This is a genomic window from Leptospira sp. B5-022, from assembly GCF_000347035.1.
In the GTDB taxonomy this organism is placed as follows: Bacteria; Spirochaetota; Leptospiria; order Leptospirales; family Leptospiraceae; genus Leptospira_B; species Leptospira_B cinconiae.
In genome coordinates, this window is sequence record NZ_ANIJ01000005.1 from 1 (window position 1) to 115,343 (window position 115,343).

A 115,343-nucleotide genomic window follows, 5' to 3' on the forward strand; every position below is an offset into this window, starting at 1 on the left:
GATGGTGATGATGCCAACGAAGGAATGAGGTGTAGAGATAGGGATGCTTTTGCTGTCAATCCGAGAGCCGGGATGAAGGAGGCGGTTCGGATTGAGAGGAAGGGATTACTACCTCAGCACATCGTTCAGAAGTTTCCCTAACATCTGATCCTGAGTCTGAACGGTCTTCTGATTCGCTTCGTAAGAACGGTTCACTTCGATCATCTCCACCATTTCAGTTACGACACTCACATTAGAAGCTTCTAAATAACCTTGTAGAAGATTCGGTTCTTCTTCCAAAAGAAAAGGTCTTGGCTCGCCCGACTCGGGGGTATCGTTATAAAAAGAGTCGCCTTCTTTATCTAAGTGACGAGGATTTTCCACAGTGCGGATCTTGATACGATCCAAAAGAACAGGAGTTTCGAATCTATTCTTATCGGCTCCAACGGAATTACGAGGATCGTTACCGATTTCTCCGTTGATCCAAACTTCTCCATTTTCTTTGATTAAAAAATTTCCGCGAGCGACTTTGATCGGCCCGTTCTCACCCATCAGAGGAAAACCCTGAGGAGTCACCAAATAGCCGTTCGTATCCAAAACGAAAGCCCCGGAGCGAGAAAGTCTTTCACCTCTATTGGTCAATACGCTAAAAAATGCGGGATGTTCCGTGCCAGGCCTATCTTGCAGCATCATGTCGAAAGGATTGTCCGTCTTCTTCACAGCCCCTTGTTCGAATCTTGTATAAATTTCATTCACTTCGGCGCCTAACCCGAGTTTGCCGACCACGGGAGCCGTATCGAAGGAACCCATAGGCACCTTACCTACTCCGTCCTCATTGAATCGATGGATCAGAAGTTCCGGAAAAGTTTTGAACAACGTTGTGTCCCTTTTGAATGCAGTCTTGTCCACGTTTGCAAGATTGTTGGAGATAACGTCCATGCGCGTCTGCTGCACGATCATCCCGTTGGATCCGGTGTACATTCCTCTTAACATTCTACTTTCTCCTGCTCTATTTAAGGATCGGAGTTTTGCAAAAATCCCATTACGCTTTTGAAGACATAAAAAGAAAAAATAAGAAGGAGTTCCTACCATTCCTAAGATTTAAGGTTTGGCGCCTCCCGCCTTTCGGCGGGACCGGGCTGCTACGGGTTCGGCGAGCCCGCCTCATCCCACCTTCGGTGGGACAAGCCCTTCGCATCCCTGGCGCAGCGACCCGTAGGGAGAGGCAACGATCGTGAAGCGAGTCGGTGGCCGAAGGCCAAACGAGAGGAAAGCTGTAATTCAAGCCATTCGTATGAATCGAAAGCTTAACTAAAATCATCGCGTTGCATTTAAGCGCAGTAACCCGAAGGAAAATTTCAATCAAAACCCGGTCAGGCCGGAATTCAGAATCTACATTCCATCCCAGAGGACTGCAAACTGAACTTGAAAGATTGAAAATTATCTGATATAGAGCCAAGAAGGAACCTCCCACGGGCCCTCCTCCTCCACCCAAAACTCGGGCGGGGGCCTTCTTCCCAAACTCTGTAGGAGGTCCTACAAGAGGCTGTATTTTGTCTCATTCCTAAAAAACCTTTGACATCTACTGTTCTGAGGACTATTTATCCATGGGATGAAGAAAAAAGGGTATTTTCTCTCCTTAGGAGCCGGTAAAAACCAGTTACCCTTGATCTCTGCTGCAAAAGCCCTGGGCTTGGAAGTAGCCGCAGTGGATAAAAACGATAAGGCCCCCGGGTTTGCGATGGCAAGCTTGCGGATCATCGAGTCCACTTTCGAATACAGAAGGATCTTAAGAGCAGTCGCGGAAAATCCTTTACCTACTCCGATCGTCGGTATCGGCACAAGGTCCTTCGGAAAGGCGACGTATAGCACCGCCTATCTTGCGGAAAAACTCAAACTGAGATACGCAAGTACGGAATCCGTATTAAAATTTTCTGATAAACAAATCTTAAAGGAAACTCTAGCCCCAAAAGGGATTAGAGTCCCAAGAGAGATACCGGCATCGGAGATCAAGGCTAAATCCAAATCTTTTCCGTATCCCTGGATCTTAAAACCCAGCCAAGGAAGCGGTAAATCCGGGATCCAACTCGTGGAATCCGATTCCGATCTGAAATCCATTTCTAATCTAATATCTCCCAAAAAACAACCCAAGTCAAAAACTTCTGCGAATTCTCCTCATCCGGAAACCTGGCTTTTGGAAGAATATATTCCAGGTCCTGAATATACCGTTTTAGGATTGGTGGATGAATCCGATTTTCATCTGGTAAATATTTCCTTAAAGGAAACTTCTTCTTTTCCCCCTTTTTTGGAAGCCGCTCATAGACTCCCCTTTCCTAAATCCGAATTGGAAGGCGAGATCAAGATGTTATGTAGGGCGATCGTAAAGGCCACAGGTTTGAAAAATTGTCCATTTGTGGCCGAATTCAGATCGGATGAGAATGGAGATCTCGTTCTGATCGAAGCCGCTCCCGAAGTGGGCGGTGAATATCTGGCGGATGTTCTTGTGCCAGGTTATTCCGGTTACGATTATTTTACCAACCTGGTCAAACTTTTGGTGGGAGAGCCGATTACTCCTCCGCCTTCTAGTTTAGAAATTCCTAAAAAACTAAAATCTCAAGTCCGTTTTGATATTCCACCCAGAGGTATTTCCGTCCTAAAATCCTGGGAAAACTTTCCAACAAATTACGGTGAAACAATTCTTTTGAACCAAAATCTGAAAGAACTTGGTTCTAAACTGGACACCTCTTTAGGAAATGAAACAAGGACCAGAGTCCTTTGTTTAAAGTCGAAGGTGTCTTCTTCGGAAGAGGAATGGAATGGTAGTGTGAAAAACCGTTTGAAGGCGGAATATGAAGCCCGCTGATCATCCTTCTAAAGAAGTTTGGGAAACTCATTATACTAGGCCCAAGGCAAAACTTTCGTATCCGGATGAAAACTTAGTTCGGATGATCTCTAAATTCCCTGCTTCTTCCCCTTCTCCTAAGGCTTTGGATTTCGGAACCGGTTCCGGCAGGCATTGTGTTCTTTTAAAAGATTTCGGATATGAAGTGTATGCTGCGGATTATAGCGAAAATTCCATCCAATCCGTGAAGGAATCTTATCCATGGGCCAAAACGTTTCTTTTAAATTCCCCTCCTTATCCTTTTGAAGAGGAGAACTTCGATCTTATCGTCAGCTGGGGAGTTTTACATTATAATTCTCCGGATCTCGCCAAATCTATGTTAGATGATACCTTCCGTATTCTAAAAAAAGGAGGTTATCTCGCAGCCTCCGTAAGAGCGGAAGGAGACACACATCTTAAAGCGGATAAAGGAAAAATCGGAACAACGGATCTTGCGGGTGGCGCCACTTGGTTCTATTCCAAAGAAGATGTGCAGGCTCTTCTGAAAAATTTTTCTTCCTTTGAGATCGGTTATACGGAAAGAACTCCATTAGGAAAATTGGATGAGAGGATTTGTCATTGGATCTTTCTCGCCCAAAAATAATCCAAGAAGAATGTCCTCTCGCCGGGGACTGCGACTGGGAACCTTTATACAGATCGGAATTTAATAAGTTCGATCTCCCGATACAAATTTGTAAAACCTGCGGCTTCCAAGCCCAATTTCCAAGACCGGAACCCGAGTCGTTATATACGGAAGAATATTATACGGGTAACCAGGAATTCACGTATAGGGACGAAAGACAGACCGAAAAATTCGATCGATATGTTTGGTTTGCCCGCTTAAAAAATATTTCCAAGTTCAAATCTTCCGGGAATTTTTTGGATATCGGTTGTTCTTTCGGAGGTTTTTTAGAATGCGCTAAAGAAAAAGGATTCATACCTTACGGTGTGGAAATTTCTCCTTTTTCCGCCAAACAAGCGGAAGCGAGAGGTTTCAAGATTTGGCAGGGTCAATTCTTAGATGCGGACATTCCGGAAAATTTTTTCGATGTGATCACCTTGATCGAAGTGATCGAACATTTAGAAAACCCAAAGGAAGTTTTTAATAAACTTTCCAAGATCCTAAAACCCGGCGGTTTACTTCTCATCCAAACCGCGAATTTTGACGCCTGGCAGGCCATAGAAGCCGGTAAAAATTATCACTATTATTTGCCGGGTCATGTGTATTATTATTCTGCAAAAATCCTTCGGAAAATTCTTGCCGTACGAGGATTCGAAAGACAGATTACCTACCTCGGAGTGGACTTCCCTCTTTCCGCCAAACTTTTAAAATCCAGGGGAAGTTTTTCCAGATGGACGGATTATTTGAAATGGTTCCGGATCTCTTTTTACCATTTCAAAAGTAAACTTTCCAAAAAAGGAATACCGCTCACTTCGTCTATGGTGCATTACGCGATTAAGAAATGAATTCCCATCCGAATACAAAGTACAGTAGATTTTTCGATTATATTCCGGACGCAGGTTTAGGAAGGAAACTGAACTTTACGGTTCGTGTTCTGGCTGCTTCCGCCTATCGTTTTGCCAAAGACGAATGTCTCATAAAGGCTTCCGGTATTTCTTATACTACGATCGTATCCTTAATCCCGATGCTTGTAGTGGCCCTTTCCCTACTGACGATCACTTCCGGATTGGACAATCGTAAGGAAGAAATATTCGATAAAATTAATGCGTTTTTTCTGGTTAGTAATATCAATTTAGATATAAATCCGTATTTGGACACTCTGGGAGAATTGATCGATGCAGCCAGACAAATAGGCGCCATCGGCTTCATCCTTTTGGTATTTTCCGCAACCACCGTCTTAAGGTCCTTGGAGAATTCGTTTAACTCCATCTGGAGGATAGAAGAAAAAAGATCCGTTCTACAAGAATTCGTATTTTACTTTTTTGTTCTTTCTATCGGTCCTCTTCTATTGGTGATCGGGGATAATCTTGCTAAAAAGGTAACCGATGTATTCCGCCCTCCCCATTATCTGAGCATGGATAAGGATGCGGAAAATCATATCTGGATCTCTGGCGAGAACGGCACACTCTTTCGAATGGATTCCGGCCTCAAACGGGACTATTATTTGGATGAGAAGGATATAGATCTAAAAAATATCCGCTGCGTAGATTCTTTCGGGGTTCGTGTGGATTTTTGCGAAAAACCGGACATCTCTAAGGAAAACTTCGTCCGAGTTTCCGTTAAAGACGGAAAAGTGTATGCTCTTTCCGAAAAAGGATTATTTCTCTCCAAACCCGTAGACGGTTCCGTCTGGAATGCGATCTATTTCGACAATTGCAATTTTAAAGATTTTGAATATATCAACGAAGGGAATTTTTATTTGATCTTCTCCAATGGGGAAGTCCTACATTTTTTCACCCAAGGAAGAAGTTATAAGCCGGTATTCACGAATGTTCTAAAAATCCGAGCAAATCGTGTATATTTTCCCGAACCGTATTTAGGATACATTGTTGATGAAGACGGGAATGTTTGGAAGAGTGAAGACAGCGGTTATACTTGGAATGCCACTAAGATCACAGGTCACGGATTAAAGGATATCCATAGGATCAGGCCGGGAGAACTTTTTGTCACTGGAGAAAGAGGTTCCGTTTTTAAAACGGAAGATGGTGGATACTCTTGGAAAAATCTCAGCCATAAAAGATACACATTTAGCAAAGTTTGGTCCATAGAAAATGAAGAATCAGCGGATATTTTTCTTCTGGACGCTCTTGGAAATATTCTGGTCTCCATAGACGGTGGAGAGCATTGGAATACTTTTTATATTCCCGTAAAAGGTAAGGTATTCGCTTCCGGATTATTGGATAGAAGTGCGAACGGAAGATTCAGATTATTGAATATCGGAGAATATAGAAAAATCAGTCTTTCCGAATACAAGGATGTGAAATACGAGACAGTCATCCTGCAAGGAGGAGAGTCGGTATTCTCACCTTATAATATTCTAAAATTCTTCTTCCCTTTGATCGGGATCTGGCTTTTCTTCTTGGCGTTATTCACGTTGATCCCGAACACAAAAGTCCCGATCCGAGCTTCGTCTTGGGGAGCTGGTTTCACTAGCGTGATCTTTTTGATTTTTCTTTATGGATTCCAAGTATACATCACCTCCTTCTCCGAAACCACGATGATTGTTTATAAGGCCCTCGCCTCGATCCCTATCTTCTTGATCGGCGTGTATTCCTTATCTCTCATTGTTCTATTCGGAGCGGAAGTGACCGCTTGCGTACAATATCCGGAAAGATATTACGCCCCCTTCCAATTGATAGAAGAACATCATACTGCCTTTAGTTACGAATTCAGAAAGTTGATCGGAGTTTTAAAAGCGGTCTACTCGGTCCAAAAAGAAAGTAAGATCGCTCCTCGAAACGGTGACCTTGCCGTCAAATCTGGACTTCATGCGGAAGAAATTCCTAGGCTCACTAAAACATTATCAGAAGTTGGACTTCTGGTTGAAACGAATGAAGGAGGAGCCTGGTTGCCTGTTGTATCGGGTGAAGATCTGACTCTCGGAGATTTTTATCGCAGGATACCGGAACCACTTTTAAAAGAAGATCCGTCTTTCCATATCTATCCTGATAAGGTTCGGGAAAAAATGGATAAAGCGGAATCTTCCCTACAAAAAGACTTAGACTCCGTCTGCTTTAGGGATCTAATCGAATAGTAAAATTAGAGGTTATTATGATATTGGGTCTTTTCTTGGGTAATTTAGGCATCATTGAAATTGTGTTCCTTCTTCCTTTGATCGGGCTTTATTTTGTTCCGACTATCGTAGCAATAATCAAAAAGAAGAACCTAATATTGATCCCGATCCTTAATCTGTTTTTAGGATGGACTATTATCGGTTGGATAGTCGCTTTGATCCTCTGTGTCTTAAAATCCGAAAAAGACCCTATGAAAGAATAAACTTTTTAATCTAGTTTAGAGATCGGCGGGTCCAAAGGAGACCGGGGCCAGGCAACATTCTAGCATCGTCTTCTCCTACTTCCTTTTTAAATAAGGCATTTAACTTTTGGGCCATTTCCCATACCAAAGCCCTGTTTTTCGGCAAATTTGCGATATTCATTCTTTCCAAAGGATCGTTCTTCGTATCATATAATTCTAAATCATGATTTTCTAATAGATCCTTCTCCGTTTTCGGGAGGGAATGGTCCAATGGGCGGAAGTATCTGGCGAATTTATATCTCCCGTCGAATATCCCTCTCATCGAATGCCTCTCCTTCATTCCTTTGATGATAGGAAGATTGAGAAGTTTCCAAACCCGACGATAACCATTCTCCTGAAAAGCTTTCGCAATCTGTTCTGCTGTTTCTACGGAACCGTACACCCTGCTGTCCCATTGATATAACGCCGAATCTCTTCCTGCTGCATTTATATCTTTACGATTTCCTGGAGACATAGCCGGACTCAGGTCCACACCTTTCAGATCTGGGAACTGTTCTTGCCTTTCTTCCAACGAGAGACCGGCAAAACCGAGTAAGGTCGGAACAATGTCTATCTGGCTGGCAAGTGCTTTCGTATCGTTTCCATTTTTGATATCCGGATGATAAATCGCAAAAGGAACGGATGCACTTTCTCTATAAATAGTATTTCCTTTTCCTCTTAATCCGTGTGAGCCTGATAGTTCCCCATGATCCGAACTGAAGACCACTACCGTATTGTCCCAAAAACCGATATCATCTAATACGTCTAAGACGGTCCCGATATGAGAATCTACATCCCTTAAACAATTCAAATAGTAATTTTCGTGATTCCTCCACCCTTCTATATCATCTAACGGTATCCGACCTAAAGTAACGTCCATAACATCCTTAAAGATCTGATGAGCCTTCGGTTTGTCAAAATCCCCTTTCGCTCCGAAATTTAGAGGTAAAGGAAATCCTAAATTTTCGGAATATAAGGAATGGACCGGAGCTTTAGATATACTTTCTCCGATCATAGGATTAAAAACGTACGTTTCCAACTGTAGTTTACTCGCTAGAAAGAACATGATATCGTGAGGATTTAAAAAATTTACTGCGGCAAACCAAGGTTTGTCGGCATTCTTTCTTTTTGAAAGGAATTCGACTGCGGCAAGAGCGGTTTTACGATCCTTCTTATAACCTCCCTGGACCCCTTCTATTTCGGAGTCTTGATCGGTTATTTCAAAACCGTAATCACGGAACAAAGAACTCATCTTTTCTTTTCCCATCGGCCTGTCCCAAGGAAGATGTGTTAGATGCCATTTTCCGAAATATGCGGTCTCATATCCAAGATCCTGGAACATAGTTCCGATAGTAGGAACATGAGAATATAAGCCGTGAGCAAAAGGGATCGGAACGTTTTCGTAAACCCCGTTATACTGATAATGGAGTCCCGTATAAATATTTCCTCTCGCCATCGAACACAAACCGGAAACGTTTTGCATGCCGGAGAAGCGGGTGGCTTTTTCGTACAATCTTTCTCGATGAGTAAGTTTTAAGCCGGAAGGAAGTAACGAAGGATGTCTCTCTTGGTCCGTCAATATGAAGAGTATATTGGGCTGCCTCGATTTTCTTTTCTTAAATCTTCCACGGGTCCTTTTAGCTAGGTAATCGTTTTTCCAACCGTATGTTAAACCGATCCCAGAAAGACCGACTAACCCAGCCGAGATCAAAAAAGTTTTCCGATCAATTCTCTTCATATCAGAAATCCCTCAAACCACTCTTGCTTTTGAGAGTCGATAAGCAAAAATTTTCGGAAAATATTTATGCAGAAAGATCCCGAATTTTTCCTTTAGGCCTGCAATCACTATCTCGTTTTTTTCCAAGGCGATCGCACTCAGGATCTCTTTCGCGCATTCATCCGCTCCGATCCCAGTCCGGATTCCTGGATCTAATTTTCCATGTTTGGTTCCGTTTCCGGAAAAGGCATTTTCCGAAATTTTAGTCCGTACGAATCCGGGATAGACCAGCAGCACTTTCAGATTTTCTTTAGAATTCTCCGCCCTAAGCGCCTCATAAAATCCCGATAAAGCGAATTTTGCCGCTGAGTATCCGGTCCGAAGAGGGACTCCAAACTTTCCAGCAACACTGGAGACGGATACGATCCAACCTTGTTTTCTCTTACGAAAATGAGGAAGTATGGCCAAAGAAAGAGCTATATTTCCGAAAAAGTCGATATTTATAATGGACTTGTAGGTGGACATAGAGGTCTCGTGGGCCAAAGATCGTTGGCTAATCCCTCCGTTATTGATCAGAACGTCTACTTTACCGAATTTGCGGATCGCTCGATCGGGCAAACTTTCGATAGAAGAATACTTTTCCAAATCGAAAGGAAGAACCAAACAGTTTTCATCAGTTTTTCCTAATGCTTCTTTTACTCGTATTAATTCTTCTTTTCTTCTTGCAGAAAGAATTAATTTAGCACCGGTATCTTTCAACTCGGCTGCCAATGCCTCCCCTATTCCGGAAGATGCTCCGGTAATCCAAACCACCTTATCTTTAAAAAAAGAATGGATCCTGCTCACGATTCTTGGACCACCTTTAAGAATTGGTCTCCCAGATCGATCCTACGATCAGCAGTCCGTATGAAAGAACGAATCATATCCCCAGGCTGTAAATACTGGGACCTTTTACTTTGCCCTTTGACGAAAAGTTCCCATTTCTTTCTTTCGGAAAGAAGACCGGCGATCTTTTGCACCATTTTGCCCGGAGCTCTAAGTGCGCATCCGGAAGGAGTGCCGGTCAACAAAACGTCGCCGGGGGATACATTACAAAAACTAGATAGTTCAGTGATAGTTTCCTCCGGTTTGAATACCAAATTGGAAATCGTATCATGTTGCCTGACTCGATCGTTCACAAGCAAGGTCAATTCCAGACTATTCAGTAACTCAAAGTCTCCCGGCTCCAAAACAGCCAACACCGGCCCCGCCGGCAGAAAAGTTCGGTAAGATTTTCCCTTATACCACTGCAATTGGGGAAGTTGTATATCTCTTGCTGATACATCGTTCGCCATAAAGATAGCGGCCACATATTCCGATATATTCCCGGAATTCACTTCCGTATAAGAATTTATGGATTTCCCGAAAACAAGACCGAGTTCAATCTCATAATCCAGAAGTTTGACATGTTTAGGTCGGATCACTTCTCCCATCGGAGAAGTCAAGGATGCGTCCGATTTGGTAAAAAAAAGATTATAACTCTTATCGTCCGGATCAAGTCCGGATTCTATCAGATGTTGTCTATAATTCGCACCTTGGCAGACGATTTGACAAGGTGAAGAAATCGGAGAAAGTAATGTTACTTCCGAAAGTTTATAACTCTTGGATCCCGGATTAGAACTATCCTTCTTGGAGAATTCCAAAAATTTGCGCGTATCCAAGTCCCCTATTTCGAGAGGATACACCTTACCTTCAGTGAATTTTGCCCAATCTATCCGTTCATCTTTTCGGAAACGTACGTAATTCCTAGCCATAGTTCATTCCTTATTCTTAATATTTAATCCAACTTCTCGGAGATAGTTCGGCGACCTTTTTCAATTCCATCAGTCTCTTCAACTCGATCTTTCTCCCCGAGAATATACCTTTTACAAGCTGAATTAACTTATCTACAGAAAGTTCCGTATCCAAAAAGTCCTCGGGCATATCCTGTCCCCATTGGTACAGACTCTCCCTGCTGATAGGATGAAAGCCTACCGGAACCGTATCGTCGAATTTATCTCCGTCCGTATAATGTTCCACGAGCATTCCGCTTGGATCTCTCTGATAATCGAATATCTGGCTTCCCAAAATATGCCTTCCGATTCCCCAAGCAGGCTTCCAACCTCTTCTCAAAAGCCATTCCCGGCCCTTAGCGACTTCATCCAAATCTTCCAACTCGAAAGCACAATGTTCCAATCTATCGTCTATTCCGGAGGCGATCACAATAGTATGATGATCGGTGAGTTTTTCTCCCAAATCGCATCGCAAAAAGGCGATCACCGGTTCCTTGGATTCCGGAAGTATTTGTATATCGGATGGGATCATACCGAATACGTCGCAATACCATTGCGCATTCTTTAAAAATTCCTGTTTTAAAAAAACTGCATGTCCCAAACGATTCACTTTAGCGGGTCCCACGTCATACGGCTGGGGCTGATTTTTACGTGTGACCTTTCCGTCACTATTCCAATTTCTAGATCTTCTATTCCTTTCCATTTCTTCCAAAGAAGAAGGAAGTAATACCGCATCCACTGGAAGGCCGGATGGATCCTGAATCGTCACCGTCGGAAAATGACCGCTGCCGAATCTTCCCAAAGGCCGGACCTCGGCTCCGTCCATTCTTCTTAACCTTTCGAATTCTTCCGCAGAAGATATATATAATCCGAGTCCTAGCAAAAAGTCCCTGTCGGCCTTTTCCAAAGACCAACAGGGCAGATTGGAGCTAAAGCCACGAAACAAAATTCTTTCCTTTGATACTTCAAAGGTAGAAAGCCCAAAATCCTGATAGTATTCGGCGGCCAATTCTAGATTTTTCCTTCCTAGCCTAACGTATGCAATATCTCTCGCCTTACTTACGGGATCCTTCGATCTTACAGGGCATTCGGACGGTAATTGTTTCATGGCGTTTTCCCTTGGTAGATTTCTGCAAATCTCAAAATAGTATCGTCCGCATCCTTTCCATAAAAAACTGCTGCGACAATCTTATCCGGACGAACGATCGCAAATCGATCCGCGCCGCCGAAATATTTCAAAAAAGAAGAAGTAACGTCTTCAACCGAATTAGAGACAATCTCTGAAGCCTGTTGTTGATTCGAAATATATAATATTCTTCCTCCCATTTTTTTCCAAATCTCAACGCAAGATTGGCTTAATATACGGGAAGAATGAACTCCGTAACCGACAAGACAGAGATTTGGGCCTAATATAGAATCCGACAATTCCCAATTCCCTTCTCTTGATCTGAGAGGCGCTTGCGGGAAAATGGATCCTGGAGAAATAGAAGAATTTCTTAATGTATTCTTCTTTAAAAATAGACCTTTGCTGAAAGAATTATCCGGTTTTAATCTCAGATCCGATAAATAGGGACGAGCAGGAGTAAAAGATAGGAACTTCATCAAAAAATCCCTGAAAAAGGCTGCGATCCTACTTCTAGTCATGATAATCGAACCCAAAAACACGGCCAAACGTATCATTTTTTTTGCATGTGGTTTTCTCTCGACATTGTAACTGGAAAGTATATCTTTCGAGGCTTGTTTACGTAAAACGGATGCAATTTTCCAGGAAAGATTGAAGGAGTCCCTCATACCGCTCACCAAACCTTGTCCGGCGAATGGAGGAGTTAAATGAGCGGCATCTCCAAGCAAGAATACCCTTCCCTTCCCCATACATTCCGCAGTCTTTGCTTGGAATCGATAAACTGCTTTTCTCTGAACCTTCATGGAAGAGAGTTCTCCCCAAGGACGAATGAGTTCCGCGACCTTTTCCGGCTTCTCCATCTCTTCTCTGCTTTCCCCGTTCCTAAGGAGAAACTCCCAGCGTTGGGATTTTCCAGGACCAGGCACATGGGCGATAGGTCTTTTAGGATCGCAGATAAATTCGACCTTTTCTAGAGCGTTAGGCAGATCATCTACATCTAAGATCAGCCAATCTTCCTTGTAAGCTGAACCTTTCAGTTTCCATCCTTGTTTTTCACGGACCTGACTATGAGCACCGTCACATCCTAAAAGAAAACCCGTCGAAATTCTATACGTAGTTCCGTTACATTTTACTTTTACGATAACTTCCGAGTCCGATTCTATATGGGTTAAATAAGTACAGTCCGACCAAAGTTTTACGTGATCGAATCTTTCGAGGCCCTTTCTAAGAAGTCTCTCCAAGTCCGGCTGATAAATGGAAACCAAACGCGGATGTCCGTCCATAGATCCCATAGAATTGATTTTAGCTAACGTTCCCACGTACGGAGAGATCATTTCGACCCAGGAAATGGAAGGCATAATTTTAGAAGCTTCTTCTCCCAGCCCGGAAGCCTGGAGAATTCTCAAAGCGTCTTGGTCCAGGGAAATGGCTCGGGGAATTTCCAAAATACCTGGATTCTGATCTATTAGAAGGACTGGAATTCCTTCACTTCCTAACAAGTTCGCAGTAAGAACTCCTACCGGACCCGCACCTACGATCAAAACGTTGGGCTTCTCCAGTTCCTCGATCTCTTTCATAAAATGAAACACTAATCAAAATTGATAAAATCGTCAATTATTTTAAATAAGAAAAAGAAGGAAATGACCATTTTTGATAAATTTATCAAAAATGGTTGTGTCAAATTATAGATCCGCAAGTGATATCTTATGACCTCGCCGCACAAAAAACTACTGCCGAAAAGAGAGCGAACTCGGCTTCAAATCCTGAAAGCCGCTCTCAAACTTTTTGCAAGAAAAGATGCAGGAGAAGCTTCTATCTCGGATGTGATTGCGGAAGCTGAAATTGCAAATGGAACCTTTTATAATCATTTCAAAACCAAAGAAGAACTTTTAGAAGCTTCCTCGTTAACTTTGATAGAATCTCTTGCTTCCGAAGTGGAGACGATCATGGGAGATATGGATGATCCCGCAGAACGAATGGCGCTAGCGGGAATATACTTTTTCAAAAAAGCAAGAATGGATTCGAATTGGGCTTGGGCCCTTATCCGCGTCGCAGCAGTCACACCTAGAATGAGCGATATACTTTTAAGTTATCCGTTGAGGGATCTACAGAGAGGAATAACGTCCGGAAAATTCTCCATTGAATCTACGGAAACCGCACTCGGACTTTTTGTGGGATCCTTACATTACGGGATCAGGAACATATTAGAAGGGAGAGCGAAAAATAAATTACACGATAGAGAAATGATGACCCTGGTACTCAGAGGTTATGGAGTGAAGATCGAGATCGCGAAAAAACTTGCTTCCAAAGGGTTCGAAAGAGCCTGGAAAGAAGAATGATCGATTATACTTTCGAATCCAGTTTAGAGATCGGCGGAAGATTAGAAGATAAAGACTGATAGATCTGCTCCGCAAGTCCCAAAGAAGAATTCGCAGATAGATTCTTGGAATACTCGTCATAGAGCATATCTTCGAAAATTTCTTCCGCATATCCTCCGTCAATGAGTCCGGACTTGTGGACTGTGGATTTCATTTCTTTCAACATCATCTTCACGAAAATGGATTCGAATTCCACGGAAGCATCGAATAATTTTTTACGGTACGGATCTGCGGAAATCTCTTCCTTGATATTATGAGGCATTTTCACCTCGGAAGAAGAAACCTTTCCGGAGAGAATACTATTAAATTCTTCTCTCAATTGGTCCGGAAAACTTTGGCCCGGCTTTATATTCTTCTCTTCACGTAAAAGCCTTTGTACTTCCGGTTTTTCGGTAAGATCCAATTTAGATCGATAGTCTTGGATTTTATCTATCATTATTGTATCTCCAATTCCGCATGAAGTGCACCGGCCGCCTTCAATGCTTCTAAAATTGCGATAATGTCTCTTGTCGAGGCCCCAACCTTGTTCAATGCTTCCACCACATCGGAGACCTGAGTAGCCTCCTCTATCACGAAAGATTCTTTTGTAGGGGGTTTTTCTCCGCTTAGCCTGGTCGGTCTTCTGTTCTTATCCGCAACGGAAAGACTTAGGCCAGATCTGGCAACTGCCACCTCATCTATACTGATATTTCCCCCCATCACAATAACACCGGATCTTTCGTTGATGACTACTTTTGCTTTTGGACTAGATTCCACAGTGATGTTTTCCAGATCGGATAGAAGGTTTAGAAGTCCCGGGGATTTTGCAGAGAAGCCCGCGCCGACTTCGATCACGATCTCGGAAGGTGTCAATGCTTGGATGGACTCCGCTTTTAGTCCGAATTTTTCCGGAACGGTTTCTTTGATTCGATTGACTACATTATTCATCAAGGAGAAGTCTTGGCTATTCAATCGAATGACCACTCTTTGGTTCGAAAAAAAATCTTCTTTGAGTTCCGTTTCTACGATTGCACCCGCGTGGACAATTCCGACGGTTTTTTTAGAAGCTCTTCCTAAACCTCCGGCGTTATTCTCCTTTCCGCCGAAAGAGATCACACCGCTTGCAACCGCATAAATTTTGTCGTTCGCTGTTTTTAAAGGAGACTGGAGAAGAACTCCTCCTTCCAACGATTTTGCATCTCCGATAGAAGAAACAGTCACATCCAACCTGTCTCCTTTGCGGGCATAAGAAGGAATATTAGCGGTGATTAATACGGATGCGATGTTTTTAGTCTGTTCCGGCTTTAGATTCGCATCCACTCCCAGGTTCTTGAGGTAATTTTTCATACTCTCGCTGGTCATCGGAGTTTTAGAATCCCCGGTTCCCGGAAGTCCGACTACGATCCCGTATCCTGTTATCTGATTATCTCTGATCCCTTCTATCTTAGCCAAATCTTTCAAACGGACTTCGGCCGCGGAAAGAGATACCGAGAATATTATAAAAAGTAAAACTACTTTTTTCATCTGGACTCTCCCAATAAACGGTTCAATTGTTCCAGAATATATCTTTGTTTTTCTTCTTCCGAAAGTTCGGCTTTGACAGTCACCGTTCCATCAGGATTATTGATCGTCTTTAAAGTAATAGGAGGCTGTAGATTTTTCGGTTCGATCCTACCGGTAAATTGGATCTGCAAATCCGCAATACGGTCCGCATCCACGGAATTATCTCTCGCAATAAATTCCGGAGACAGTCTTCCGGTCAAAATTACTTGGGAAGGTTCCCCATTGTACGTAGAGGAACGTTGTCCTTGCAAGGTCAAAAGTCCTGTATTCGCATCCACTGCAGTCACAACAGCGGTTAGATTTCCTTTCAATTTTCCGAGTGACTTGATCTTACCTTTATTCTTACGAACGATCGTGCGGTCCGTATTATACGCAGGATTATCAGGGATCACTTTTTTATCGGGAACTGCCTTGATCGTGATATTCTCATCCGCAGTGGATTCGATCTCGAACTCGGCGGTAAAACCTTCTTTCAATTTTACGAATATAGCGGATCCCACTCTCAAATTCTGGCTTCTGGAGTAAGGATTCTTATCCTGCCATTGAGAAAGATCCTGAGCAAAGAGCGCGATCATTCCGGATAAAAATAAAGCGGGAAGTAAAAATTTTAGGCTTCGGATCATATCAATTTTCTAAAAGGACTATGCCCTTCTCCACTACTCTTGCGGAAATTTTCCCTTCTTTGGAATGAGAAAATACGTCCACAATCTCCCCTATATTACCGGAACTTAATGCTTTTGTCTTCGATTTTACGACCAGATTTCCCTTGGTATAAACAAGATTCACATCTCCGCCTCTTTGCACATCGAATAAGAACCTGAATTGTTTTTTGCGGAGAAGTTCCCCTATTTGCAGATCTTTAAGCGCGGTGGAACCTATATCTTTGGAGGAAATCCCATCGGTAAAAGTTTCTTCCATATAGACGGTTCTTTCTTCCAGATCTTCTGCCTGGAGTTTTTGTCCCTTGCGGATCTCTTGTTTAGCGAAGAGTGCGTTTGTTCTTCTCTCCAATTTAAATTTGATCCTTTGGGCATGCACTTTTCTATTTTCGAAATAAAAATCCAAAGAAGCGACTATCTGTCCGGGGTGGATCACTTGTGGAAGTCCCGCCCATTTCAATTCCACACCTTGGCTCGGAACAGTTCTTTCTCCGCTCAAATAGGAGATCTTAAAATCCCCCTCTTTGTCTTGAGGAAGTTTAGATACTTCCTTTTTGAGACTTTCTTCCAGATCCTCCGGATCCAATTCCGAATCCAAAGGTAAAATAAGAGTTTCTTTTCCGGAAACAGGTATGCCTGCCAAAACATCCTTCAAATTTTCAGGACGGATGACCGTCGGTGCATTCAGATTTTTTAATACAACCCGATCTTTCATCCCGTCAGGAAGTTTAGCGATTTCGGAAAGTAGGACTTCTTTTTTTGAGGTAAGAAGTTTCCCCCGAAGATAAACCGCTTCCATACCTTCTACCTTCCCTAAACCGGAGGCAAAAAGTCCGGTTAAGACACAGAATAAGATAAAGAAGCGTAAGCTCATATAAATTAACGTTTCAACCCGATCGCGGTAGATAACATATTGTCCGAAGTTTGGATCGCTTTGGAGTTGGACTCGTAAGCTCTTTGAGCAACGATCATATTCACCATCTCTTCCACGATTTTCACGTTAGACATTTCCAAAAATCCCTGTAGAACATTTCCGAAACCTTCCATACCTGGAGTCCCAGGAATTTCCGGGCCGGAAGCGACAGTCTCTTGGAATAAATTTTTACCGATCGCCTGTAGACCGGCAGGGTTCACAAAACGATACAATTCCACTTGACCGATCACAGTAGGACGGATATCCGCACCGATCTTTACGGTCACTTCTCCCTGCTCGGAGATCATCAAAGTATTTAAGATTGCTCCCTCAGGAAGGATAAGAGGAGGCTCCAACAAATAACCGTTGGATGTAACTACTTGTTGGTTGGAATCTATCTTATAAGAACCGTCACGAGTGAATGCAAAACTACCGTCAGGCATTTGGATCTTAAAAAATCCCATCTCGCTTGTGATCGCAAGATCCAGCTTATTCCCGGTCGCCTGGAACGAACCGATCTCGAATAATTTCTGAGAAGCGGCGGCTCTCACCCCATGACCTACATTCACACCTGTGGGAATTTCACTCACGGAAGTGGCGGGAGTTCCTGCCAGAACCATATGCTGGTAAACGAGGTCCTCAAAATCCGCGCGGTTCTTTTTAAAACCGGTGGTATTCACGTTTGCCAAGTTATTTGAAATAGTATCGATATGAAATTGCTGGGCGGTCATTCCAGTCGCGGCTGTCCAAAGGGAACGCATCATTTGAGTTTATACCTCGATCCCTTTATCTATCGGCCAATCCCAAAAAATCCTCAGGGGGGAATTCGGTATTTTTGAGACAAAATACCGGTTTTTCGGAAGTAGAGACACAGGGGTTTCGCACAGAGGCCACAAAGAACACTGAGGATCTGCTAGCGTAGGAACTCCAACATGCCAACTCTGTGCTCTCAGTGAGCTCCGTGCGAAATAAATTCTTACTTCAGATTACGGAAAACAACACAACGATTGGAATTCGTGCCCTTTTCGTTATTGGAAACATTCCAACAATTGGCGAGTTTCGTGAATTTCTGGTCGTTGATGTAGGTATTTTCCCAAACGAGTCCTGTGGATTCCGCACATTTGATGACGTATTCGTCTAAGTTGAAAACGGTCTTTCCTTTTCTGATTTCCCCCACTTCCATGACCACTGTTCCGCCAGGTTTAACAACTCTGGATAATTCTGCCAAGGTTCCTTGGATAAATTCACACCAACCTGCAAGAGTTGCGAATATACTCGGCTTCTGGTCCTTCTCCAGTTCTATATTTAGGAACCAATAACGAAGCCAATTGTCCTCTTCATAGTTCACCTTGTCTAAAAATGGAGGACTAGTTACAACAAGATCCACAGAATTCTCCTCCAGACCGAAAAGATCCAAGGAAGAATGATTGGTGTATCTGTTGCGGAAAGAAAACTCATGATAAAAAGGTGTAAGAGACTCTTTCAAATCCCTTCTCATCTTTTGCAGGATCCTAGGTTTGATCTCCCTATAATCAGGGACAACACCCCTTTTCTCGTTATTTCTTTTTTGAGCCAAAGGAGGAATAGAGATCTGAGGAAAACTATACACTGAAAAAAATCCGTTACTATGCCCATGAAGCCTGGACAATGCGGTTAGACCCAAATATTGAAACTCCGGAGAATCCGAATCGGAAAGGATCTTTTTTAAGTTCTTGATCTCTTTTAAAGTATCTTTATGATAAAAATGTAAAAGACCCTCGTCTTCCTTTTCTTCTCTAACTTTTGCGCTTAGGTCCAAAGCATGAAGTGCTTTTTCGAGTTTTTCTAGAGAAGGAACAGTTTGTCTGGACTTCGCCAAGAACAAGGACATAGGACTGATATCGTTATGAATGGCAGCATAACCTTCTAAATTGGCTTGGACCGCGGTGGTCCCCCTTCCACCAAAAGGATCGAAGACGATCCCTTTTCGATTCGCCAAATATTTTCCTATGAAGAAGGCGGGTAATTCCGGTTTGAACGAGGCTCTGTAACTGACCACGTAATGGATGGGATGAGATTGCCTTTGTTTGGAGGTCCAAAATTCCCCGGTGAGTATCTTTCTTTCTTTTTTTCGAACGGTACCGTTCATCCGCTCCGCCTTTTCTTTTTTCTTATTTTCGGAAGAAGACGCGATTTTCAGTTTTGCTTTTTAAAATCTGTCGGGACATAAACAAGGAATAGCGGAAGTGAGATCAGAAATACTTGTCTCCCTTGCGAATCCAAAAATCGTAGCATTCAGATCCGGATTTTTCGGGAAGTCCAAGCTCGGATCGATAAGAGAATGAAAACCGTATCCTCTCAACTGTACGAAGAATTTTTAAAAGAGAAAAAAACGAATCGAAGATTCGAACTCGCCGGAATATATATAGGATACGGAGCTTATGTAGTAAGTTTAGGGATCGTTTTCGGGCTCAAGAGAGAAAATCCGCTCTTCTCAGCAATGTTCTTCTTGGGATTATTTACAAGAGTCTCAAGCCTAATGATCGGAAGAGTATTCCTAGTGCCTAAAATTTTTCTGCAACTTCTCTCCCCTAACCTTACAGAAAAGGAAGAAGCCTGGGAAACCATCCAAGCTCATAAAGAAGAGATGATAGGAAGGCTTGCAGGGAACATCTTCGGTTGGAATGATTCAAGCGAACTATACGCTATGGACCGGGGAGAAATGACCGAATTTGTACGTAAATACACTTTGACCGATTGGAGAAAGATCGGAAAAATTTTCCTGATGTTTTATATTCCGCTTTTTATATTCGTTACTTATCTTACGATTTACGCCTGGTTTTTATGAGGCGAATATTACGTTTTTCTTTTGCGGTCCTTCTTCTTTCATGTTCCGTAAAAACGGGAACCGACTCGCCCACACTCCAAAAAGAAGAACTGAATCTTTCCGATAGAAAAGTCTGCCTATTCCTTGCTGAAATGGAAGAAGGTACAGTTTTGAAAGTGGGAGAAGAGAACTGCAAAAAAAGTTCTCCTTCGATGTATGTCTTCCAACCCGTACTCGCATTGGCGGCGCTGGAGCTTGGAACATTAAAAGATCCTCATGGATACTTCCCTTGGGACAAGACCAAATTTCCTTACATCAGATGGCAGAAGGAACAAAATCTCCGGACTTCTCTGGAAAATTCCACAGTCTGGTATTTTCAAAAGATATGGATGGATACGGGAACTTCCAAACTTAGAACCTGGTTGAATTCTGTCGGACTTCCCACATCGGTCCCATTCGATCCCGCTAGAAACTTTTGGATGGATGGAGGATACTCTTGGACTGCCGAAGAATTCTACTTATTCTTATGGAAATTATTTAACGGCGAACTAGGGGTAAGAAAGAAAAACCTTCACTCAATATTAGAAGGTTTGGAAAGAAATCCAGGAGAGATCAAAAATCCGACAGGCACCCATAAATTAGATGGCAACTTCGGGAACTATTCAGGTTTTTATTCTGATTCCGCGACCGGATACGCTCAAGGAAGATCCGTCTCTTGGTATTGGTTCTTTTGGAAGGGACCGAAAAAATCCTATCTATTCTTATCCAGAATTGAAAGTGAATCGGAAACTTTATCTCCTTTAGAAGCTGCAAAGTTCGGCATGGAATATCTAAAGGAAAAAGGGATTTGGGAAAAATATTTCTCCTCTTCCAACTAAGTATTATTCTTTTCTCATTCTTTCCATTTTAATAGTATGGAGGAACTCCAACATTCCGAGGGCTTCCGATTCTAAGGATGAAACGAAACGCGATTTTCTATATCACCCTGTTAATATTTTCTTGCGGGGCCTTTGTCTTCGTAACGAAACAAGGCAAGTCATTAGAAATTGGAAAAGTCACAAATATCCAAACGGATACTTCCACCTCGGTCGAGTCCTCGGAAGATCCGATCCAAACCTGGAAAAATGCAGGAGCAAAACTTTGGAAAGGTTTTCATGAACCTCTTCCCCTTTTATTATTACAAATCGGAGTCGTAATTGCAGCCACTCGAGTGATGGGTAAACTTGCAGTCATCGTAAGACAACCATTCGTAGTGGGTGAGATACTTGCGGGAATACTATTAGGCCCTTCCTTGTTCGGATTATTATTCCCCGAACAGTATCAGTTTTTATTTCCCAAAGTTTCCTTAAGTTCCCTCCAACTTCTAAGCCAGATCGGTCTGGTATTCTTTATGTTCGTAGTAGGAATGGAATTGGATCTTAAGATACTTAGAAACCAAGCCGACTCTGCCATTCTGATCTCTCATGCAAGTATTCTTCTTCCATTCTTAATGGGAGCGATCTTAGCACTTTCCATTTACAAAACAATGGCACCACCGGAGGTCACGTTCCTTTCCTTTTCCTTATTTATGGGGATCGGAATGAGTATCACTGCATTTCCCGTACTTGCAAGGATCGTTCAGGAGAGAGGACTCACCAAAACTAGGCTTGGAGGACTCGCGCTCACTTGCGCCGCTTCGGACGATTTGACTGCCTGGTGTTTACTCGCCGTAGTGATCGCACTTGTGCAAGCGGGCGGATTATTGGCCGCGTTATTCACCATTGTTCTTGCGATCATTTACGTTATTATAATGTGGAAAATTGTTCAACCGGCCATGCATAGAGCGGGAGGCATCTTCACAAACAGAGAAGCGTTCACCAAAATGGCTGTGGCGCTCTTTCTTCTTTTCCCGATCGCATCCGCCTGGATCACGGAATCCATCGGCATACACGCATTATTCGGAGCGTTCTTGGCCGGGGTTGTTATGCCGGACAAACCCAAACTTAGGACACTTTTAGCGGAAAAGGTAGAAGATCTAAGTACTGCGATCTTTCTTCCGTTATTCTTCGCATTAACCGGGATCAGAACGCAGATCGGTCTCTTGAATCAAGGAAACCTTTGGTGGGATTTTACAATGGTTCTTGCAGTCGCGATAATAGGGAAATTTGCCGGAAGTGCGATCGCGGCAAAAGCCTCCGGAAATAATTGGAAGGATTCTTTGTCCTTGGGTGCACTCATGAATACCAGAGGGCTCATGGAGTTGATCGTTCTTAATATAGGTTACGATATCGGGATATTGTCCTCTCAGATCTTCTCCATGATGGTGCTTATGGCGCTGGTTACGACATATATGACCGGGCCAAGCTTGAATTTAATAGAGAGAATTTTCTCCGTTGTCAAAGATAAAAGAGAAGAAGGAATACTACTTGCGTTCGCATTACATTCCAGAGGCGTGGATCTGCTTAGACTCGCTTCCGGCCTTTTCCAAAACGGGAACAAGACTAAAGAAGTAACCGCATTACATCTTACTCCCGACTCCTGGATTTCCGGAAAAACGGCTCAGAAATACGAAAAAAAGAGTTTTGAACCTCTATTCAAAATTTCTAAAGAATTGGGGATCAAATTAAAAACATTATATAAACCTTCTGATAATGTCACAAGAGATATCCTAAAAACGATCCAATCAGGAAATTATAATATATTCCTGACAGGAGGTGCAAAATCCTTATTCAGCGACGATGTATTGGGAGGGAAGATCAGGACTCTCCTTTCCGAATCCGAAACGAATGCAGGGATATTGGTAGCGGAAAAATTAAAGGAATTAAATCGTTTCATCTTAGCGATTTACTCCGATAAAGACGTAAAACTATTAGGTTTTTCTCTTTCAATGGCTAAAAAAATCGGCGCCAAACTTTCCATCTGGGATCCAAGAGGTAGAGTTCCTCAATTCTCTCAAAAGGAAAGAAACCTTCTTAAAAAGGAAAAGATCATCATCTTAAAGGGAGAAAATCCTCAGATTCTCTCGGAAGCGGACCTTGTGATCTGCGATCTGGAGACCTGGGAAGAAGAGACCGAATTTAGGAATTGGGAACTTTCGGACGGTTCCGGACTTTTCCTGGTCCGCTATAAGGATTAGGGAAATGAGCCTAAGGCAAATGCGCTAAGATACGAAGTACTTTAGGAATTTCTAATACAAATCCCCTTTCCTAGTATTCCTCACGTGATCATCCGTCCGTTTTTAAAAAGTAGCCCACACCTGGTTCGGTGATCAAGATCTCAGGATTACTCGGATCTCTTTCTATCTTCTTGCGGATCTGGTTTACATACACTCGCAAGTAACCGGATTCCGCCATTTGGTTCGGACCCCATAATTCTTTTAAGATCTGAGTTTGGGTCACTATCTTTCCGGGATAAGTGGCTAGTAACTTTAGAAAAGAATACTCGGTCGGCGTAAGTCGGACTTCTTTTCCTTCTTTCGAAACTTTTCTAGTTCCGAAATCCAGTTCTAAAGGTCCGATCCTTACCTTCACGTCCGTTTTTTCAGGAGAAGAATGTCTCAATAATACTCTGATCCTTGCAAGTAATTCTCCAATCCCGAAAGGTTTGGTGAGATAATCGTCCGCTCCGCTATCCAATAGCAAGATCTTATCTTTTTCCGAATCTCTCACACTTAAGACCAATACCGGGATCTTAGAGCCGGACTCTCTGATCTTTTTTAGGAATTCTTCTCCTCCTTTTTCTGGCAGACCTAGATCCAAGATGATGGAATCGGGACGAACCATATAAACTTTTGATAATGCATCTTCTACAGAGATCGCTTCTTCCACCTTGTAGCCTTCTTTTTCGAGAGCGACTCGGACCAACCGGCGGATCTGGATCTCATCGTCTATGATCATGATGACTGGACTAGACAATTGCATCCTCCAAAGGTGGGAAAGTCAGCACAGGGATGCGGATGAGAAACCTGGCTCCTCCCTCTTGCCGATTCTCCGCCCAAATCTTTCCACCTTGAGCTTCCACAAGTCCCTTACAGATAGAAAGTCCTAAACCCGTTCCTTGCATGGAACCGGAAACCTTGGTGAATTTTTCAAAAATTTTTTCTTCCTGTCCCGGAGGAATTCCAGGTCCATTATCCTCCACCGTTAATAGAAGATGATCCTTGGGCACGCTTGCTCTTACTATAACTGTACTATTTTTTTCCGTATGTAAAAATGCATTTTGTAATAGATGGATCAATACCTGGATCATCAATCTTCTGTCCATTCTGACTAGGGGCATACTTTCATCCGATTGGACCGACAATATATGTTCGCCTTTTTCGTATTCCGCGATCCGTACGGTTTCATTTACCAAATCCACAGGATCTTCCCATTGGAGGTCCAACATCAATCTTCCGGACTCCAACCTGGACATATCCAATAAGTCCCCGACCAACCTATCCAATTTTTTATAAGCGATCCGGATCTCGGAGAATAAGTCGGACTTCTCCTTTTCATTCTTTCCATCCCCGGACTCCAATAGATCCAAGGAAGCACGGATTACAGTCAAAGGTGTCCTAAAATCATGACTGACCGAATTGAATAATGCCGAATAGAACTTTTCGGACTCTTCTACCATCTTAGCGTTTGCACGAATTCCAAGTAGAAGGATCCGCTCCAATGCCAAAGCAATTTGATTCAGCATAGAAAATAAAAGAGTCTCTTCCTCTAATTCCAAACTGTCCTTAGCTTCCCTATCCAATCCGATAACTCCGAAACAACCGCCAGGAGTAAGTAACGGAAGATACAAACCCTTAGACATCGGAACGGTATCCGTATCTTTTCCAGAAGGCTTTCGATTCTGGAAGGTCCAGGCAGCCAAAGCTGACTCCTTCATATCCGGTTTAAAACCGCTCTTAGGATGAGGCGCGCGAGAAAGAAGAGAATCCTGATCGGCAAGTAAGATCAAAACGGAAGATTGGAACGTATCGCCAATTGTTTCCACTGCCACGGATGCAATCTCATCCAAACTATGAGTTTTCGACAATGCAACCGAAAGTCTGTAAAGGCCGGAAAGAGCTTCTTCTCCCGTTTGTAACGCTTCTTCCCTGTCTCTTAATCTTGTAGTGAGAGCACCTAAAACTAAGGCCAATACGAAATACGTCCCGAACATCATCCAATCTTCCACTTTTTCGATATAGAAAGTGAATTTTGGAGGAATGAATAGAAAGTTCCAAAAGAGAGCGCTCAAAGAAGCAGTGATCAGAACAGGTCCCCTACCTACAAATAGGGAAACAAACATTATAAAAAATAAATACACTAGTCCGATAGACCAATAGCCAGCGAAAATATTCAATAACAGATTAAAGGATGTGACCCCAAGTAATGCTAAAAAAGAAAGAAAATATTGGATGGGCTTGGATCTAGCTCCCTTAGTAAAAAATCCGAATCGTACCTTAAAACTTTCTTTCGTAGCTTCAGTCGGAGCGAGAAGGATCTGAAAATCTCCCGGTTGTTCGCTTAGTCTGTCTACAAAAGAACCTCCTCTTAGTATTCTTGAGAGTTTACTCTTGCCACTTCTTCCTATAACGATGTGTGTCGCTTTGGTGCGATTGATTGCTCTTGTAATACCAAGAACGGAATCTCGATCCGAAAAGTTCAGGATCTCGGCCCCCAACTCTCTGGCGAGGCCCAAGTTCTGTCTTAGCCGTTCTTTCTGATCGAATGATAAAATATTTCCATCGTCCACATGCACGGCTACCCAAGGACATTTTAATCCGAACGCAATCCTCTTCGCATAACGTATCAAATTGGCGGCCTGGGAAGAAGAAGATACCGCAACTAAAATTTTATCGGAAAGTTTGGAATCCTTAGTCGGTTCCAGACGGGAAAGTTCTCGATCTACCAGTTTGGATGTAAAATTTAAAGAAAGCTCCCTAAGAGCAGTCAAATTTGGGACCTTAAAAAAGGAATGTAAGGCCTGAGGGACCTTGTCCGAAGGATATACTTTTCCTTCTTTCAAGCGTTTGATCAGATCGTCCGGGACAAGATCGATCAATTCCACTTCATCAGCAATTTCTAAAATAGAATCCGGAACTCTTTCGGAAACGGGGGCTCCCGAAATTTCTTCCACAATCCCTGCTCTACTTTCCAGATGTTGCACATTCAAAGTCGAATAAACGTTTATCCCTTGGTCCAAAATTTCAATAACGTCTTGGTATCTTTTCGGATGCCTGGAACCTGGAACATTCGTATGAGCGAGCTCATCGATCAAGACCAGATCAGGCTTTTTCTCCAAGATTGCATCGATATCCATTTCCTCCAGATCTACGGATTTATATTTGGATCTTTTCCTAGGAATGATAGGAAGTCCTTCTGCCTGTGCTTCGGTTTCCTTTCTATTATGAGTCTCTAAATAACCGATCCATACATCTAGTCCTTCGGACTTTGCTTTTTGAGCGTCTCGCAACATCTCGAAAGTTTTACCTACGCCTGCGGCCATTCCGAAGAAAATTTTCAACTTTCCTCTAGTCTTAGTCTCTTTTCCTCCGATCCGAGAGAGTAATTCGTCCGGATCCGGTCTGTTTTCTTCCGATGGTCTCACTCTATAATAACTTTATTTTTTTAGAATATTCTATTTTATGTAAATAGATCTCAATTTCAGATTCAATTTCAATATATTCACCTTAGTATGGCCAAATAACCCCCACTCAGGAGATTCCGTAGAACCTTCCATCAATCTAGCTAATTTTTCCTCCGAAATTCCTTTTACTTTTGCTACCAAGGGAATCTGATATTTCACAGCTTCCGGACTCAAGTGAGGATCCAGTCCGCTTCCGGAAGAATACAAAAGTTCTGAAGGCACAGGCTCAGCTCCTCCTCTTGTCACCCAGTATATTTTTCTTTCTTCCACCTTTTTGGAAAGTTGAGCGTTACTCGGCCCAAGATTGGAAGCTCCCGAAGAAGAAGGATCAAAACCGATCGCGGAAGGTCTTGAATGAAAATATTCAGGCGAATCAAAAGTTTGCGCAATCAACTCGGAACCGACTATTTTTCCGTCTATCTCGATCAAGGAACCAGAACTTACTTTCGAAAAAGTGAATTTAGCGAATCCATAAACTATAGCGGGATAAAATATCCCGCAAATAAAAGTCCAAAGTCCGAGTTGTAAAATCGCTCGAATCATCCGAATACTCCCTTAGTAAAACTTAAAACCAGATCGATTCCCTTGATCCCGAAAAAAGGAAGGATAAGTCCGCCAAATCCATAAATAAACACGTTCCGGGCCAGAACGGAATCAGCACCGACAGGCCTATAGCTTACCCCTTTTAATGCAAGAGGTACCAAAAAAACTAAGATCAAGGCGTTAAAGATCACGGCACTCAAAACCGCGGATTCTGGACTTGAAAAACCTAGAATATTCAAAATCGATAAAGCCCCTATTCCAGCTACGGGAAATAGCCCGGCAAACATCGCAGGCAAGATCACAAAATATTTAGATACATCGTTTGCGATACTGAAAGTGGTCAAAGAACCCCTTGTCATCAGAAGTTGTTTTCCAATCTCCACGATCTCGATTAGTTTGGTAGGGTTGCTGTCCAGATCGATCATATTCCCGGCTTCCCTCGCAGTTTGGGTCCCTGTGTTCATCGCAACTCCCACATCCGCTTGTGCCAAGGCGGGAGCATCGTTCGTCCCGTCACCGATCATAGCCACTAGTTTCCCGCCCGCCTGTTCTTCTCGGATACGCTTTAGTTTTGTTTCAGGAGTTGCCTCAGCTATAAAATCATCCACTCCTGCTTCTGCGGCGATTGCTGCAGCAGTCAAAGGATTATCTCCCGTGATCATCACGGTTCGGATCCCCATTTGTCTTAACCTTGCAAATCTTTCCTTGATCCCACCTTTTACTATATCCTTAAGATGGATGACTCCTAAAATTTCTCTTCCTTCTGAGACTACTAAGGGAGTTCCTCCTTCTCTCGCGATCTCATCCACTATATTCGAAATTTCCTGAGGATATTCTCCGCCTAGTCCCGTAATATGATTTCGAATGGATTCGGAGGATCCTTTTCTGATCACGCGTTTTGCTTTTCCGTCTGGATCGGGATCAAAGTCCACACCGCTCATTTTACTTTTAGCAGTGAACGGAACAAATTTACCGCCTAACTCCGATAAGTTCCTTCCTCTTAGATCGAATTTTTCCTTCGCTAAGACTACGATGGATCTTCCTTCAGGTGTTTCGTCGGAAAGAGATGCAAGTTGCGCCGCATCGGCTAGATCCTTTTCCGAAATTCCAGGGGCGGGAACAAACCTGGTAGCCATTCTGTTTCCCAAAGTGATTGTCCCTGTTTTGTCCAATAATAGAACGTCTATATCTCCCGCTGCTTCGATTGCTCTTCCGGACTTTGCAATTACGTTCCTTCTCATAAGTCTATCCATACCGCTGATACCGATCGCTGACAATAATCCTCCGATGGTAGTAGGGATCAAACATACTAAAAGACCAACTAACGCAGGAAAAGAGCCCGCGAGCCCCAAATCTCCACCGCCTTCCTTTTGGCTATAGAATACTGCAGGCACAAGCGATGTAATCGCGACTAAAAACACCAAAGACAATGCTGAAAGAAGAATGGAGAGCGCGATCTCATTCGGTGTCTTCTGCCTGGAAGCTCCTTCTACAAGCGAGATCATTTTATCTATAAAAGTTTTTCCCGGGTCTGTTGTGATCTGCACTACGATCTTATCGCTCAAAACTTTCGTGCCCCCGGTGACTGCGGATCTATCTCCTCCCGATTCTCGGATCACCGGAGCGGATTCTCCCGTAATCGCAGATTCATCCACAGAAGCGATACCTTCCACAACCTCACCGTCTCCCGGGATCAAGTCTCCGGCTTGGCAAACCACCTTGTCACCGGTCCTTAACTCGGAAGAAGGTATTACAACGACCGAACTTCCGTTTAATCTATTTGCTTTGGATTCCTTTCTCGTCTTCTTTAATGATTCCGCTTTCGCTTTCCCTCTACCCTCGGCTAATGCTTCCGCAAAATTCGCAAATAAAACGGTGGCCCATAACCAAATAGAGATCTGCAAACCGAAGCTTAGATTTACGGGATGAAAAATTATATCATAAGAACTTAATATTGCTCCTATATATACGATGAACATTACTGGGTTCTTCCATTGAACTCTCGGATCCAATTTTACGAAAGAATCCAAAATTGCTTTCAACAGAGATTTCGGATCCTGGAAGAAAGAGGAATTTTTGTTTTTCATAATTATAACCTTAAAATTTCGAACCGGAATGCAGAAGAATATGTTCGCTTCCGGGTCCTAAGACCAAAACAGGCAGGAATGTTAGAGCTCCTACCAAGAAGATCACGGAAAGTAGAAGTAACACAAACAAAGGACTCTCCGTGGAGAAAGTACCTTCTCCCTTTGGAGCGATCTTTTTGCCGAATAAGGTTCCTCCCAGCCCCAAAGCCGGAATGATCACCGCAAATCTTCCTACCAACATACAGAAAGAAAGAGACAAATTGTAGAATGGAGTATTCGCATTCAAACCTGCAAATGCAGATCCGTTGTTTCCCGAAGCGGATGCAAATGCGTATAAAATTTCAGTCAAACCGTGAGGGCCCAAATTCGTTCGAGAGGATAGAGCGGATCCGTGAAGAAGGGAAAATGCAGTGAAGAGAAGAATACAAAGTCCAGGAAGCAAAACACCGACGAGAGCGAGTTTTACTTCTTTTGCTTCTATTTTTTTTCCTAAATATTCCGGAGTGCGTCCCACCATAAGTCCTGCAATAAATACAGTCAGAATAACGTAGAATAACATTCCCACAAGTCCGACACCTACTCCTCCGAATACGACCTCTCCCAGAAGAATGTTCCAGACTGCAACCCCTCCTGCAAGAGGAGAAAAACTATCGTGCATCGCATTTACGGAACCGTTAGACGCCGCTGTGGTCGCCATTCCCCAAAGAACGCTCTGGGCCACTCCGAATCTGGTCTCCTTCCCTTCCCAATTTCCTGCAAAATTACTTTCCGACCAAAGGGATACGGAAAGGCTCAAACAGAAGAGCAAAGTCATTCCTAAAAATATAGAAAGACCTGCCTTCCAAGAACCTACCCATCTTCCATAAGCAAAAGGTAATGCTCCAGGAAGAAGTAAGATCAAAATACATTGGATCCAACTAGAAAAGACCGTAGGATTTTCGAAAGGATGAGCGGAGTTTACACCGAAAAAACCTCCTCCATTCGTTCCCAATTGTTTGATCGCAATCTGAGAAGCGGCAGGTCCAAGAGGGATCTTTACGGAACGACCTTCTATCCCGATGGAATCAGCATACTTGGAAAAATCCATAACCACACCTTGGGAAACCAAAACGAAAGCGACTAAGATAGAGATCGGTAAAAGAATATATAATATACTTCTTGTAAGATCCATATAAAAATTTCCGATCCCCGAAGACTCACCTGGTTTGGAGATCATCCCTCTTGCCATAGCCGCAAGAACGGCGATCCCTACCCCTGCGCTTATAAAATTCTGCACTCCTAAAAGTAACATTTGGCTTAAGTAAGAGAGGGACACTTCTCCGGAATAGGCCTGCCAGTTCGTATTCGTTACAAAACTAACGGAAGTATTCCAAGCCAGATCCCAAGCGACTCCGGATTTACCTTCCGGATTTCCGGGAAGAAGTCCTTGAAAATGGAGCCCGAGAGCGACCAAGGCTAAACTCAAAACCGTAAAAATACCGATATCGAATAGATAGCCTTTCCAATCCGAATTCTGGTCCTCCTTTATTCCGGAAATCTTATATAGAAAAGATTCGAATTTAGAAAGAAAGGTAAATCGTTTAGAAACTTCGCCCTTAAGAACGTCCGCTATGTAAATTCCTAAAAAGGGAGAAAGAAGAAATAAAACCGCAAAATATAAAAAAAAGAAGATCGAGTCGTTTCCGTTCATTTCGATCCCCTAAAATTTTTCCGGTTTTAAAATAGAGAAGAATAAATAACCGCATAATGCGATCACTAAAGTAATTAGGAATGTATAGGACAAGAATCCCTCCCATGCGGAAATTTTCCGACTGTTCCAAAAACCTAACCGTTTTTTCGGAATTCGTCAATGCGAACCCGTATGAGGAGGAGGGGTAAACGCGTTAATTTTGCGTTAAGATATCGAGGGATTCCCAGAAAGAATACGGAGTTCACGAAGGATCTATCGCTCTTTGTGAACTCTATGTGCTCCTGTGAAATATTCTATTTATAAAATTTCACTAGATCCGAAACTTCTTCCCTTGGTGTATGAAATTTATTTAATACGGAATCCGGTTTAGGATATCCTAAGCTCAATCCGCAGACCACTTTTTCCGATTCCGCTAAGCCCAATTCTTTTCTGACTACTTCCGGAAAGGCGGATAGCGCTGCTTGAGGAACCGTCCCCAGTCCGTAACTCCGAGCAAGAAGCATAACTGTATTCAAAAAACAGCCGATGTCCAAAGCGATATAAAAATTGAGTTCGAATTCCGTTGTGATAAATACGGCTGTAGGAGCTCCAAAAAACTCGAAATTGCGGAGCATGAATTTATCTCTGGCTTCCTTATCCTTTCTTTCAATTCCGGCAGCTCCGTAGATCTTCATTCCAAGATCGAACATCCTTCGTTTAGCATCCGCCGGAAAACCGGTAGGCCATATCGTATCCGGCACAGGAGTTTCGGACTGTTTTGCCCTCTCTTGTAATAGTTCCGCCATTCTTTCCCGTTTCGCACCGCTTACCACATGTACCTTCCAGGGTTGGCTGTTTTTCCAACTGGGAGCACGCAAGGACTTGGAGAATAATTCCTGTAATACGGAATCCTCCACAGGCTTGGAAAGATAATCCCGGATACTATGACGGGTGAAAACCGCCTCTTCTACACTGGAAGCAATACCCGAAATATCGATGGATTCGGTTTCTGAGGATAAAGAAGACATATAGACCTCCGATTTAGACTTGCATTTTAATAAATTCGGGCCTTTCTGGAAGAAGAAGGACTCGGACAGACAAGTCTGTCTGTTATTTCACCCTCGGAAGAAAAAAATGTCAACCAAAGAAAAAGGGGTAAAAGACAGGATTTTGGAAACCGCAGTCAGACTTTTCCAAACACAAGGGTACGGAAATACCGGGATCAACCAGATTATCCAAGAATCCCAGACTGCAAAGGCCAGCTTTTACGATTATTACCCCTCTAAGGATCTATTAGGAAAGGCATATATAGAATTTTACGGAAAAGAACAAATTATCCTGTTGGAAAAATTACGTTCCAGATCGCAGAATGCTCGGGACTTCATACAAGCCTGGACCCATATACTAAAGAGGCAGACCAGAAATAGCGAATTCGCAGGCTGCCCTATGGCAAACACAGCGGCTCAAATCGCGTCTTCTTCTCCTTCTATCTCCGAAGAAGTCAAAAAATTAGTCCTAAGAACCGTGGAATTTCTATCCATCTATCTAAAAGAAATGCAGAAAAAAGGACAGATCCCTAAGAATGCGGATACCCAATCCTTGGCACGTAAGATTTTTGCTTGTTATGAAGGCGTATTGCAGATCTGGAAACTGACCGGAAAAATTTCCGCGTTAGACGATTTACCGGAGATGGTGGATGCGATCATTAAAAGTTCAGGGAAGAAGTAAATAGACCCGGCGGAAATCCCGCCAGGTTCTGAAAGAATTTATGGGCTTGAAAAGTTAACTGTAGTTGAGATCTCAGTGGTTCCCACGATATATAATAGGAAATAATAAGATCCTGCAACAGTATTGGTCCAAGTAAATGTATCCGGTGCGGGATCATTAAAGTTCGGATTGTTAAACTTAGTAAGTCCATCAACAATCGCGCTTTCTGCGAGAGGACAATCAGCCGCCTCGTATACTGTTGCCTCTCCAGCCGCTTGTGGGTTTTCTACGACGTTTGCACCGGTCAGAACAACTGTATCGTTTACTTGAGCTCCCAAAATTTCTACGATCGCGATTGGGTGATTTACAAATGGAATTCTTCCCCAAGTAACGTTGACGGTTCCGCCGTCTCTGGCAGCGCGAGTACGATTAACTGCGATGGCCGCTTTACCGGGAAAATCCACTAAACAGTCTCCCCCACCGTTAAGAGCGCTTAATATTGCTAAATTATTCAGGTCGTCACCATCGTCCTTTTTACAATCAACGAAAGAAGCCGAAAGTAAAAGCACCAATAATAACCAAATCGCTTTTTGTTTCATTTGATTCTTGTCTCCACAGAACAGTCGTTCCTTATACTCGTTTCCCAAGATCGGGTCTGAGTTTCAATCTCAATATTTTGAGAAAATCAAGAAATTGACATAAATCTCTGTCATTCTGGCTTGATATTTAGAAAAAAGGGAAATTTATCTCCTTTTTTCTTAGGCAATAGATCCTCCACAAGACGAACCCGATCCCGCAGTACATCCGTAACAATGTTGGTGCAATAAGATCTCTCTAGAATCCAATACGGATTTATTGAATTCGGATATTTTACCCGCCTTACCTTCTATCCTCATGTCCAACATTTGGTTAAAATCGCAATCGAACAGGCTTCCATCCCAACCTACACTTAACGTATTGCGGCACATAACGGAGGTTACGGCGACAGGATTAAAGGAAGTTACTAACTTTTCCAAGTATGCGTCTATGTTTCCGCTTTCTAGTAAGGATTCCAAAAAGCGGCTGATAGGCATATTAGTAATTGCGAATAAGGAATTGAATTGTACGCCATGGGCTTGCTTTAATTCCTTTTTAAAATCGTTCTCTAAGGTGGATTGTCCGCCTGTCAGAAAGGCCCCGACTGGATTATAAACTAAATTTAATACAAGTCCCGAACCGGGAACTCCATATCCAATAGAATTCAATTTCCTTAATGCTTCAATCGAACGATCAAATACCCCTTCTCCTCTTTGTGAATCCGTTCTTCTTTTTTGGAAATAAGGAAGGCTAGAAACCACTTCTAACCTGTGTTTTGCAAAAAATTCGGGAAGATCCTTATATTTTTCTCCGGCAAGAAGAATAGTAAGATTGCAACGGATCATGATCTTCTTCCCTAACTTCGAAGCCTCTTCCACGAACCATCTGAAATTGGGATTCATCTCCGGAGCCCCACCTGTGATATCCAAAGTATTCACACCGGGAGTCGCCAAGGCAACCAAACACTCCTGCATGGTCTCTTTGTTCATAATTTCTTTTCGATCCGGACCTGCATCCACATGACAATGTCTACAAGTCTGATTGCAAAGCTTTCCCAGGTTTACTTGTAGTATGTTCACCCCGGTCGGGAGCATAGGATAGAGTCCCACTTCTTTTAACTTGTCCGAAAAACTAGGCAACGCGAGTTTTTCGGAAACTTCCGTAAGAATTTTCAATTGTTCTTTGGAAGAAGCAAGTTCGCTCCCTCTGGCTAATAGGGACTTCATACTTTATAAACTCCTTATACTCCGAGTTCCTTTACTTTATTAAGGGCTTGCACGCTATGAACGAGACTTGCTCCACCTCGGATAGCGGCACCTACATGAATGGCTTCCCACATTTGTTCTTCCGTAGCTCCTTTTTCCAAAGTATCGGTGGTATAGGCATCTATACAGTAAGGACATTGTACTACATGAGAAACAGCAAGGGCAATCAGTGATTTTTCTTTGGCGGATAAAGCCCCATCAGCAAAGACAGCACCGTAATAATCGAAAAATTTTTTTGCGAGATCGGGTCCGAATTCCCCTATATTCCCGAATTTTTTAAGATCTTCCGGTTTGTAGTATGTTGTTTCTTGAGCCACGAAAGGCCTCCGTCGTTTTTATTTATTTTCGCATTCAAAAAGAAGAATATAATATTACTTTAAAAAACAAAAACGCTTTTGCTGATTGTCGGAGGTATTGGATCTATTTTTTATCGGCGAATTGTAGGTTATTACATTTTTCGCAGACTTCCTGCGGGATCCATCCCCATTTTATCAGAAATCCGAAAACAAAACAACCCGCACAAAATCCCAATACGGATTCCAAACTTGCAAAAATGACAAGAACACCGAGTACAGCTTGGAATGCGTATACTTGTCCTAAAAATAATAGAACAAATGCCGTCCCGCTGAAAAGAACTCCTACAAACTGAGCGAATCTTTTAGGGGGACCTGCCACTGTTTTAGAACCAAGACCGAGTAACGGTACGATCCAATGGATGGCAAGTTTCGCAAAGGGGGAAAACTTGGGACCATACAATACTCTAGCGGAAAATCCATAGAATAGCGCTCCCGCTAACCAAAGCGATTGCGTTATTATTGTGGCCAAACCTAAGATGACAACTAGACCCGCAACGGTCCTTGCCGCGTATTCATTGACAGTGTCTGGAAAATTACCGATTCGAATCATTCTTTCTTGCCCAATGCCTTTTCGTCTAGTTAGACCTAATGCCTGGAAAATTCAATAAAAATTTCGCTATATTGAACAGAATGATTAATATACTAAAGGAATATGGAAATAATTGCCGTGGTTTTGTAGGCACTTCGACAATTTTACTCCTTTGGGCAGTTCCAATCGCGCTATTTCCTATATTTTTTGGGAGAGCTGATATCCGGCAACTTTCCCTAACCTTCTTCTTTAGCCTAAGTCTCTATATTGTATTTCTAAAATTCTTTTCAAAAGGAAATGAAAAGCTGGGAATCTGGGCCGGGCTCTTACTCAGGATCTGGTTCTTATTCACCCCGGTATTTTTGTCGGAAGATACGTTTCGGTTTTTGTGGGATGGGCTTTTGGTCTCGGAAGGCCGGTCCCCCTATTCGGAACTCCCCATCGATGTAAACTTCGAATTAGACCAAGGTTTGGAGAAGGAACTTCTCTCTAAAATGAATTCTCCCCGGTATTATTCCGTCTATCCTCCCGTTCTACAAGTCCTGTTTTTGGTTCCTGTATTTTTCTTAAAAAGAGGACTTTCCGTTTTCTGGACGATCTCCGTCTGGAAAACAATTTTAATTTTCTTTGAATTAGGAATTCTTTATATATTTCGCAAATCGAAAAAAGAAGAAGGTTCCGGAAATTTTTTAAAGTACTGGCTCCATCCGCTCGTAATTTGGGAAGGGATCGGAAACGGTCACCCGGAACCGATCTTATTTTTCTTTTTATTTTTAGGAATATTCTTTTGGGAAAAAGGGAAAACTTTCAGTGCGTTCATATTCTATCTTACCTCCATTTTTACCAAAATCCTCCCCTTATTAGCGCTCCCCTTCTTGTTCTTTTATTGGGGTAGAAGGTCCACTATTCGTAATATTCTGCTCTTTTTTGGTATGTGTTTTCTATTATTCGTATCTCTCCTTGTTTGGTTGTTACTCTCAGAAACGGGAGGAACCCTTTTAGAAGAACATTGGAGAAAAGGGATCGGAGTTTATTTTACATTATTCGAATTTCATGGAGGGATCTATTATCTTCTGAAAAATCTGATCCGGCATACATGGTATCCATATTCTAGCGGGATCATACTCGGGATCTTAAACATTTTCGCGATCTGCTTTTATTCTTTTCGAGTTTCTAAGATCCAACCGGACAATAAAACGGTTTTTCTTATGACCGTATGGATCCATTTATGCGGAATTTATTATTTGTTTTCCAGCACCGTACATCCTTGGTATTTTCTTCCCATCTTAGCGGCTTCCATGTTTACAAAAACGATCTGGCCTTTGGTCGCTTCCGGTATCTGGATCTTATCCTATTCCACGTATTCTTCTTCTCCATTTTATGATAGGAACTGGGTCTTAGTTTTAGAACATTCTCTCGTATTAGGAACGTTCCTCTTAGAAACTTTTTATCCGAAAACACACAAGAGAAAAGACTCTCTAAAAGTATTTACAGAATGATCTAAGAATATAATTTTCTCTTGCTTAAACTTGGAAGAAGGCAAATATACTTCGAAACTTCTCACATATATCTTAGGAATCATACATGCTGCCCAAACATTTCGAAACCCTATCCAATACCTTAGAAAAAGAGATCCTGGCCAGCGAACAGATCCGAAGTAAGATACTTCTTGCGGTCTTTGCATTCGCGGGAATTTCTTGGACTATCCTTTTCTTATTTTTAGAAAAAGAATTTAATGCAAGCACAGGGATCGCATTCCCTTTCGAGGTGCTGATCGGCACACTCACTTTCGGTACGATTTACGAATTCGTATTTTTAAAATTACTGAATTATCTCAAGAAAAAAGGATTTAAACTCCCGCTTCTACCCAGATTCGGGAACGCCTTAATCGAAACTTCCCTCCCAGGTGTCATACTATTCATTTTGATACAAAAACATTCTCATCCGGTCGTACCTTTAAATTCCCCTATTTCCAATTTATATTTGATTTTTATAATATTATCCGTCCTCAGAATGGAGTTTGGACTTTCTTTTTTTACAGGAGCTATTGCAGCGTTCCAGTATCTGATCACCGGGTTATTTTTTGTTCCGGATTCTCCGTTAGACGGCGAATCCGCGTACGGTTTCTTCTACTCAAAAATCCCGACATATATGCGTTCCGGATTATTTTTAGCTTCCGGGATCGTAGCAGGACTTGTTGGCGTAAGATTGAAAAAGATCCTGAAAAACTCGGTTGAACGTTTAGAAGAAAGAAACGAAATTTTAGGAATGTTCGGGCAATATGTATCTCCGTCGGTCGTAGATAAACTCATGAGCCAAAAGACGGATACAGCTTCCGAAAACAAGGACGTATGCGTTATGTTCTTGGATATACGGAATTTTACGAAATTTTCGGAAGACAAAAGTCCTTCCGAAGTGATCACATATTTGAATACATTATTCGAGGATATGATAGAGATCGTAAATAAACATAACGGGATCATAAATAAGTTTTTGGGAGACGGTTTTATGGCCGTATTCGGCGCTCCTCTTTCAGACGACGGAAAGGACGCTAAAAACGCTGTTTCTGCCGCTTTAGAAATTCAGAAAAAAGTAATAGAGATGAATCTCTCCGGAAAAATCCCCGAAACCAAGATCGGGATCGGTTTACATTTCGGAGAAGCGATGACAGGAAGTGTAGGTTCTTCCCAAAGAAAAGAATATACCATCATCGGGGACACGGTAAATCTCGCATCCAGAGTGGAACAATTGAACAAGGACTTCGGAAGCGAAATTTTAGCGACGGATACCGTATATGAGCATGTAAAACATTTTTTAGAAGCAGAGTCCCTTCCCCCCGTTAAAGTAAAAGGAAGAGAAAAAGAAGTCCTTATCTATAAATTGACCTGATGCAATCTCCAAAATCGCATTACCAAAACTTTTTGGCGGAAAAATATTCCTGGACTCTAGGAGATCTTTCCCGGAAGGAAAAGGACCAACTGGAATTCTTCAGATCTTTCGAGATCTCTCCCCAAAGAAACGGAGTGGCCTGGGACTTAGGCGCGGGAAGCGGGATACAATCTATTCCATTAGAAAAATTAGGATTTCAAGTTACGGCAATAGACTTCAGCCAGAAATTATTATCCGAGATCATGATTAGAAAACCGGACACGAAGATACGGACCAAGGTTGCGGACATCAGATCCGAAGATTTATACCAAGGAGTTTCTCCCGAAATCCTTTTATGTATGGGAGATACGATCACACATTTGGAATCCGAAAAAGAGTGGGAGAATACCGTAAGTCTTTGGGCAAGTTTTCTTTCTACTGGAAGTAAATTGATTTTAGGTTATAGAGATCTAAGCTATGGGAAACCGGGGGACAAAAATATCTTTGTAGTACGTTCCGAAGAATCCCGAATTTTCACCTGCCAATTACAATTCACTCAGGGCAAGGTAGAAGTCACGGATATATTTCATGAAAAATCCGATAAGGGTTGGACCGTTTCCGCTAGTTCGTATAACAAACTGATCCTTCCTATCGAAGAGGTGATCAGAACAGTATCTCGGAAAAATTTTGAGTTAAAAAGAAGGGATGAGAAAAACGGGATGAAGTTTATTCTTTTTGAAAGGCTTTAATTAGACCCTCGTTCTTCCGATCGGTTCCTTTCTATAGTTTATTTTGAGAAGCCCTTTTTCTCAAAAACCGTTCGACAAGTCCGGACTCATTGGGAACTTGTACGTATCCTTGCCCGGAACCCTTCCATGATAGATAAACTGATACGCATCTCCATCAAGAACAGGATTTTTATCCTGATACTCACTGCCGGCGTGACCATTGTAGGTTTTTATAACGCATATCACCTATCTATCGACGCGATCCCGGATATTACAAACGTCCAGGTTTCCGTAGTTACTCAGTCCCCGGGGCTTTCTCCGGTAGAGGTGGAGCAGTTCATCACTTATCCGATCGAGATGGAGCTTACCGGGGTCCCCAATGTAACGGAGATCCGTTCTATTTCCAGAACGGGTGTGAGCAGCGTTACGGTTATCTTCAAAGACGGAACCGACATTTATTTTGCAAGACAGCTCATCAACGAAAGATTAAGAGCAGCCGAAGCTGTGATCCCGAAAGGTTACGGTAGCCCCGAACTTTCCCCTATCGCAACCGGTCTTGGGGATATTTACGAATTCGTCCTAACAAGCGACCGTCATAATCCGGAAGAACTCAGGACCTATATGGAATGGGAACTTGCGAGAGAGATCAAATCCACGGAAGGGATAATCGACGTAAACATTATCGGCGGAGAAGCAAGGCAATATCAGATCAAGATAGATCCCCAAAGATTAGCAGTTCATAATATTACATTATCCCAACTTTGTGATAAACTGGAGACTGCGAACCAAAACACAGGCGGCGGTTACATTTCCAAAGGTGCTGAACAGATCGTGATCCGCGGAGAAAGCCAATTCAAAACCGTGGAAGAAATACGTAACGTTGCTGTTCAAACCGAAAGAGACGGTGTTCCCCTTCTATTAGGTCAGATCGCAACCGTAGAAACAGGTCCTGCTCTACGTTTCGGGCTCATCACCAAGGATGCTAAGGGAGAAGTTGTAGGCGCCACTGCCATGATGCTCATGGGCCAAAACTCTTTGGAAGTGGTAAAACGGGTCAAAGAAAAGGTAGAAATTTTAAGAGCCAGACTTCCGGAAGGAATGAAGATCGTCACATTTTACGATCGTTCGGAATTTATCGGAAGAACGTTAGGAACTATCTTCACTAACTTAGCGGAAGCAGCGGTACTTGTGATCATCGTTTTGATCTTCGCTCTCGGAACGGTAAAAGGGGCACTTTTAGTCAGCTTATCCATTCCTATCCCGATGCTTGCAGCCACAATCTTTATGAGAATGTTCGGCATCGTCGGTAATTTAATGTCACTTGGTGCATTAGACTTCGGGCTCTTGGTAGATGGAACTATCGTGATGTTAGAATCAGTACTTCACGGTTTTATCTTAAAGCAGGCTTTTTACGAACAGCAGAACTCCCAAGAAGATAGAAAACTCGCGGCAGAAGAAATTATCACGGATTCCTGTGTGAGAGTGGCAAGAGCCGCAGCCTTCTCGGTCGGTATCATTTTATTGGTATACCTACCGCTCATGACCTTAGAAGGTGTGGAAGGTAGAATGTTTAAACCTATGGCGATGACCGTTGCCATTTCCTTGGCTATGGCACTCCTATTTTCTCTCACTACCTTCCCCGCTGCGGCAAGTATCCTTTTTCAAACGCCGGTATTTCACCACAGCAAGTTTTGGGACAGAGCGGAAGAATTTTACATGCGACTGCTCGACTTCGGAATGGCCAATAAAAAGTTATTCTTAAGAGCAGGTTTAGGAGTATTTGCAGTATCTCTAATATTAGGATCCACATTAGGATCGGAGTTCCTTCCACGTATCGACGAGGGAGAATTCGCGATCGATATCAAAAGGCTTCCTTCCACTTCCATCAACTATTCCAGAGACACGAATATAGAAATGGAGAAGGTAATCGCACAGTTCCCGGAAGTAACAAGTGTGGTCAGCAAAATGGGACGAGGCGAATCTGCAGCGGAACCCATCGGAACGGAAGAAGGAGAATCCATGGTAAAACTCATTCCTCCTAAGGAATGGACCAGCGCTTCTTCTCGAGACGAACTAATGGATAAAATGAAGGATGCTATCCTAAAATCGGTTCCTTCGAGTACGATCTCACTTTCTCAGCCGATCGAGAACAGGGTGAATGCACTTCTCTCTGGATCGAAAGCGGACGTAGTGATCAAAATTTACGGAGATGATCTGCAGACATTAAAGGAAACTGCGGCTAAATTCGCAGATAAGATCAAAAAAGTCCCGGGTGCGGCGGACTTAAGAGTACAAAGAGTGCTTGGTCTTCCTTTGATCCAGATCAAAGCCGATAGACAAAAGATGTCGCGTTACGGAGTGGCCGCGGAAGAGATTCTCACTACGGTGGAATCGTTACGGATAGGAAGAAAGGCAGGAAAAGTATTCGAAGGTTTCAAACGATTCGACCTAGTCGTTCGTTTACAATTGGATGTTTCGGATTTGGACAAACTGGAAAATATTCCCGTCATGACCTCGACGGGTGTTACGGTTCCTCTGGGCCAGGTAGCAACAATAGAATTTGTGGAAGGTCCGGCGGCAATTTATAGAGAATCCTTAAAACGTAGGATTATGGTAGAGACCAACGTAAGAGGAAGGGACTTAGTCGGTTTCGTAAACGAGGCCCAAAAGGTCACAGCAGACATTGAAAAAAATCTTCCGGAAGGTTATAGAACGGACTGGGGAGGTCAATTCGAGAACTTCCAAAGAGCAAAGAATAGATTGTTGATGGTTGTACCGATTGCTCTCGGGATTATCTTCGTAATGTTGATCGCTGCCTTCGGAAATATATATTATGCAGCCGGAGTATTTATCGTAGTACCGCTTGCAGTCGCGGGAGGGATCATAGGACTTGTGTTGAGAGGTCTTCCTTTTAGTATTCCTGCCGGGGTAGGATTTATCGCGGTAAGCGGTATCGCAGTACTGAACGGGGTCGTATACGCTTCCACTCTCAAAGAAGAATTAGAAAAAGGGATCACCATTTCCAAGGCGGTATTAACTGCGGGCCTTCATTCACTTCGTCCGGTAATGACAACGGAGATTATCGCGGCAGTGGGATTTATTCCGATGGCGATCTCTACCATGGCCGGGGCAGAAGTACAAAGACCTTTGGCAACGGTTGTCATCTTCGGAGTAATCGTAGCTACCGTTCTTTCTCGTGTGCTTCTTCCTATCGTGATGGAATTCCTTCTAAATATCTACCAAGACCAGGAAAGAAGAAAAGAAGCCCGTAAAAGAAAATTAGAGTCCGAATTCCAAGCTTCCAGAGCCCAAGAAAGAATTCCGGTAACTCTGGAAGAAGTTTCCTGGGATAGCGAAGAGATCCATGAAGAACCGGAAGAAGTTTTACACTCCAAATCCAAACGTTCTAAAAACGGAGCGAAAAAGAGAAAATAAGGGCCTCTTCGAATGAAAATCCGAACTTTTACATATTAGTTCACGCGGAGAGCACAGAGATTCACGGAGTAGACTTCACTTGCTTCCAGCTCTGTGCGCTCAGTGATCTCTGTGTGAAATTTTCTACTTTTTACTCTTCAATCCGGACAAAATCGTAGCTACGACAGATCTTAAAAATTCGACACGATCCTCTTCTATATTATCGAATACCATACGAGGATGATGAAAAGCGGCAGTCCCTTCAAAAATGATCCGTGCACCTTCTTTAGAAGTATTACAAAAAAATAATCCTTTTTGGATACCTTCCTGGACCATCTTCTCCAATTGTTCGTACATTGTCTGGATATGTTTTTTAACGAAGGGTCTTGTTTTCTCTACGGAATTATTGAATGCAGTATAAATTCTCGGATCGGACTGGACCTTCTCCCGTTTCATTTTATGGAGAGTCATTAGCCACTCAAGGATCCTTTCTTCCAACGGGCCGGTCTTTGCGGAAATTTCTGCAAGAGCAATATCGATACGATCCAGCCATCTTTTAGAAATGGAATCGAGTAGAGCCTCTTTGTCTGCGAAATGTTTGTATAAAGCGGCGTGACTTAGATTCAGGTTTCTAGCCACATCCGTAAGTTTCAAACGCTCGACGCCATTTTTTCTGATCTCAATCTCTGCGGCATCGAGCACTTTTTCTTGTAGTTCTTCCGGCTTTAAACCTGTTTTAGGCATCTCTCATTTAACGACGAGCTGCATCAAATGAGAAGGATATCTATCTCCCTGGAAGGTACCTTCCGGAAAAGACTCGTCCAGTGTATCGAGTTCTTCCTTACTTAAGGTAACCGAAAGTGCATCTAAATTTTCCTTCAGACTTACTCTCCTTGTGGAACCGATCAGAGGAATAATATCCTCTCCTCTGTGAAGCACCCAAGCGATAGCAAGTTGGGCTGTAGTGCATCCCTTCTTCTTTGCAAGCGTTTGAAGCAGACTCACATGTTCCAAATTCGCTTCAAGGTTTTTTCCTTGGAAACGAGGAGAATTGGATCTAAAATCGGGAACACCCAAAGCGGTTTCTATTTTTCCGGTCAGAAGCCCTCTTCCCACAATTCCGTACGGAATGATTGCCACTCCGAGTTCTCTTGCCGTTTGTATGAGCTCCTTCTCGATCACACGGGTCGCCAAAGAATATTCCACTTCCACGGCAGTGACCGGATGGACCTTATGCGCCCTTCTTAAATTTTCAGGAGAAGCTTCCGAAAGTCCCAAATAACGCACATATCCTTCCTGGATCAGATCGGCGATCGCCCCTACGGTTTCTTCGATCGGAATTTCAGGATCGACACGAGATGCCTGATAAATATCGATCACCTCCGTTCCGAGACGAGTGAGAGAATGGGCCGCAAAGTTTTTGACTGAATTCGGTCTGAAATCGTATCCGATGAATGCTCCGGATGGACTTCGAAGTCCTCCGAACTTCACGCTGATCATCGGCTTGTTCTTTCTACCTTTCAGCGCTTCCGAGATCAAAAGTTCGTTATGACCGGTCCCATAGAAGTCACCCGTATTCAAAAAATTGATCCCGGAATCAAGGGCCTCGCGGATGGTCGCAATCGACTCTTCCCTACTCCTGGTCTCTTTTGTTCCGTAAAAATCCGACATTCCCATACATCCCAAACCGACTTGGGAAACCTCAGGACCGTTTTTTCCTAATTTTCTCAATTTCATGCGAAATCTCCATTTAGTTACAAATTACTTTTTTTATAATATGTAACTAAATGCAATCTATTTTCTGAACGGTTTTTTGTCGGAGTTCTTACATTTCTTGCTTTTCGCTTTCCGACATAATACCATTCTAGCGTTCCGGAGTAGCAGATCCCATGGAACACCAGAAACCGATTGTCCAACTTTTAGATGCGACTAGAGAACCTTTCAATTTGGCGATCGCGTCCGCTCGGACTTGCTATTCTTCCAAGGGGATTTTGCTTCCCGAGGACATGATCCGCACGGAAAAATCCCTCGAGATCCGAGACAAAGTGGCTAAATCCACAAAAAAAGCGGGGCATCTCACCACAAGACAGCATCCTCATTTTATATTCACCCTGGACAAGGTGTCTCGTCAGTTCGTCTGGTCCTTTTTACATTCTCATCCGTACTATAATTCGGAACAGGTGAGCCAAAGATACGTAGAAGTAAAAAAAGAAAATTATTATATCCCGCCTACTCTGACAGGAAAGCAGAAGGAATTCTACTTGGAGGCGGTTGAATCCGCATCTAACGCATATTTTGAATTTGTAGAACTTCTACATCCGTTCATTCAAGACGAATATTTCCTCGTTTACAAAGCGAGGGCCAATTATCCTGAAAAATGGCAGCAGCCCATTAAGAAGAAGTGCCTGGAAGTAGCACGTTACCTTCTTCCTTTGGGAACTTATACTTATCTGTATCATTCCGTAAACGGACTCACTCTACATAGATACCATCGTTTAATGAATTCTTTCGATGTTCCGGAAGAGCAACGCCTAGTCGTGGAAGAGATGATCGAAAAAGTAAAAGAAATCGATCCTCTGTATGTGGAAGAAATGGATGATCCGATCCCTCTGGAAGAAACTGCCGAGTACAAATTTTTCAAAGAATTCTACCAAGACGGCGCGAACGAATATAGGCCGGAAGCAGCCAAAAATTTCGTAAGAGAATTCGACGAGGATATGGATAACCGTTATTCACGATTGGTTTCCTATTCTTCCAACGGTCCTGAGGTTTTGGCTTCTTCCGTTCGTGCGGTCTTAGGTTTGTCTAAAAATTCTTTGAATAACGAAGAAGCGATCCGACTTGTGATGGACCCTTCCAAGAACAAACATCTGACTTCCACTCTGAACGAGACAACGATGAGCCCTCTTTCTAGAGCGATGTTCAATGTGCATTATTCTTTCAAAAAAAGGATCTCTCATTCCGCGGATAGCCAGGACCAGAGACATAGAATGGTGCCGGGCTCCCGCCCTGTGCTAATGAGTCAATATACGGGTATGCCCGACTATATCGTTCCTAAGGTTGTATTAAAATATCCTCAATTAGAGGAAACTTATAGAAGAAGAATGGACGGGATTTTCAAGAGCCTGAACCGTTTTATCGAGGCAGGTGGATCTCCGGAACATGCTTCTTACCTTCTTCCGAACGCTTTCCCTGTCCGTTTTTATGAAAGTGGGGATCTATTGAATCTGCATCATAAATGGAGAGCGAGAACCTGTTATAATGCTCAGGAAGAAATTTTCCAAGCTTCTATCAATGAACTTGTGGATTTGACGAAGGTGCAACCTGAGATCGCAAAATGGATCAAGGCGCCCTGCTGGATCCGTCTGCAAGGTGATATCAAACCGTATTGCCCGGAAGGGGATCATTATTGCGGGACCCAAGTTTGGAAAAGAGAATTGGATGAGTACGATAGAACTCTGTAATTTTCGTTTTATCTTGTTTCTATTCTGAAAATTTTTCCGCCATAGTCCACTAGGTAAACTTCTCCGTTTGCGTCTTCTCCGAAAGAAGACACATTCGAAAAAAATCCCATTTCAAAAGTATGTTCTATGTGTCCGTTCACTTTAGTCCCATCCCAAAGAATAGACCAGATCCTTCCAGCTATAAAATCACCGTAAAAATATCTTCCGTTCAATCCGGGAAAATTCATTCCTCTATATACATAACCGCCTGTGATGGAACTTCCAACAAAATGATTGTATTCTAATTTTGGAAAACTGATCCCGGAAGTATTACATCCGAACGAAGGATCATAACAATGATTTCCTTCCGTGAGTCTCCAGCCGTAATTTTTAATTCCTGTGCTTACGGCTTCTATATTCAATTCTTCGAAATTGTTTTGCCCCACATCCCCGATATAAAGATCTCCCGTGTTTCGATCCAAACTGAATCTCCAGGGATTCCTAAGACCCCAATCCCAAATATGAGGATTTTCTAATCCAGCCGCAGGCCTATTCCCCGGAGCGGGAGTCGGATAATTGTCTATATCTATTCGTAAAATTTTCCCAAGTGAAGATTCCAGATCCTGGGCATTATTATTCGGGTCTCCCGCGCCCCCTCCGTCTCCCATTCCCACCAAAAGATAACCACCTGTATCGAAGACCATCATTCCTCCATTATGATTACTGAATGGTTGGTCTACGGTAAACAGAATGGAACCGGAACCGGAGTTTGCAAGATCAGGATCGGAAGAAGATCTGGCATATTCCGCAACAACAGTATCTCCGTCCGATTTTCGAGTATAATTTACCCAAAATCTTCCGTTCGAATTATAATTGGGATGGAATGCAAGACCGAGAAGTCCTCTCTCTCCGGAGAAGGAAATTAGATCTAAACCGTCGGACCCCAAATCCAAAAAAGGAGAAGGGAGAAGAATGCCGTCTTTGATCAAGCGGACCTTACCCCCTTGCTCTAAAACGAACATCCGACTCGAATCTCCCGACGGAGAAACAAGAAACAAAGGAGCATCGAACCCGGAAGCAATTTCGGTGAGTTTCAAACAGGGAGGATTTCGATCTTCGCTACATCCGAATAAAAGCGGAAGAAACGGAATATTAGAACCATCCGGTTTAGAACATCCGAGTAAGGATATAAAAAGGTATAAGATCGAATAAACGCAGATCTTCCGGATTTTAAAGATCGGTTCCATCTTTGTTAAATTTATTATCCTTCTTATTTAAAAAAACAAGCTGAAAGCCTGAGCTTCTCTCTTTTCGAAAAAATAAAAAAAGAAAGGACTAAAAACCGATTTCGGAGTAAATCATCCATGAGCAGAGTATGAAAACAGTTTCCCCTTCAAGGGCCGAAGAATTGGTCCGATACCGCAGATTCATTCATAAACATCCCGAACTTAGATACGAGGAAGTCGGGACAGCGGATTTCGTCTCTAAACATCTCGAATCCCTAGGTTATACTTTCCAGTCCGGGATCGCAAAGACAGGGATTGCCTGTCTGATAGATTCGGGAAAACCGGGTAAAACCCTTTTAGTAAGGGCGGATATGGATGCTCTTCCGATCTTTGAGGAAAATAAGACGGATTATACTTCCGTTCACGAAGGAGTTATGCATGCATGCGGTCATGATGCTCATACTTCCGTTTTAATGGGACTTGCCTCCGAACTAAAAGAAAATCCAAGCGCTATCGTACCGAAAGGAAGGGTTTTGTTGGTATTCCAACCTGCGGAAGAAGGTGGACAAGGCGCAGACCGCATGATAGAAGAAGGAATATTAGAAAAATACGATGTATCTGCCGCTTTAGCCCTTCATGTTTGGAATCATATTCCCGTAGGAAAAATAGGGGTTGTAGACGGCCCTATGATGGCCGCAGTGGATGAGTTTAAAATTACTGTCCAAGGGGTCAGTGGCCACGGAGCCATGCCACAACATACTGTGGATCCTATATTAGTAGGATCTCATATAGTTACCGCCCTCCAAAGTATCGTATCCAGAAATACCGATCCTTTAGATTCTTGCGTAGTAACTGTAGGCGCATTCCATGCAGGACATGCATTCAATGTGATTTCCGAGACTGCGGAATTAAAAGGTACGATCCGCACATTCACCAAAGAAATGTTCGATAAAGCTCCGGAATTATTCAAAAAAGTCGTAGAAAATACTGCGTCAGCGTTCGGAGCAAAGGCGATTATCCATTACGAAAGAACGAATGCTCCCACGATCAATCATCCGGAAATGGCAAATATCGTCCGAAAAGCGTCGGAGAATATTTTAGGTCCGAACTCAGTCACGGAAGAACATGCTAAAACCATGGGAGGAGAGGACTTCTCCGCGTTTTTGATGAAGGTCCCTGGATGTTACTTTTTCGTGGGTTCCATGAACGAAAAAAAGGGCTTAGTTCATCCGCATCATAGTTCTAAATTCGATATAGATGAGGCTTCTTTACCGATCGGGCTGTCAGTGATGAAGGAAGCGATCCGACTTTATTTAGAAACTCATTAAGGATCTGAAATAAAATACAAGTGCAGGAATTCCAACATGCGGGATCCGACATTTGTTGAAACTCCTACATGGGAGTGGAGAGCGCCCCCGCCCCTTCGCAGCGATCCTTAGAGAGCGAGAAGGCGACCAGTTTTCCTGAGTCGGTGACGAAAGTCAAACGAGTCGAACTCTAAATCGACACGATTTACTTGATCGAACGCAAATTTGTAAAACCGGCCCCCACCCTGGTTCGGGTGGAGGAGGTGGGCTTGTGGGAGAAGCAATTTCCCCATACACCAAAAAGCCCAAAATTTCAATCCCTATTTTCGCTCATGACCATTGTAGGAATTCCAACATTGCACGACGAAGATCATGCTCCCCAGGGCAGAAATTTCTCCTCGTTTTTCATAGTTGTTTCCTTTTTCAGATCCTTCTCCTTTCTAAACGATTGAAATCCGGAACTTAAGTTCCATTCTATTTTTAAAAGAGAACACAAAAAACTACTAGCGGAAACATTTCTTTCCTTAGCGAAACCCATTGCCTCCCAATAATCGGAGCCGTATACTCTAACTCTTTTTCTGGAATCGCTACTTTTAACTTTTTCAAAATCGAGTTTCGGGATTTTTCCCTTTTGCCTTTTTTCCCTAAAGGATGAAATTAGGCTTTGTAGAATTTCCTTAGGTTCTCCTATATGAAATACTGCATCTCTCCAAATCGATTCCATCTCCAAGGGAATTCTCCAATCGATTTGGATCATTCCCCGATTTTCTAAAATTTGTTTTCTAAAAACTTCTTCCATATTCGCCTCCGAATGCTTGGATCGAATCCATAATATGAAACAAATATCTTCAAATGAAAAACGGAATGAATATTAAAATTTTTGAATTTAGTTCGTCTTAGATAAAATCTTGCAACTAAGACGAAAAGTTTGGAGACGTAAACAAGAATTTGAAACCGTAGTCAATCACAAAACCGCCACAGCTTCCTCTCGCAAAAGAATCCCTGGAACCAATATTCCGCGGGATATACTAAAGGATGTTGGTATTCCAACATCTTACATCTTGTATGAGTAAAGATTCAGAATAGAATGGAAAAAAAGATCAAGCCCTCATCGACTCGATCTCATCCACTTCTTTTGCAATCATAGAAGTTAGAACGATCGGATTATCACCGTTTACAAGAACATCGTCTTCTATTCGAACTCCGATCCCTCTAAAACCTGCCGGGATTGTTTCATCTGTTGGATCAAAATATAATCCGGGTTCCACAGTGACCACAAGTCCGTTCTGCATAGGTTTACTTTTTCCATTCTCAAAATAACGGCCCACATCATGCACATCCATTCCGAGATAATGACCGGTTCTATGCATATAAAATCTGCGGTATTCTCCCTTCTCTATGATCTCAGAAAGTTCGCCCTTCAATAAACCCAGATCGATCAATCCGGTGGTCAAATTTTTGACGGTCTTTTCATGGACTGCATTGAACTCCACGCCTTGTTTTGTATCCAAGATCGCTTGTTTTTGCACATCCAAAACTAATTGGTAAATGGTTCTTTGTTCCGAAGTGAATTTTTTTCCCGAAGGGAAAACGCGAGTAACGTCGGCGGTATAATAATCCTTCTCAGCTCCACTGTCCACTAAAATCAGTTCGTTATCGCCGATCTTCGCACGATTGGTGGTATAATGAAGAATGGTGGCATTTTTTCCTGCGGCTACAATATGCCCGTACCCCCCACCCCAGGCTCCATGTTTTAAATATTCGGATTCCAGAATGGACTCTAATTCGAATTCGTACATCCCGATCTTGGTCTCTCTGAACAATCTTTCGTGGCCAAGAGCGGTGATCCTGGAAGACTCTTTTAATTTTTCGATCTCTTCAGGTGATTTATACATTCTCATTTCATGAAGAAAGTTTGGGATCTCCCATCGTTGCGGGCCGAATTTACCTTCCCTCAGTCTTCTATTCAAAGAACTGATAAGTTCGAGTAACTCCGAATCTCTTTTGGAGTCCTTTCCGAAAAAATGATATAAGGTGAACTGATTGGTAAGAATATCCGAAATTTTAGATTCCCATTCTCCTAGATCGAAACTTTGATCCAGCTCCAATCTTTTTTCGATCTCTTCTTTTCCGAGACGAATGCCTGTCCAAATTTCTTTTTCCTTATCTTTAGGAAGCGCAAAATGAGCGGAGAAGTCCCTACGCAAAACCAAAACACCGTCTTCTTCCTCGATGCCTGTCAGATAATAATAATCCGAATCTTGTCGGAATTTATACTCCACATCTCTATTACGGATCTTTTGAGGGGCTGCAAATATAAGTAATACTTCCGACTCTTTTAAAAGATTCTGAACTTCTCGGATCCGTTTTCGAAAAATGTTTTGGTCCATAATTACCCTTTTATTAGACGAATTCCTTCTTCCAGCATTCTGTCCGTATCCTGTTCCAACATACAACGAAAATGTTTTTTAGGACATACCCTTCCCCCGTGTATTCCACAAGGACGACAGTCTAGACCGTTTACCTCGGATATAAACACACGACTCGCCAAAGGTGTATATCCGAATGCGGGAATGGTGGCGCCAAAAGCAGCCAAGGTCGGAATATTAAACGCGGAAGCAAAATGAATGGGAGAAGAATCATTGGTTACAAGAAGTGCCGCCCCACTCATCAAATAACTCATCTCAGGAAGACTTGTCCTTCCGGCAAGATTGATCCCGAAACCTTCTCCCACTTCTTCGCAAAGTTTAGAATCACCTTTGCCTCCGGTCAGAACGATCTTCAGTCCGGTCCTTTCATGAAGAAGTTTACTGACCGTTTTAAATTTATCCGCCGGCAAACGTTTCGTTTCCCAAACGGAAGAAGGAGAAACCAAAATATAATTCCCCTTTTCTAAACCGTTCTTTTTCATTTCGGATTGGATACCGGTGACGGACTCAGGCTTCCAAAATAGTTCCGGTTGTCTGGAAATTTTTTGCCTTTCTTCTTCGGTGTAAATAAGAGAAAGAAGTTTGTCTACCTCGTGAGGTCCTCTTAAAAGCCGCGGATGTTTTTCATTCAATAAAAAAGAAAATCCTGCCGTCCTATAACCGATCCTTCTTTTGGCTCCGCTTAAAAAAGAAATAATGGATGAACGAAACGAAAAATGAGGAGAAATACAAATCGTAAAATTATATTTTCTTAATTCTTTGCAAAAGTCCCAAAATCCGAAAAGGGAGGATTTAATCTGCTTCTTGTCTAAAGGTATGATCCGGTCGATCCAAGGATTCGCTTCCAGAACGGATTCGGTCCCCTTGTTCACGATCACAGTCATTTTGGAACCGGGAAATTTTCTCTTGATCTCCCTAAAAAGCGGAGTCGTTAAGATCAGGTCTCCTAAAAACGCAGTTTGGATGACTAAAATATTTTCAGACATTTATTTTTTGGCCTCAAGGATGGTCGCAAAATTATTCACACCTAATCCTCCGATGGATAAACCGAGCGCAGTGTCCGAATCATTCTCATTCATAAATGTACAAAGTTCCGCAATTTGGGCGAGACCGGAAACTCCCACAGGATGACCTCTTGTTTTTAATCCCCCTGAAGGATTGATAGGGAGTTTTCCTCTTTTCTCCGTGATCCCTTCCGCTACATTTGCAAGCGCCTTCCCTTGCGGAAATAAACCTGCATCTTCTGAGGCAATGATCTCAAAGATCGTGAATGCATCGTGAAGTTCCGCAACCCGAATATCGGAAGGTTTTTTACCCGATTCCGCATAAGCCTGCTTGAAAGCGGATTTAGATGCAGGAAAACTCAAGCCCCCTGGCACGGAGTTCACTTGGCCTAGTCCATGCCCCGTGCCGGTGATCTCAATTCTTTTACGGTCCTTCTTCAATCTTGCCGGATCCGTTTCCAATAATACGGCGCAGGAACCGTCCGACAAAGGAGATATATCATATAAACATAATGGACTGGAGAATATAGGAGAGGAGAAGTATTCCTCCTCGCTTAAGTTTTTTTGAATATGCGCGATCTTATTTTCGAGGCCGTTATCATGCAGCTTTTTGGATAATTTAAAAAGTTCCTTTCTAGTATATCCAAAATCCCTTAAATATCTGGTAGCAGTCAAGGCGCCGCCCTGGGCCATGGACATAGCCAGATTCCTTTGCTGGGACGAGAGCACTGAACCTAAAAGTAAATTATTCTCTTCTCTCGGAAGTCTACTCATGACCTCTGTTCCGATCACGATCCCTCTTTTAAATTTTCCTGATAGAAGTAGGTAACGGGCCAGATGAAGAGCGGATGCCCCACTGGAAGATGCAGTCTCGGAACGGATCGCAAACAAGGAGGAAAGTCCCAGATCTTCTTTGATCTTTGCCGGTAAAAAAATTTCTCCCGTATAACGTTCCGGGGCCATACATGCAAAAATTAGAAATTCGGGAACAAAGCCTGGGTTCTTTTTAAGTAAGTGATTCGCAGTCTCATACGATAGCGATTGATAGTCGGAATCAATCTTGCCGAATTTACTTAAATGTGAGTCGAGCACATAGGCCGAGGTCATATTCCTACAAATTTTCCCGTTCCTGATTTCGAGCAAAGTCAAAAACTTAAAGATCTACTCTGCCTTTTTTCGAATCTCGCTTTTCAAAATAGGCACTCTCGTTTATAGTGATCTAAGGTAGGAGAAACGACGTGAAAGGAAACCAAGAAGTCCTCGATATCTTAGCGGAAGTGCTCTCCGCCGAACTCACAGCGATTAACCAGTACTTTATTCACGCAAAGTTGAATAAAAACTGGGGTTACGATAAACTTGCTTCTTACATGAAAAAAGAATCCATCGAAGAGATGAATCACGCAGACCAAGTGATCGAGCGCATCCTATTTCTCGACGGAATTCCCGATCTGCAAAGATACATGAAGATCAACGTAGGCAAGGATATCGAAAGTATCCTAAAAAATGATTTAGACGTAGAATACAATGCCGTAGAACGTTTAAATCGTGGGATAGAAATTTCCACCAAAAACAAAGACAACGGCACACGTGAATTGCTCGAGAAGATCCTCGTCTCCGAGGAGGAGCATATCGACTGGCTCGAGGCCCAGCTAGAGATCATCAAAACCATTGGGGTCCAAAATTATTTGGCCCAACAAATCACCTAAGCATTGAATTCCAAAAAACCATCTCCTAAAAAATCCCCTTCTTCCGGTTATGGCAAGAAGGGGCCAGCGAATAAATCAGGTTCTTCTTTTTCCAAACCGACTCGATCAAAAAACTCGAGTGCCGATAAAGATTCCGATCGTAAACCCTATCGCTCTAAAGAAAAAGGCGATTCAGAACGACCTTACCGCTCCAAAGACGGAAATTCCAAATCAGGATATTCCTCCGACAAACCGAAAGAAAGAGGACACTCTAAACCTTCTCGTTCAGGCATTGATAGAAAGCCGCCTGCTCGGTCCGGAAATCGTAAATTTTCCGACGATGACAGAAAACCATATCGTGAAAAGGATTCCAGCAGAGATGATCGGAAACCGTTCACTCGGAATTCGGACCGCGGAGAAAGAAAACCGTTCTCCCGTGACTCCGACCGCAGCGAAAGAAAACCTTTTTCCGGAAACTCAAGAGGAGAAGGTAGAAGTTCCTTCGGTGAAAATTCCAACAGAGGAGAGCGCAAACCGTTCACTCGCAATTCGGACCGCGGAGAACGTAAACCATTCTCCCGTGACTCCGACCGCGGAGACAGAAAGCCGTTCTCCCGTGACACAGGTCGCAGCGAAAGACGTCCTTTTTCTCCACGGGGAAAAGAAGGATTTCGTTCCGAACGTCCAACTCGCCCTTATGAAGAAGATCACTATAGAGAAGGTATCCGAGCCGGTTGGCAATCCGCAAAACTTTCTCTTTCCGAATTCGATAGACCGGAAGCGCTCACCTATCACGCGTCATGCGGAGACGGTCTTGCCTTCCTATTGAAAGAAGAAGTCAAAGAAGCAGGCTTGGAAATTCTTTCCGACAATAGAGGAGGAGTTTTCTTTAAGGGACCTTCTAAAAAAGTCAGGGATTTTTGTTTGAGTTCCGGGATCTCTTCCGGGATCAGTTTCGAATTGTCTTCTTGGCAGGACATTCAAGGACCGGACGATCTATACGAAGTCGCGGCGATGTTCCCTTTCGAAAAATTACTTTCTCCTGGCACCAAGTTCCGAATAGACGCTGCCACAAAGGATAGCCTGCAAGATTCACGTTATGCGACTTATCGTTTAAAAGATGCGATCTTCGACAGATTCAGGGCACAAGGCCTGGAACTTCCGGAAGCGGATCGTGAAGAGCCTGAGGTATTATTCTACCTTCGCTCCAGAATGAACCAGGTAAAATTATTCCTGGCATTACACGCACAACCTTTGCAAAGAAGAGGTCATGGCAGAGAAGGGGGAGAAGCTCCGCTCAGAGAGACCTTGGCCCAGGCGCTTCTCCGCTTTTCCGGTTGGAAACCGGGAGAGGCATTGTACGATCCATTCTGCGGTTCAGGAACTCTATTGATAGAGGCGGCACTCAGAATGAGAAACGGAGGCTGGGTGAATTATAAAAGTTTATCCAGATCTTCTATCTTCACCCGACTTTTCGGACCTTGCAAAGCGAAGGAAGAATGGGACTCCAAAGAGATCCTACTCTTCGGTTCCGATATCTCGGAAGATGCAATCGACCTAGCGAAGAAGAATGCAAAAGAAGCGGGTGTCGCCGACCTGATCCATTGGAAGGTAGCTTCCGCAGAGGACCAGGAGGCAGGCCTTGGCTTCAAAGAAGGAAAGATCGTAACCAATCCTCCATACGGAGTCCGTTTGGGAGATAAGGATTCGGTTTCCGAACTTTATTCAAACTGGGGAGAGACCTTAAAAAAGAATTTTTCAGGTTCCTATGTAGCTTTAGTGGCGGGAGATCCTTCCCTTTTAGGCTTTTTAAAACTGAAGTCCGACAAAGAACAATCCGTCACGATTGCTAAGTTAAAAGGAAAATTAGTTGCCTACCGGATCGACTAAACCAGATTCCAGGGAGAGATGAATCACCAGGAGATCTTACTCAAACTTTTAGAAGTCACAGAAAACTCCAAGGACAGTTTTCAGTTCCTGAAACTCTTCCGGTCCTTGGAGCCTGAAAAATTTGCGGTCATACATGCAAGCTCCGAAACTTTGACCGAGTCCGCGGAAGCATTCTTATACAATTTAAAGTTATTACAAAAATTACAGCTTTTTCCCGTAGTCGTTCTGGAAAAGGATGGAGTCTCTTACGCAAATCTGTTCTATCGTTCTCCCGCTTCCAAGATCAGTTTGGAATCCATCAAGGACTCATTGGAAGAAGGACAAGAACTTCCCGGTTCCCGAAACCTTCCGGCAAAATGGTTTAGAAATCCAAGCCAAGCATTGGAATCCGTCCTCTCTTCTATAAAAGAAAAGAAGATCCCCGTATTCGTTACGGACCAAGGTGGATCCGAAATATATCCTTACCTTTCCAATTTATGCAAGGAGCTGAGGACCAAAAAGTTAATTCTACTTACTACTAGAAGCGGACTTTATAATTCCGAGGATAAAAAGATCTCTATCTTAGATTTCGAATCTTCCGAAAACCTTCAAAAAGAAGATCAGTCCCTATTTAATGAATGCAAACGGATCTTTGAATACACCGGAGATCCGAATCTCCAGATAGCGATCACTTCCGCTCCGGGTTTATTAAAAGAATTATTCACCATCAAAGGTAGCGGAACTCTATTAAGAAAAAAGAATAAAATAGAATTCCATACCGATTTTAGAAATTTAGATCCTAAACGACTGAACTTACTGATAGAGGATTCTTTCGGAAGAGGATTAAAACAAGGTTTTTGGAATAAGGAATTTTCCGGTATCGTTTTGGAATCCGAATACAAAGGATGTGCCCTTCTACAAAACACTCCTTGGGGAACATTTCTTTCCAAATTCGCGGTGAACGAGATCGCGAGAGGAGAAGGAGTAGGAAGAGATATCTGGGACGAGATGTTAAAAAAAACACCTACTCTTTTCTGGAGAGCCAGAGCGGAGAATACAATCTCCAAATGGTATGCAAAAGAATGTAGCGGTCTTCAAAAAGAAGGAATCTGGGTCTATTTTTGGATCGGATTACAAGAGAAAGAAATTCCTTCCGTCTGCGATTTTTTAAGAAACCTTCCGGAGGATCTGGAATCTAAACAAAAGATCGATTCCTGATATGGAAAAGAATATTTTTTTATACGATGGAGACTGCGGTTTTTGTTCCGGTCTCGCCTCCCGCTTGTCTGAAATTTCCTTAGACAAAAACATAAAATTCGTGAGTTTTAGAGGTCTTTCTACCCAGGATCTGAAAGAACTGCATCCAAGTTTAGAGCCTAAATTCGTAGCAGGGAATGTACAATTGATCTCCGGAAACATGAGATATCCCGGATTTTTTGCGGTCCGAAAACTTTCTCATTCTTTAAAAGGTTGGAGATGGATTTCTCCGCTTCTCTATCTTCCCTTGGTCCCTCTGCTCGGGATGATTGTGATGAATCTATTAAAATCGATTCGATCCAAGGTTTAGCGAGAGAGCTGAGACACCGTCTTCTTTAGACCTTCATAAAATACTAAACGTGCATCCAATGCAAGTTTAGATCCTTCTCTTACTTTTTGCATTTTTTCAGGATCCGTTGCCACGGATTCTATCAACCTAAACATTTTTTCAGAATGAGATTCGTCAGCATCCAGATTCACTTGGAAAAATTTTCCTTCGGGAAGTATAATCCTGGACTTCAGATCAGAATAAGACTTATACATTCTGGAATATTCCAATTTTAGAAGATACTCATTTGCCGGTCCAAGCGCTCCCAGGGCGGAATAAAAATCGGTTGTCGTAATTCTTTTCATCAGATCCAGATAAGCTTTTGTTTCCGGAAGTATATCCTCCTGTGTGACTGCCTCTCCCATCTCGTAGAGAAACTTTCTAAGAATAGAAACATGTGAATCTTCTTCTTTTCCTTCCCCCAATTCTTCCCAGATATTTTGTACTAGAACTATCTTAGAAGGCACAAAATTGGTGAGAGCGGCAGTGTTTAAGAACCAGTTCACGAAATCCACCGATACAAAATATTCCTGCTTCAACCAAAGAAGAAGGTCGGACTTTTCCATCCTTTCTTCTTTTTCCTCCAACCATCGATTTGCAGTCAATACGGGGTGGTATCGGACCTGGTCTATCAATTCTTCTCGAAACGTTTTCATCCGTCGATCCCGCTCGTTTGTTTTTCTATTTTCAGTTTGGAATAGAGAAATCTTTCTGTTAAAAATTCTTCTCTCGCGATCTCCAATAATTCTTTCATCAGATCGGAATACGTTCCGAAACTTTTCGAATAACAGATCGGAAAACTGCTGTAATACGAAGATAAGCCGGGAGTCAGATTCCATTCCAAAAACATCGGTTTGCCTTCCGAGTCGGCTTTCCAATCCAATCGGACCGCTCCGGAAGTTTGGAGTAGTTTACATAATTCTAATGAATTCTTTTGGATATACTCCGATCTTTCCTTTTCCAGATCGAAATATAATTTTTCAGGCATACTCAGCTTTGTTTTGGTAATTTCTCCGTATAAACTTTCGCTAGAATTTTCCAACCCAATCCTTGCTACCTGACTTGCCTTGTAACCAAACGTTGGGGAACCGATGACTGCCAATGTCCATTCTTCTCCCGGCAAATAAGATTCACAGATCCAGGAGGAATATTCTTGGAATTTGGTTTGGAAAAATTGGTCCAAGGCTGCTTTGTCATTGATCCGGTTTTCTTCTCCCACTCCTAAGCTAGAGCCTTCGAATCTGGGTTTGAAGAATACTGGGAATTCTGATTCCTTAGGAAGTCTCGCTCCGCGGAATGTGGAATCCAAATTCCGTGGCAAGTTCCGCACCTCTTTCTGATCAGCAAGCGAATCCATATTCCGCGGCCTATTGGAGCGCGATGTAGTATCTTCGACAAATTCCTTCTCCCAGATCATCCAGGGACTGGTAGGAACACCTGCAGATCCACAAAACAGTTTAGAAAGATGTTTGTCCAAGCTCAGACTCTGGGCATAGACATCCGAACCGGTATGCGGAAATCCGAAATATTCCGCAAGCCCCGGAAGTAAAGCCTCTCTATTCCGAGAGCGGAAACCTTCTACCAAATGGAATAGAACAGGTCGATCCCCGGGCTCTAAGGAAGAATAATCGGAGAGTTTTTGTAGTAGCTTCGACGGAAATTCAATGATTTCCACTTTCTCCCCTAACTCTTCGAGAGTCCGTTTGATCTCTTGGACTGAATTTATATCTTCCCATTCTTGCGCATCTTTTGGATTCATATCAGAACTTTGGATATCTGCTACGATCAAAACGGAAGGAGAATGTGAATTCATTTTCCGGATTCTCCTAAAGGACCGAGGCCTTTCCATGCGGAATAGGAATTCTGTAGTAACTTCGACCAGGTTTCCTCGCTGATCTCCGGATAAATTTCCTCATATTCGCTGTCCACCGGCTCGGGACTCAAATGGTAGGTCCCTCTCACAGCAGATCGGAACACATGATTGCGAGTAGGTTTATGAAATCCAAGATACCAATTCGGGCCGAGACTCACCTTTCCACCACCTCCGGGAAGATCGTTTACAAATTGTGGAATCCCCATACCCGCAACTTTCCCGCGCATATATTCAATAATTTGAATCCCTTTTGCAAGAGGAGTCCTGAAACCGCGGGAACCAGGGATCAATTCCGGATCATACATATAATACGCGCGGATCCTAAGTTCTAGAAGTTTTCGATGGAGCCTAAGCATTGTTTCTCCATCATCATTGATCCCTTTTAGGATCACAGATTGGTTTCCTACACTCACTCCCGCTTTTAGGAGTTTGAGGATCGCTTCCTTTGCTTCGGAGGTGCATTCTTTCTCATGATTAAATTGAGTATTACAAAATATGGATAAACGATCCGTATTATGGGATTCTATGATCTTGCATAAATCGTTTGTGATCCTCATAGGAAGTGTGACAGGATTTCTTGTTCCCAATCTGCAAATTTTAACATGAGGGATCTTTTCTAAATTTTCCAAGATCCAATCTATTTTGGAGTCCGAAAGATTGAGAGGATCTCCTCCGGAGATCACAACATCCGAAATTTCCGGATGATTTCGAATATAATCAAAACATAATTCCAGATCCGCAGTTTCCATTCTTTCCGTTGAATCGGAAACCTTTCTCCCTCTCATACAATGCCTGCAATATACGGAACATTCATGATTCGAAAAAAGTAATACTCTGTCCGGATACATATGAGTGAGTCCCTTGACGGGAGAAAGATCCTCTTCATGCAAAGGATCTAATGACTCTTCCGGCGAGAAGAAGGACTCTTCCTTTCTTGGGACGATCATTTTTCGGATAGGACAATTCGGATCTTCCGGGTCGGAGAGAGACAGATAATAAGGAGTAGTTCCAACATTCAGTCGGATGGTTTCTTCGATCCCGATCTTTTCGGATTCGGTTAATTGAAAATATTTGGAAAGGTCTTCCGCCCTCACTCTTTTTTGGAGTTGAGCCTTGTAATCGGTCCAGACAAAAGAAGAATATAAACTCTTTCTAGAATCTGCAGGCGACTCTAGATCCGCTATTCCCCGGTTTTTTCCTAACTTCTCCATCCGGAACTCTTTTCCCATCCTTATGCCCGCGCAGGGAAAATCAAGCGAAGGAAAAAAGGAATGCCTCGAATTCCCCGACCAAAATGATTGTATTGCTAATGGATTGGAATCCCAAACGGATCCGCGCACTTGCCTTCGATGTGGACGGAACCCTATTTTCTTCGGAAGGAATCATTTTAGAAACCTATGCGGAAGCAATCCGCAGATTTTCTACGAACTCTCGGATCCCACTCGAGGTCCCGAATCGGGACAGGATCATGCTAGAGATCGGAAAACCGGTCAAAACCATCTTTTTGAACCTGGTTCCACAACTCAAAGAGTCCGAAAGAGACCAGATCTCCGACTCCGTTCTGGAACTTTTAGTGTCTAAGATCCGACAAGGAGAAGGTGAATTCTACCCTAAGGTCAAAGAAACAGTCACTTCCCTCAAAAATAAGGGCTATCTCATCTTAGCTGCCTCGAATGGCAGAAGGCCCTATGTAGAAACCATCCTGGAAGTCGCAGGGATCCTGCCCTTATTCGATCCGATTGTGGTCCTGGATAATGAGAAGATCAAAACCAAACCGGATATCGTCGCCAAATACATCCGAGATTATTCCTTTTCTCCTGACGAGATCTTGATGATCGGGGACAGAAGTTCCGACCATGAAGCGGCTCGCAAAAACGGAAGCCCATTCGCGTTCTGCGCCTATGGCCACGCTCCTGAGGGAGAAATCCCGGACTGGGAAGTGAGTCTGGCCCAATTGGAAGACCTGGATCGAATATTCTGATCTATTTTCCTCGGAAAAAGAGAGAAGGCGGTTTCCGGATCGGCCGAAAATTGTATTGTGCCCGAATCGGATAAACTTAAATCGCTTCTTTATATCCTGACGGGGGCTCTATTCGTTTTAGTATTATTGGATAAGTCCATGGGGAATAAGAATAACACCCCCGCCGGACAAGAATCCCCATCTTTTTTTTCCAGATTTAATACCATCGGAAAAACAAATCCGTTATCCCCCTCTTCTTCTGAGAATAAAGGCAAACAAACCCATGAACAATTAATGGACCAGGCAGAAGATGAAATTTTGACCGAGTTAATGCAGAATGGAGAAAGTTCTTTCGATGAATCCGCTCAGGCTGACTCCAACGATCCGGAAGAAATGTTTATCCCTATCGTCGAAATGCCTAAACCGGAATTGGCATCCGGTCCTTCTCGCAATATTCGTTTGGATCATTCTCCAGGAGAGATCAAACTGTACTTTCTGAAATTTTACGGAAGAGGGAACAAAAGTCACTCTAGGCTTGTTCAGATCAAAAGGAAATTCGACCAAGGAGATAAGATCCTTTTTATTATGAAAGAACTCACCAAGGGACCCTCTGCGGAGGAAAAAACCCAAGGCGTTTTAAATGCACTTCCGAATCGAATGGAATATTCCAAAGAATATTCCTTGGAGAATGGAGTATTAAAATTGTATCTCGGTCCGGACTTTGAAGCGGGTGCCGGTCCTGAACTTCTAAAAGATCGAGTGGATCAGATCTGCTATAGCATTCTGGAAAACTCGGACCTCAGAGGGATCCGACTTTATATTAACGGAAAGCAGGTTCGTTCTTTAGGCGGTGTAGGACTTCCTATCCCGGAAGTGTTAACTAAGAATCCAAGAAAGATCGCAACTCTCTAAAAAGAAAATCTACAAAGTAAATTTTATTCTTCTATTCGTTGGGTTGTATATCCCTTAATTTTAGTTTCCATAAGTCTTTCCTTTTTCGAATTTTTACTCACATTGGGATCAGCAATTTCCAAAGAAAAAACGGCGGATCAGGAAAAATTCAAAAGTTTATTGTTCTGATTTCTTGCATCTATCTTTCTAGTATTCCTAGGTATACTTTGGCCTTTTTTGCTATTGTAGAAAGACTGTATTTCAGAGGATTATAATGGGAAAGTTTTTTAGCACGGATCTAGGAAGACTTAGGCTTCTAGGATTTTTAGAGGGAAGTTCTTTACTTCTACTGGTTTTCGTCGGAGTACCTCTTAAATACGGGTTAGGAATCCCTGACTTAGTCAAAATAGTCGGTCCAATCCACGGAGGACTTTTTCTATTATTCCTCCTACAAACATTCAATTTCTCCATTGAAAACTCTTGGAGTTTTAAAAAAAGGACCTGGATCGTACTCTTGGCATCAAGTATCCCGTTCGGAACATTCTATGTGGATAAAACCATATTGAAAAATCTATCCGAAAAGGAATAAGTTTTGTCGGTATTCCAATCTTCTGACAAATACGCCAATCTTTTGTCTGGAATTTTTTTGACTAAATTCGGATTCGTCCTTGCCGCAAGATAGGTTCTATTCGAACGCTGGTCTTATTATGGAGGTTTTTATCCAAGAGACCTTCCATGCGGAAATAAAAACAAATGTTCAAGTGGTTCCCAGGCATAGACCGAAGAATTCGCTTACTGTCAAAGCGAATCTTCTTTAATCGATATCCTCAAGGATTTTTAGAGACCAATTGGAGCGAAATTCGCCAATCTTTGGTTGCCCACTATTCTCTCTGTATCGTAATCAGTTTAATCACTTATTTTCTGCCCAATTCGCGAGACTTCGAAGACGAATCTCTCCTTTTTCTTCAATCCAGCAGGATCACGTTAATCGTTCTTTCCCTTGTTTTTTTATGGAGACATGCCCGTAAAAAGGATTGGGTCCCTAAAAAACTGGAATTCTACAAAGTTTGGACCTCATCTACACTTCTCATTTCATTCTTTCCTTTCTTATATTTGGATAAGGTCCACTACAATGTCTATCTACATCAAGCATCTGCGATCTTACTCAGTATGAATCTTCTTCTTTGGTTGACCACTACCACAGCGGTTGCCACAAATTTAGTATTCTGTCTGATGTTCCTAGGTATCTGCTACTTGGGAGATTCTCCTATTGAAGTAATGAAAGAATTTCCGATCCTTCTCACCTATCTTTTCGTAGGTACTTTCGGAAATGTGATCATGAATTATTGGAGAACTATGGATTACCGAGATAAAAGAAAATTATACGGTGCCGTTCTCAGGCTTAAGGCCAAAAATCTGCATATTAGAATGATCTCCAACTTGGACGATCTCACCGATCTTTATAACCGCAGGTATTTGATAGAACAATTCGATATCTTCAAGAAGAGAGCAAGACGCCATCAGTTCCAAATGGCACTTGTGATCTTGGATCTGGATCATTTAAAAGAGATCAATGATAAGTACGGACACATGGTCGGTGACGAGGCTCTGCAAACTCTTTCCGCAGTCATGAAATCCAGAGTCAGGTCCACGGATATTTGTGCACGAATCGGTGGAGATGAGTTCTGTGTTCTTTTGGATTCGGTAGATCCTAAAAGTCTAAAAACTTTATGCGAGTCTTTGCGGAAAGGTGTGGAATCTCATCCACTTTCCATCCAAGATACGAACGGCAAGCCGGTGAATATCACCGTATCCATAGGCGCTGCCATTCTATCTTATGATGAGGATTTTACTTTCGACGATCTATACCAATCCATAGACTCGGGATTATATAAATCCAAATCCGCCGGTAGGAACCGAGTAACGATAGTAGAAGCTACGAAGCTGAATACTAAGGTTGATCTTTCTGTTTCTTGGCCGGAGGAAGTTCGTATATATAAGTAAGCTCGCAGTATTCTCCGTCACCGAAATATTTCTGCTCTTTTTGTTCCAAGAAGAATTGTCTATGCTTCTGGTCCGATTCCAACTCGTCCAGTCTTTGGGTGACTTGCAGTTTTGCAGCTTCGCAGGAAGTTTTTTTCATTTTGAAAAAGTCCTGCTCTTCGACGGAAGGAACAGAGGCTCTTCCGATGGCCACGAATTGGTATTTATGAGGACCTAAGGTTTTTACGCTGACTCCCGTATCCATATGGATCCGATCTCGTTGTGAATCCAAACAATTCGATACAAAGAATAAAAATCCACAAATCGCGGATAACTGTAGTATTTTAGAGCTCAAAAATTTTTTCATTCTTCCCCCGTTCGAATCTATCTATTTAGGAAAGGTAACGGACTGAAGTCACTTGGATTTTTGGAAAAAAATATCATCTTACCAAAAAAGATCATACTGCGGAAAGTTCCCTTCCCTCGTATCTTTCGTAATTATAGAGAAGGTCTCTTCTTTTAGGAGTAAATCCGCCTTCTTTCAGAAATTTGACCGCTTCCTTTTCCGTCTTCAAACCGAAGGAACGTAACACATTTTCCTCGATCACTACGGAAGAAATATCATCCGCGCCGCTCGTAAGAGCCAACTGCCCCACACCTTTTCCAAGCACCATAACGGAAGTTTCAATATGTTTAATATTGTCTAAAAAGATCCTGCAGATCCCGAGTACTTTCAGATACTCTTGTGTGGAAACTGCTCTTACTTTAAATCTTTTGGTTTGTGGTTGGAAGGTCCAAGGAATAAAGGATAAAAATCCGCCTGTCCGATCCTGAAGATTACGCACCACAGTGAGATGTTCTATAACTTCTTCTTTGGTTTCTTCGGAACCGAAAACAATATTGGCGCTTCCCGGGAGTCCCGCTTCATGACAGGTTTCCATCGCACGCACCCATTCTTCTGTGGTCGCTTTTTTAGGAGAGATGATGTTTCTCATTCTATCCGTCAGAATTTCCGCACCTGCTCCCGGAACGGAATCCAAACCGACAGACTTCAAAATTTGCAAAACTTCGAATAAAGATTTACCTGTGATCTTTTCTAAATTGATAATTTCAACAGGAGAGAACGCACGTATATGCATCTCAGGGTATTTGGATTTAACGGTAGAGATCACATCCAAATAATAATCGAAAGGCAGATCCGGATACACACCGCCTTGCAAAAACATTTGGTCCGCTCCTTCCGAAACGGCATAATCCATTTTTTCTAATATTTCTTCTTTAGAAAGAACGTACCCTTTTCCGTTACCGATCTCGTCCATGAAGGAGCAGAAGTTACATTCTACATTACAATAGTTCGTATAATTCACTACTCGAAACATCGTGTAGCTTGCACTCGTATTTGGCAGAATCCTCTCTCTCAAGGTCCTAGCGGTCGCCATAATTTTAAGATGGTCTCCGGATTCATACAGCTCCAATGCCTCCCCGGGAGAAATTCGTTCTCCATCTAAGGCTTTTTCTAATATGGAATCTGTGGGATGATTTGGGAATATTCGGCTCATCTGGATGGAAAGTTCTCTTCTTTAACTTCTTCAAAGTTTTCTCTTTATTCAAAAATGCACGTCCTTTTTACATTGTATTCTCATTTATTGCGATTGAGTCGCAGTTAAAAATGTACACAATTTCAAGTAAGAAGGGACCGGGCCTAAGTCTGCATGTAGGAACTCCAACAGAAAGGCCTAAGTATCTTTTTTCCTGGACAGGCCACCTCCTAATCAGTAGCCTGCTATGAAAGACCATCCAAATACAAAGGGTAACCTGAAAAACTATGGCCATTTCTCAAATCGCCTTCCACGTGATCTTCACGGCTCTGTTTATCGTAGCAAATGTTGTGTTCGTTCGTGCCGTTCTCTACAGATTAAATCTTGTATTTAATGCTAGAAAGGCTAATGGAACCGAAAACTTCCTGGAACACAAAAACTGGGGATTCCGGATCAAAAGTTTCCTACTAAACGTAATCTTACAAAAAAAGAACTTCAAAGAACCATTACGCGGTATCATGCACGCATTCGTATTTTACGGATTCGTCACTTACCTACTGCATACAACCAGTCAGTTCATCTCCGGTGTATTTGGATATGCGTTGGATGATCCATACAAATTCACCTTAGTAGGAAGTGTATTCGGAGAAACTGCGAACCATTATTACGAAGCAGTCCTCCAAGTGGTTTCCATTTTGGTACTAGTTGGGTTAGGCTTCTTCGCATGGAGACGTTGGATCCAAAAAGCAAAAGGGTTAGATGTTCATTCACCTGCTTCTGCAATCGTAATCGGAATGATCTCCCTACTCATGATCTCTACCCTATTGGGAGAAGGAGCAAGAGCAGTCGGTGCAGAATACGCAAACCCATTCCATGATGCGGCTCCAATTGCAGCAGGTATCGGAGCAGTTTGGGAAGCGATCGGTGTGGAATATTCTTCCGCTGACTTGGTTTTCCAAATCATGTGGTGGACCCATATTCTTTCCGTATTCGCGTTCATGTTGTATGTTCCGACATCCAAACACGCACACTTGATCTTCGCTCCATTTAACTATTTCCTGCAATCGGATACTCCTAAAGGCGCTCTTTCCAAATTAAATTTGGAAGATGAGACCGCTGTTTGGGGAGTGAATAGAACGGAAGATTTCCCATGGCCGAACCTTCTAGACGGACTTTCTTGTATCGAGTGTGGTCGTTGTCAGGTGCAATGTCCTGCAAACCGTACAGGAAAAGTTTTGAACCCTAAAGCGATCATCGTGGAATTAAAACATGCGCTTATGGACAAAATGCCGGAAGTAGTCAAGATCAGAGAGACCAATCCGGAAGGCGCTGCCGATGCAGTTGCCGCATTAGATACCGCTGTCATTGGAAAATACGAGGGCCTCTCCGAAGAAGCTCTTTGGGGATGTACTACTTGTTACGCTTGCGTAGAAGCTTGCCCAGTTGGAAACAACCAAGTAAACGCGATCATGGAAATGAGAAGACATTTGGTGCTTGTCGAGTCCAACTTCCCTGCCGAATTACAAGGTGCATTCGTAAACATGGAAAACAACTCCAACCCTTGGGGAGTTGCCGCGCACTCCAGAGCGGATTGGGCGGAAGGTCTTGGTGTAAAAACCATGGCAGAAGATTCCAATGTGGACGTTCTATACTGGGTAGGTTGTGCGGGAGCTTTTGACGATCGTAACAAAAGGATCGCTCAATCTTTCGTAAAAATTATGCAGAAGGCCGACGTTAAGTTCGGTATCTTAGGAACGGAAGAAGGATGTTCCGGAGATTCCGCACGTAGAGGTGGTAACGAATATCTCTACCAGACACTCGCACAGGCAAACGTGGACACAATGAACGGATACAATGTGAAAAAAGTCGTAACCGCTTGTCCTCACTGCTATAACACGATTAAGAACGAATATCCTCAGTTCGGCGGAAACTTCGAAGTGGTTCACCACTCCGAGTTCATCAACGAACTTGCTAAAGACGGAAAGATCGATGTAGGCGTCGCAGAAGATGCAAATGCAGGTAAGTATACCTACCACGACTCTTGTTATATCGGAAGGTATAACGACAACTACGAGAACCCAAGAGACCTGGTCAAAAAGGTATCCGGTGGAAAACTCGCAGAACCTGTCGACCACCACACAAAAGGACTCTGCTGCGGTGCAGGTGGAGCTCAAATGTGGATGGAAGAGCATGGCGAAAGGGTCAACTTCAAAAGATCCAATCAGCTTCTGGATACCGGAGCGACTACGATCGCGACCGCTTGTCCTTTCTGTATCACTATGATCACAGACGGTGTAAAACAAGAAGGAAAGATCGAAGAAGTAAAAGTAAAGGATATCGCGGAGTTAGTCGCGGAAAACTTGAAATAAGAATAAGTCTATCTTCTCTTATAGGAAAAGCCTCGGCGGTAACGTCGGGGCTTTTTTGTTTTAGGAATTTCGCACAGAGAACACGGAGTTCACGGAGAGTTTGTTGGAATTCCAGCAAGGGTCTATGGCCTGCCGTGTTGGAGTTTCTTGATTCAGATGTAACGAATTGAGAAGACAAAAAAAAGCGGAATGTTTCCATCCCGCCCTGAATCATCTGGTGCAAATACAGTATATACGACGTGGGGAATTTACACCACACTACAGGAAATTATTTATTTTCGTTAGAAAGAAATTTTAGGATAAAAAACTAGGCTGAAAGGATTAGAACTCCTTAATGATTGCCTGCATTTTCTTGTAATTTTTCAAAAAAACTCTCATAAAGTCGGTTTTCAATATCTAACAACGTTTGCTGTATCTCTTTCTATGTAGGAACTCCTACAAACAGAGCAAATCGACTTGCGGAAAACTCAGTTCTGTGATAAGCGAATTCCGGAGCTCCCACGGGCCACTCCCCCCTCCCAAAGCCAGGGTGGGGGCGCATTTTACCCATTCCGCTTGCAACTTGGAATCCAGATTCACCGATGGCCGATTACGGTAGGATCTTAACGTTTAATATTCTTGGTTTAACTCAGAGACGTCTTGTGTAGGATAATCCAATAACCTGATCTCAGGATTTTTCTTTTGGAAATACCCTTTCTCCCATTCCGAATCGAATAGAAGAGCTGCCCTTCCTAGGCTATCCGTCACAAGATTGGAACCAGGCGGAACCTTAGGAATATCTTCTTCCGGCAACCAACAAGAGACTTGGTAAGGAAGAATATTGATATTCGTGGGGGCGGAATATTCGTCTTGTAACCTTCTTCTGAAAACCTCGAATTGTAACTGACCCATTGCGCCGATCACCGGTAATCCACCACCCACAGTTTGAGAAGTGAATAAGTGAAGAATACCTTCTTCCGCTAATTGTTCGATCCCTTTTCGGAAACTTTTGAGTGCGCCTGTTTCCACACAGGAAAGTGTTGCAAAAATTTCAGGAGCAAACACAGGAAGAGGTTTTAGATCCGGAACCTTGCCGCTTGCCAATATATCTCCGATGGAATACGTTCCCGGATTTACTAGACCGATGATATCACCCGGATACGCCTCATCCACAGTGTTCCTGTCCTGTCCAAAAAACGCAAAAGAAGAAGAAAGTTTAACAGGTTTTCCTAATCTTCCATGATTCACGTTCAATCCTCTTTCAAACTTACCGGAACAAACGCGCAAGAATGCGATCCTATCTCTGTGAGCCTTATTCATATTGGCTTGGACTTTGAATACGAATCCGCTGAATGGAGTAGTGATCGGATCCAAACGATCTCCATTTTTCAAAGGGAAATACAAAGGTGGAGGAGCGATCTCTAAAAAATGATCTAAGAACAACTGGATCCCGAAATTATTCACTGCGGATCCGAAAAACACGGGAGTGATCTGAGAATTTAAAAACGCATCTAAGGAGAAAGCTGCAATCCCTTCTTCCACCAGTTCCACTTCTTCTCGAAACTGTTTTAAGACCCAGTCTTCGAACATCGTATCCAGATTTTTATCTTCTATCCCGGAACTTTGGAATGCAGACTTTTGGGAACCACCGGGTGTTTTGTCGTAAGTGTAGATCTTTTTATCCACACGATTATATACACCGCTGAAATCCACTCCGGTTCCGATCGGCCATACCATCGGGATAGCAGTGATGCCTAAAACTTTTTCGATCTCGTCTAAAAGTTCGAACATTGTTTTAGTAGGGCGGTCCATCTTGTTTACGAACGTAACGATCGGTATCCCACGATCTCTACAGACTTTAAACAATTTGATCGTTTGAGGCTCCACTCCCTTACCTGCGTCTAATACCATCACTGCGGTGTCTGCGGCAATCAATGTGCGGTAGGTATCTTCGGAGAAGTCTTCGTGACCCGGAGTATCCAATAAATTTAATACATGATTTTTGTACTCGAACTGAAGTGCAGCGGAAGTAATGGAGATTCCCTTCTCCTTTTCCATTTCCATCCAATCGGAAGTTGCCGCCTTACGGTTTTTACGTGCCTTCACCGCTCCCGCAAGTTGGATAGCGCCTCCGTATAAAAGAAGCTTTTCGGTCAGGGTGGTCTTACCCGCGTCCGGATGGGCAATGATTGCGAAGGTTCTCCTACGTTTGGTTTCTTCTTCCACTATATTCTGGCCAATAACGCTTTCCGACACGGTTCCCCTCTCTAATAGGAAACGTTTTTGAAACGATGGCCCTTGTCAGCATGAAAACAGAGCCTAATTCTTCACGGATTCGTATTCCTTCGGTAAAACCGGCGTAACCGAAAGGTCTTACTATTCCGGCCGAATTCATTTCTTGTAAAAAAGATTGGATCACGCTTTTTTCCCCGGAAAACACTTAGGGAGGGAGATTTGCTTCCCTCCCCTTTTTCCTCGCCTATCTCCCAGAGTTTTGAGATTGTCGAATCCAGCAGCGTTGATTTTTTAGACTGTAATAGTTTAGCGGTCTATGGAAAGTCCTAAAATTAAACATCTTATCTCTTGGCTAGATTGGTCTGACGCCGAGGTCCTAGACCTTTTGCAATTTGCCGTACATGTCAAAAATCATAGGGCTAATTATCTTGGGCATATGACAGGTAGGACGCTTGCTATGCTCTTCCAAAAGACGAGCACTCGTACCAGAGTTTCCTTCGAAGTAGCAATGACCGAGATGGGAGGACATGCGATCTATTTGGATTGGATGACCTCTAACTTTCTTCTCTCCGACATCGACCTGGAAGCGGAATATCTTTCCAGAAACGTTTCCGTTATCATGGCCCGGATGAGAAAACACGAAGAACTTTTACAGTTAAAGTCAGGTTCTCAGGTGCCGGTTATCAACGGATGTTGTAATAAATTCCACCCTTGCCAGTCTCTTGCGGATATTCTTACAATCGTAATGGACAATCCTAAACCTCTTAAAGAGTTAAAGCTCACCTATATCGGCGTGCATAATAACGTAGTGAATTCGCTGATTGGGATCACTTCCGCTTTAGGAATGGAACTCACACTTCTCACTCCGATCGCTGAGACGGAAAATATAGACCAAGAGACCGTGGAAAGAGCCAAGAAGAAAGGCACCATCCAATGGGAGACGGACCTGATTCGTTCCGTAAAAAATGCGGATTATATTTATACGGATACCTGGGTGGACATGGAGTTCTTCAATGATCCTGCGTTCGCGGATAAGAAAAAGGAGCGGATGAACCTAATGATGCCTTTTCAAATTAACGAGGCATTATTAAAAGAGACCAAGGCAAAGGTGATGCACGATATGCCTATCCACTCAGGATACGAGATCACTAGAGAAGTGGTCAGAAGTCCTAGATCCATCATCTTCCAACAGGCGGAGAATCGACTGGATGCACAGAAAGCGGTCATTCTACAACTCTTAGAAGCTTGAGCCAACACTTCCAAAAATCCGTTGCCTGGAAGGCCTTTTCTGAAAACCCTGTTCTAAGACAGCCGAGCTAGGCTAAAATCGCAAAAACTCAAAAGGTACTTTTATGTCCAAATTAACACATCCTAAGGATGCATTATTCGAAGGAGAAAAACCTTTCCCCATCATCCCGGCCTGTGAACATTTTGCCGGATCCGATAAACTGATCACAAAAGCTCTGGAGTTACAAAACAAACTCGGCGGTCTTTTCGACATTACAATGGACTGTGAGGACGGAGCGCAAACCGGAAAGGAAAAAGAACACGCGGAAATGATCGTCCGCATCCAAAACTCCGAACTCAATAAACACAATATGAGCGGTGTAAGGATCCACGATTATACCAATTCTTACTGGAAACAAGACGTAGACATTATCGTTCCGGGTGCAGGAAACAAGATCGCATACATCACAATTCCTAAACCTACAAAAGCTTCTCAAGTGGAAGAAATGATCACTTATATCCAAGGGGCTGCTAAAAAAGCAGGGATCACTAGAGAGATCCCAATCCACGTTCTGATCGAAACTCATGGAGCTCTTGCGGATGTGGAAAAGATCGCCGCTCTTCCTTGGATGCAAGTAATCGATTTCGGTCTAATGGACTTTATCTCCGGCCATCACGGAGCAATCCCAGCTTCTTGTATGAAGAGCCCGGGACAATTCGATCACGAATTATTAAGAAGAGCGAAAGCTACTTGTGTGGCTGCCGCATTAGCAAACGGGGTAATCCCAGCTCACAACGTCACTTTGGACCTGAAAAACCAATACCAAACGTATAAAGACGCGAAAAGAGCTCATGACGAATTCGGATTCCTTCGTATGTGGTCCATCTATCCAACCCAGATCCAAGCGATCTTAGACGCGATGGCTCCGGACTATAGCGAAGTCCAAACTTCCGCTGCAATCCTTGTAAAAGCGCAAGATGCGGAATGGGGACCAATCCAACACGACGGAGATCTTCACGACAGAGCGACTTATCGTTATTTCTGGGAAGTTCTTCAAAAAGCAAAACTTACGGGTATCGCAATTCCGGAAGAAGCAGCAAAAAGATTCTTCTAATCTTTTAGATATGCCTACAAACGAAAAAGCCGCAGAGTCCTGCGGCTTTTTTATTTATTAAATTTATCGTTCAGTTTGCCGATCAGTTCCAACAAACTTCTTTCCAGATATTCCCAACCTTTTTTGTTCATTGGCTCCAAAGGCATTTTTTTCTGTAATTGTTTAAAACGATCGAAAGACTCTCTGGCGAACTCTAAAAATCTTCTGGGAGTGATCCCTAATCGATCGAACTGGTTTTCGTTACGATTGAATAAGTCGGCGATCCTGTCTTTGTATTCGCCTTCTAAAAAATAATATCTGAGATCTGCGAGAGCCTCGTCAATGGCCTTGTAAATTTTAGAACCAGGCCCCTCGTCTCTTTTGGGATCGGTTCCCGAATTCCCTTTCTCCGATCCGATTATCTTAGAAGCTTTAGCTTTTTCATTAAGGGCGATCTTTTGTAATTTTTCCCTCATAAGAACCTCGGGAAGAACTGTTTTCTTTTTATCCGCCAATTTTACTGAGGTCCTCAAAGTCGATTGTCCGAATTTTCGGACGGAAACTATTCTATGGACGTATTCAATTTATGTCCAGAAATTTCCGCCCAATACTTGTTATAAGAAGATAGACGAAAAAGTTCGTATAAATTCTTTCAAAGTTCCGGGTGTTCTTTCTTTAATTTTCTCAATTCGCAGTTTTGAAGCCATTCACAACGAAGACAAAATGTATCCTCCGGATTGTAGTCTGATGGAGGACATAGATTCGTATTTTCCGCCTGTATAGGAACCAGTAAATTTTCCTTCTCCCTTGCATTCGAAATTCCATACAGTTGACTTAAGAGTTCTCTATTTTTTCGGATCTGTGTCTCGAATGGGTCTTCTATATTTTTGGGACGAACAACTACTCTCTCCTGATTTTCCTTAGGCTTATCCCACCTTCTTACAAAGATTGGGGTTTTGGTTTTTCCTCCGAATTTTTGGATCCCTAAAAGACTCAGTAGACCGAACACCGCTCCACCTAAATGACCGGAGTTACTCATCATCCCGAAAAAACTTTGGGACATTACCCCGCTGGAATGGAATTGCAGAAGATAATACGCATCAAATGAAAATCCGAAACCGATCAGGACCCAAGGAGCAAATTTCGCTCTTACGGGTGGAAAAACAAATCTTGCTTCGGGGAACATTAAACTGAATGCCGCAAGCACACCGAAAACTCCGCCACTTGCACCTACGGTTGCGGAATGATAACTATCCCAGATGGAATTTTCCGGAACAAGCCCCGTCTTCCAACCTATATAAGAAAAAGACAATACGAAAAGTCCCCCACCTAGTTGGGAGAGAAGATACACGCTTAAAAATTTCCAACCGCCGATATATCTGCAGAGCCAGAATCCGACAGTGAAAAGTCCGAACATATTCATACCGATATGGATGAGAGAAGAGAAGAAGTCGCCGCCTACCACATGTAGGAATCCGTACGTGAACACCTGCCAATACATTTTTTTTTCGATGACCAGGCTTGGGTTGAGTCCGAAAAAGTATGTGATAATTCCTCGTCCACCTTCCATCATCAGAAGCGCCCAGACGAAAATATTGAAGAATAAGACCAGGTTCAACGGGTGAACGAGCGAGAATCCGAAAAGCTTCGGACCTGAGGTCGGATTTCTCTTTGCCATTATGTAAGGATTAAAGGTACTGGTATCCTAGTCAAGTAGGCAAAGCCGGGGCGGGATCGGCCCCGGTTCGTCCTCATCCTCCGGGGAGTCGGTGGATGATTTCAATCACAGTTTTATCATCGAAGAAAGGAAAGGCCTGCTTTAGCCTCGGAGTGTAAAAAAATGAAAAAAGAGAACTTAAGGCCGATTTTTTGGGAGAAAGAAGGACTCAAACTTTTGGACCAAAGACAGATCCCAGGCAAAAAAGAATGGTTTACCGCTCGAAATTCCGAGGACGCAATTTTTGCCATCAAAGAAATGGTGGTTCGTGGAGCTCCTGCGATCGCCATTACCGGGTTATTCGGAGCGGTCTTGGAATTGAAAAAATTTTCTAACAAACCGGATTACCAAGAATTCCAGAGTATACTTTCCAAGATCCTATCTTCGAGACCAACTGCGGTAAATCTACGCAGGGCTTTCGAGGAACTTTCTTCCATTTTTCCAAAAGAAGTGTATGACAAAGTGTCTCTGTCGGAACTCCAACAAAAATCGGAAGAATTCGCCATCCATGTTTTCGATGAAGATATCCGGAACAATTTAGCATTAGCGAAGAATGGCGTAAGTCTTTTTCCTTCCACTCCTTCGAAACTAAAAATTATCACTCATTGTAATACCGGCGCTCTTGCAACTGCAGGTCATGGGACTGCGCTCGGGGTCATCCGTTCTCTCAAAGACGCCGGTCATGATCTTACGGTGTATGCAGACGAGACCCGTCCCTATCTGCAAGGAGCGAGACTCACCGCCTGGGAACTCATGGAAGAAGGGATCGAAAACTATCTGATCACGGATAGTATGGCCGGCTGGCTCATGTCCTCCCAAAAAATAGACGCTGTCATCGTAGGTGTGGATAGAGTAGCAGCCAACGGTGATTCGGCGAATAAGATCGGAACCTATCCTTTGGCGGTTTTAGCGAAACACCATGGGATCCCTTTTTATATAGCGGCCACGGAAAAAAGTTTCGACTTTAAAATCGCTGACGGATCCCAAATTCCGATAGAAATGAGGACCCAAGACGAGGTCACTCGTTTGAACTTTTTGAAAAACGAAAAAGGAGAAGCGATCCTTTCCGAGGGAGTGATCGCTCCAGTCGGAGTAAAAGCGCTCAATCCTTCTTTCGATGTGACTCCAGCGAATCTGATCAAAGCATTTATCACGGAGAAAGGAATCGTTCCTCCGGATAAGATCAGAGATTTTTTCAGTTGATTACTTTTGCGGTTTGATTGCGACCATTGCGGCCTTGTCTTGGCCCGGTTGGAAACGCATCATAAAAGCAGATTGGAATTTTTCAACCTTCTCCACCTGCCTTCTATACTTGATGATACTTCCTTTGTACGCGCCCTTTCGCACAACAAGCTGCACTTCCCCTGTATTAAATCTGGAAGATTTTAAGACTTCCAGTTTTTGTTTTACAAGTTCTATGAATTTATTCTGCTTATTGTATTCCTCGAAAACCTTACGATAACCTTCTTTTTTATCCTCAGGTATCTGCCCCCTGGATCTTTGAACCATCTGTTTGATCTGTTGGACCTTAGGAAGGACCTTCTCTATTTCCTTCTCCGCAACTTGGAGACGTTTGGTCAGATCTTGGAAACTTTTTTCGTTCCTAAAATGAAATCCTAACTCCACAGTTACATCTAACTCCGCCTGGGAACCGAGATTTGCGCAGGTCAATCCCATATACGTAGAAACGGTAGAAGATACTAAATTTCCGCTGGAACCGTTCAGGATCACGTTACCTAGAGAATGGATCTTTGAGTTCAGGATAAAACCTTCGACAACAACATCTCCATCCACCTCTATCTCCGCGTTCTCAATGAACTTAGCGTAAAGATGTCCGCCTATTTTAATGATATTCTTTCCGTCACCTTTGATCCCGCCGCTCACTTCTAGGTCTCGGGCGATCACCAAGTCGGAGGTCTCCACATTCCCTTTTACCATCAAATTCCCTTGGGTTTTGATGGAGGTAGCAGCTTCCACATCTCCTTTTACTAAAACGTTTCCGTCATAATTGATATTTCCTGTTGAGAGTCCCACATTGGAATCGATCTGCAATTCTTGGGAAACGGTAATGGAAGACTCGGTGGAAAAGATCGCACCGTTGCAGGTGGCAAAATACTCTACTAAGGGTTTATTATCTTGGACTAACCCCTTTTCCTGAACATTCTTACCGATCGTAATTTTAGGTCTCTTAATAGCAGGTGGAGCAATGGGTTTTCCGAAAACGTCCATACCGGGTTTACCAGGGATCCCTTCGAAAAGGGTCGCAAGTTTTTCCCCCGCCTTTACGTAAATATACCTTTCGATATTCCTATAATCCGCATGTCCATCTTCCCCGATCTTGACCCTTTGGGCCTGGGGATGGTAAAATTTTACCCAACCATCCTCACCTTTAACGGGGGGAAAACCTTGGGCCACAACAAAAGAAATAGGAGAAAAATCCATCCGAGCGGTGGATGATTGCAATTGTTTTAACGCACCATAGATATTGTCCCCAATGATACGATCTTGGGAGATATCCTTATTATGAAGATACTCGATAATGATGCTGGTGGAAAGAGCCCTTCCCTTAATCATACCTGGACGGATCGTCAGATCGGCGCCAAGACTATCCGAACTGATCTTGAGAGAGAATACACTTTCCCAGCTTGTTTCTTGATCCGATATACCCGAAGTTTGCTCTGTACTCACAACCATACTACCTAGCTAACAATTCAAAAAGAAGTTTCCTCCGCCTTTTTTTATCATGGAAGAAATCCTTTTTTCGAATCCTGAAAAGATCCGAAAAAGATCGTATTTGAACCTGCCGGTTATTCCTTTTCGCGTTTTTAACAATAGACCACTATAACCTTTTACCCTGAATATACAAGAGTTTGGAACTCAAAAAAAAGGCGTAAGAGGCCTATCCTTAAGGACGGAATATTTTCGGAAAATATAACGTAAAGAATATTAGAGTCCTGATTTTTTTAGAAAAAAACCCCAGAGCCCGGCAAGTTTCGGGATCTCACCTAACTGGGTATAAAAGGGAAGATGGTCCCCATGAGTGATCAAATTGGACTTTAAGATCACTTTATGCTCCTCTTTTCCGTTCCTTAAAGATCCGAATAACTGCTCCGATTCGTCAGGAGAGATCACAGGATCGTCTGATCCGTGTAATAAGGCGATAGGCGCCTTCCAATCGGAGAGATAGTTTTTAGGAGAATTTCGTAAAATGAAGTTATGCGGGAGTACGGATAGAATAGGCTCTACTAACGCCATCCTAAAGCCGGGATCGGTTTGAAGAGAATGTACGAATTCCCTCTCTTTTTGGTTCAATTTTTTAAGGAGCTTCGGGGCCTTCTCCTCTTCTCCCATTCTTTTCAATCCGTTATCCAAGGCAGCTTCAAAGTAGAACTCTTCTAATTTCGAAAGTTTAGGCTCTAACTTAGAAATATAATTATATAATAAAACGTGAACCGCATACGGGTCCAGGTGATAATTGGACAGACTGAAAGGGAGAGTTTCCGCGAAGTCGGAGTACGTTCCGACAAGTAGAGCGGATTTTAGATTTTTCTGCTCTTCCTTTCCGGATAACGCCACCATTCCCATCCCGGCGGAAAAACTTGCGGATAAGAATGAGATCGCTTGGCCTTCTCTCTTTACGATCTCGTGGAATAAGGATCTGATATTCGGAACTGTATCCTCCGAAATTTCCAACCCTTTGACTTCCGGAAGTTCGGGAAGATACACAGTGGCACCGCTATTTCTTAGATGTTTTGCAAGTGTGAGGATCCTTGGATCGTCTATACCTCGGTTACTCATCCCATGTTGTAAGTAGATCGCAGGAGAATGTTCCGGGCCCGGAAATATTTTGGTCCGGAAGGAAATTTTTTTGGAAACTCTTACATGTTCTTCCCGGACCGCCGACTCGGGAGAATCTATCATGTCTGCGTATTTGAGTAAGAATGGAAGTCCCTGGAAAGAATATCGAATCATGCAAAGGAAGCCTTGTTTATATATTAATATTTTTGCATTAAGAGAATGAGATAGATCCTGCCCAAATATTCTTTAGCGTCCTCGTCTTTCAAAAAATAGATCAGAATATACTGTCTTAAATTTTCCAGATCTATCGGGACCAATTTATTGTTCAGATTTTCCGGAGGAAGAATATCTATTTGGAATCTTCCCAATTTCATTTCGGAGATGAGTTCGGCACAGATCTGGTTGGCAAATTCCAGCATAATGGAAGCAGCATGACTTCGGATAGTAGGATCAATATGGAAGGACCTGGCGATCTTGGGCAAAAGTTTGAGTTTAGTATAACCGTCCATTGCCAGATAAAGTTTCCCTTTTGCTTCACCTTGGAATTCCACAGAAGTACAGTTCTCGTAACATAGACCTTCGTTTTTAGAAGGTCCGAACGCTTCTCGGACCGCATGAACTCCTAGGTTTTTTTCCAAAAACTCCGGGAAGATCTGGGAAATGGTAAGTATGAATTTTTCATCCAATAATGGATCTATGTTCAAAGACATACTAAACGGTTCGGTCCCTCTTCTTTAGAAGAATGTAATGCTTTTTTGGCTCTTGGTTCCCATTCGGAGTCATCTTTTCTAACCCGAACCGAGGCTCCCACATTCAGCCTGGTCTTTTCCGGACCTAAAAATTCCATGAGCCCGGAAAGCGAATTTTGAAATTTCATCCAATCTTCCGCGTAAAAGAAGGTCGCTAATCGGTTTTTTCGGATGCGATATATGGAAAAATTTTCTCCGAATCTAGACTTCCACCAATTTCCTAGACTTCTAAAATCGGAAACCAAATCCCCGTCGGACTCGAATTCCAAAAAGACCAGGATTTTGGTCTCCTCTCCCTCGACCTTTTCCCTTTCTAAATGTTGGGAAAACACCGGGTAGGAACTCCAGCCCGTTTCTCCGTCCTGGGATTCACCGGCGAGGACCAATCCTTCTACAAGTTTATCCAATCTAAAAGAAATTTCATCAAGGGAAAATTCAGATAGGGAGGAAGAAGTTTGTCTGACTTCTCCCAAGGAAAAAGAATCCCATTCCAATTTCCAAACGATTGCGCCTTCCTTTGGTTCGGTGGCTCTTTTTCTTTCGGATGGAAATACGGAAATACTTCCGGTTTTACTCGCTACAGTTTGTAGATCTCCTTTGGAATCATGTAGTAGAACTTCCCAATCTTCCTCTCCCACTCGGATAGAATCCAAAAAGGATCTTACCGCCTCGTAGGTTTTTCCTCTGACAGGAATATAGAAGGATTGGAAGGGAGTTTTTGTCTCCTTGGGAACTTCTTCTTTTAAGAGATATAAGGACTCATCTTGGGAAAAGATCGAAGGAACACCTTCCTCGGAAGGAATTTTTTCGAAGGCGGCTTGTTTTTGGCCTTCGGGAACTTCTTCCTTTAGGATCGATTGGAAGAATGGGACCTCCGACTCGGTGTCCTTCTCTTCTCTTCTATCCATTGTAGTATGTACAACGTATCCGAATAGGGAAAGCAGACAGAAGGAGATCCCACCCAAGGCCAAAACTTCCCCGTCGATCCAGGTCGAAAGAGAAGCGGAAGCCAATGGAAAAACTTCTAAAATGGGAAAAAATTGGGGGAAAAATTGCATTTTGTAAACTTCAGTTCCGTTACTATATGTAACGGGTTTTCCCCGGTCCGGCTCAAACGATTTTTCTATGAAACTCTACTCGGAACTGGCAGAATATTACTTCGATATTGAAAAGAACGCTCGAAAATTCGAGATGGAAACCCAATTTATAGATAGGCTTTTCCGAAAACACAGGGTCCGGAATATTTTAGACCTAGGTTGCGGCACGGGAGAACATGTTACCCATTTCCAAAGCCTTGGATATAAATCCAGAGGTATAGATTCCTCGATCAAAATGATTGAGGTGGCCAAAAAAAGATATTCCCATTGCAAATTCGAAGTGGGAGCCATGCAATCCTATAAATCCCAGGAAAAATGGGACGCAATCATCAGTTTATTCGGTTCTTTTAATTATTTATTATCTAATGAAGAAGTAGAAGCGGCTCTCAAAAATCTGGAGCTGAACCTAAAACCGGCAGGCATCGCAGTTTTAGAAGTTTGGAATGCGGAACCTCTTCGCAAGATCAAAAGAAAAGCGATCGGTCCGGTTGCTCAGATCAAGGCCAAAAACACTACCATACAAAGAAACAGAGGATTTCGCCTAGTCAGAGCGGACCAATCCACTGTCGTCGAAGTAAATTATATCTATAATCTGAACGCAAAAGAGATCAAAGACAAACATTTGATGAGAGCCTATTTCCTAGTGGAACTCCAAAGAATGCTCGCAAAACACAGAATGGAGATCCTACATGTATACTCCAACTACAACGAAGTAAAATTCAAAAGTAATGCGAGTAGAATGATCTTGGTTCTGAAGAAGAAGAGTAATTAGTCTTCATTTCGCACAGAGAGCACTGAGTTCACGGAGGTATTCAATTCGTGAAAAATCGTGACGTAGGAGTTCCAACACGTGCGTCCTAATTTTTTCTCCGTGTTCTCTGTGAGCTCCGTGCGAAAAAACCTAGAAAATCTTCTTCCCAGAGTCGGAATAAAAATCCAAAATTGCCATCCGGAGGAATGAGATGGCGGAGAACTATGACCTTACTGTGATCGGCGGTGGACCGGGAGGATATGTGGCTGCCATTCGAGCAGCCCAACTCGGATTGAACGTATGTCTAGTAGAAAAAGAAAAACTAGGCGGGGTATGTTTAAACTGGGGTTGTATTCCTACAAAAGCACTTTTAGAATCCGCACATTTATTAGAATCCATCCGCAAATCAGAAACCTTCGGCCTAAATGTGGAAAAAGTTTCTCCGGATTTTCCGAACATCATCAAACGGTCCAGGGGTGTCGCAGACACAATGTCTAACGGAGTCGAGTTTTTGATGAAAAAGAATAAAATTTCCGTTAAAAAAGGTAGCGCGGTTTTCAAAGACAAAAATACGATCTGGCTTCCGGACACTTCTAAAGAAGAGATCCAATCCGAATATTTTATCATCGCAACGGGGGCCAGGCCGAAAGAATTTCCGGGACTTCCATTCGATGGGGAGAAAGTTCTCTCCAGTAAACACGCAATGATCCAAAACTCTCCTCCTAAAACTTTGGCAATCATTGGTGCCGGAGCCATCGGAATAGAATTTGCGGACTTCTATTCCAGCATGGGAACTCAAGTGACGGTTGTAGAGATGCAGGATAAAATCCTCCCATTAGAGGATCCTGAAATCTCCAACCTTCTCAATCGTTCCTTCGTTAAACGAGGCATACAGATCCTGACAAGTGTTGGAGTATCCGAACCTAAGTTGGAATCGGATGGAGTATCCATTCTTCTAAAGGGAGAAGGAATCGCTCCGGAAGGAGAAAGAAAAAAGTTCGACAAGGTTCTTGTGGCGATCGGCGTCACTCCGAACACGGAAGGTATCCACCTGGAGGAGATTGGAGTGTTTCTACAAAAAGGATTTATCAAGGTAGATACTAAATTTAGGACCAAAGTTCAAAATATTTATGCGATCGGAGATTGTATCGGAGCACCATTACTCGCTCATGTGGCTTCTACCGAAGGGATTAAAGCAGCGGAAGCGATTTCTATCCAAAAGAAAAATCCTCATGGGCTGGTTTACGAACCATTAGATTATCTTAAAATTCCTGCTTGCACTTATTGCCATCCGGAAGTTGCCTCAGTCGGCTTAAAGGAAGAAGAAGCCAAAAAATCCGGCATAGACGTGGTCGTAGGAAAATTCCCGTTTAGAGCGAACGGTAGAGCCCAAGCCTTAGGCGAAGTGGAAGGAATGGTGAAACTAGTGGCGGATCGCAAAACTGGAGAAGTATTAGGGGCTCACCTTATCGGACCGAATGTTACCGAAATATTAGGTGAGATCAATTTAGGAATGGGATCCGAGCTAACCTTAAAAGAAATTGCGGGAAGGATACATGCCCACCCTACACTTTCCGAATCCGTAATGGAAGCGGCAGGACAGGCATTAGGAGAAGCGATTAATATCTAACGTAACTCATGCAGAAACGTTCGATTCTTCCAAGGATCCGGTGAATAGGATATCCATCTTATTCACTTTAAACTCTTTAGGAAGTTTGGAATCTATGGTAAGAAGGTCCGCGTCTAGATCATGGAATTTACCTGTTTTCTCATCGAAAAAATGGAAATGATCGTCGATATTACTATCGAATACTGATTTTCCCAAACAGGAAAATTTAAATTCTCTTAATAGACCGGCTGATACTAAAACGTTTAAAGTATTGTAAACGGTTGCCAAACTCATCTTCAAAGAACGTTTATCTACCCATTCTTTTACTTCTTCCGCGGTAGGATGATCCGCTTCACAAAGCACGTATTGGCAAATGGAAATCCTTTGCATGGTCGGTTGTATCGAAACCGATTTTAATCTGCTCTCTATTTCGTCCGGAGTCAGGCAGTATTCTTTTTGTTTACCTAAAACAGTCATGGTTGTCGGTTCTCTCTAAGGGCCTATATATCTGACGGTCCGAAAGACCCAAATATAAAGCAAAAAGTCTAGAAGATATGGATTCCTGTTAGGATCCTGCAAAAAAGGAAGGATTTATGCAATCTAAAAAAAGAAGCCCAAAAAAACCCGGAAAATCACCGATTTTCCTTTGAAACAATATCGGAATCTCTATAACCTGACGAAAAATCTTCGAAAAGCAGAGAATGATGAGAAACAAATTTTTTATTACCCTACTCTTTCTCTCCCTTGTCCTGAACGTTTCCGTTTGGGCTGAAACAGGGGCTTCCCCTCAAACGAACGGCTTAGCTCAATCCGAAACGGATACAAGCCACGGGGAACATGGGACCGGAAACGGGCACCAAGAGACTGCATCCGCTCATGGGGAGGCAGGAGATGATCTTCCTCTCTGGTCGGTTATTCCTTTTATCCTAATCCTACTCAGCATTGCACTTCTACCCTTGATCTCTCATACGACTGAGCATTGGTGGGAGAATAATAATAACAAACTTCTTCTTTCTTTGGCATTAGGAGGAGTTTCTTTCGGGATATTAATGGCGCATAGCTGGGGTGGAAAAATTTTCCACACGATGGTATTCGACTATATTCCGTTTATTATTCTGTTAGGTGCACTTTTTTATATTTCCGGCGGTATCGTATTAAACGGGGATATAGAAGCTACTCCCATAAATAACACCATCTTCTTGATCGTGGGGACTTTCTTAGCATCCTTTATCGGAACGACCGGAGCTTCCATGCTTCTGATCCGACCTCTACTCAAGACTAACTCAGAAAGAAAACATGTGGTCCACACAGTGATCTTCTTTATTTTTTTGGTTTCCAATATTGGCGGTTCTTTGACTCCATTGGGGGATCCTCCTTTATTCTTGGGGTATCTGCAGGGAGTCCCTTTCGTATGGACTTTTAAATTATTTCCTGAAATGGTAATTGCTTCCGGTATTCTGCTCGTGATCTACTTTATCTGGGACACGATCATGCACGGAAAGGAAACCAAAAAGGACCTCCGTTACGATCATGCTCACAGACAACCTATCGGTTTAGAAGGCCAGGTAAATTTGATCTGGCTTTTAGGCGTGATCTTATCCGTCGCTTTCCTAAACCAAAACTATATTCCTGCCATTGCAAAATACCCTTTCCTTGGGTTCATCAGAGAAGCAGTTCTAATCGGTTTGATTGCTTTGTCTAAAGTGACTTCCAATCCTAAACTGAGAGAAAAGAACAAATTCACTTTAGGTCCCATCCAAGAAGTGGCTTACCTGTTCATCGGTATTTTCTTAACCATGATCCCTGCATTATTACTCCTGGAACACCATGGAAAAGAATTGGGAATCACAGAAAGATGGCAGTTCTTCTGGGCAACAGGCGCATTCTCGGGGGTTTTGGACAATGCTCCTACCTACCTGACCTTCTTATCCTTGGCTAAAGGATTATTAGGATATTCTAATGTAGGCCAGATCTTAGCGGATCCGGTGGGAGAGGAGTTACTAAAAGCGATTTCCGTGGGTGCGGTATTTATGGGTGCTTTGACCTATATAGGTAATGCGCCGAACTTCATGGTAAAATCCGTAGCAGAAGAGAATAAGATTAAAATGCCGAGTTTCGGAGGATACGTAGTGTATTCCTTCCTACTTTTGGTACCGACCTTCTTACTTTTGACTTGGATCTTCTTCCTCTAAAAGATCCTTTTTCTCTCCGCTTCTTTCCGGAGCGGAGAAGTTTTACTCTTCCTTGATCGGAATAAACACGACCGAATGGATCATCTTTGCTCCGAGAGTTCCTTCTTCGGTCAATTTTTGTGTGTACATCACTTCTGCCTTTGTATTTCGTGCAGGTTTGTACATGATGATCTGATTCACGTAATCGAATACTGAAATGGAATAATCGATCACAGTCAGAGCTGTTTGCAAGGGTAGAAACCTGGATCTGCTCAAGGGTTTCATTTCCGTCTCTTTAGGAAGTGCGAGCCATTTGTACATTCTCGCAGATCTTCCTATACTTTTTACATTCTCCCATTCCAGTTTTGTTTCCGGAAAAGAAGCCTGAACCTGTTTAAAATTTACTCTTACCGGTAGCCCCTTCTCTTTGGATTCCCTGAGTGCAGTGGATAATTGAAGATCGAAAGTATCCTCATCTAGGTATTCGATCTCATTGCAGGAAGAAAATACCGTCTCACAGATATCTCCGTATCTTTTATGCACGAAGAAGATCAGGTTGATCTTTCCGTTTCCCGGATGATATAGGACTTTAGCGTTATAATCTCCCGTCCTCTTAAAATATACGTATCTGTAAATTCTTCTGATAAGCCCCCAACCGATCAAGCCCACGTCCTTTAAAACGGGAGGATCCGTTATCTCCAATCCTCTGACGGCGATATGTAGTTTTTCGACGGCGACCCTTCCGTCTCTTTTAGAAATTTCTAATAGAAAATCACGCAGCTCGTCCAGTTCGTCGTCCGCGAGTTTAAGATTTTTTTCGGAAAGATCCACTAAGACCTTTCCGGCATTCTCTTCTAAAAGTCTTCTGACTTCGGATTTTCCACCTTTGGAATTCAATTCATCCAATGTATAACGAATACAATCCTCTTCATGACAAGAGATCTGCTCTTCGTATCTGTCGATACCGAAATAACCTGTGGAAGGATCGGGCGCTTCGGAAAATAGAAGACCCGGAGTAAAAAATAAGCTTAGGACTAGAAGTTTAGCTAGCTTCGTCCGTATATTCCATGACCAGATACATAAGAGTTTCGGTATCCGTTGGGTTGATATATTCGTGGGGAACATCCGCTCTAAAATATACGGAATCTTTTGCATCCAGTTCTACCACCTTGTCCCCCACACGGAGGCGCAATTTCCCTTGGACCACGACAAGGTTCTCGGTTGTTCCGGCTTTATGAGCTTCTGCAACTTCGATACCTCCCGGTTTCAGGATCAGTTCGTAAAATTCTACCCTTCTGCCTCCGATAAACGGAAACAAGGCACGACTAGAATATACCTTGGAGCTGGAATATAAGACTTTCGTATTCTCCGCTTTTAGGAGAAAAACTCCTTCCGTTCCCTTCTCTTTGAGAAGTTCACTGAAAGGAACATTCAGACCGGTTGCGATCTTCCATAATACCGCGATTGTAGGAACACTTTTACCTTGCTCTATTTGAGAAAGCATGGCTCGGCTCACCCCGCAACGGGATGCCAATTTGTCTAATGAGAGTCCTTTAGTATGGCGAATTAATTTTAGGTTTTCTTTAACGACTTCTGTTATATGTTCGCTGGAGATGAGTTCCTTCCCATCGAGTTCTTCGGCATCGGCCTGTTTCATACCTAATTCGTCCAATATAACGGAAGATGTGTCAATCCAATTTCCATACTTTCCAAAAACGGGAATCAAATTAGAGAAGATACGACAGGAAAAACAATGAGGGAACCGAAACCCAAATTTCCGGCCATTAAGCATCCGATTCGAAAATGGTATGAGAAGGGGTTCCTACTCGCCGTGGAAAAACCGGCAGGAATCCCTGTCCATGCTACATTCGATCCAAATCGTCCAAATCTGGAAGATCTTGTCCGGCAACAAGAGAAGGAACCGGAATTACGACTACTCCATAGACTGGACAAAGACACGAGTGGTATCCTTCTATTTTGCAAAGAGCCATCCAAAAATAAAGAAGCGGATTCGATCTTAGCAGATTCGGAAAAAACCTATTTGGCTATTTGTGCAGGAATTCCAAAAGAGAAAGAATTCAGAGTGGAATGTTTTTTGAAAGATGGAAAAGGAAAAGTAAGTTCAGTTCGTTCCGGTGGCAAAAAAGCGATCACTGATTTTACACTTCTTTCCTATTCAAAAGAAAAAAATATCTCCTTGGTTGCGGCAAAATTAGTTACGGGAAGAAGGCACCAGATCCGATTTCATCTTTCTTCGATCGGAACTCCTATCTTGGGAGATGAAACATACTGTGATTCTTCCTCTAAAAGTTTAGTTCCGAAACCAAAACGATTTTTATTACATTCTTATCTTCTAAAATTCAAAAACGAATTCAACGAAGAAGTAAAACTTATCTCCGAGCTTCCTTCGGATTTTCAACCTTATATGCGCTTTTTTTCTGGTATACGATTTCCGGAATGAGTAAGCTGGTCCTCACTTTTCCGGAGGCGAAAATGAGTGAATCCATAGCATTGATCATAGGCGGATCGGGAGCCGCAGGCCAAAGCGCGATAGAAGGCCTTCGGGAACATTCCAAAAAGTCCGGAGTCAAATGGAATATTATCTCGACTACTTCCGGTGATTCTCAAGTCACCGGAGCAGATAAAACAATTCCACATATCCAATTAGAAGAGCCTGAAGCTGCCGTTCAGAAAGTCCTAAAAGAAATCAATCATCTGAAAGTGGATATTTTTATCTATACTCCTGCGAGAGGGAATTTAGGTTATCCAGTTTCTGAAACTCCGGATGTAGATATCATAAACACCGCTAAATTCTGTCTGGATCCCATGATAGAACTGGAAAGAAAACTGAACCCACGTTTGACCGTCGGATATTCCGCCTTTTATTATCTTCCGCATTTACTTACTTCTTATGGAGCGTTAGCATTCATCAAAAAGAAAATGGAAGAGTGGGCTATCGAAAAACCGGATTCCAGAAAAATGATCCGCGCGGGAAGTTTCATAAGTACAAGTGCAAGGGGGATCGGAGTACTTCTGCAAAAAATCGGCAGGTCTTCTCCTTTTCCGGAATTACAAAACCTAATGAATGAGCATAAGGAATCCGGCAAAAAGTTTTCCGAATTCTTTTGGGACTATGTTCGTGGGTCTGAAAAAAGGATTTTCGAAAAACAATTTCCGAATATTCCATATAGAGCCACCGAACAAAATGATCTAAAGATCGGTTTATTAAAAATTCTAGATGGAGAGAAGGCTCCGATCGTTTCCTTGATCGGAGATTGGATCTGGACCGATGATAAACTTCCGGAAATGCCTGAGTATTTGAAAAAAAGATAATTTCGCACGGAGCTCACAGAGATCACCGAGGTTCGGATTTCGTAGCCTTAAATGGAGAAACCGGAAATTACTCTGTGTTCTCAGTGAACTCTGTGCGAACCCAATTTTTAGAGTGGGATCGTCTTCCAGTTCTTAACGGATTGGACAAACACTCCAGGAGGGGGTGCCTTCTTGCCTCGGTCCAAAAAAATCCCTTTGGACCTTACATGAGAAAGCATAGGGAAATCGTTTTCAGAATCTCCGAATGCGAGATCGAAACCTTGATTTCCATTGGCTAGATTGAGTAATTTTACTTTTCCGATGCCGTAAGTAAAAGGTTCTATCAGCTCGTGGCTTAAGATCCCAATCTTTTCGATCAACCTCATGCCAAGTACATTCTCTTTCGGAATACCCCAACGTTCCGAAACCATTTGGATCACAGGTTCCGGTGAAGCGGTTACGATCCAAATTTTGGTCCCAGCCTTTTCCAACTCTTTTACAAGTTCCAACATAGGATGAAATGCTTGGACCGCTTTGGGACTTGTATCCTTCTGGTTCTTTTCCCAAACAAGATTTGCGGTATTCTGCAACTCCTTCGTGGATCTACCGGAAAAGATCCAAGTAGACCACCTATACCCCGCTTCCAAGCCTTCTTTTTCTATCTTGGATTCGTAATATTTCCAGACCTCGTCCATAAAGGATTGAGTATCCGTTTTACGCAAAATTTCCATTTTTTCGGAGATTGCGGCTTCCGGAAAAAAAGGAGTAAGGGATTGGATCCAAGGAACTCCAGCTAGTAAAAGTTCGCACATGACTTCCTCTCCGAAATCACCTCGGACAAGAGTATTATCAAAATCGAATAAAGCTATATGGATTTTCCGGCCGGTCAGGTTCTCTTCCAAATAGGAAAAGATTTCGGAAGACCAGTCGGAATTAGAGATCAACGGTTTATTGCTGGATGGTTTCTTTTGCGATTGCAACTTGGGATTCTTTATCAGCTAAGAAAGGGGGAAGATAATGTTCAGGGTTCAAAACCACGTTTTGGTAACGGACTTCGAAGTGAACATGTGGCCCGGTGGTATGCCCTGTATTTCCGGAAAGTGCAAGCACCTGTCCTTTTTTCACTTTGTCACCTTGCTTTACGAAAAGAAGGGAATTATGGGCGTATAATGTTTGAATGCCGTTGATTTGAGGATGAGTAAGAACTACTCGTAGTCCGTATCCACCGTCTCTTTTAGAATCGGTTACAACTCCATCAGCGGCTGCAATCACTACGGATCCGTTCGGACAAGCGATGTCCACACCTGCATGTAAGGCGTTCCAACGTCTTCCTAGTCTAGAAGTGACTCTGGAATATTTGAAACTCAAAGGCCAGATCAATTCTCTCGCATCCGAGGTGAAAATCTCTCTTCCTTTGTCTTCTAATAGAAGATTACGGGTATAATTTGCGTTATAGGGGAAGAATACAGGCTCTGAGTTTTGGATCTTTCCGCTGTCATGGATCCCGTTGAGAAGACGAACTTCTCTTTCGGAAGTTCCGAATTTATGGTATAGATCCTCTAGGGATTCTTTTACTTTTCCGGGAACGATCCAGATCCCTTCTCTAGATTGATAGGTTTGGATGAATTGGTTGTCGACCTTAACTTCTTCCAAATATGTATTTGCGAAAGATTTCCAGGAAAGGACGACGAGTGCAGAAGCACCTACTATCGTAAAAATAGTTTTTCTTTTCATTTGGTTCTTTCCTTTTTGCGCCGCCAAAAATTCTCTTAAAAAACGGGTCTTGCTTTTAAGATCGGCGGTAAATTTCCGAAAGTTCAACCTATCCTCCTGGTCCATAATCTCGGGACAAGGATTTTTCTCCACCTAAATCCAGAGGAATTGACGATACTGAATGAATTCGACCGAATTCCAATGAAATTAATTATTTTAAGGGCTATTCTCTCAATTTTTAGCATATTTTGATAGAATTTAAGAGTTTTTATGAGGTACTACGAATAGAGTCCCGAAAAAATGCAAACTTACTGAAAAGTTTTCAGAAATTTAGAGAAACTTTCGTCGTAGTTGAACCCGGAAACCTGGATGGAATAGACATAAGGTAAGGCACTCAAAGGCCAGATTTTGTGCGGTTTTTCCGAGTTTTTGGAGAAAATAACCTTTGCGATAGAACAGGAAGCTTCGCACGGAGAACACTGAGAGCACGGAGTAAACTATCGGAAACTCTACACGCCACGCCCTCAGTGAACTCTGTGCGAATACCCTATCCTAATATCCTTTCTTTTAATTCCGGGGTTGGCATTCTGCAAGATTCTCTCGTACCGAAAAGTTTGTACCTGTTTTTCGCAATCAGATCGTACAGAATGTTTCGGATTGGTCTTGGGATAATATAACCGAATTTGAGGACTTTCCATAAACCACCCAACTTACCGCAAATCTCCAAGATGGCATTCGATTTGATATGGATCTCTTCCCCGTCCCAGAAAAGAATACTGTCTATACCTCGGATCTTTTCTTCCAGGGCCTTAGATTGGATTAGATTTTTTGCATATTCGGACTGTAAGCTTGCAAATTTTAATCTTTTATGTTTATCCAGATCCAAAAGTACATTCACTGCACCGTTACATAAATTGCATACTCCGTCAAATAGCACGATCGGTTCCGTAAATTTTGACAAAGGAGACCTTCTTTTTTTATTTAGACAGTGTAGAAGTCATGTAAGTCTCTATTATTCTGCTCTTCCTGTATGAGAAGTATATAATTTTAAGATCTCTTTAGGACTTGAAGCTTTCCAGGATTTAACATTCAATCCTCTTTCTCCGAATTCTATCGTAATTTCGGAATCTTCTTCAAAATCAAAAACGCAATAAGAGCCGTTTTCAAAGAAGAAGCCCCTGTTTCGAGAAGTGAGAAAAAAAGGACTGGATATATAAGTGCTATATTCGTTTCCACCTGCACCTTCTAATAATTCGGCTCCCCAAGTGATGGGTTGGTCTCCTCTTCCCACTCCTTGTTCTTCGGAGAATAAGAACGGTTTTTTTCCTTTTAGATTCAGATGAGAAAATTGTTCACCTAAACCGTAGATACTTTCGGATTCGTCCGATTTGAATTTTATATATGTGCGGTTTAGTTCCGGATTCGTTATTTCCACCTTCCAATCGAGTCCGGCATTGGAAGAGGAAACGAATCGGATCGTATATCCAGTTTCGCAATTTTTTCCGGTAAGTTTTCCTTTTACTAGTAATGCGCCGGATTCTAATCCAAGACTTTCAATCGTTTGGGATCCACATTCAAATAGGATCTTATCTTTGATCTTAAAAGTTGCCTTTCTGTAATTAACGATCTGCTCTCCTTTTGCGGAGGAAAGAAACGGATCTTTTAGGGAAAATTCCAATATTTTACCTTGGGAAGTGATGAACGATAGTTCATTCGGAAGGAGTACGGCTTTGATCCCGTTTCCAAGATCGAATTCTTGAGGAGGAATGGAAAACGGAGAGATTTTCTCAAATCTGGATCCACAATCCGATAAAAATACAAATAATAGGCCTATAATAAAAAAGAACCTCATCGTTATTCCTCATAGAAACTAACGAGAGGTTCTTTTAGAAGCTTAAGAAGTCTTTCTTTTTTTAACTTTTTCTGTCGATGCCACCGACTCTAGGTGCAGAAGCTCCTGCACCTGACTGACCGTATATATTTGCAGCTTGTTTCGGTAGATTGGATTTTCTCCACTCGAACCAAGAGCCAACATACACGTTCACATCGTTGTATCCCACTTCTTTGAGCATCAATGCAAGCAAGGAGGATCTTGCTCCGTTATAATCGTAGATAACGGTGGTCCTTTCCGGCATAAAAGGAAAACCTCTTAACTTTTTATTGAAGAAAGTTTTGTCCACGAGTTCACCGTTCGCGTCATACAACATTCTCCAATCCCAGAGGAATGCTCCAGGCAATCTTCCGCATAAACTACCCGGCTCGGGAGCGGTCAGACGAGGAAGTTTACCGTCGTATTCTTCCGGTGTGCGAGTGTCGAAAATTTGGAGTCTAGTTAGGTTCTTTTCTAAGAACGCCTTGTCGATCACTCCTTCTAATTTGCGGACTTTTGACGCAGGACCTATATCCAATTCTTTGGAACCTTTTTCCTTGGCTCCATCTACAGGCCAACGTTGTCCGATCAAAAACGCATTTTGAAAACCTGCGGCTCTCAAAAGAAAAACGAGTCTGGATGCGAACATCCCCATTCCCTCGTCGAAAACGAGTATCCTGGATTTCTCCTCTTTTTTAGCCAGAGCAAGTATCTCTTCGATCGGACCCAATAATTTTTTGGAAGAGTCCGGATCGGAAGCAAAAGCTTTTTTGACGAATGGAAAATAATACGCACCCTTTAAGGTGGATTCCTGGTATTGCGCTTGGGAGCGGCAATCGATGAATAAGTCCTGCTTTTCGTTCAGGTCGGTTTTAAGAAAACTCCAGTGAGACAAGATGAATACCGTTATATTTTTTACTCTTAGTTTTAACCATATTCCAGAGTCCCGTTTCAGAGTTTAACTTTTTTTTGGTATTCCTGGAAATTCGGGACATAATCTCAAGAATTCTACGGAAATTCCTCTTCTATTTTCAGATCTGTAAAATCCGCTTTTTCCCGAACCGATAATAATTAGGAATGTTTTCCCCTATGCAGAATATTTTCCAATTAAGAACGAAAAGACTCCTTCTTTCTTTTACAAGCCTAGGAGTTTTATTGTTTTTTTCCGTTTTTATTCCGGATTCGGGAAGTTTCGCAGAAGAACCGCAAACCCAAAAGAAAATTTCCAGGATCGGCGACTTTGCTGAGAAAGAATTTCAAGAAGCTTGGAGAAAATACTCCAAAGAGAAAGATGCAAGGCCGTTGAAAGAATGGTTCAAACAACATGGGACCGTTCATATAGGCGAGTGTAAGTTCAGATCCACTCATGAAATGGAAGAATTACAGGTTCTTTATCTGGATTGCCCCGGAAAAAAACTGTACGGTTTCTTTTATTCAGGTGAAGAAAGATTACGTTCTCCGGAAAGAATAGATTCCTTCCGAGTGAAAGGTCCGGTAAAGTTAGGAAAGACCGTTTATTGGGAATTGGAATTTTCCGCTGAAAATTTGAAGGCCGCAAGTTCCAAACCTATTCCAGGCGGTAAATCCAATCCGGAAACAAAATTAGTGGAAAAAGCTTCCACCGTGAATTTTGGTCTGCAATATTTCTTAAGCATAGCAAAACATCCGATAGATCGTCCGACTCCTAAAGGAAAAGAGATCTTTTTTGATTCTTCCTGCCCTCTTCTTTACTTGGGGAAGGATGCGGATTTTTATTGGGACAAGTCTTTGTATTATTCTTTCCAAGCCAGTTGTTTGCCGGATTCTCCTTATTCCTGGATCAGGATCAAAGCGGATCTGAGCGGAAACGTCTTAGTGGATAACCAACCCACGGAAGAACTCCAAGAAGGAGCCCGTTACCTGGCAAAATTGAAATTAGAATCGGTAGAAAAGGATAAAATTGTATGGTCCGACGCGGAGTTATTTCATGAATAAGTTTTGGATACTTCGCGCAGGTTTTATCCTGATCTTGAGTTTTCCCGTTTTTTCCCAAACGAACGGGAACCCGGATCTTAAAACTTTATTGAACGGTGTTGTCATCGTCAGAAGCGATATTTATCCCGATGCGACAGATCCTTTGGAGTTCGGGGACCAGGATCTTTCTCGCGACGTCGGTTCCGGGTTCATAATTGCAGGAAATAGAATATTAACGAATGCCCATGTGATCTCCGAATCTAAGTATTTGAAAGTTAAACGGTTTAATAGTAGCAAATATTATAGTGCAAAGGTGGAATTTATAGGTTTCGATTGCGATCTGGCCTTGATCTCCGTGGAAGACGAAGAATTTTTCTCCGGAGTAGAACCTTTGGAAATCACCGAAGAATCCCCTTCTCTCGGCAGTAATCTTTTGATGCTCGGTTATCCGGAAGGTGCGGAAAATCTTACTTTGGAAAACGGTTTAGTCAACCGTGTAGAACGATTAAGATATTCTTTCACGGGCTTAGATTATAGAAAGGTAATCCGTGTAGGCGCCAATATTTTACCCGGTTATTCAGGAGGTCCGGCTATTCAAAACGGAAAAGTAGCCGGTATTATTTTCGAAGTCAGTCAGATCCAAGGAAATACGGCGTATCTCATTCCGCCTGAAGTAGTACAACATTTTTTAAAAGATATACAAGACGGACAGTATGACGGATTCCCATTCGTAGGTTTTACATTCCAAAATGGGAACTCCGAATCCGTGAAAAAGTATTTAGGGGTTCCTCAGAATCTGCAAGGAGTGCTTGTGAATAAGGTATATCCGAATTCTTCTTTTTCGGATGTTTTGCAGACGGATGATTTTTTATATAAGGTAGACGAGGCTTATTTGAACAATGAGGGTGGGCTTTTGGAATTTACGGGAAGAACGATCGTAGATCTGATCGAACCGGGCTTTGTGGGTCAAAAGCTCACATTGTATTTTTATAGGAACGGTAAAAATTTTAAGATCCAAGCCGAATTAAAAAAGACGGATTCCTTGGAACTGTATAGAGATCGCCAGATCAAAAGTTTTTTAGGAGCGGGACTTTTATTTCAGCCCGTAAATCGGGCATTATTCGGTAAAGAAAGCCAAAGAGTGGAAACAGCTCTCAGATACCATTACAGTTATTTTATACAAGACGATCTTTTTAAATTTACGGAAAGGGATCTGATCTTGACTACCATCTTTCCGGATCCACTCAACTCCAAATATCTAAATTATCGTTTTAAAATATTAGAATCCATTAATGGAAAAACCCCTTCCAATATCGCCGAATTTAAGGATTATTGGAAAAAATACTCAAATGGGACCATAGTTCTCAAATTCAGAGGTGTTGGTCTTCCTTTGGTTTTGGATGCCAAAACCGTTCGAACCATAGACTTACGGGTCAGAAAAAGATTCGATATCAAGTCGGACGAATCCAAGGAGGGAAAATGAAATTTTATCGATTCGTATTCCTTCTAGTCTTTGCTCTTTTAGGAACTTTAGGAAATCTAGAAGCGAAGGCGGATTCGGAATTTTCACTTCTGGTCCATTTTAGAAAGTATTCTCATCACAATCCTTTCCAAAAAGGGACTCCTTATCAGAAAAAAATTCCTGCGATCCGTTTGGATGAAAGAACCGCACTTGCACTTTTAAAACCCGGAGAAGTGCCGCTATTCGCCGAAATACATCCGGAAGAGTCCGCAGGGAGAAAGGCCTACTTCCAAAAAGTGGATCTGGATACTGGACTTGGTATCGTTCTTCTTCCGGAAAATTTCGGAAGATCCAAAAAGGTCTCTCCTATCGCGATCTTAGAGGAAAACCCCAGGGCGCAAGGAACATGCTCCTCCTTCTTTCAGAATTTTGAATGGGGAAGTTTAGAATTTTCTAAATCGATTTTACCTCTTTCCAAACTTTCCAGAAAGGAAAACCAAGACGGGGCCAGGAGTTTTCTTTTTTCAGGGAAAAAAGTCTGCGGATTTACCGACGGGACTTGGAATGCAGGTGCGGAACTTCTTCGTAGATTTTATCAGAGCAGATTTTCTTCTCTTTCTCCTTTTCCTCACCCGGGTTTTTATGCGGAAGGCTCTTTAACTCCTGCGGAAGAGGATTATTATTTCCCGAAAGGTAGCGTGGGTGCGGTTGTTTCGGAAGTTCTTCCCGGGATCGGTCCGATGCATAATCTATTTCCAGGAGATGCTGTACTTTCCGTAAACGGGATCCCGGTTGCCTCGAAACAAAAACAAGCATTATACGATATCCTACTCAGCAAAGGTGGATCTTATTTGAATTCGGGAGAATGGGTAACTCTTTCTTTGTATCGTGACGGCAGAAAAAGAGAGATACGTTATCAGCTAAAACCTTACAACGAGGATTCATTTTTGATCCCGGAAAGTTCCGATAAGATCGCACCTAAATATTTGATCGCGGGCGGTTTACTTTTCACGGAACTCACTCATACGTATTTGAAAGAATACGGAGAAAAATATAAATCTGCAAGCGACAGAAAGTTAGTATTCTTAGCCGAAAGTTATTCTAAAAAACTTCATCCGGAAAGGAGCCGTATCGTATTACTTTCCAGAGCCTTCCCGGATGAAAAGAACAGGGCCTATCAGGAATTCCAAGACTTGATCTTAGAATCTGTGAATGATAAGGTCGTGGACTCAGTAGAAGGTTTGAAAGCAGCCATATCCGAAAATAAGGATGAGTTTCTGGTCTTCCGATTTTCAGGAAACAAACTGGCGGTTTTCGATAAGTTGGAGTTAAAAAGTTTGGATGAAAGGATAAAATCCTTATATTCTCTTGATTCTCTAGATAATATCCGCTGACAAAATTCTTGACTAGAATACCTTTCCGGGGTTTCCTTTTGTTTCCCGAATAAAACCATTCGGAAGTTCTGAATTAGGAATTTATTATGAAAATCCTTTTCGTTGATGACGAAGAAGTTATCCGAGATCTGTTTCAGGAAATTTTCGGCAGCGAATACGAACTAGTTCTGGCCGGAACCGCGGAACAGGGCTTAACCTTAGCCGAATCGGAAACTTTCGATCTGATCATCACCGATATTCGCCTTCCAAGGATGAACGGAATAGAGTTCATCACTAAATTGAGGGAAAAAGGAGTGGATACTCCTTTTATCGTCATCACAGGAAATCAGGACATCCAAATCTCCATCAATGCCCTTAGATTGGGAGCAGTGGATTTTTTCCTAAAACCTTTCCGGATGGAGGCGATCCGTTACTCTCTCTTAAGATTTAAAAATCTATTTTATGCGGGCAAGGACCTTGTTGACAAAAGGATGTTCCAAGTCCGGGAATCCAGACAGAAGTTCGCACTTCTTCCCAGGCTTGGCAATCTAAACCAATACGTTCATTTGATCCTGAAATCTCTCTCGCATCTTCCCAACCTACATAGCGAGGACCAACTTTCTTTAAAAGTGGCTTTGTATGAATTGATTGGTAACGCAATCGAACATGGCTGCGCCCGTATCAACTATCACCAAAAACAAGAGTTGATGTTCCAAGAGAACGATTACTTCTCTTACGTGGACAAGATCTGCGAATCCAAGGAAGAATGGATTAAGGTAGAAGTGGATTATGACGACACAAGAGTAACTGTGATCTTGGAAGACGGAGGAGACGGTTTCGATCCTGCAAGGGTTCCGGACCCGGTGCAAGATCCGAATGCAAGCCAACTTTCGGGGAGAGGAATCTTTTTAGTCCGTATGAATGTGGATTCTCTTTCTTATAACGATAAGGGAAACTAAGTCACATTCGTAAAGAAACTCCAAAAATCGGAAGTAAAGCAAAAGCAGGCTTAATCGATCCATTGGTAGGATAGAATATTCTTATATTAGAATATTCTATCCTACTTGGCGGATGGTTTGTAATACGCTAAAAAATAACCGCTGAGCAAAAACCAAGAAGGGATTTGTCCCAAAAAAAACGCTCCTGCCGCTCCCATTGTCCCGTATTCAGGGATCAGAAGATTGTCCAAAATTAATCCGAAGATCAATCTCACTAAAGCAAGAATAGCAAGTAATCTAGGTTGTCCTAACGCAAATAAGGCCATACCTAACGGTGAAAACACCAATTGAAAAAGATAATTCGGATACAATAATTGGAATACGGGAACGGATTCGGGATATTTCCCGGAAAATAATGCGGAAAAAACCCAATCTCCCAGAAACACCCAAGGCCCTAATGCCAACGCAAATACTACTGCGACTAAAATGGATTTACCTAAATAATTGGTGAATTCCTTATTTTCCGTCATTCTTGAAAGTTTAGGATAGATCATGGAATTCAAAACGGAAAATAGGATCACAAATCCACTAAAAGGTTGTAAAGCGACACCGTATGCGGCCACTGCCTCGTTCGAATGGTATTTGTTCAGAAAAAAAAGTTCCATTCTATCCGAGACGATAGCAAACAAAGAAGCTAAAAACGCATAACGGTTGAAGGAGATAAGTTCTTTGGTTTGTTGTCGGACATCCTCCTTGTCTCCTGCCCAATGTAGTTTCCCTCTAGGAAATAAAAAGAAAAATAATACGATCGTAAAAACGGGGGCAACGGAGAAGATCCCAAGTATGTCCAAATGCCCTAAGGCATGATCCGAAAATTGATCCGCTAAATAGAGGATCAAAATTCGGATCAAGTTCGGAAGCGGATACCAAATGGATAGTGCATGATATTGTCCGAAAGAAACAAATATACTTTCGAAATAGGAATTGAAAGAAAGAACAAAGCTACCGAATACCAAAAGGAAAGCTGCGAGTGCATTCTCCTTTAAAAAATATACCGCAACGCCGGTAACAAACACCAAAAGGAATAATGCGACCCATTTTACCCAAAGAGAAGAAGCGAGAAGCACTCCGATCTTACGTTTGTCTTCGGTCATAGGAGAAAGAAATCGTACCAAAGCGGTAGGCAATCCGAATTCAGCCACTGCTAAAAGTACAGGCAAAAATCCGGAGTAATATTGGAAGATACCGTTCTCATTCTTACTCAAGATCCGAACGGAATAGACCATGAAGATAAAATTCAGTAGGGAGGCTACAACCTTGGAAAACCCTACTGAAAAAAAGCTGCGTATGAATCCGGAGGTGCGTAATCTTCCAAAACTTTCGGAAATGAATTGTAAAGAGGATCCAAGGCGAAGCATGAAGTTAAGTCAGATAGATGCCTCCGCGTATTCTTTTTAAAAGAATGGGAGCGAGATGGCCAATATAGTAACACACGATCCCATACTTAAAGTATCTGGCAACCGGATTTTCCCCGAATAGAGAAGAGAGAATTTTTCCGAGGACCAAATAAAAGACCAAGATCCCAAGAATAATCACAGCAACTCGGACTAAAAATACGATCCAAGAATCGACTGATTTCCAATCCAACCCTGCCCTCTTGTTGTACAAAATCCCGATCCCGAAACCTGCAAGTGCACCCGCAGAAGAGATCACCTGCTCCCAAGATTTGTTGGTGGATTCCGGTTGGCTTGGGTCATGTAGAAGAACGCTAGGCACGGTGAAAGCTAAAATGAAAAGTACAAGCGACTTTAGTCTTTTTTGGTCCGGAGAAGTTCCGGTAAAACTAGCCTCTAAAATTTCCGGATCTTTTGAGAACCAGAATTCCAATCCCAAAAGTATAAGTATTCCTAAAGTGAAACCGCCTAAGGTATCCCCCAAAAAATGAAGTCCCGCATACATTCTAGAAATCGGCATGAATAAGATCAAAAACACGGTGAGGATCCTCACCCAACGAATTCGTACATGCAAAAATAATGTTCCGTATAAAACCACAGCAGTCTGCACATGTCCGGATGGAAATCCGTATGAACCTTCCATGATCCCAAGCTCGGAGGGAAAAGGTAAACCGATCGGTCTAGGCATTGTAAGAAGGGCCTTAAATACTCCATTCACAATTCCTGCGATGAGCAGCCCCAAAGTCATCCTTAGCCCTATCTTACGATCTACACAAAGATAGATCAAAGAGACCAAGGCCATAAAAAAGAGAGAAGAGCCCAAATAATGGAACAAAATTGTGAAAGGATCCAATACGAATTTTAAAACGGAAATATGAAGAGCCTCTAAAGGCGAGTTAGAGAATAAGATCTCTTTCCAAAGGAAACTATCTGTCATAAAAACGAACATATAAAGTTTCGGTTTTAAACGCAAAATGAATTCTTTTCCGGATTTCTCTCTTCTTTTGGTTTTTAGAACATTCGATTTTTAAAAATTGGAGCCCATTTATAAAATATCTAATGAACAATTTGTGACTATTGTTTGAGTTCCTACATTGGATTTGCTTGAAACGTTGGAATTCCTTAAGACTTCTCCAAACCCCTCTCCAAAAATCAAGGTTGCTAGATTCTGATTCGTATAGCATGATAGATATATAGATGGAATTTATTGAACGATCGTTCTCCCAACTACAAAACAAACAAAGTTCGGTTAAATTTTACCCAGGCTTGAACATTAGGAGAATATAATGGAACCGGAAGTATACATCCCCCGTAATAAATTAAAATTTGTGACCGCTGCATCCCTTTTTGACGGCCATGATGCTTCCATCAATATCATGAGAAGAATACTCCAATCCTCCGGGGCGGAAGTGGTTCATTTAGGTCATAATCGATCCGTCCAAGAGATCGTAGACTGTGCCATACAGGAAGATGTGCAAGGGATCGCCGTAACAAGTTATCAAGGCGGTCATGTAGAATATTTCAAATATATGATAGATCTTTTAAAAGAAAAAGGAAGTTCTCATATCAAAGTATTCGGTGGAGGCGGAGGGACTATTCTTCCTTCCGAGATCCAAGAGCTGGAAGCTTATGGGGTTTCTAAAATATACTCTCCCGACGATGGACGCTCCTTGGGCCTGCAGGGAATGATCAACGATCTATTACAAAAATCTGATTTTATTCCGCCTCATAGATTTAACGGGAATCTGTTCTCAGAGATCCGTAAAAAAAATCCGATCGCGATCGCAGAATCCATTTCCTTAGTGGAATCTTCGGAAAATGATCCGAAAAAAGTTGATCCTAAAAAATTGGATTTTCCGATCTCAAAAAAGACCATCCCGGTTTTAGGGATCACCGGAACCGGAGGAGCAGGAAAGTCTTCTCTTACGGACGAACTTGTAAGAAGGTTCATCCACGATTTCGAAGACAAAACGGTAGCAATCATCTCCGTCGATCCTTCCAAAAGAAAAACGGGGGGTGCACTCTTAGGAGATAGGATCAGAATGAACTCGATCTCGCACCCAAGAGTTTACATGAGATCCTTTGCCACGAGAGAAGCGAATATCGCGCTGAACCGAAATGTTAAAAAAAGTTTGGACGTTCTCAAGAGTTCCGAATTCGACTTAGTTATCGTTGAAACCGCCGGGATCGGACAAAGCGATTCCGAGATCACGGAAGTGTCGGATCTTTCTCTTTATGTTATGACCCCTGAATTCGGTGCCGCTACCCAGCTGGAAAAGATCGACATGATCGATTACGCAGATCTCATTGCAGTCAACAAATGTGATAAAAGAGGAGCGTTAGACGCAATCAGGGACGTTCAAAAACAATTCCAAAGATCCAGAAAATTATTCGACCAGACTCCGGAAAAGATGCCCGTTTTCGGAACGATCGCTTCTCAATTCAACGATCCAGGGACTAACAATCTGTATGTTGCATTGATCGACTCTTTAAATCAAAAATTCGGTCTAGGTTGGAAGTCCAATTTTGCTTCCAGCACGGAAACAAGTCAAAAGATCCATATCATTCCCCCGGACAGACAAAGATATTTAGCAGAGATCGCGGAAGAATGCGAGAAATACGAGAACTTCGTCAAAAAAGAATCCGAAACCGCGGAAGTATTGTACAGGATCAAAGGTACCATAGACGTATTAAAAGAAAGAGGAAAAAAAGTATCCGATCTAGAAGAGGAATATTCCAAAAGAGAAGCGGAACTTCATCCGGACACCAAAAAGATCCTGAAAGAATGGGATTCCAAACTGGAAAAATATTCCGGGGAATTTTTCGCATATAAGGTCCGGGACAAAGAGATCAAGGTAGAAAATTTTACAAAATCGTTAAGTAATCTGAATATCCCGAAGGTTTCCGTTCCGAAATTCCGCAACTGGGGAGAGATCGTAAAATGGTCCTATACGGAGAATTTCCCTGGAGAATTCCCTTTTGCTGCGGGAGTTTTTCCTTTTAAAAGAACGGGAGAAGATCCGACACGTATGTTCGCAGGAGAGGGTGGACCGGAAAGAACAAACGCAAGATTCCATTATGTGAGCCATGGAATGCCCGCCCATCGTTTGAGCACTGCTTTCGATTCTGTCACTTTGTATGGGGAAGACCCCGGGCTTCGTCCCGATATTTACGGCAAGATCGGAAACTCAGGAGTAAGTATCGCAACTCTGGACGACGCTAAAAAACTCTATTCCGGTTTTGATCTTTGTAGTCCGAGCACTTCCGTATCTATGACGATTAACGGACCGGCACCGATGCTTCTATCCTTCTTCTTGAATACCGCAATAGACCAAACCTGCGAGAAGTATATTCGTGCAGAGGGAAAAGTAGAAGAGGCAAAATCCAAACTTGCGGAGATCTATTCCAAAAAAGGAGTTCCGATCCCGCAATATAAAGGAGAGATACCGAAAGGAAACGACGGTTTGGGGCTTCTTCTTTTAGGGACCACCGGCGATAAGATCCTGCCTAAGGAAATTTACGAAAAGATAAAAAAAGAAACTCTTTCTTCCGTGCGTGGAACAGTGCAGGCGGATATTTTAAAAGAAGATCAGGCACAGAATACCTGCATTTTCTCCACCGAGTTTGCGTTAAAACTAATGGGGGATATCCAGGAATATTTTATCTGGAATAAAGTGCGTAATTTCTATTCCGTTTCCATTTCCGGATATCATATTGCCGAAGCGGGAGCCAATCCTATCACTCAGGTTGCATTCACGTTGGCAAACGGATTTACATTCGTAGAATATTATCTCTCCCGAGGAATGAAGATAGACGATTTTGCTCCGAACCTTTCCTTCTTCTTTTCCAATGGGATCGATCCTGAATATGCGGTGATCGGAAGAGTCGCACGTAAGATCTGGGCTAAAAGTATGAAATACAAATACGGCGGATCGGAACGTTCCCAAATGTTGAAATATCATATTCAGACTTCCGGTCGTTCTTTACACGCGCAAGAGATCGCTTTCAACGATATAAGAACCACTTTACAAGCATTATACGCAATCTACGACAACTGCAACAGTTTACATACGAACGCGTATGACGAAGCGATCACCACTCCGACAGAAGAATCCGTGAGAAGAGCGATGGCAATTCAACTTATTATCAATAGAGAATTGGGCCTTGCAAAAAACGAAAATCCTCTCCAAGGCTCCTTTATTATAGATGATCTCTCCGATCTTGTGGAAGAGGCGATCTTGTCCGAGTTCCGACGTATCTCCGAAAGAGGCGGAGTTCTCGGTGCAATGGAAAGAATGTACCAGAGAAATAAGATCCAAGAAGAATCTCTGGAGTATGAACACAGAAAACATGCGGGAGAAATACCGGTTATAGGAGTGAATACTTTTTTGGGCAAAGATGGGTCTCCCACCATTCTTCCGGAAGAAGTGATCCGCTCTACCGAGGAAGAAAAAAAGGCACAGATCAGAGAGTTGGAAGCATTCCAATCCAGGAACCAAGTAGATTCAGCTAACGCCTTAAAGGATCTGCAATCCGCCTGTCTTTCCGGAAAGAACGGTTTTGAGGCCCTCATAGAAGCAGGAAAGGTCTGTTCTTTGGGACAAATGACCCATTCTCTCTACGAAGTTGGCGGCCAATACAGAAGAAGTATGTGACCGACTATGTGATACAAATCAATTCGAAGTATCTTTTTTTGTTTCCCTTAGGATTTCATGGTAGAAAATTTGGTCCAAGACCATGACTTCTTCTGCAATCCAGTTTACAGAGACACATGTATACGCTGAAAAAAAACGATTTAGAGTCGTTTTTGTTCGGAACGTATGTTCTGTCGAAACGGAAGAAATTGGTCTGATCCTACAAAAGATCCAAGAAATACAACCGGTAGTTGTGGAGTTAGATCTGGAAAACGTAGTGGCCATCCCCTCTCTGATCTTGAATCGGATCTTAAAACTATTAGCGGAATTAAAAACGAAAGGAGTCCCGGTGGAAATCAAAACCAGCGAAGGACTCAAAACCGTTCTGAATCGACTGAAAATCTCCCTTCAATGAAAACGATATCCATCATTCTCACCCAATGTTTCCTTTTCCAAAGCCTGGTTTTCGGAAGCGGTTGGTTCTGCGGAATGCTCGCCGGGGAAATCAAACTTTGCCATTGTAATCACGGTAGCCAAAAAGAAAAACACTCCGCTTCCGAGGACCAAAGATTCTCTTCTAAATTGGCGGATGCCGGAGAAGATCATTCCAATTCTAAACCTTCTTCCCTCCCTGACTGTCATTCCGCAAAATCTGGCGAGGCACATAAATGCGCCTGCAAAAAAGCGAAAGATAAGGCTTCTTATTTAAGCGGGACCATCTGCACTCAATTTTTCACTTATTCCAAATTGGAAAACATCGCTCCTCAAACCTTGGACTCAGAACTTTTAGGTCGGATCCAAGAGGATTCCGGAGTTATTGTTTCCTTCGATCTAGAACGACCCCCTCGATTCTCCTAAACTTTTCCTAAACCTCGAACGAGGAAGCAAGGGGAACCTTTATCCTCAAGCTTATAATCCGTCCAAATAATCGCTAATCCGGACGGCTATTATACGAAAAATCGGAAAGTGAAATACTTTCCTCAGGAGAATATTATGAAATATTTATATAGATCCGCTATTGCGGCATTATTTATCATATTCGTCGCTTGCGACGGATCTTCCGGCTCGAACAATACAATGCTCGCCCTTGCAGCGCTGACAGCCCAACAACAAGGGATCCAATTCAGCGCTGTCGTAGGCGATAGCAATGCCGGTTGCGGAGAAGATATTTCCGGCCACGGAGATTCTCAATCCAGTTCCGTCACCATCCAACACGTAGCGGGAGTAATGCCTATCGGTCTAAAAGATCTGAGATTCTACGTTTCGGAATTCGAATTAGTGGATCAAAACGACAATGTGGTCGATTTAGACGTTCCTAATACGGGCATTTGGCAGTATGGTGGGGTTACTCTTTTGGATTTCGAAAATGGTAAAGGAAGCTGTAGTGGAACAGCCGAAACCAATAATTTTGTCCAAACTTCGGTAGAAAATAAAACCTATAAAACCGTACGATTCACCGTCGGAGTTCCGGAAACTCTCAATCATATAGATTATAACAATGCACCTAGCCCTTTGAACATTTCAGGACTCACCTGGGGATGGACTATGGGGTATAGATTTTTCGTAGGAGAATTTTTATCCAACGACGCTGCAACGTTAGGAAACGCAGCGGTTTTGCATATTGGATCGACGGGCTGCTCCGAATCAGGAGGAGTTTATACCTGTACGAATTCGAATCGTTCCGTAATCGAAATAACTCCAACCGAAGGATTTAATCCTTATACACAAAAGATCCAATTCGATCTCAAAAAAGCGGTCGCCGGCTGGGATATCAGCTCAGGAAGCCTATCCTGCCATTCCATGGGAGCGATGGATAGTAACTGTTCCACCGTTTATCCTAATTTCGGTTTGGACTATTCCACCGGAAACGCAGGATCCGTTGCCCAAACCGTATTTGCGGTAGTATCCAAGTAAGAACGATAACGATGGTTTCGGTCATTCATGCCGAAACCGGAGTATTTTATGAATAAATATATTACGTTTTCTTTATTATTTCTTCTCTTTCTCCAATGTACACAATTGGGATTGGAGAAGGAAAAAAGTTCCGGATCGGAAGGTATACTTTTGCTCTTAGGAACTTCTCCATCCGAAGGAACTCCTTATACATGGAATCTTCCCGCCGGTTTTCCCAAGCCGAAAGTTCCGAGTGATAATCCGATCACTGTGGAGAAAGTCGAGTTAGGTAGGTTTTTGTTTTACGATACAAGATTGTCCGAAAACGAAACCCAATCCTGCGGTAGTTGTCACAAGCAGGCGGATGCGTTTACCGACGGATTGGTCGTTTCCGTCGGCTCCACAGGACAATCTCATCCGAGGAATGCCCAACATCTCTCCAACGTTGCATATAACCTCAGGCAAACTTGGGCGAATCCCCTCTTAAAAAAATTGGAAGATCAGGCAAGAGTCCCTATGTTTGGGGACAATCCTGTGGAACTTGGAATGAAAGACAGAGAAGATCTTTTGTTGGAAAGATTACAAAATGATCCTGATTATGTTTCAAAATTTAAGGCGGCATTCCCGAACGACCAGAACCCATTTAGCGTATTAAATATTACGAAAGCATTGTCCAGTTTCCAACGAACGCTTATATCCGGAAACTCCGCTTATGATAAATACCAAGCAGGAGATCTTTCCGCCCTAAGCGCTTCTGCGATCCGAGGGAAAAACCTATTTTTCGGAGAAAGAGCGGAATGTTTCCACTGCCATGGCGGTTTTAATTTTACGGATACCGTCCTTCATACGGGAACAGTATTCGAAGAAGTTACGTTTCATAATAACGGGTTGGATTCTTCCCGATTCGTAAGTCCGAACGGTGGACTCTATGAATTCACCTTCCAGGAGTCGGATCGTGGAAAATTCAGGGCGCCTTCTCTCAGAAATGTGGAACTCACCGCACCTTACATGCATGACGGTTCAATTCCGGACTTATTGTCTGTGATCAACCATTATACAAACGGAGGGACAGGTGACGGAACTACGAATCCGAATCGGGACGTTTTTGTAAGAAACTTTTCATTATCCGAATCCGAAAAACAGGATCTGGTGGAATTCCTAAAAAGCCTGACGGACACGGAATTTATCACCAACCCTAAATTTGAGGATCCATTCTGAAATTTTATAAAAACATGATCCAGAATAAAATAAAATTCGAATATATCTTCCTACTTCTATTCTCTTTTCAGGCTTGCACCTTTGGGACATTAGGGAATTCCGCGAAAGAAGAATCGGAAGAACTTCAAGCTCTGTTCCGAATTTTGGACGAAAGAAGAGCTATTATTTCTCCCTGGTTGTACTACTCGGACGATCAGGGAGATCCCGATATAGGTTCTTTTACATTAAATGGAAGTTCTACTTATCAGATCCAACTCACGAATAATGAAGTTGTCCTAGAAAGTATTTCTATGTTGTTCAAGGCTCCTGAAAATTCTTTCTCGGTTTCTTCTTCTTCGGATGGAGGATATCATATATTCCATTCAGGAGGTTCGGAAACTCCCACAACCGGAACAGGTTCCTACTCTAAAAAATACGGGATCAAGGGAAGTTTTTCTCCGGGAGATATCTCCAGCTCCAATTTTAATTCCTTAACCGGAGCAGTCAGAAGACAAAGTTTATCCCCCTTTCCCCCCGTGCCTTACGGGACTTTGGAACATATTTACGGGGAATTTTCGGACATTCTTCTTACATTCCAAATTTTTAATGGATCAACGACTAAGACGGTCCATTTAGAATTACGAGAAGCCGAATTCCAAGTGGAGGTTTCCTGCGCATTGGAAATACCCTATACGAAAAATATTCCTTTCTCCATAGGTTTAAGAACGGACGGATTACTTTCCCAGAGAGCCGGATCGTCTTTCTCTATTTTGGACGGGATCTTTTCGCTCCCCTCCTCCGAGATCACGATCAACGATTTCCAGAATACGGTTTTACATTCCGAAATCCTGGAGAACCTGAAAACGAACGGCCAAGTTTTGATATTTTATTCATGTTTCTAATTATAAAAAAACGATTTTTGATAACCTTTATCCAAGGGATTGTATCCTTCTCTTTGCTTTTGTTAGGAGGAGAAATTTTCGCTCATCACGCTGCAGAAGGACAAAGTTTGATATCTTCCACAAGATTTGTGGATCCTTTTACGGGAAAAAGGGAAAAACCATCCGATTATTTTTTACTTACACAGGATTTCCAAAAAGGTACGATTGATAACTCCAATTTACATACCACCACTGTTTTCGGTGAATTCAATTTTGCAGGCGGTAAATTCGCTGCAAACTTTAGCGCTCCTTGGACGTATTATGAACAGAAGGATAGAAGTGATGCGGCTCGTTACGGCAAAGCCTTCATAGGAGCCAAATGGAATCCGTTGATAGATACGGGCTGGCCTTTTTTCATTATTTTAGAAGGTAGGCTCGGTTTTCCTTCAGGTGCGGATACCGATAAATTTGCAGGAGGGGATTATTATTCCGGGATCACAAATCTTACGTTAGGAGCTACTTGGAAAGAATTTTTATTCGTACTTCGAGGTTCCGGGATCTTCCCTCTTTCCAAGGATTATCCAAGCATGGATAACCAATCGGGACTTCCTTATTGGGCCCGAAGTTCCGCTACTCAGACATCAGAAGAACGTCAGGAAATCCAAAAAATCACACAGTGGTTTGCATACGTTACCTATTTTTGGACCAAAGATTTTAGCGTTTTTGGAGGATTTTTATATAGGACTCCTTATGTTAACGTGATCGGAGGCGGTAGTCTTTTGGAAGAAGATTCCGAAACCCAAAAAAAATTCCCGAAAGCTTTCAAAGAAGCTAGTTTAGGTTTCAATTATACTCTGACGAAAGGTACTTACCTCACGGTCGCAGGACGTCTTCCTTTGATCCGGGATCCGGAGATCCGTCTTTATGATTATGCGATCACTACTTCCATTTCTTTTGAAATTCCGGAATGGAGAGATTCCGCCAAAAAATCGGAGAAGGAAGCGGAAGAATTCGAATCGGAAGAGGACTTGGAGAAAAAGTAATCTGCGGTTTTCTCACTGAAAGTTTCGCATAGAGTTCACGGAGGGTTTTCTCACGGAAAAGAGCAAAGTCGCGAAGAGTTTGGTCGATAATTTTCAAACTTGGTGATTTTATATTTTTACGATGTTGGAACTCCAGCGTCAAAACTCTCAGTGAACTCTGTATACTCGGTGCGAACCTAAAAGAATTATTAATTAGAATATTCTAATCCCAAAGGGATTGAAAGCAGAGAGCTGAATTTTTTTCAAAACTTTGGAATCCCGGTTTGGCCACACATTCTTCCTCAGTGGAGGGAAAATAATCGATCCCTCCTCCCTCATATTTGATCCGACAACATCCTTGAGTCTGAGAAGGTTTTTCTTTTTTGGGGGAAACCTCTTGGTTCTTAGTATCCTTGGGAGGTTCCGGAGAAACTCCGAAAACGGAAGTCGCGATCCAACAGAGATAACTCAAGATCAAAACCAAGATCCGAGTTCGGAAATTTATCATACTTATTTTATTTCCCGAATTACATTCCAAGGCAAGGAAAAATCCCTGAATTCAAAAAGTGAAGTCAAGTTTTTACGTTGACTCTAAGGCCTTACGAAGGTGACAAAGGGAGAAAAGTGTAAAGGCCGAAAAGGTATTCGAATGAAAAATCTCCGCTCAATTTTACCTGGACCTAAATCCGTATCAATATCCGTGATCTTCCTTACGATCTCATTCAGCCAAGTTTGGGCGGAAACGATCCTTTTAAAGAACGGCGAAAAAACCTACGGAACCGTAATCGATCAATCCACGGATACCGTTACGATCCTGAAAGAAACCAAAAGGCAAACTTTGGCCAAGTCACAGATCTTAAAGATCATCTTCAAAGATATCAAAGATGAGGCGGAACTTGCAAAAGTATTCGAAGCTGAAAAAAAGAAACTGAATAAAGACGGAAAGAAGCCCGAAAAAGAAGAACAATTGGACACGATCCTTCTAGAACAAATGATTAAGGAGAACAGTTATAAGGCGGTCCAAAAACGTCTGGCATTGATCGAAAAATACATAGACGAGCAAGATTCCAGCTGGGAAGAATATATTTCCGCCAATAGAAATCCTTGGGAACCAGTTTGGAAATCTGCGATCCTCCCTGGATGGGGACTTTCCACCATGAAACATGAGAACTATGCGAGGGCTTATCAGATAGCGATCGGTCTTTCGTTTATCGTTGCAATCGGCGGAAGCCAAGCTGCAACGGAACAAGGTAATAAAGCGGAAAATCGTCTGAGTAAAATTTTATTCGAAGATCCTGTTACGTATGCGCAGATCCAAGGCTCCGGTATTACGGGCGCCTCAGTTCTTGTGACTAAATTACAATCGGACAGTATTTCAGAATACAATTCCTTCAAAAGCAAGGAAAACCAATATGAAACCTATAGCAGAACAGGACTTTATGCGGGTATCGGGTTATATTTGATCCAATTGGCCCAGAGTTATTTTTTAGGCCAAAAATGGGCGACCCATAATATCATCCAAACGCCTTCCGGAGAAGCAGTCAAAGAAGGATTCAATTTCAAAAGTAATTATATGCCGATCGCTGCCGGTGGCGCGAGCAATCTATGGGAATACCGCACCGACCTAAGATATGTGAGCAGTTTCTAAATTTCCGGAATAGAATGCCCCTTTGATTTCAACCAGTCCTGATCGTATAATCTGGACTGGTATCTTGCTCCGCTGTCTGCCAGAACGGTAACGATAGTATGTCCCGGGCCTAATTCTTTTGCAAGTTTTACGGCGGCCCCTACATTAATCCCGCTGGAACCGCCGACAAACAATCCGTCTTTGCGCAGAAGAGTATAAATAAACTCCAAACATTCCGCATCCGTAACTCGGATCGCATCGTCAAAAGGAGCATCCTTCATATTTTCGGTAATTCTTCCGTTACCTATCCCTTCTGTGAAAGAATTCCCTTCCGAGGAAAGTTCCCCTTTCTTTACAAAATTATAAATTGCTGATCCATAAGGCTCTGCTACGATCGTTTTGATCTTCGGATTTTTTTCCTTTAAGAACATTGCAGTTCCGCTAAATGTTCCTCCAGTTCCGAGCGACGCAAGCCAAGCATCCACTTTCCCATCCGTTTGTCTCCAGATCTCGGGCCCGGTTGTATGATAATGTGCTAAACGGTTTGCCATATTGTCGAATTGGTTGGCCCAGATTGCATTCGGGGTTTCTTCCGCAATTCGAGCGGAAACTTTTACATAATTTCCAGGATCCTTATAGGGAACGGCAGGAACCGTTCTGACCTCAGCCCCAAGTGTCCTAAGTAGATCTATTTTTTCTTTCGATTGTGTATCAGGGATCACGATCAGGCATTTATATCCCTTTGCATTGCAGATATGCACAAGTCCGATCCCCGTGTTTCCGGCGGTGCCTTCGACCACTGTCCCGCCGGGCTTTAAGAGCCCCTTCTTCTCCGCTTCTTCAATAATGAATAATGCGGCCCTGTCCTTAACGGAACCTCCCGGATTTAAGAATTCAGCTTTTCCTAATATTTCACAGCTTGTTTGGTCCGAAAAATAATTCAAACGGATCAAAGGAGTGTTCCCTATCGCATCCGCAAAACCTTTTTTGATCTCCATAAGAGCCTCTTTATTATAATATTTTTATAATCCGCTATGCGATTTTCAAGAGCAAATGGCTCTAATGTATACCGATAAAAAAAGGAAAGCAAATCCACTTTAGTGGACCGGCTTTCCCCTCGAATTTTTCCGATTTTTTTTGTTCCGGAAAAACGATCTATGTTTTTGAACGGCTCTTATCGTTCGTAAAGCAAGCTTCAGGAGCAACGTAACTAAAGTTTCGCCGCGCGAGCTTTAGGAACTACTGGCCTTATGCAATCGTTACGTCTTTGGACAAATAAACGTCTTGGATGGCGTTTAACAATGCAACTCCGTCTTTCATCGGCTTTTGGAATGCCTTTCTTCCCGAGATAAGTCCCATTCCACCTGCTCTTTTGTTAATGACTGCAGCTTTGACTGCGTCGCCTAAATCGTTGGAACCGGAAGGTCCGCCGGAGTTGATCAGACCGATCTTACCCATATAACAGTTGGCTACTTGGTATCTAGCCATATCGATCGGATGCTCGGAAGAAAGATCGGTGTACATCTTATCGTCTTTTTTGCCGAATTTCAGATCTCTAAATCCACCCAAGTTGGTCTCAGGTAATTTTTGTTTTACGATATCCGCTTCGATGGTTGCAGCCAAGTGGTTTGCTTGTCCGGTAAGGTCGGTTGCGATATGATAATCAGCCTTATCGTTTTTGAAAGAGTCGTTTCTGAGATAAGCCCAAAGAATGGTAACAAGTCCAAGTTCATGAGCTCTATGAAAGGCTTCCGAGATCTCTTGGATCTGTCTAGAACTTTCGTCGGAACCGTAATAGATAGTAGCTCCTACGGCTGCAGCTCCCATATCAAATGCCTGCTCCACATTTGCAAAGAGGATCTGGTCGAATTTGTTCGGATAACTTAGAAGTTCGTTATGATTGATCTTAACTACAAAAGGGATTTTGTGCGCGTATTTTCGGGAAACCAATCCTAAAACTCCAAGAGTGGAAGCGACTGCGTTACATCCACCTTCGATTGCAAGTTTTACGATGTTTTCCGGATCGAAATACGCAGGGTTTTTAGCGAAAGATGCCCCAGCGCTATGCTCGATTCCTTGGTCCACAGGAAGGATGGAAAGATATCCCGTTCCGGCAAGACGCCCTGTATTGTAGATGGATTGGAAATTTTTAAGAACAGAGTTGTTTCTGTCGGTCTTAGCAAAAATTTCGTCAATGTAATTCGGACCAGGGATGGTCAGGGTTTCCTTGGGGATGGTTTTAGAGACATGATTTAAGAGAGAATCCGCTTCCGCACCTAATGCGCTCTTGATTTTATCTAACATTCCAGTTATACCTATTGGTTTTATCGATCTGATGACTAGTTTTGGAGCGAAGCCCAAAATTTCCATCGATTTTCGGCAAGAAATCCCAGGCTCGGAGTGAGCTTAAAGCACAGCCCCTATTTTGTCTGCACAGGAAGGCGGATATGGAAATCAGTGCCGGAGCTGGATTTTTGAACATCCAGTTTCCCTTGATTGGATTGTATGATCCCATAACAAACGGAAAGCCCCATCCCTATCCTAGAGTCATCGGATTGAATCCGCTCAAAAGGTTGGAAGGCATTTTCAGGATCTAGTTCTCCGTTCAAGGTCCCGGAAAGCCTTAAGACCAAATCCTTTCCCGGATCTGTTTTATTATCTTCTAACACGGCATTAAAATAGATTGTGCTTCCTTTTAGATCCGAACCGACCCCATCCGCATAAAAATACAAAAGGTAATATAATACTTCTTTAATTTGATTCTGTTTTAAGAAAACATCCGGCAGATCGTCGGAAATATTTTTGGAAATTTCCAGATTTTTAGACTTTAATAATTCGGAGATAATCCCTTCCACCCCGACTAAAATATCGTCCAGCTTACACCAACTAGGTTCTTCATTGTCCGAACGGGAGAATAAGATCAGATTTCGGATTATACCGGAGATCCTTTCTCCTTGTTCTATGATCACTCTGGCATAATTTCGAATATCCGCAGGAAGATCCTTTTTGTTCCGAATAATATTTCCATAATTGATCACCCCCATAAGTGGATTATTGATCTCATGGGCGATACCCGCGGCCAATTTCTGGATGGACTCCAATCTTTTTTCGGATTGGATCACCTTCTCCATTTCCGAGATCCTTTTTTCCGATACGGACAAAAGGTCCAATTCGGAGAAGGTTACGATACTTCCTACAATCCGATTTGCCTCGTCCCGAATAGGAGAAACTCTGAATCCCACTCGGATCTTTTTATCATCCTTTTTTACTAGGACTGCAGGGATATATCTGAGATTATGACCTAAATTATCCGGATGTTCACCAGAACCGATCTGGGTTTGGATAAAAGAAAGGACCAAATCTCCCGGTTTTCCAAGCGCCTCTTCCAAAGTCCAACCTGTCAGTTCCTCTGCGGAATGATTTAGAAAAATGATATTCCCATCTCCATCCAAAGAAACTGCACCTTCCGAAATACTTTGGATCACATTCTTAAATTCTTTACCGCTTTCCTTGACTATACCCAAACGTTTTTGTTGGCGAAGTGCGATCTCAATCGAAGACTTAAGTTGATGATTTTGGAACGGTTTAGTGATATAAGCATAGGTAGAAGCCGCGTCCATCGCCCTCATGAATGTGGAGTCGTCGGTATACGCAGTCATAAAAACGATCGGAACGTCTTTGATCCTTTGGATATGTTGTGCTGTTTGGATCCCGTCCATATCCCCTTCGATAGAGATATCCATAAGGACCAAATCAGGATCGGTTTCCTTAAAAATAGATTGTGCGTCCAGACCGTTTGCGGCAACTCCCGCAACCTTATAACCTAAATTTTGAAGAGTCTTTTGAAGGTTGAAAGATAGAAGCCACTCGTCCTCGACGATTAGAATATTCGGCTGTTCTGAAGAAGAACTCATGTTCGCTAATAATATATTCCAGAGATGGTAAAAACTGCGGCTCTCCCGTTATGCTCCCACGTTAGGAGCGAATTGGGAAATCCTTTTTTAGGAATATGATTGTTTCCGCAGAATTTTCAAAACTTTCGTTTAGATCCATTTTATCATCAATAAATCCGGGAATAAATCGCCGAATTTTCCGGATTTATAAACAGTCCTATTTTATTGTCTTTTTCGAATTTTAGTCCTCATTTTTCCGCTCATTCGACTAAAAGAACCAAAAGCTTGTCATAGTTCCGACCTCTTTTTTCCAAAAAAAGTCCTTGAATCGAAGCTCCCTCAAAACTACACTTTGGGCCTAGAGGTAGCCATGCTGGTAAAAGATATCTTGGAGAAAAAGGACCGAAAGATCCTCTCGGTGGAGCCCAGTACCACCGTTTGGGAAGCGATCCGATTTATGACCAAGTATGATATAGGTTCCGTGATCGTGCTAAAAGAAGGGAAACTCGCCGGTATATTTACAGAAAGGGATTTACTTCATTTCGCCTCGACAGATCGGGAAGCGGTATTCGAGAAGACAGTGGCGGATCTAATGTCCACCACATTGACTACAATGCAGCCGAACGATCAAGTGGATGAAGTACTTTCCATTATGCTAAAAAAAAGGATCCGGCACATGCCAATTTTGGATGGAAACAGATTGGTGGGAATTGTCTCCATTGGGGACGCTGTTAAAGCCAAAATTGCGAAAACGGAAGAAGAGAATAAAAACTTAAAAAATTATATATATAGCGAGTCCGGATTTATCTGATCCAGTTTCTTCCTTCTGACCGGGATTCTCTCGATTACCGAACCTTCTCGAATCGTATAGAAAAATGCCCCGCCTGGACTATATCCAGGGGGCAAGTGGCTCACATTCGGGTATTCCCGTTATTTCCTAAAAAGTAATATCATTACCCAAACCCGCAACTCTGTTTTTTGGAAATCGGGTTGCCGGAATCACTTTTCCGGTAAGTATAGACTTAAAAGGTCGAGCTAAAATCGGACCTAAAGACAGAGATGAAACTCCTTTTAATTATATTATTCGCATATTTAACGTATCGTTTTTTACAAAGACTCATGTTTCCACAAAGGAATGAAGGTTCCGGTTTCAGAGTTGTGTTTCCGGACCGGGAATATTCTCCCAGAGAAAAAGACATTTCCGATAAGGGAAGAGTAGTAGAAAAGGGAGAATGATTCCAGGAATGAATATACGGTTTTCCTATTTTATAATTTTTTTATATTCTTTCTTCTTTTTTTCCTGCTTGGGAATGAGCGGAGAATTCGGCTGGGCCTTGGTTGATGAGACAAAACAAAGTTTATTGGAGAAAAAATTTACCTCCGTCCAGGAATTTACCCTTACGAGAGAAAAGTTGATCTTTCCCACGAACAAAACATTGGTATATCTTTACAAATTTTCCAGAACGCCTAACCCGGAAGCGGAGATCTACGTGAGTCTGAGTAGATTTCAGGTGGGATTTAACGAGATAGAAGTACGACGTAAAAGGCCCGAACTTTCCAGTTCTAGCATCACGGGAAGTTTTCAAGAATTGATCGCAGGTAAATATCTGATCAAAGTCTCCTATGAGGGAGAAGTGATCGATCAAGTAGAATTCAGAGTAATAGAACCGGAAGAAAGGGAAGAAGAAAAAGAATCCGGTATAGACGATGTGGAAAAATACACTAAAGCGAAAAAATCTTTAAACCAATAAATGCCATCGCACGTTGGAGTTCCTACATCGCGACTTAAACCGGTTGTTGCAACTCCAACAAACCGATCCTAATACGTATCTCCCGAAAGCGGATCTCTTGGATACGGATCTCTTTGCATTCCATCCTCTAAAATTTTATTGATCCGTTCTATATTTTTCAGAGCCAAATTGATCTCCGTTTGATTCCCTACTTTCAGAATCTCTTCGTTCATTCTTTTGGATTCCCCGTAATTTTTTTCGAATTCATACAATACGGATAATCTTTGCATCGCTCTCGGTCCGGGAGACGCATCCAACTTGGTTCGGATAATATCCATTTTTTCCTTGGACTCTTCCATCTCCAAACTTTTCAGCCGGTACTGTGCCATGTCCTGGTCGTTTGTTCTTTCCAAGAGACCTTTTTTGATCTGGAGTAATTCCTTTTTTCCTAGGGAATATTTTTCTTCTTCTAATCTTAAATTTTCCCGGAGACGATCGTATGCCTGGACGGATCTGATCAATTCCTCTTTTTCTTTAGGGGGTTTTTTCTCGTATCTATATAATTTAGAAATCCCTAAATAAGCAAGGACCTCCATCCTGATCCTTTCTTGCGAATCAATAAATGATAGATCGGAAGCGGTCGCCTTTTCCTGCTCTCGAATTTGCAGCCAATCC

At 42.6% G+C, this 115,343-nt stretch carries 104 protein-coding genes and 1 pseudogene (1 of these 105 running past the window's edge); 48 read left to right on the forward strand and 57 right to left on the reverse strand.

What is annotated here, in order from left to right:
- Positions 1-108: 108 nt before the first annotated feature.
- Entirely contained in the window at positions 109-972 is an 864-nt protein-coding gene (locus tag LEP1GSC192_RS00090; RefSeq protein ID WP_036088585.1) for a flagellar hook-basal body protein, read from the reverse strand.
- 619 nt (positions 973-1,591) lie between these two features.
- Between LEP1GSC192_RS00090 and LEP1GSC192_RS00095 the strand changes: the two genes are divergently transcribed.
- The 5 genes from LEP1GSC192_RS00095 to LEP1GSC192_RS00115 are packed head-to-tail and all read left to right on the forward strand — an operon-like array spanning position 1,592 to position 6,818.
- A complete protein-coding gene (locus LEP1GSC192_RS00095) occupies positions 1,592-2,842 on the forward strand; it encodes an ATP-grasp domain-containing protein (protein ID WP_020767969.1) in 1,251 nt (416 codons plus the stop codon).
- Entirely contained in the window at positions 2,829-3,464 is a 636-nt protein-coding gene (locus LEP1GSC192_RS00100) for a bifunctional 2-polyprenyl-6-hydroxyphenol methylase/3-demethylubiquinol 3-O-methyltransferase UbiG (protein ID WP_020767883.1), read from the forward strand. The genes LEP1GSC192_RS00095 and LEP1GSC192_RS00100 overlap by 14 nt, the downstream gene beginning before the upstream one ends.
- Positions 3,440-4,327, forward strand: a complete 888-nt coding sequence (locus LEP1GSC192_RS00105; protein WP_036088551.1) for a bifunctional 2-polyprenyl-6-hydroxyphenol methylase/3-demethylubiquinol 3-O-methyltransferase UbiG — start codon at positions 3,440-3,442, stop codon at positions 4,325-4,327. The genes LEP1GSC192_RS00100 and LEP1GSC192_RS00105 overlap by 25 nt, the downstream gene beginning before the upstream one ends.
- Positions 4,324-6,576, forward strand: coding sequence for a YhjD/YihY/BrkB family envelope integrity protein (locus tag LEP1GSC192_RS00110; RefSeq protein WP_020767943.1), 2,253 nt, complete (start codon positions 4,324-4,326; stop codon positions 6,574-6,576). The genes LEP1GSC192_RS00105 and LEP1GSC192_RS00110 overlap by 4 nt, the downstream gene beginning before the upstream one ends.
- Before the next feature lie 17 nt (positions 6,577-6,593).
- Entirely contained in the window at positions 6,594-6,818 is a 225-nt protein-coding gene (locus LEP1GSC192_RS00115; protein ID WP_157186873.1) for a superinfection immunity protein, read from the forward strand.
- A gap of 10 nt (positions 6,819-6,828) precedes the next feature.
- Here LEP1GSC192_RS00115 and LEP1GSC192_RS00120 read toward each other — a convergent pair whose 3' ends face one another.
- The 5 genes from LEP1GSC192_RS00120 to LEP1GSC192_RS00140 are packed head-to-tail and all read right to left on the reverse strand — an operon-like array spanning position 6,829 to position 13,064.
- A complete protein-coding gene (locus LEP1GSC192_RS00120) occupies positions 6,829-8,574 on the reverse strand; it encodes a sulfatase-like hydrolase/transferase (protein ID WP_020767954.1) in 1,746 nt (581 codons plus the stop codon).
- A gap of 12 nt (positions 8,575-8,586) precedes the next feature.
- Complete coding sequence (locus tag LEP1GSC192_RS00125; RefSeq protein WP_036088587.1) at positions 8,587-9,390, reverse strand: SDR family oxidoreductase; 804 nt, start codon at positions 9,388-9,390, stop codon at positions 8,587-8,589.
- A 5-nt stretch (positions 9,391-9,395) separates the two neighbouring features.
- Positions 9,396-10,346, reverse strand: a complete 951-nt coding sequence (locus LEP1GSC192_RS00130) for a fumarylacetoacetate hydrolase family protein (RefSeq protein ID WP_020767931.1) — start codon at positions 10,344-10,346, stop codon at positions 9,396-9,398.
- A 16-nt stretch (positions 10,347-10,362) separates the two neighbouring features.
- On the reverse strand, positions 10,363-11,472 hold the full coding sequence (locus tag LEP1GSC192_RS00135; protein ID WP_020767953.1) for a VOC family protein: 1,110 nt from the start codon (positions 11,470-11,472) through the stop codon (positions 10,363-10,365).
- Entirely contained in the window at positions 11,469-13,064 is a 1,596-nt protein-coding gene (locus LEP1GSC192_RS00140) for an FAD-dependent monooxygenase (RefSeq protein ID WP_020767948.1), read from the reverse strand. Before LEP1GSC192_RS00140 ends, LEP1GSC192_RS00135 begins: the two co-directional genes overlap by 4 nt.
- Positions 13,065-13,193: 129 nt before the next feature.
- Between LEP1GSC192_RS00140 and LEP1GSC192_RS00145 the strand changes: the two genes are divergently transcribed.
- On the forward strand, positions 13,194-13,826 hold the full coding sequence (locus LEP1GSC192_RS00145; RefSeq protein ID WP_020767912.1) for a TetR/AcrR family transcriptional regulator: 633 nt from the start codon (positions 13,194-13,196) through the stop codon (positions 13,824-13,826).
- Between the two features lie 4 nt (positions 13,827-13,830).
- On the opposite strand, the gene LEP1GSC192_RS00150 is transcribed toward LEP1GSC192_RS00145, so the two are convergent.
- From LEP1GSC192_RS00150 to LEP1GSC192_RS00175, 6 genes are all read right to left on the reverse strand, one after another.
- Positions 13,831-14,304: a rod-binding protein gene (locus tag LEP1GSC192_RS00150; RefSeq protein WP_085988895.1), complete on the reverse strand. Its 474-nt coding sequence runs from the start codon at positions 14,302-14,304 to the stop codon at positions 13,831-13,833.
- A complete protein-coding gene (locus LEP1GSC192_RS00155) occupies positions 14,301-15,368 on the reverse strand; it encodes a flagellar basal body P-ring protein FlgI (protein ID WP_020767952.1) in 1,068 nt (355 codons plus the stop codon). Before LEP1GSC192_RS00155 ends, LEP1GSC192_RS00150 begins: the two co-directional genes overlap by 4 nt.
- A complete protein-coding gene (locus LEP1GSC192_RS00160; RefSeq protein ID WP_020767921.1) occupies positions 15,365-16,030 on the reverse strand; it encodes a flagellar basal body L-ring protein FlgH in 666 nt (221 codons plus the stop codon). Before LEP1GSC192_RS00160 ends, LEP1GSC192_RS00155 begins: the two co-directional genes overlap by 4 nt.
- 1 nt (position 16,031) lies before the next feature.
- Complete coding sequence (gene flgA / locus LEP1GSC192_RS00165; RefSeq protein ID WP_020767965.1) at positions 16,032-16,940, reverse strand: flagellar basal body P-ring formation chaperone FlgA; 909 nt, start codon at positions 16,938-16,940, stop codon at positions 16,032-16,034.
- A 5-nt stretch (positions 16,941-16,945) separates the two neighbouring features.
- The gene (gene flgG / locus LEP1GSC192_RS00170) at positions 16,946-17,743 is read right to left on the reverse strand and encodes a flagellar basal-body rod protein FlgG (RefSeq protein ID WP_020767975.1); all 798 of its coding nucleotides are present in this window, start codon (positions 17,741-17,743) and stop codon (positions 16,946-16,948) included.
- Between the two features lie 212 nt (positions 17,744-17,955).
- Entirely contained in the window at positions 17,956-19,107 is a 1,152-nt protein-coding gene (locus tag LEP1GSC192_RS00175; protein WP_020767983.1) for a DNA methyltransferase, read from the reverse strand.
- Between the two features lie 192 nt (positions 19,108-19,299).
- Between LEP1GSC192_RS00175 and LEP1GSC192_RS00180 the strand changes: the two genes are divergently transcribed.
- From LEP1GSC192_RS00180 to LEP1GSC192_RS00190, 3 genes are all read left to right on the forward strand, one after another.
- Positions 19,300-19,806, forward strand: coding sequence for a hypothetical protein (locus tag LEP1GSC192_RS00180; RefSeq protein WP_020767920.1), 507 nt, complete (start codon positions 19,300-19,302; stop codon positions 19,804-19,806).
- Entirely contained in the window at positions 19,803-20,663 is an 861-nt protein-coding gene (locus tag LEP1GSC192_RS00185) for a penicillin-binding transpeptidase domain-containing protein (RefSeq protein ID WP_036088553.1), read from the forward strand. The genes LEP1GSC192_RS00180 and LEP1GSC192_RS00185 overlap by 4 nt, the downstream gene beginning before the upstream one ends.
- 77 nt (positions 20,664-20,740) lie before the next feature.
- Entirely contained in the window at positions 20,741-22,900 is a 2,160-nt protein-coding gene (locus LEP1GSC192_RS00190; protein WP_020767919.1) for a cation:proton antiporter, read from the forward strand.
- 88 nt (positions 22,901-22,988) lie between these two features.
- Here the strand turns inward: LEP1GSC192_RS00190 and LEP1GSC192_RS00195 are convergent, their stop codons facing one another.
- The 7 genes from LEP1GSC192_RS00195 to LEP1GSC192_RS00220 all read right to left on the reverse strand — a co-directional run bounded on the left by LEP1GSC192_RS00195 (position 22,989) and on the right by LEP1GSC192_RS00220 (position 31,712).
- The gene (locus LEP1GSC192_RS00195; protein ID WP_232420925.1) at positions 22,989-23,684 is read right to left on the reverse strand and encodes a response regulator; all 696 of its coding nucleotides are present in this window, start codon (positions 23,682-23,684) and stop codon (positions 22,989-22,991) included.
- On the reverse strand, positions 23,671-26,346 hold the full coding sequence (locus LEP1GSC192_RS00200) for a sensor histidine kinase KdpD (protein ID WP_020767959.1): 2,676 nt from the start codon (positions 26,344-26,346) through the stop codon (positions 23,671-23,673). Before LEP1GSC192_RS00200 ends, LEP1GSC192_RS00195 begins: the two co-directional genes overlap by 14 nt.
- Before the next feature lie 30 nt (positions 26,347-26,376).
- The gene (gene kdpC / locus LEP1GSC192_RS00205) at positions 26,377-26,928 is read right to left on the reverse strand and encodes a potassium-transporting ATPase subunit KdpC (RefSeq protein WP_020767963.1); all 552 of its coding nucleotides are present in this window, start codon (positions 26,926-26,928) and stop codon (positions 26,377-26,379) included.
- A complete protein-coding gene (gene kdpB, locus LEP1GSC192_RS00210; protein WP_020767937.1) occupies positions 26,925-29,015 on the reverse strand; it encodes a potassium-transporting ATPase subunit KdpB in 2,091 nt (696 codons plus the stop codon). The genes kdpC and kdpB overlap by 4 nt, the downstream gene beginning before the upstream one ends.
- A 10-nt stretch (positions 29,016-29,025) precedes the next feature.
- Positions 29,026-30,705, reverse strand: coding sequence for a potassium-transporting ATPase subunit KdpA (gene kdpA, locus LEP1GSC192_RS00215; protein WP_020767939.1), 1,680 nt, complete (start codon positions 30,703-30,705; stop codon positions 29,026-29,028).
- A gap of 9 nt (positions 30,706-30,714) precedes the next feature.
- Positions 30,715-30,798: a K(+)-transporting ATPase subunit F gene (gene kdpF / locus LEP1GSC192_RS19355; protein WP_020767932.1), complete on the reverse strand. Its 84-nt coding sequence runs from the start codon at positions 30,796-30,798 to the stop codon at positions 30,715-30,717.
- 200 nt (positions 30,799-30,998) lie between these two features.
- Positions 30,999-31,712, reverse strand: a complete 714-nt coding sequence (locus LEP1GSC192_RS00220) for a nitroreductase (RefSeq protein ID WP_020767993.1) — start codon at positions 31,710-31,712, stop codon at positions 30,999-31,001.
- A 106-nt stretch (positions 31,713-31,818) separates the two neighbouring features.
- On the opposite strand from LEP1GSC192_RS00220, the gene LEP1GSC192_RS00225 reads away from it, so the two are divergent.
- Positions 31,819-32,412 (forward strand): TetR/AcrR family transcriptional regulator, encoded by a 594-nt coding sequence (locus LEP1GSC192_RS00225; RefSeq protein WP_036088557.1) that lies wholly within the window; start codon positions 31,819-31,821, stop codon positions 32,410-32,412.
- A gap of 38 nt (positions 32,413-32,450) precedes the next feature.
- Here the strand turns inward: LEP1GSC192_RS00225 and LEP1GSC192_RS00230 are convergent, their stop codons facing one another.
- The 4 genes from LEP1GSC192_RS00230 to LEP1GSC192_RS00245 all read right to left on the reverse strand — a co-directional run bounded on the left by LEP1GSC192_RS00230 (position 32,451) and on the right by LEP1GSC192_RS00245 (position 35,138).
- Complete coding sequence (locus LEP1GSC192_RS00230; RefSeq protein WP_020767914.1) at positions 32,451-32,990, reverse strand: hypothetical protein; 540 nt, start codon at positions 32,988-32,990, stop codon at positions 32,451-32,453.
- A 159-nt stretch (positions 32,991-33,149) separates the two neighbouring features.
- Complete coding sequence (gene arsS / locus LEP1GSC192_RS00235) at positions 33,150-34,193, reverse strand: arsenosugar biosynthesis radical SAM (seleno)protein ArsS (RefSeq protein WP_020767900.1); 1,044 nt, start codon at positions 34,191-34,193, stop codon at positions 33,150-33,152.
- Positions 34,194-34,207: 14 nt separating this feature from the next.
- The gene (locus tag LEP1GSC192_RS00240) at positions 34,208-34,549 is read right to left on the reverse strand and encodes an arsenosugar biosynthesis-associated peroxidase-like protein (protein WP_020767978.1); all 342 of its coding nucleotides are present in this window, start codon (positions 34,547-34,549) and stop codon (positions 34,208-34,210) included.
- A gap of 103 nt (positions 34,550-34,652) precedes the next feature.
- A complete protein-coding gene (locus LEP1GSC192_RS00245) occupies positions 34,653-35,138 on the reverse strand; it encodes a DUF4395 domain-containing protein (protein WP_020767881.1) in 486 nt (161 codons plus the stop codon).
- 80 nt (positions 35,139-35,218) lie between these two features.
- Here LEP1GSC192_RS00245 and LEP1GSC192_RS00250 point away from each other — a divergent pair, with 80 nt between their 5' ends.
- The 4 genes from LEP1GSC192_RS00250 (at position 35,219) to LEP1GSC192_RS00265 (ending at position 42,148) form a co-directional block, all read left to right on the forward strand.
- Positions 35,219-36,616 carry a hypothetical protein gene (locus LEP1GSC192_RS00250; protein ID WP_052005189.1) on the forward strand — a complete coding sequence of 466 codons (1,398 nt, stop codon included), beginning with the start codon at positions 35,219-35,221 and terminating at the stop codon, positions 36,614-36,616.
- Positions 36,617-36,701: 85 nt separating this feature from the next.
- On the forward strand, positions 36,702-38,006 hold the full coding sequence (locus LEP1GSC192_RS00255) for an adenylate/guanylate cyclase domain-containing protein (protein WP_020767936.1): 1,305 nt from the start codon (positions 36,702-36,704) through the stop codon (positions 38,004-38,006).
- Positions 38,006-38,734, forward strand: coding sequence for a bifunctional 2-polyprenyl-6-hydroxyphenol methylase/3-demethylubiquinol 3-O-methyltransferase UbiG (locus tag LEP1GSC192_RS00260; protein ID WP_020767911.1), 729 nt, complete (start codon positions 38,006-38,008; stop codon positions 38,732-38,734). Before LEP1GSC192_RS00255 ends, LEP1GSC192_RS00260 begins: the two co-directional genes overlap by 1 nt.
- A gap of 126 nt (positions 38,735-38,860) precedes the next feature.
- Positions 38,861-42,148, forward strand: a complete 3,288-nt coding sequence (locus LEP1GSC192_RS00265; RefSeq protein WP_020767887.1) for an efflux RND transporter permease subunit — start codon at positions 38,861-38,863, stop codon at positions 42,146-42,148.
- Between the two features lie 123 nt (positions 42,149-42,271).
- Here the strand turns inward: LEP1GSC192_RS00265 and LEP1GSC192_RS00270 are convergent, their stop codons facing one another.
- Both LEP1GSC192_RS00270 and LEP1GSC192_RS00275 read right to left on the reverse strand, forming a co-directional pair.
- Positions 42,272-42,871 carry a TetR family transcriptional regulator gene (locus LEP1GSC192_RS00270; protein WP_020767879.1) on the reverse strand — a complete coding sequence of 200 codons (600 nt, stop codon included), beginning with the start codon at positions 42,869-42,871 and terminating at the stop codon, positions 42,272-42,274.
- A gap of 3 nt (positions 42,872-42,874) precedes the next feature.
- Entirely contained in the window at positions 42,875-43,864 is a 990-nt protein-coding gene (locus tag LEP1GSC192_RS00275; protein WP_020767973.1) for an aldo/keto reductase, read from the reverse strand.
- Positions 43,865-44,016: 152 nt separating this feature from the next.
- Between LEP1GSC192_RS00275 and LEP1GSC192_RS00280 the strand changes: the two genes are divergently transcribed.
- Positions 44,017-45,591 carry an FAD-dependent thymidylate synthase gene (locus tag LEP1GSC192_RS00280; RefSeq protein WP_020767967.1) on the forward strand — a complete coding sequence of 525 codons (1,575 nt, stop codon included), beginning with the start codon at positions 44,017-44,019 and terminating at the stop codon, positions 45,589-45,591.
- Between the two features lie 8 nt (positions 45,592-45,599).
- Here LEP1GSC192_RS00280 and LEP1GSC192_RS00285 read toward each other — a convergent pair whose 3' ends face one another.
- Entirely contained in the window at positions 45,600-46,817 is a 1,218-nt protein-coding gene (locus LEP1GSC192_RS00285) for a sorbosone dehydrogenase family protein (RefSeq protein ID WP_020767886.1), read from the reverse strand.
- A gap of 128 nt (positions 46,818-46,945) precedes the next feature.
- On the opposite strand from LEP1GSC192_RS00285, the gene LEP1GSC192_RS00290 reads away from it, so the two are divergent.
- Positions 46,946-48,124, forward strand: a complete 1,179-nt coding sequence (locus LEP1GSC192_RS00290) for a M20 family metallopeptidase (RefSeq protein WP_020767928.1) — start codon at positions 46,946-46,948, stop codon at positions 48,122-48,124.
- A 349-nt stretch (positions 48,125-48,473) separates the two neighbouring features.
- Here LEP1GSC192_RS00290 and LEP1GSC192_RS00295 read toward each other — a convergent pair whose 3' ends face one another.
- The 4 genes from LEP1GSC192_RS00295 to LEP1GSC192_RS00310 all read right to left on the reverse strand — a co-directional run bounded on the left by LEP1GSC192_RS00295 (position 48,474) and on the right by LEP1GSC192_RS00310 (position 52,643).
- Positions 48,474-48,902 carry a hypothetical protein gene (locus LEP1GSC192_RS00295; RefSeq protein WP_020767985.1) on the reverse strand — a complete coding sequence of 143 codons (429 nt, stop codon included), beginning with the start codon at positions 48,900-48,902 and terminating at the stop codon, positions 48,474-48,476.
- 301 nt (positions 48,903-49,203) lie between these two features.
- Positions 49,204-50,493, reverse strand: coding sequence for an aminopeptidase P N-terminal domain-containing protein (locus LEP1GSC192_RS00300; protein WP_020767981.1), 1,290 nt, complete (start codon positions 50,491-50,493; stop codon positions 49,204-49,206).
- A gap of 2 nt (positions 50,494-50,495) precedes the next feature.
- On the reverse strand, positions 50,496-51,518 hold the full coding sequence (locus tag LEP1GSC192_RS00305; protein WP_020767925.1) for a glycosyltransferase family 9 protein: 1,023 nt from the start codon (positions 51,516-51,518) through the stop codon (positions 50,496-50,498).
- On the reverse strand, positions 51,519-52,643 hold the full coding sequence (locus tag LEP1GSC192_RS00310) for a thiolase family protein (RefSeq protein WP_020767946.1): 1,125 nt from the start codon (positions 52,641-52,643) through the stop codon (positions 51,519-51,521).
- Positions 52,644-52,774: 131 nt separating this feature from the next.
- On the opposite strand from LEP1GSC192_RS00310, the gene bfr reads away from it, so the two are divergent.
- The 4 genes from bfr to LEP1GSC192_RS00330 all read left to right on the forward strand — a co-directional run bounded on the left by bfr (position 52,775) and on the right by LEP1GSC192_RS00330 (position 56,657).
- Entirely contained in the window at positions 52,775-53,242 is a 468-nt protein-coding gene (gene bfr, locus LEP1GSC192_RS00315) for a bacterioferritin (protein WP_020767916.1), read from the forward strand.
- A gap of 702 nt (positions 53,243-53,944) precedes the next feature.
- A complete protein-coding gene (locus LEP1GSC192_RS20170; RefSeq protein WP_052005191.1) occupies positions 53,945-55,111 on the forward strand; it encodes an N-6 DNA methylase in 1,167 nt (388 codons plus the stop codon).
- A gap of 18 nt (positions 55,112-55,129) precedes the next feature.
- On the forward strand, positions 55,130-56,308 hold the full coding sequence (locus tag LEP1GSC192_RS00325; RefSeq protein WP_020767906.1) for a hypothetical protein: 1,179 nt from the start codon (positions 55,130-55,132) through the stop codon (positions 56,306-56,308).
- A 1-nt stretch (position 56,309) separates the two neighbouring features.
- On the forward strand, positions 56,310-56,657 hold the full coding sequence (locus LEP1GSC192_RS00330; protein WP_020767949.1) for a DCC1-like thiol-disulfide oxidoreductase family protein: 348 nt from the start codon (positions 56,310-56,312) through the stop codon (positions 56,655-56,657).
- Here the strand turns inward: LEP1GSC192_RS00330 and LEP1GSC192_RS00335 are convergent.
- Genes LEP1GSC192_RS00335 through LEP1GSC192_RS00345 form a run of 3 tightly spaced genes read right to left on the reverse strand, consistent with a single transcriptional unit; the run spans position 56,654 to position 59,759 of the window.
- Complete coding sequence (locus LEP1GSC192_RS00335) at positions 56,654-57,331, reverse strand: iron-containing redox enzyme family protein (protein WP_020767913.1); 678 nt, start codon at positions 57,329-57,331, stop codon at positions 56,654-56,656. The genes LEP1GSC192_RS00330 and LEP1GSC192_RS00335 overlap by 4 nt on opposite strands.
- Positions 57,328-58,488, reverse strand: coding sequence for a D-alanine--D-alanine ligase (locus LEP1GSC192_RS00340; protein WP_020767955.1), 1,161 nt, complete (start codon positions 58,486-58,488; stop codon positions 57,328-57,330). Before LEP1GSC192_RS00340 ends, LEP1GSC192_RS00335 begins: the two co-directional genes overlap by 4 nt.
- Positions 58,485-59,759, reverse strand: coding sequence for a KamA family radical SAM protein (locus tag LEP1GSC192_RS00345; protein ID WP_036088598.1), 1,275 nt, complete (start codon positions 59,757-59,759; stop codon positions 58,485-58,487). The genes LEP1GSC192_RS00340 and LEP1GSC192_RS00345 overlap by 4 nt, the downstream gene beginning before the upstream one ends.
- An 83-nt stretch (positions 59,760-59,842) precedes the next feature.
- On the opposite strand from LEP1GSC192_RS00345, the gene LEP1GSC192_RS00350 reads away from it, so the two are divergent.
- The 4 genes from LEP1GSC192_RS00350 to LEP1GSC192_RS00370 all read left to right on the forward strand — a co-directional run bounded on the left by LEP1GSC192_RS00350 (position 59,843) and on the right by LEP1GSC192_RS00370 (position 63,403).
- On the forward strand, positions 59,843-60,529 hold the full coding sequence (locus tag LEP1GSC192_RS00350; protein WP_369749910.1) for an HAD family hydrolase: 687 nt from the start codon (positions 59,843-59,845) through the stop codon (positions 60,527-60,529).
- Between the two features lie 57 nt (positions 60,530-60,586).
- A complete protein-coding gene (locus LEP1GSC192_RS00355; protein WP_020767979.1) occupies positions 60,587-61,420 on the forward strand; it encodes a GerMN domain-containing protein in 834 nt (277 codons plus the stop codon).
- Positions 61,421-61,673: 253 nt separating this feature from the next.
- Positions 61,674-61,988, forward strand: coding sequence for a DUF3817 domain-containing protein (locus LEP1GSC192_RS00365; RefSeq protein ID WP_020767962.1), 315 nt, complete (start codon positions 61,674-61,676; stop codon positions 61,986-61,988).
- A 281-nt stretch (positions 61,989-62,269) separates the two neighbouring features.
- Positions 62,270-63,403, forward strand: coding sequence for a GGDEF domain-containing protein (locus LEP1GSC192_RS00370; RefSeq protein WP_020767944.1), 1,134 nt, complete (start codon positions 62,270-62,272; stop codon positions 63,401-63,403).
- Here the strand turns inward: LEP1GSC192_RS00370 and LEP1GSC192_RS00375 are convergent.
- Both LEP1GSC192_RS00375 and mqnC read right to left on the reverse strand, forming a co-directional pair.
- Complete coding sequence (locus LEP1GSC192_RS00375; protein ID WP_036088564.1) at positions 63,351-63,749, reverse strand: hypothetical protein; 399 nt, start codon at positions 63,747-63,749, stop codon at positions 63,351-63,353. The genes LEP1GSC192_RS00370 and LEP1GSC192_RS00375 overlap by 53 nt on opposite strands.
- A gap of 91 nt (positions 63,750-63,840) precedes the next feature.
- Positions 63,841-64,941: a cyclic dehypoxanthinyl futalosine synthase gene (gene mqnC, locus LEP1GSC192_RS00380; protein WP_020767938.1), complete on the reverse strand. Its 1,101-nt coding sequence runs from the start codon at positions 64,939-64,941 to the stop codon at positions 63,841-63,843.
- Positions 64,942-65,207: 266 nt separating this feature from the next.
- Between mqnC and LEP1GSC192_RS00385 the strand changes: the two genes are divergently transcribed.
- Entirely contained in the window at positions 65,208-67,289 is a 2,082-nt protein-coding gene (locus LEP1GSC192_RS00385; protein ID WP_020767885.1) for a heterodisulfide reductase-related iron-sulfur binding cluster, read from the forward strand.
- A 609-nt stretch (positions 67,290-67,898) separates the two neighbouring features.
- Here LEP1GSC192_RS00385 and LEP1GSC192_RS00390 read toward each other — a convergent pair.
- Positions 67,899-69,524, reverse strand: a complete 1,626-nt coding sequence (locus LEP1GSC192_RS00390) for a peptide chain release factor 3 (RefSeq protein WP_036088565.1) — start codon at positions 69,522-69,524, stop codon at positions 67,899-67,901.
- A 295-nt stretch (positions 69,525-69,819) separates the two neighbouring features.
- Between LEP1GSC192_RS00390 and LEP1GSC192_RS00400 the strand changes: the two genes are divergently transcribed.
- Positions 69,820-70,752, forward strand: coding sequence for an ornithine carbamoyltransferase (locus LEP1GSC192_RS00400; RefSeq protein ID WP_036088572.1), 933 nt, complete (start codon positions 69,820-69,822; stop codon positions 70,750-70,752).
- A 103-nt stretch (positions 70,753-70,855) separates the two neighbouring features.
- On the forward strand, positions 70,856-71,845 hold the full coding sequence (locus LEP1GSC192_RS00405) for a CoA ester lyase (RefSeq protein WP_020767917.1): 990 nt from the start codon (positions 70,856-70,858) through the stop codon (positions 71,843-71,845).
- Positions 71,846-71,895: 50 nt separating this feature from the next.
- Here LEP1GSC192_RS00405 and LEP1GSC192_RS00410 read toward each other — a convergent pair whose 3' ends face one another.
- Both LEP1GSC192_RS00410 and LEP1GSC192_RS00415 read right to left on the reverse strand, forming a co-directional pair.
- Positions 71,896-72,339, reverse strand: coding sequence for a hypothetical protein (locus LEP1GSC192_RS00410; RefSeq protein WP_020767903.1), 444 nt, complete (start codon positions 72,337-72,339; stop codon positions 71,896-71,898).
- 137 nt (positions 72,340-72,476) lie between these two features.
- Complete coding sequence (locus LEP1GSC192_RS00415) at positions 72,477-73,502, reverse strand: rhomboid family intramembrane serine protease (RefSeq protein ID WP_020767940.1); 1,026 nt, start codon at positions 73,500-73,502, stop codon at positions 72,477-72,479.
- Between the two features lie 162 nt (positions 73,503-73,664).
- Between LEP1GSC192_RS00415 and mtnA the strand changes: the two genes are divergently transcribed.
- Complete coding sequence (gene mtnA / locus LEP1GSC192_RS00420) at positions 73,665-74,744, forward strand: S-methyl-5-thioribose-1-phosphate isomerase (protein ID WP_020767902.1); 1,080 nt, start codon at positions 73,665-73,667, stop codon at positions 74,742-74,744.
- Here the strand turns inward: mtnA and LEP1GSC192_RS00425 are convergent, their stop codons facing one another.
- The 4 genes from LEP1GSC192_RS00425 to LEP1GSC192_RS00440 form a co-directional block, all read right to left on the reverse strand.
- Positions 74,745-76,235 (reverse strand): DUF342 domain-containing protein, encoded by a 1,491-nt coding sequence (locus LEP1GSC192_RS00425; protein WP_020767915.1) that lies wholly within the window; start codon positions 76,233-76,235, stop codon positions 74,745-74,747.
- 252 nt (positions 76,236-76,487) lie between these two features.
- Complete coding sequence (locus LEP1GSC192_RS00430) at positions 76,488-77,513, reverse strand: alpha/beta fold hydrolase (RefSeq protein WP_020767889.1); 1,026 nt, start codon at positions 77,511-77,513, stop codon at positions 76,488-76,490.
- Positions 77,514-77,536: 23 nt separating this feature from the next.
- Entirely contained in the window at positions 77,537-78,049 is a 513-nt protein-coding gene (locus tag LEP1GSC192_RS00435) for a chemotaxis protein CheX (protein WP_020767899.1), read from the reverse strand.
- Positions 78,040-79,146, reverse strand: a complete 1,107-nt coding sequence (locus tag LEP1GSC192_RS00440; RefSeq protein ID WP_020767992.1) for a hypothetical protein — start codon at positions 79,144-79,146, stop codon at positions 78,040-78,042. Before LEP1GSC192_RS00440 ends, LEP1GSC192_RS00435 begins: the two co-directional genes overlap by 10 nt.
- Positions 79,147-79,213: 67 nt before the next feature.
- On the opposite strand from LEP1GSC192_RS00440, the gene LEP1GSC192_RS00445 reads away from it, so the two are divergent.
- Both LEP1GSC192_RS00445 and lpdA read left to right on the forward strand, forming a co-directional pair.
- Entirely contained in the window at positions 79,214-79,957 is a 744-nt protein-coding gene (locus LEP1GSC192_RS00445; RefSeq protein WP_020767888.1) for a class I SAM-dependent methyltransferase, read from the forward strand.
- A 190-nt stretch (positions 79,958-80,147) separates the two neighbouring features.
- A complete protein-coding gene (gene lpdA / locus LEP1GSC192_RS00450; protein WP_020767996.1) occupies positions 80,148-81,566 on the forward strand; it encodes a dihydrolipoyl dehydrogenase in 1,419 nt (472 codons plus the stop codon).
- A gap of 6 nt (positions 81,567-81,572) precedes the next feature.
- Here the strand turns inward: lpdA and LEP1GSC192_RS00455 are convergent, their stop codons facing one another.
- Complete coding sequence (locus LEP1GSC192_RS00455; protein ID WP_020767927.1) at positions 81,573-82,022, reverse strand: Fur family transcriptional regulator; 450 nt, start codon at positions 82,020-82,022, stop codon at positions 81,573-81,575.
- A gap of 380 nt (positions 82,023-82,402) precedes the next feature.
- On the opposite strand from LEP1GSC192_RS00455, the pseudogene LEP1GSC192_RS00460 reads away from it, so the two are divergent.
- Positions 82,403-83,737, forward strand: a pseudogene (locus tag LEP1GSC192_RS00460) (sodium:proton antiporter); the annotation flags it as partial.
- 42 nt (positions 83,738-83,779) lie between these two features.
- On the opposite strand, the gene LEP1GSC192_RS00465 reads toward LEP1GSC192_RS00460, so the two are convergent.
- Together LEP1GSC192_RS00465 and LEP1GSC192_RS00470 are read right to left on the reverse strand one after the other, a co-directional pair.
- Complete coding sequence (locus tag LEP1GSC192_RS00465; RefSeq protein WP_052005193.1) at positions 83,780-84,778, reverse strand: hypothetical protein; 999 nt, start codon at positions 84,776-84,778, stop codon at positions 83,780-83,782.
- A complete protein-coding gene (locus LEP1GSC192_RS00470) occupies positions 84,759-85,373 on the reverse strand; it encodes a helix-turn-helix domain-containing protein (RefSeq protein WP_024864129.1) in 615 nt (204 codons plus the stop codon). Before LEP1GSC192_RS00470 ends, LEP1GSC192_RS00465 begins: the two co-directional genes overlap by 20 nt.
- A gap of 96 nt (positions 85,374-85,469) precedes the next feature.
- Here LEP1GSC192_RS00470 and LEP1GSC192_RS00475 point away from each other — a divergent pair, with 96 nt between their 5' ends.
- Positions 85,470-86,177 carry an RluA family pseudouridine synthase gene (locus LEP1GSC192_RS00475; RefSeq protein ID WP_020767924.1) on the forward strand — a complete coding sequence of 236 codons (708 nt, stop codon included), beginning with the start codon at positions 85,470-85,472 and terminating at the stop codon, positions 86,175-86,177.
- A gap of 32 nt (positions 86,178-86,209) precedes the next feature.
- The gene (locus tag LEP1GSC192_RS00480) at positions 86,210-87,049 is read left to right on the forward strand and encodes a hypothetical protein (protein WP_020767997.1); all 840 of its coding nucleotides are present in this window, start codon (positions 86,210-86,212) and stop codon (positions 87,047-87,049) included.
- A gap of 107 nt (positions 87,050-87,156) precedes the next feature.
- On the opposite strand, the gene LEP1GSC192_RS00485 is transcribed toward LEP1GSC192_RS00480, so the two are convergent.
- The 5 genes from LEP1GSC192_RS00485 to LEP1GSC192_RS00505 all read right to left on the reverse strand — a co-directional run bounded on the left by LEP1GSC192_RS00485 (position 87,157) and on the right by LEP1GSC192_RS00505 (position 91,506).
- The gene (locus LEP1GSC192_RS00485) at positions 87,157-88,008 is read right to left on the reverse strand and encodes an HAD family phosphatase (protein WP_232420928.1); all 852 of its coding nucleotides are present in this window, start codon (positions 88,006-88,008) and stop codon (positions 87,157-87,159) included.
- Positions 87,977-88,789 (reverse strand): M23 family metallopeptidase, encoded by an 813-nt coding sequence (locus tag LEP1GSC192_RS00490; protein ID WP_198289284.1) that lies wholly within the window; start codon positions 88,787-88,789, stop codon positions 87,977-87,979. The genes LEP1GSC192_RS00485 and LEP1GSC192_RS00490 overlap by 32 nt, the downstream gene beginning before the upstream one ends.
- A 499-nt stretch (positions 88,790-89,288) precedes the next feature.
- On the reverse strand, positions 89,289-89,702 hold the full coding sequence (locus LEP1GSC192_RS00495; RefSeq protein WP_020767892.1) for a thiol-disulfide oxidoreductase DCC family protein: 414 nt from the start codon (positions 89,700-89,702) through the stop codon (positions 89,289-89,291).
- Positions 89,703-89,753: 51 nt separating this feature from the next.
- A complete protein-coding gene (locus tag LEP1GSC192_RS00500; protein ID WP_020767971.1) occupies positions 89,754-90,593 on the reverse strand; it encodes a galactose mutarotase-like protein in 840 nt (279 codons plus the stop codon).
- 61 nt (positions 90,594-90,654) lie between these two features.
- Complete coding sequence (locus LEP1GSC192_RS00505; protein WP_020767995.1) at positions 90,655-91,506, reverse strand: sulfurtransferase; 852 nt, start codon at positions 91,504-91,506, stop codon at positions 90,655-90,657.
- A gap of 194 nt (positions 91,507-91,700) precedes the next feature.
- Between LEP1GSC192_RS00505 and LEP1GSC192_RS00510 the strand changes: the two genes are divergently transcribed.
- The 4 genes from LEP1GSC192_RS00510 to LEP1GSC192_RS00525 all read left to right on the forward strand — a co-directional run bounded on the left by LEP1GSC192_RS00510 (position 91,701) and on the right by LEP1GSC192_RS00525 (position 96,358).
- Positions 91,701-92,585, forward strand: a complete 885-nt coding sequence (locus LEP1GSC192_RS00510; protein ID WP_020767968.1) for a hypothetical protein — start codon at positions 91,701-91,703, stop codon at positions 92,583-92,585.
- On the forward strand, positions 92,578-94,047 hold the full coding sequence (locus LEP1GSC192_RS00515) for a S1C family serine protease (RefSeq protein WP_020767991.1): 1,470 nt from the start codon (positions 92,578-92,580) through the stop codon (positions 94,045-94,047). Before LEP1GSC192_RS00510 ends, LEP1GSC192_RS00515 begins: the two co-directional genes overlap by 8 nt.
- Positions 94,044-95,420 (forward strand): PDZ domain-containing protein, encoded by a 1,377-nt coding sequence (locus LEP1GSC192_RS00520; protein ID WP_020767977.1) that lies wholly within the window; start codon positions 94,044-94,046, stop codon positions 95,418-95,420. Before LEP1GSC192_RS00515 ends, LEP1GSC192_RS00520 begins: the two co-directional genes overlap by 4 nt.
- 86 nt (positions 95,421-95,506) lie before the next feature.
- Positions 95,507-96,358, forward strand: coding sequence for an ATP-binding protein (locus LEP1GSC192_RS00525; RefSeq protein ID WP_020767990.1), 852 nt, complete (start codon positions 95,507-95,509; stop codon positions 96,356-96,358).
- Positions 96,359-96,459: 101 nt separating this feature from the next.
- Here the strand turns inward: LEP1GSC192_RS00525 and LEP1GSC192_RS00530 are convergent, their stop codons facing one another.
- Both LEP1GSC192_RS00530 and LEP1GSC192_RS00535 read right to left on the reverse strand, forming a co-directional pair.
- The gene (locus LEP1GSC192_RS00530; protein WP_020767987.1) at positions 96,460-97,755 is read right to left on the reverse strand and encodes an oligosaccharide flippase family protein; all 1,296 of its coding nucleotides are present in this window, start codon (positions 97,753-97,755) and stop codon (positions 96,460-96,462) included.
- Between the two features lie 4 nt (positions 97,756-97,759).
- Positions 97,760-98,764: a phosphatase PAP2 family protein gene (locus LEP1GSC192_RS00535; protein ID WP_020767904.1), complete on the reverse strand. Its 1,005-nt coding sequence runs from the start codon at positions 98,762-98,764 to the stop codon at positions 97,760-97,762.
- 313 nt (positions 98,765-99,077) lie between these two features.
- Here LEP1GSC192_RS00535 and LEP1GSC192_RS00540 point away from each other — a divergent pair, with 313 nt between their 5' ends.
- The 7 genes from LEP1GSC192_RS00540 to LEP1GSC192_RS00570 all read left to right on the forward strand — a co-directional run bounded on the left by LEP1GSC192_RS00540 (position 99,078) and on the right by LEP1GSC192_RS00570 (position 107,439).
- The gene (locus LEP1GSC192_RS00540) at positions 99,078-102,446 is read left to right on the forward strand and encodes a methylmalonyl-CoA mutase family protein (RefSeq protein WP_020767935.1); all 3,369 of its coding nucleotides are present in this window, start codon (positions 99,078-99,080) and stop codon (positions 102,444-102,446) included.
- An 82-nt stretch (positions 102,447-102,528) separates the two neighbouring features.
- Positions 102,529-102,840: a hypothetical protein gene (locus LEP1GSC192_RS00545; protein WP_020767980.1), complete on the forward strand. Its 312-nt coding sequence runs from the start codon at positions 102,529-102,531 to the stop codon at positions 102,838-102,840.
- Entirely contained in the window at positions 102,837-103,283 is a 447-nt protein-coding gene (locus LEP1GSC192_RS00550; RefSeq protein WP_020767896.1) for a hypothetical protein, read from the forward strand. Before LEP1GSC192_RS00545 ends, LEP1GSC192_RS00550 begins: the two co-directional genes overlap by 4 nt.
- Before the next feature lie 135 nt (positions 103,284-103,418).
- Positions 103,419-104,339, forward strand: coding sequence for an MbnP family copper-binding protein (locus LEP1GSC192_RS00555; protein ID WP_020767950.1), 921 nt, complete (start codon positions 103,419-103,421; stop codon positions 104,337-104,339).
- A 48-nt stretch (positions 104,340-104,387) separates the two neighbouring features.
- Complete coding sequence (locus tag LEP1GSC192_RS00560; RefSeq protein WP_036088604.1) at positions 104,388-105,536, forward strand: methanobactin export MATE transporter MbnM; 1,149 nt, start codon at positions 104,388-104,390, stop codon at positions 105,534-105,536.
- A 14-nt stretch (positions 105,537-105,550) separates the two neighbouring features.
- Complete coding sequence (locus LEP1GSC192_RS00565; protein ID WP_020767898.1) at positions 105,551-106,417, forward strand: hypothetical protein; 867 nt, start codon at positions 105,551-105,553, stop codon at positions 106,415-106,417.
- Complete coding sequence (locus LEP1GSC192_RS00570; RefSeq protein WP_020767966.1) at positions 106,408-107,439, forward strand: hypothetical protein; 1,032 nt, start codon at positions 106,408-106,410, stop codon at positions 107,437-107,439. Before LEP1GSC192_RS00565 ends, LEP1GSC192_RS00570 begins: the two co-directional genes overlap by 10 nt.
- A gap of 202 nt (positions 107,440-107,641) precedes the next feature.
- On the opposite strand, the gene LEP1GSC192_RS00575 is transcribed toward LEP1GSC192_RS00570, so the two are convergent.
- Positions 107,642-107,926, reverse strand: coding sequence for a hypothetical protein (locus LEP1GSC192_RS00575; RefSeq protein WP_020767976.1), 285 nt, complete (start codon positions 107,924-107,926; stop codon positions 107,642-107,644).
- A 141-nt stretch (positions 107,927-108,067) separates the two neighbouring features.
- Here LEP1GSC192_RS00575 and LEP1GSC192_RS00580 point away from each other — a divergent pair, with 141 nt between their 5' ends.
- Complete coding sequence (locus LEP1GSC192_RS00580) at positions 108,068-109,066, forward strand: LA_0442/LA_0875 N-terminal domain-containing protein (protein ID WP_020767989.1); 999 nt, start codon at positions 108,068-108,070, stop codon at positions 109,064-109,066.
- Here LEP1GSC192_RS00580 and LEP1GSC192_RS00585 read toward each other — a convergent pair.
- The 3 genes from LEP1GSC192_RS00585 to LEP1GSC192_RS00595 all read right to left on the reverse strand — a co-directional run bounded on the left by LEP1GSC192_RS00585 (position 109,063) and on the right by LEP1GSC192_RS00595 (position 112,959).
- On the reverse strand, positions 109,063-110,043 hold the full coding sequence (locus tag LEP1GSC192_RS00585; RefSeq protein WP_020767945.1) for a cysteine synthase A: 981 nt from the start codon (positions 110,041-110,043) through the stop codon (positions 109,063-109,065). The genes LEP1GSC192_RS00580 and LEP1GSC192_RS00585 overlap by 4 nt on opposite strands.
- A 250-nt stretch (positions 110,044-110,293) precedes the next feature.
- Positions 110,294-111,349 carry a class I fructose-bisphosphate aldolase gene (locus LEP1GSC192_RS00590; RefSeq protein WP_020767972.1) on the reverse strand — a complete coding sequence of 352 codons (1,056 nt, stop codon included), beginning with the start codon at positions 111,347-111,349 and terminating at the stop codon, positions 110,294-110,296.
- A gap of 116 nt (positions 111,350-111,465) precedes the next feature.
- Positions 111,466-112,959, reverse strand: coding sequence for a response regulator (locus LEP1GSC192_RS00595; RefSeq protein WP_020767984.1), 1,494 nt, complete (start codon positions 112,957-112,959; stop codon positions 111,466-111,468).
- Positions 112,960-113,308: 349 nt separating this feature from the next.
- On the opposite strand from LEP1GSC192_RS00595, the gene LEP1GSC192_RS00600 reads away from it, so the two are divergent.
- From LEP1GSC192_RS00600 to LEP1GSC192_RS00605, 3 genes are all read left to right on the forward strand, one after another.
- Positions 113,309-113,749, forward strand: coding sequence for a CBS domain-containing protein (locus LEP1GSC192_RS00600; protein ID WP_020767934.1), 441 nt, complete (start codon positions 113,309-113,311; stop codon positions 113,747-113,749).
- Between the two features lie 248 nt (positions 113,750-113,997).
- Entirely contained in the window at positions 113,998-114,174 is a 177-nt protein-coding gene (locus LEP1GSC192_RS19890) for a hypothetical protein (protein ID WP_020767970.1), read from the forward strand.
- Positions 114,171-114,689, forward strand: coding sequence for a hypothetical protein (locus LEP1GSC192_RS00605; protein WP_036088576.1), 519 nt, complete (start codon positions 114,171-114,173; stop codon positions 114,687-114,689). Before LEP1GSC192_RS19890 ends, LEP1GSC192_RS00605 begins: the two co-directional genes overlap by 4 nt.
- A 68-nt stretch (positions 114,690-114,757) precedes the next feature.
- Here the strand turns inward: LEP1GSC192_RS00605 and LEP1GSC192_RS00610 are convergent, their stop codons facing one another.
- A protein-coding gene (locus LEP1GSC192_RS00610; RefSeq protein WP_036088578.1) for a hypothetical protein crosses the window boundary here: on the reverse strand, positions 114,758-115,343 show its 3' portion. It continues 1,355 nt past the right edge of the window; the window shows 586 of its 1,941 coding nt (coding positions 1,356-1,941); its start codon lies off the right edge, out of view — the gene reads right to left on this strand; the stop codon is at positions 114,758-114,760.

Coding starts and splice junctions, on each gene's coding strand:
- LEP1GSC192_RS00090 (WP_036088585.1), bottom strand. CDS start 972: ATGTTAAGAGGAATGTACACCGGATCCAACGGGATGATCGTGCAGCAG.
- LEP1GSC192_RS00095 (WP_020767969.1), top strand. CDS start 1,592: ATGAAGAAAAAAGGGTATTTTCTCTCCTTAGGAGCCGGTAAAAACCAG.
- LEP1GSC192_RS00100 (WP_020767883.1), top strand. CDS start 2,829: ATGAAGCCCGCTGATCATCCTTCTAAAGAAGTTTGGGAAACTCATTAT.
- LEP1GSC192_RS00110 (WP_020767943.1), top strand. CDS start 4,324: ATGAATTCCCATCCGAATACAAAGTACAGTAGATTTTTCGATTATATT.
- LEP1GSC192_RS00115 (WP_157186873.1), top strand. CDS start 6,594: ATGATATTGGGTCTTTTCTTGGGTAATTTAGGCATCATTGAAATTGTG.
- LEP1GSC192_RS00120 (WP_020767954.1), bottom strand. CDS start 8,574: ATGAAGAGAATTGATCGGAAAACTTTTTTGATCTCGGCTGGGTTAGTC.
- LEP1GSC192_RS00130 (WP_020767931.1), bottom strand. CDS start 10,346: ATGGCTAGGAATTACGTACGTTTCCGAAAAGATGAACGGATAGATTGG.
- LEP1GSC192_RS00135 (WP_020767953.1), bottom strand. CDS start 11,472: ATGAAACAATTACCGTCCGAATGCCCTGTAAGATCGAAGGATCCCGTA.
- LEP1GSC192_RS00140 (WP_020767948.1), bottom strand. CDS start 13,064: ATGAAAGAGATCGAGGAACTGGAGAAGCCCAACGTTTTGATCGTAGGT.
- LEP1GSC192_RS00145 (WP_020767912.1), top strand. CDS start 13,194: ATGACCTCGCCGCACAAAAAACTACTGCCGAAAAGAGAGCGAACTCGG.
- LEP1GSC192_RS00155 (WP_020767952.1), bottom strand. CDS start 15,368: ATGAAAAAAGTAGTTTTACTTTTTATAATATTCTCGGTATCTCTTTCC.
- LEP1GSC192_RS00160 (WP_020767921.1), bottom strand. CDS start 16,030: ATGATCCGAAGCCTAAAATTTTTACTTCCCGCTTTATTTTTATCCGGA.
- flgA (WP_020767965.1), bottom strand. CDS start 16,940: ATGAGCTTACGCTTCTTTATCTTATTCTGTGTCTTAACCGGACTTTTT.
- flgG (WP_020767975.1), bottom strand. CDS start 17,743: ATGATGCGTTCCCTTTGGACAGCCGCGACTGGAATGACCGCCCAGCAA.
- LEP1GSC192_RS00175 (WP_020767983.1), bottom strand. CDS start 19,107: ATGAACGGTACCGTTCGAAAAAAAGAAAGAAAGATACTCACCGGGGAA.
- LEP1GSC192_RS00180 (WP_020767920.1), top strand. CDS start 19,300: ATGAAAACCGTATCCTCTCAACTGTACGAAGAATTTTTAAAAGAGAAA.
- LEP1GSC192_RS00185 (WP_036088553.1), top strand. CDS start 19,803: ATGAGGCGAATATTACGTTTTTCTTTTGCGGTCCTTCTTCTTTCATGT.
- LEP1GSC192_RS00190 (WP_020767919.1), top strand. CDS start 20,741: ATGAAACGAAACGCGATTTTCTATATCACCCTGTTAATATTTTCTTGC.
- LEP1GSC192_RS00195 (WP_232420925.1), bottom strand. CDS start 23,684: ATGCAATTGTCTAGTCCAGTCATCATGATCATAGACGATGAGATCCAG.
- kdpC (WP_020767963.1), bottom strand. CDS start 26,928: ATGATTCGAGCGATTTTACAACTCGGACTTTGGACTTTTATTTGCGGG.
- kdpB (WP_020767937.1), bottom strand. CDS start 29,015: ATGAAAAACAAAAATTCCTCTTTCTTCCAGGATCCGAAATCTCTGTTG.
- kdpA (WP_020767939.1), bottom strand. CDS start 30,705: ATGAACGGAAACGACTCGATCTTCTTTTTTTTATATTTTGCGGTTTTA.
- LEP1GSC192_RS00220 (WP_020767993.1), bottom strand. CDS start 31,712: ATGTCTTCTTTATCCTCAGAAACCGAATCCATCGATATTTCGGGTATT.
- LEP1GSC192_RS00225 (WP_036088557.1), top strand. CDS start 31,819: ATGTCAACCAAAGAAAAAGGGGTAAAAGACAGGATTTTGGAAACCGCA.
- LEP1GSC192_RS00230 (WP_020767914.1), bottom strand. CDS start 32,990: ATGAAACAAAAAGCGATTTGGTTATTATTGGTGCTTTTACTTTCGGCT.
- arsS (WP_020767900.1), bottom strand. CDS start 34,193: ATGAAGTCCCTATTAGCCAGAGGGAGCGAACTTGCTTCTTCCAAAGAA.
- LEP1GSC192_RS00245 (WP_020767881.1), bottom strand. CDS start 35,138: ATGATTCGAATCGGTAATTTTCCAGACACTGTCAATGAATACGCGGCA.
- LEP1GSC192_RS00250 (WP_052005189.1), top strand. CDS start 35,219: ATGATTAATATACTAAAGGAATATGGAAATAATTGCCGTGGTTTTGTA.
- LEP1GSC192_RS00255 (WP_020767936.1), top strand. CDS start 36,702: ATGCTGCCCAAACATTTCGAAACCCTATCCAATACCTTAGAAAAAGAG.
- LEP1GSC192_RS00260 (WP_020767911.1), top strand. CDS start 38,006: ATGCAATCTCCAAAATCGCATTACCAAAACTTTTTGGCGGAAAAATAT.
- LEP1GSC192_RS00265 (WP_020767887.1), top strand. CDS start 38,861: ATGATAGATAAACTGATACGCATCTCCATCAAGAACAGGATTTTTATC.
- LEP1GSC192_RS00270 (WP_020767879.1), bottom strand. CDS start 42,871: ATGCCTAAAACAGGTTTAAAGCCGGAAGAACTACAAGAAAAAGTGCTC.
- LEP1GSC192_RS00275 (WP_020767973.1), bottom strand. CDS start 43,864: ATGAAATTGAGAAAATTAGGAAAAAACGGTCCTGAGGTTTCCCAAGTC.
- LEP1GSC192_RS00280 (WP_020767967.1), top strand. CDS start 44,017: ATGGAACACCAGAAACCGATTGTCCAACTTTTAGATGCGACTAGAGAA.
- LEP1GSC192_RS00285 (WP_020767886.1), bottom strand. CDS start 46,817: ATGGAACCGATCTTTAAAATCCGGAAGATCTGCGTTTATTCGATCTTA.
- LEP1GSC192_RS00290 (WP_020767928.1), top strand. CDS start 46,946: ATGAAAACAGTTTCCCCTTCAAGGGCCGAAGAATTGGTCCGATACCGC.
- LEP1GSC192_RS00295 (WP_020767985.1), bottom strand. CDS start 48,902: ATGGAAGAAGTTTTTAGAAAACAAATTTTAGAAAATCGGGGAATGATC.
- LEP1GSC192_RS00300 (WP_020767981.1), bottom strand. CDS start 50,493: ATGGACCAAAACATTTTTCGAAAACGGATCCGAGAAGTTCAGAATCTT.
- LEP1GSC192_RS00305 (WP_020767925.1), bottom strand. CDS start 51,518: ATGTCTGAAAATATTTTAGTCATCCAAACTGCGTTTTTAGGAGACCTG.
- LEP1GSC192_RS00310 (WP_020767946.1), bottom strand. CDS start 52,643: ATGACCTCGGCCTATGTGCTCGACTCACATTTAAGTAAATTCGGCAAG.
- LEP1GSC192_RS00325 (WP_020767906.1), top strand. CDS start 55,130: ATGAATCACCAGGAGATCTTACTCAAACTTTTAGAAGTCACAGAAAAC.
- LEP1GSC192_RS00330 (WP_020767949.1), top strand. CDS start 56,310: ATGGAAAAGAATATTTTTTTATACGATGGAGACTGCGGTTTTTGTTCC.
- LEP1GSC192_RS00335 (WP_020767913.1), bottom strand. CDS start 57,331: ATGAAAACGTTTCGAGAAGAATTGATAGACCAGGTCCGATACCACCCC.
- LEP1GSC192_RS00340 (WP_020767955.1), bottom strand. CDS start 58,488: ATGAATTCACATTCTCCTTCCGTTTTGATCGTAGCAGATATCCAAAGT.
- LEP1GSC192_RS00345 (WP_036088598.1), bottom strand. CDS start 59,759: ATGGAGAAGTTAGGAAAAAACCGGGGAATAGCGGATCTAGAGTCGCCT.
- LEP1GSC192_RS00350 (WP_369749910.1), top strand. CDS start 59,843: ATGATTGTATTGCTAATGGATTGGAATCCCAAACGGATCCGCGCACTT.
- LEP1GSC192_RS00365 (WP_020767962.1), top strand. CDS start 61,674: ATGGGAAAGTTTTTTAGCACGGATCTAGGAAGACTTAGGCTTCTAGGA.
- LEP1GSC192_RS00375 (WP_036088564.1), bottom strand. CDS start 63,749: ATGAAAAAATTTTTGAGCTCTAAAATACTACAGTTATCCGCGATTTGT.
- mqnC (WP_020767938.1), bottom strand. CDS start 64,941: ATGAGCCGAATATTCCCAAATCATCCCACAGATTCCATATTAGAAAAA.
- LEP1GSC192_RS00385 (WP_020767885.1), top strand. CDS start 65,208: ATGGCCATTTCTCAAATCGCCTTCCACGTGATCTTCACGGCTCTGTTT.
- LEP1GSC192_RS00400 (WP_036088572.1), top strand. CDS start 69,820: ATGGAAAGTCCTAAAATTAAACATCTTATCTCTTGGCTAGATTGGTCT.
- LEP1GSC192_RS00405 (WP_020767917.1), top strand. CDS start 70,856: ATGTCCAAATTAACACATCCTAAGGATGCATTATTCGAAGGAGAAAAA.
- LEP1GSC192_RS00415 (WP_020767940.1), bottom strand. CDS start 73,502: ATGGCAAAGAGAAATCCGACCTCAGGTCCGAAGCTTTTCGGATTCTCG.
- mtnA (WP_020767902.1), top strand. CDS start 73,665: ATGAAAAAAGAGAACTTAAGGCCGATTTTTTGGGAGAAAGAAGGACTC.
- LEP1GSC192_RS00425 (WP_020767915.1), bottom strand. CDS start 76,235: ATGGTTGTGAGTACAGAGCAAACTTCGGGTATATCGGATCAAGAAACA.
- LEP1GSC192_RS00430 (WP_020767889.1), bottom strand. CDS start 77,513: ATGATTCGATATTCTTTCCAGGGACTTCCATTCTTACTCAAATACGCA.
- LEP1GSC192_RS00435 (WP_020767899.1), bottom strand. CDS start 78,049: ATGTCTTTGAACATAGATCCATTATTGGATGAAAAATTCATACTTACC.
- LEP1GSC192_RS00440 (WP_020767992.1), bottom strand. CDS start 79,146: ATGCAATTTTTCCCCCAATTTTTTCCCATTTTAGAAGTTTTTCCATTG.
- LEP1GSC192_RS00445 (WP_020767888.1), top strand. CDS start 79,214: ATGAAACTCTACTCGGAACTGGCAGAATATTACTTCGATATTGAAAAG.
- lpdA (WP_020767996.1), top strand. CDS start 80,148: ATGGCGGAGAACTATGACCTTACTGTGATCGGCGGTGGACCGGGAGGA.
- LEP1GSC192_RS00455 (WP_020767927.1), bottom strand. CDS start 82,022: ATGACTGTTTTAGGTAAACAAAAAGAATACTGCCTGACTCCGGACGAA.
- LEP1GSC192_RS00470 (WP_024864129.1), bottom strand. CDS start 85,373: ATGAAACAGGCCGATGCCGAAGAACTCGATGGGAAGGAACTCATCTCC.
- LEP1GSC192_RS00475 (WP_020767924.1), top strand. CDS start 85,470: ATGAGGGAACCGAAACCCAAATTTCCGGCCATTAAGCATCCGATTCGA.
- LEP1GSC192_RS00480 (WP_020767997.1), top strand. CDS start 86,210: ATGAGTGAATCCATAGCATTGATCATAGGCGGATCGGGAGCCGCAGGC.
- LEP1GSC192_RS00500 (WP_020767971.1), bottom strand. CDS start 90,593: ATGAGGTTCTTTTTTATTATAGGCCTATTATTTGTATTTTTATCGGAT.
- LEP1GSC192_RS00510 (WP_020767968.1), top strand. CDS start 91,701: ATGCAGAATATTTTCCAATTAAGAACGAAAAGACTCCTTCTTTCTTTT.
- LEP1GSC192_RS00515 (WP_020767991.1), top strand. CDS start 92,578: ATGAATAAGTTTTGGATACTTCGCGCAGGTTTTATCCTGATCTTGAGT.
- LEP1GSC192_RS00520 (WP_020767977.1), top strand. CDS start 94,044: ATGAAATTTTATCGATTCGTATTCCTTCTAGTCTTTGCTCTTTTAGGA.
- LEP1GSC192_RS00525 (WP_020767990.1), top strand. CDS start 95,507: ATGAAAATCCTTTTCGTTGATGACGAAGAAGTTATCCGAGATCTGTTT.
- LEP1GSC192_RS00530 (WP_020767987.1), bottom strand. CDS start 97,755: ATGCTTCGCCTTGGATCCTCTTTACAATTCATTTCCGAAAGTTTTGGA.
- LEP1GSC192_RS00540 (WP_020767935.1), top strand. CDS start 99,078: ATGGAACCGGAAGTATACATCCCCCGTAATAAATTAAAATTTGTGACC.
- LEP1GSC192_RS00545 (WP_020767980.1), top strand. CDS start 102,529: ATGACTTCTTCTGCAATCCAGTTTACAGAGACACATGTATACGCTGAA.
- LEP1GSC192_RS00550 (WP_020767896.1), top strand. CDS start 102,837: ATGAAAACGATATCCATCATTCTCACCCAATGTTTCCTTTTCCAAAGC.
- LEP1GSC192_RS00555 (WP_020767950.1), top strand. CDS start 103,419: ATGAAATATTTATATAGATCCGCTATTGCGGCATTATTTATCATATTC.
- LEP1GSC192_RS00560 (WP_036088604.1), top strand. CDS start 104,388: ATGAATAAATATATTACGTTTTCTTTATTATTTCTTCTCTTTCTCCAA.
- LEP1GSC192_RS00565 (WP_020767898.1), top strand. CDS start 105,551: ATGATCCAGAATAAAATAAAATTCGAATATATCTTCCTACTTCTATTC.
- LEP1GSC192_RS00570 (WP_020767966.1), top strand. CDS start 106,408: ATGTTTCTAATTATAAAAAAACGATTTTTGATAACCTTTATCCAAGGG.
- LEP1GSC192_RS00575 (WP_020767976.1), bottom strand. CDS start 107,926: ATGATAAATTTCCGAACTCGGATCTTGGTTTTGATCTTGAGTTATCTC.
- LEP1GSC192_RS00580 (WP_020767989.1), top strand. CDS start 108,068: ATGAAAAATCTCCGCTCAATTTTACCTGGACCTAAATCCGTATCAATA.
- LEP1GSC192_RS00585 (WP_020767945.1), bottom strand. CDS start 110,043: ATGGAGATCAAAAAAGGTTTTGCGGATGCGATAGGGAACACTCCTTTG.
- LEP1GSC192_RS00590 (WP_020767972.1), bottom strand. CDS start 111,349: ATGTTAGATAAAATCAAGAGCGCATTAGGTGCGGAAGCGGATTCTCTC.
- LEP1GSC192_RS00595 (WP_020767984.1), bottom strand. CDS start 112,959: ATGAGTTCTTCTTCAGAACAGCCGAATATTCTAATCGTCGAGGACGAG.
- LEP1GSC192_RS00600 (WP_020767934.1), top strand. CDS start 113,309: ATGCTGGTAAAAGATATCTTGGAGAAAAAGGACCGAAAGATCCTCTCG.
- LEP1GSC192_RS19890 (WP_020767970.1), top strand. CDS start 113,998: ATGAAACTCCTTTTAATTATATTATTCGCATATTTAACGTATCGTTTT.
- LEP1GSC192_RS00605 (WP_036088576.1), top strand. CDS start 114,171: ATGATTCCAGGAATGAATATACGGTTTTCCTATTTTATAATTTTTTTA.